The following is a 98124-nucleotide window of genomic DNA, read 5'->3' as shown; positions in this document are numbered from 1 at the left end:
TAAATTGTCCATAGTAGATATGCGTGGTCAAATAGTGCAAGAGTTTACCAATGTATCACAAGAAACCTTGAATAATGGTATAAAAATATCAAATGTTTCAACAGGAGCATACATAGCTTGGTTTAAAGCCAAAACGGGTCAAGTTGTAACAAAAAAATTCATAGTTAATTAATTTATAATAGTTAGAGTTAGTCTTAAAAAAGCCAAAATAATAGTTTTGGCTTTTTTTATGATTAAAAATTAATCATTTAAGGATAAATCCTTAATTTCGCACCTCGAAAAGAAATTTGATATAATGAGCATGAAATTTCCTGAATATAAAGGACTTGACTTACCAAAAGTTGCAGAAGAGATTCTTAACTATTGGCAAGAAAACAACATTTTTGAAAAAAGTGTTTCTACCAGAGAAAACAATGAATCGTTTGTGTTTTTTGAAGGACCACCTTCAGCAAACGGTTTACCTGGTGTTCACCACGTGTTGGCGCGCGCCATTAAAGATATTTTTCCGCGATACAAAACCATGAAAGGGTATCAAGTAAAGCGTAAAGCAGGTTGGGATACACACGGGTTACCTATTGAATTGGGTGTTGAAAAAGAATTGGGCATTACCAAAGAAGATATTGGTAAAACCATTTCGGTAGAAGATTATAACGCTGCTTGCCGTAAAGCCGTAATGCGTTACACCGATGTTTGGAACGACCTAACCCAAAAAATGGGTTATTGGGTAGATATGGACGACCCATACATTACCTACGAACCAAAATACATGGAAAGTGTTTGGTGGTTGCTAAAAGAAATTTACAATAAAAACTTATTGTATAAAGGCTATACCATTCAGCCGTATTCGCCAAAAGCGGGAACAGGTTTAAGCTCGCATGAGTTGAACCAACCTGGAACGTATCAAGATGTAACGGATACTACGATTGTTGCGCAATTCAAAGCAAAACCAGCATCGTTACCAAATTTTTTACAAAACGAAGGCGATATTCGTTTTTTAGCTTGGACAACTACACCTTGGACCTTGCCAAGTAACACAGCATTAACCGTTGGTCCAAAAATCGACTATGTGTTGGTTAAAACGTTCAATCAATATACTTTTGAGCCTATCAATGTGATTTTGGCAAAAAAATTAGTGCCTTATCAATTTGCAGGAAAGTTTAATCAAGTTGAAACAAAAGAGGAATTATCAGGCTATAATACAAACGATAAAAAAATTCCTTTTTTCATCGTTAAAGAATTTATTGGTAAAGATTTAGTGGGCATCACCTACGAACAATTATTGCCTTACGCACTTCCAAACGATAATCCAGAAAATGCATTTAGAGTCATTTCGGGCGATTTCGTTACCACCGAAGATGGTACAGGTATCGTACACACGGCGCCTACATTTGGTGCCGACGATGCTTTGGTTGCTAAACAAGCAACACCAGAAGTGCCACCTATGTTGGTGAAAGATGAAAATGGAAATTTAGTGCCTCTTGTAGATTTACAAGGTAAATTCCGTCCAGAAATGGGCGAATATGCTGGTAAATATGTGAAGAATGAATATTATAATGATGGCGAAGCTCCAGAGCGTTCAGTTGATGTTGAAATTGCCATCAAATTAAAAGAAGAAAACAAAGCCTTTAAGGTTGAAAAATATAAGCACAGTTATCCAAACTGCTGGAGAACCGATAAACCAATTCTGTACTATCCGTTAGACTCTTGGTTTATTAAAGTCACCGATATTAAAGAGCGTATGTTCGAATTGAACGAAACCATCAACTGGAAGCCAAAAGCAACTGGTACAGGTCGTTTTGGGAACTGGTTAGCAAATGCCAACGATTGGAATTTATCGCGGTCTCGTTACTGGGGTATTCCATTACCAATTTGGAGAACCGAAGATGGTAAAGAGGAAATCTGTATCGGTTCTGTTGAAGAATTAAAATCTGAAATGGAAAAAGCTGTTTCAGCAGGTATTCTTTCAAAAGCTATTTTTGAAGATTTTGAAGTTGGAAACAATTCTGAAGAAAACTATGCGAAAATCGATTTGCATAAAAACATTGTAGATGAAATTGTATTGGTTTCAGCTTCAGGAAAACCAATGAAACGCGAAAGTGATTTAATTGATGTTTGGTTCGATTCTGGTGCAATGCCGTATGCACAATGGCATTACCCGTTTGAAAACAAGAATTTAATTGATAAAGGAACATCGTATCCAGCCGATTTTATTGCCGAAGGTGTAGACCAAACACGTGGTTGGTTTTATACACTGCATGCTATTGGAACCATGGTTTTCGATTCGGTTGCGTATAAAAATGTGGTGTCAAACGGATTGGTGTTGGATAAAAACGGACAAAAAATGTCCAAACGTTTAGGGAATGCCATCGACCCGTTTGAAACATTATCAACTTATGGTGCCGATGCTACCCGTTGGTACATGATTTCAAATGCAAATCCTTGGGATAATTTAAAATTCGATTTGGAAGGTGTTGAAGAGGTAAAACGTAAATTCTTCGGTACGCTTTACAATACCTATTCGTTCTTTCAGCTGTATGCAAACCTTGATAGTTTTAATTATAGTGAAGCTGAAATTGCTATAAACGAACGCCCAGAAATTGACCGTTGGATTCTTTCAGAATTAAACACATTAATTAAAAAAGTTGATGCGTTTTATGCGGAGTACGAACCAACAAAAGCAGCACGCGCTATTTCAGATTTCACGCAAGATTACTTAAGTAACTGGTATGTGCGTTTATGTAGAAGACGTTTCTGGAAGGGCGATTATGGACAAGATAAAATTTCGGCATACCAAACACTTTATACCTGTATGGTAACTATTGCGAAGTTAGGCGCGCCAATCGCTCCGTTTTTTATGGATAGATTGTATTTAGATTTGAATGCAGCCACCCAAAAAGAAACGTTTGAAAGTGTTCATTTAGCTGAATTTCCAAAATACGACGCTTCACTTGTAGATAAGAGTTTGGAAAGCAAAATGGAAGCAGCACAAACCATTTCATCTTTAGTATTATCGTTAAGAGCTAAGGAAAAGATTAAAGTGCGTCAACCACTTCAAAAAATCATGATTCCTGTAACTAGTAAACAGCAAAAGGAAGAGATTTTAGCGGTTTCCGATTTAATAAAACACGAAGTTAACGTTAAAGAAATAGAACTGCTAGAAGAAGCTTCAGATATTTTGGTAAAACAAATAAAACCTAATTTTAAAACTTTAGGACCTCGTTTTGGTAAAGATATGAAAGCAGTTGCTAGTTTAGTTACTAACTTTTCAGCACAAGATATTAACAAAATAGAACAAAATGGTGTTTTGGATATTGAAGTTAATGGAAAAAATATAACTTTAGCCCTAGATGATGTAGAAATTACATCACAAGATATTGAAGGTTGGTTGGTAGCAAACGAAGGAAATTTAACAGTTGCTTTGGATGTTACTATTTCGGATGATTTACGAATGGAAGGTGTTGCCAGAGAACTTGTAAATCGTATTCAAAATTTACGTAAAGATTCAGGTTTTGAAGTAACCGACAGAATTGATGTTAAATTGCAAAGCGATAAACAAATTGATACGGCTATAAACACAAATATGTCGTATATTAAAGCAGAAACATTAACCGAAAAACTTGAAATTATTGAAAAATTAGATAATGGTATAGAAATTGCCTTTGATGATGTAAATACCAAGTTATATATACAAAAACATTAAAATTATGAGTTTAGATTTAAATGTAAGATATTCTGATAAAGACTTAGCAGAATTTAAAGAATTGATAAAAGATAAAATAGATAAAGCACAACACGATCTAGAGCTTATAAAAAGTGCCTACATGAACGACCATAATAATGGAACCGATGATACATCGCCAACATTTAAAGCGTTTGATGAAGGTAGTGAAGTAATGAGCAAAGAGTCTAATTCGCAATTAGCTATTAGACAAGAAAAATTTATTCGCGATTTAAAAAACGCGCTTATTAGAATAGAAAACAAAACATACGGCGTATGTAGAGTTACTGGTAAGTTAATTGCTAAAGAGCGTTTAAAATTAGTGCCTCATGCAACCTTAAGTATTGAAGCAAAAAACATGCAATAATTTTATTTTAAATGATATATTTGAAACGTCTCATTTTTTGAGGCGTTTTTTATTTGTCATTCCTGTGTAGGCAGGAATTCACTACTTAAAAAGTTTATGCTTTAATGTCACTAAAAAAATCCATTATCTTAATCATCATCATTTTACTTATAGACCAAATAAGTAAAATATACATAAAAACACATTTCAAACTTCAAGAAAACATTGAAGTATTTAGTTGGTTCCAAATCTATTTTATAGAAAACGATGGAATGGCTTGGGGAACAAAAATTAGTGATTTCGTATCTTTTGTTTCCGAGCGTTCTGCTAAAATATTTTTAACTGTTTTTAGAATAGTTGCCATTTTTGGAATAGGGTATTGGTTGTTTGATGCCACTAAAAAGAAAGCGTCTAAAATATTAATACTGGCTATTGCTTTAATATTTGCTGGTGCTTTAGGTAATATTATAGATTCTGTATTTTATGGCGTTTTGTTTGATGATAGTTTTAACCAAGTAGCAGTATTTTTGCCTGAAGCTGGTGGTTATGATACCTTACTACACGGAAAAGTAGTAGATATGCTATATTTTCCTTTATTTGAAGTCGATTTACCTCAATGGTTTCCAATAGGTGGTGGTAAACGTTTTAATTTTTTCGAACCCGTTTTTAATATTGCAGATATGGCAATAAGTACTGGATTTATTATGCTTATTGTGTTTAATAAAAGGGCGTTTCCGAAGAAATAGTTTTGTTAATAATATTTGTAAACAAAAAGAAAATGAGTTGTTTTATAGTATAATAACTTTTTTAACTTGTGGTTTAAATAATGAAGTAATGATAAAAGAGAAAGTTAGCCTACATAATATTGATGAAAAACTGTTTGAGGTAAAAGTGTTTGAATCAGACGATTTTAAAGCTTCATCGTTTACACATTTTTTGCATAATTACAAGAATGGGGTTTCTAAATATTATAAAAATGACGCTCTTTTATATGTGGAGGACATTCTTAAAAAATCATATACTTCTAATCAAATAACTAACAAGGTTGTTGAAGAAACCCTACAATATTTAATTTTTGAAAGTAATGAGTCTGTGCCATTTCTCGCACCCGAAAATCCTAAGTTTAAATTTATAGATCTTTTTGCTGGAATTGGCGGATTTAGGTTAGCATTCCAAAATTTGAGTGGAAAATGTGTTTTTACAAGCGAATGGGATAAATATTCAAAACAAACATATAAAGCTAATTTTGGAGAAATTCCTTTTGGAGATATAACAAAAGAAAAAACAAAGAGTTATATTCCTGATGATTTTGATGTATTATGTGCAGGATTTCCTTGTCAAGCTTTTTCAATTGCAGGAAGAAGGGGTGGATTTGAAGATACACGTGGAACTCTTTTTTTTGAAGTTGCAGAAATTATTAAGAAGAAACAACCAAAAGCCTTTTTTTTAGAAAATGTAAAAGGACTTAGGAGTCATGATAAGGGAAAAACTTTAGAAACAATCTTAAATGTCTTAAGAAACGATTTAGGGTATTTTGTTCCAGAACCAAGTATTGTTAATGCGAAAGAGTTTGGGTTGCCACAAAACAGAGAAAGAATTTTTATTGTTGGTTTTAGAAGTGATTTAGGTATAGAAAGTTTTGAGTATCCAAAACCAATTAACAACAATGTAGTATTGGAAGATGTTTTAGAAGAAAAAGCAGTTTCTGTAAAATATTATTTATCAACAACCTACATGCAAACTTTGAAAAATCATAAAGAAAGACATAAAAATAAAGGGAATGGCTTCGGTTATGAAATAATTCCTAACGATGGAATAGCAAATGCTGTTGTTTGTGGAGGAATGGGAAGAGAAAGAAACCTTGTTTTAGATAAAAGACTTACAAATTTTAAGCCCGTTACTAATATTACAGGAGAAGTAAACAGAGAAGGAATTCGAAAAATGACACCGCGTGAATGGGCTAGATTACAGGGTTTTCCGGATAATTTTAGGATAGTAGTTTCTGATGCGCAGGCATACAAACAATTTGGTAATTCAGTGGCTGTACCAGCTATTCAAGCTACAGCAAAAAAAATACTTGATAAATTAAATTATTAAGAATATGGGTTTACTTCAAGATTTAGATATTGTAAAAGGTAACGATACTTTAGCTGGTAATATATTTGAAAAGCTATTTCCTTCTTTTATGGATGTTACATATCTACAACCCAGTGAATATATTTTAAAGTATTGGAATGCGTATTTACAAATAAGAGATGTTGAGTTAGAAAATGATCAACAAAAAAGAGGAGTTAACGGTAAAATTTTTGAATACATAATAGCTACATTATTAATTAGAGAAAAAATTTACCCTATTTATTTAAATGCTAAAGTTGCTTTTGTACCAAACATTAATTACGATTTATTGTTTTACACGACCGATAGAGGGCCTATATGTTTAAGTGCTAAAACTTCATTTAGAGAAAGATATAAACAAGCCGATTTAGAAGCTATAGCAATGAAATATGTGCATAGGCGTTCTCAATGTTTTTTAATTACATTATCAGATGATGATGCAAAAATGGTAAATGAAAAACAAAAAGTTGGCGATGTAATTGGTTTGGATAGTGCTGTTTGTGCAACAAGCGAGTATTTTAATAGATTAATATTGGATTTAAAGAAGTATAATTTAGTAGAATCTCCAGAAATAAAAGTAATAGAAACAAATCAAGTAGTCACAAAAGATAAAATTAAATTAGTCTTTCCTAATTTATAATACTCAAAACCTATAAATATTCTCAGGCGTCACGCAAAAATCCAACCTTATATCACTTTCAAAAACATCGTTAATTTCAGTTTCAGCTTCAAAAAAAGACAAACCAATTTTAATGGTTTCAGGTTTGCAGTTGGCTAAAAAACGATCGTAAAAACCTTTGCCATAACCCACACGGTTTCCTTTTTCATCAAAAGCTAAAAGTGGTATAAAAACAACATTTATTTTTTCGTTTGAAATTTCAATACTATCAACAGGTTCAGGAATGTTGTAGTTGTTCTTTTTAATAACGGTATTATCGGTTAAAAGAAAGTTTGTCATTAAACCCGTTTCAAAATCACTTTTAGAAATAACAATGTGTTTGTCTTTTCCTGAAAGGATATTCAAAATATAATCTGTATTTACTTCTTTTTGCTCTTCAATAGCTAAAAAAATGTGGTAAAAGGAATGTTCCCAAATAGGCAATTTCAAAACTTGGTTAGCAATAGCCATACTTAAATTATCAATTTGAGTCATTGACAAAGTATTACGAAGCGATTTGTATTTTTTTCGTAAGTCTGCTTTAAGCATACTTCTTATCTTTTAAGTTTTGTTGAAATATGAAACAAAGCATCACCTTGATATACAATGGGCGATTCGTTTACATTAATAATATAGCCGGCGTTTGGCGCTTTTACGGCTTGGTTTAATTTGCCGTATGGATCGGTAATATATCCTAAAATATCACCTTTTTTAACATGACTACTAATAGCAATAGTGGCTCTAAACATGCCTGAAAAACTAGCTCGTTGCCACCTACTTTCGTTAATAAAAACAGTGTCTTTTTTTGGTTTACTAACTTTAGTTTGTGAGTTTAACATTCCTAAATGTTTTAAAAGACGTTTAGATCCGTTTACACCGTAGTTAGTAATGTTATCGTCTATGTGAAACGATTTACCACCTTCAAAAAGTAACATGGCTTTTCCTAATTTATAACAGGTATTTCTAAACGATTTATTTAAGTTTTTAGAATACAAAACAAATGGCATGGCGAATACTTTTGCCAATTCGTTTAGGTGTCTGTTTTCTTTAGAAATGCGTATTTGTGGCGCGTTAAACCTTCCGGAACCACCAGTATGAAAATCGACAATGCAATCTACACAAGGTATAATATCATGTACTAGTTTGTGAGCAACTCTACTAGCTAAAGAGCCATCAACAGTGCCTGGAAATACCCTGTTTAAATCCCTTCCATCAGGAAATTCGCGTTTTAAGTTTATAAAGCCAAAAACATTAATAACAGGAATACAAATAATGGTGCCTATTTTAGGTTTATTAATACCATTTGCTATAAGTTGCCTAACAATTTCAACACCATTTACTTCGTCTCCATGAATACCCGCGGTAAATAAAACAATAGGACCTGGTTTTTTTGCACGTTCAATAATAATAGGCACATTTACAGGTGATGAGGTATGTAAATTGGCAACATCAAAATCAATTTCTTTACTTTCGCCTGGGTAAATTTTGGTGTCTAGAATGGTTAAAATGTTATTTACTAATGTCATATCTAACTAACGTCTATTACGTTCTATATAAGTGATAATGCTTTTAGCAATGTTTTTACCTGTTGCTTCTTCAATACCTTCTAAACCAGGTGTAGAATTTACTTCTAAAAGCAATGGTCCACGAGCCGATTGTAGCATATCAACACCACAAACAGGTAATTTTAGTACTTTGGATGCATTGGTAGCTAAGCGCAATTCGGCTTCGCTTAATTTTATAATGTTTGCAGTGCCACCGCGATGTAAGTTTGAACGAAATTCACCTTCTTTTCCTTGGCGTTTCATGGCACCAATTACTTGTCCATCTACAACCAAAGCTCGTAAATCGGCACCTTTAGCTTCTTTTATAAATTCTTGTACTATTACACGAGCTTCCAAACCATTAAAAGCTTCTAAAACCGATTCGGCAGCATTTTTTGTTTCAGCTAAAACAACGCCTAAACCTTGTGTGCCTTCTAATAATTTTATTATTACAGGTACGCCACCAACGTGTTCTATAACTTCTTCAACATCACGCGAGTAATTGGTAAAAACGGTTTTTGGCATACCAATACCTGCTTTACTTAAGCGCTGTAAACTACGTAGTTTATCTCTGGAACGTTGTATCGCATCGGACGTTGCAATAGTAAATACATTCATCATTTCGAATTGACGCACTACTGCGCAACCGTAAAAGGTTATAGATGCGCCAATTCTAGGAATTACAGCATCTACATAATCTAAATAGCGGTCTTTATAATAAATGGTTGGTTTTTCTCTTTCAATAATAATATCGCATTTTAAAGGGTCTATAACTTCTATTTTATGACCTCTTTTTTCGCCTTCTTCAACCAACCTGTCTGTTGAGTAGAGATTCGAGTTTCTGGATAATATAACTATATTCATAAGGGTTTTGTATTAAAAGAAACATTTTCTAAATCTACATCAACCATAAATTTTCGTTTTAAAAATTGTCTGCCTATTAAAACAGGAAAGCGCATATCATTGCGTGTGCTTAAAGTTAGGTTAATCTTGTAGGTCTTTCCAAAAAAAATGACTTCAGATTTTATTTTATATCGTTTTTCTTTCAACCCATTACTGCTTTTTACAATAGTGCTAGAAAATTCATCAAAAACAATTACGGTTTTGCCAAAATTTTGATGCTTATCACTATTAAAAACACATTGTATGGTGTTGTTTTCTTCAATAATTTCATCATAGTGAATGGTAGAGGTATAAGCGCCTGTGTCAACTTTAACATCAATATTAAATAGACCCAATTTAGGAAAATCAATTTTATCTACTCTGCCAATTACTTTTTTGTTCATTTTATGATTTTAAAATGTATCGCAATGTACCAAAATAGTTAGTTATATAATGAATAAGCGACAAAAGTTTAACAGATTTAAAGCCGTATTTCAATATTAAAAATTAAAAATAATTACCTTTACGTTAATGGATAAACCTACCTTAGAAATACAATTACAAACCTTACCAAATCAACCAGGTGTGTATCAGTATTATGATACTGAAGGCACCATTCTATACGTTGGAAAAGCTAAGAATTTAAAGAAGCGGGTAAGTTCCTATTTTAACAAAACACACGATAATGGTAAAACGCGTGTATTGGTAAAAAAAATAGCAACCATAAAACACATTGTAGTTGAAACTGAAACAGATGCGTTGTTGCTTGAAAATAACTTGATTAAAAAGCACCAACCCAAGTACAATGTGATGTTGAAAGACGACAAATCGTACCCTTGGATTTGTATTAAAAACGAACGATTTCCTCGTGTGTTTTCAACCAGACGTGTTTTTAAAGATGGCTCTGAATATTTTGGACCCTACACAAGCATGAAAACCGTTCACACACTTTTAGATTTAATAAAAGGCTTGTATTCAATACGAAATTGCACTTATGATTTATCTGAAAAAAATATTGAAGCAGGCAAGTACAAAGTATGCTTAGAATACCACTTGGGTAATTGTAAAGGCGCTTGTGAAGGCTATGAAACCGAGCAAGCATACCATGAAAATATTAAAGATATTAAAGAAATTTTAAAAGGAAATTTTAAAGATTCACTCCATCAATTCAAACTTCAAATGAAGCAATATGCCGAAGATATGCAGTTTGAAGAAGCTCAAAAAATTAAGGAAAAAATAGAAGTTCTTGAAAATTATCAATCAAAATCTACCATTGTAAATCCAAAAATTAGCAATGTAGATGTGTTTTCAATAATGAGCGATGAAAGCTATGGTTATGTAAATTTTTTGCAACTTTCTTATGGCTCCATTATTCGTTCGCATACTTTGGAAATTAAAAAGAAATTAGATGAAACGGACGAGGAATTATTAACCCTAGCAATAACCGAAATTCGCCAACGTTTTCATTCAAAATCAAAAGAAATATATGTACCTTTTAAAGTTGAGTTGGGTGAAGCTGTTAAAGTAACCATACCGCAATTAGGAGATAAAAAGCATATTTTAGATTTATCACTTCGAAACGCCAAATATTACCGTATGGAGCGTTTTAAACAAGAAAAAATTGTAGATCCAGATAGGCATGCAAATCGTATTATGGCACAAATGAAAGCAGATTTGCGTTTGCATGAAGAACCGCGCCATATTGAATGTTTTGATAACTCGAATATTCAGGGCACAAACCCAGTTGCAGCATGCGTGGTTTTTAAAAACGGAAAACCTAGTAAAAAGGATTACAGGCATTTTAACATAAAAACAGTTGAAGGTCCAGATGATTTTGCTTCTATGGAAGAAGTTGTATATCGACGCTATAAACGGATGCTTGATGAAGAAGAAAAATTACCCCAACTCATCATTATTGATGGTGGAAAAGGTCAACTATCTTCAGCTTTAAAAAGTTTAGATGCACTTAATTTACGTGGAAAAATAGCAATCATCGGAATTGCAAAGCGTTTGGAAGAATTATTCTACCCAAACGACCCAATTCCGTTATATTTAGATAAAAAAAGCGAAACGCTTAAAGTTATTCAGCAATTGCGAAACGAAGCGCATCGTTTTGGTATTGAACACCATAGAAATAAGCGCAGCAAAAGCGCCTTAAATACCGAATTGGAAACTATACCTGGTGTTGGCGAAAAAACGGTTGTTGATTTGTTAAAACATTTTAAATCGGCAAAACGTGTTGCTAATGCTAAGTTAGATGAACTGGAAACCGTTGTTGGCGTTTCAAGAGCAGAAAAAGTTTATAATTATTATCACAGTAAATAAAATTATAATTTGAAAATCAAAATCATCATATTAACCCTATTCATGCTTGCATTGTTTTCCGCGAAAGCGCAAAACGATACATTAAAAACAAGCACGCCAAAAATAGGGTTGGTGTTAAGTGGTGGTGGCGCAAAAGGGTTGGCGCATATTGGTGTTTTAAAAGTTATTGATAGCCTTGGTGTGAAAGTTGACTATGTTGCTGGAACCAGTATGGGTGCTATTATTGGATCGCTTTATGCTTCAGGTTATACTGGCAAACAACTCGATTCTATTTTTAAAGTCATTGATTTTGATAAGCTTATAAATGATGATTTGCCCAGAGCTTCAAAAGCATTTTATGAACGTGAAAATTCTGAAAAATATGCAGTAACGTTACCTTTTGAAAACTTTAAAATTAAATTGCCATCGGCATTATCAAGAGGGCAAAATACTTATGCTTTAATTTCAAGATTAACCTTGCATGTAAACAATATAACCGATTTTAGTAAGCTTCCAATTCCGTTTTTCTGTATTGCTACTAATATTGAAACTGGACAAGCAGTCATGTTAAACTCGGGTAATTTAGCACAATCTGTTATGGCTAGTGGCGCGTTACCTTCGCTATTTCAACCAGTTACAATTAACAATCAAGTATTAATAGATGGTGGCGTGGTAAACAACTATCCTATTGATGAGTTGCGAGCAAAAGGTATGGATATTATTATAGGTGTTGATGTGCAAGATGGATTAGCAACTATAGAAGAACTAAGTTCGGCTTTAGACGTTTTAGCACAAATAAATAATTTTAGAACCATCAATGACATGAAATTGAAGGTTAAAAAAACGGATGTTTATATTAAACCAGATATTAAAGATTATTCAGTGGTATCTTTTGATGAAGGTTCAAAAATTATTGAAAACGGAAAACAAGCTGCTTTTGAAAAAATTGATAATTTAAAAAAACTAATAAATCCTTCTCAAAAGAAAACAAGCTATAAAATTAACATGAATGCTAAAGACAGTATTACCATAAATGATATTGTTATAAAAGGCAATGAAAAATATACAAGAGCTTATATTTTAGGAAAACTGAAGCTAAAAAATAACGAAAAAATTAGTTACGAAAGTTTTAACAACGGTATAAACAATTTAGTTGCTACCAATAATTTTGATTCTTTTGAGTTTGAATTGAAGGATAGTAATAATAAAAAAGGTTACAACTTAATAGCTAATTTAAAAGAAACCAAAGTAAATACATTTTTAAAATTAGCCTTGCATTTTGATGATTTGTATAAAAGTGCAGCATTAGTTAATATTACTCAAAAACGATTATTGTTTGATAATGATGTAGCATCGTTAGATTTTGTTTTAGGAGACAACATACGCTATAATTTTGAGTATTTTATTGATAAAGGCTTTTATTGGAGCATAGGTTTAAGGTCTAGATACCATCAATTTAATAAAGATATTAGTGCTAAATTATTACTTGATGATGCACAAATAACCAGTACAGGTTTAAATAAAATTGATGTTGAGTTGCAAGATCAAACCAATCAATTTTATGTTCAAACTTTGTTCAGAAAAGATTTTTCATTAAGTGCAGGGTTAGAACACAAACGATTAGAAATAAAAACACAAACCTTAGCTTCAAATAATCAAACCAATCCATTTGTATTTGAAAGTACCGATTACGTTAGTGTTTTTGGAGGTTTAAAATTTGATACTTACGATAATAAATACTTTCCTAAAAGTGGTGTGTATTTTAATGGCGATTTACACATGTATTTGTACGCATCAAAATTTAATACAGATTTTGATAATTTTTCAATAGCAAAAGCAGATATAGGTTATACATTTAGTGTGTCAAACAAATTGGTGTTTAATTTACAAACCGGTGGTGGCTTTAAGGTAGGTAGCAAGTCAACCCAAACACTAGATTTTGCACTTGGTGGTTACGGAAACAATTTGATAAATAATTTTATTCCATTTGTGGGTTACGATTTTATTTCCCTTACCGGAAATAGTTATGTAAAAGCATTTGCAAGTGCCGATTATCAAATTTTTAAAAAGCAACACATTACTTTAGAAGGAAACTGGGCAAATGTGGAAGATGATATTTTTCAAACAGGCGAATGGCTTACACTTCCAAATTATAGAGGTTATGCTTTAGGTTACGCAGTTGAAACCTTTATTGGGCCAATTCAAGTAAAATACAGCTATTCACCAGAACAAACACAAAGCGTTTGGTTTTTTAATGTTGGATTTTGGTTTTAAGTTAGCTTTTCATTTTTTAAAAGTCATATTATTTTACCATATTTGTATAGTTATGAAAGCTTTTTGGCAAGATTTACTATTATTTCTACACTACCTTATCAAGAGAAATCCGGAATAAGCTTACTTTATTGTATCTTTATATGTAATTGATTTTTAGTTCAATGTCGCCTTTGGTACAGCCGAAGGTCTCAACTTTGAACTTTATACTTTTAACTCTTAAATTTTTAAAGTATGCCTTTTTATCATAAATTAGGAAGCATTCCGCATAAACGCCATACCCAATTTAGAAAACCAGATGGCAGTTTGTATTCAGAACAATTGTTTGGTACTATTGGGTTTGATGGCATGTATACAAATAGCTACCACGAACAACGCCCTACACAGGTAAAAGAAATTAAAAACCAATATAGTGTTGCACCAAAAATTGCCAAAGCAAACAATATACAATCCTATCGTTTAAAAGGGTTTCAAATAAAGCCAGAAAGCGATTATTTGGAAAGTCGAAAAACAGTTTTAGTTAATAAAGACTGTGCTATTATTTTGGCAGCACCTAAACAATCTAGCCAAAATTATTTTTATAAAAATACCGATGCAGATGAACTTATTTTTATCCACAAAGGCACAGGAAAACTAAGAACACATTTAGGAAATCTTGATTTTAAATATGGCGATTATTTATTAGTGCCTAGAGGTGTTATTTACAAAATTGATTTTGATACTGAAGATAATAGGTTGTTTATTGTCGAATCTCGCCGACCAATTTACACCCCAAAACGCTATCGCAATTGGTTTGGGCAACTTTTAGAACACGCACCATATTGCGAACGCGATATAAGAAGACCACAAGAACTTGAAACTAATAACGAAACAGGAGATTTTTTAATTAAAGTAAAAAAACAAGACGATATTATAGAAATGGTGTATGCGTCACATCCGTTTGATGTTGTTGGGTATGATGGGTATAATTATCCGTATGCATTTTCAATTCACGATTTTGAACCCATAACAGGACGCATACATCAACCACCACCAGTGCATCAAACCTTTGAAACCGATGCTTTTGTGGTGTGTAGTTTTGTGCCTAGGTTGTACGATTATCATCCACTATCCATTCCTGCGCCATATAACCATAGTAATATAGATAGTGATGAGGTATTGTATTATGTAGATGGCGATTTTATGAGTAGAAATGATATTGAAGCGGGTCATATCTCGCTACATCCTGCAGGTATTCCACATGGTCCACATCCAGGAGCAACAGAAAGAAGTATTGGTAAAACCAAAACCGATGAACTTGCAGTAATGGTAGATACCTTTAAGCCACTTATGGTAACCGAAGAAGGCATGAAAATTGCCGATCCAGATTATCATACATCTTGGTTAGAACATTAAAATTTCAAGAAGCTAATCCTGCTTTCGGCAGTCGCTCTCTGCGAGGAGCTCCAACAAATGCCTCAATCAGGGCTAAAACCCATTCGTTAGTATAAATATTAGTTTAACGAATACGTAATTAAATACTAGAATTATGAGTAAAGCTATAAAAACAGTAAACTACGGTTTAGAAAAAATATTTAAAGGCGCACAAGATTTTTTGCCACTTTTAGGAACCGATTACGTAGAATTTTACGTAGGAAACGCTAAACAAGCAGCACATTTTTATAAAACAGCATTTGGTTTTCAATCGTATGCCTATAAAGGTTTAGAAACAGGCTCTAAAAGCACAGTAAGTTACGTGCTTAAACAAGACAAAATCAAGTTAGTATTAACTACACCTTTAACAAGTAAATCGTCCATAAATGAACACATTGTAAAACATGGCGATGGCGTAAAAGTAATTGCGCTTTGGGTTGAAGATGCTAAAAAAGCATATCAAGAAACCACCAGTAGAGGTGCCAAATCCTATATGGAACCTGTTGTTGAAACAGACGAACATGGTGAAGTTGTTAGAGCTGGTATTTACACCTATGGTGAAACAGTACACATGTTTGTTGAACGTAAAAACTACAAAGGAACATTTTTGCCAGGGTTTAGTGAATGGAAATCTGATTATAATCCAGAACCAGTAGGCCTAAAATATATAGACCACATGGTAGGTAATGTAGGTTGGGGGCAAATGAATACGTGGGTAAAATGGTATGAAGATGTTATGGGTTTTGAAAACTTTTTATCTTTTGACGACAAACAAATTCATACCGAATATTCTGCATTAATGAGTAAAGTAATGAGTAATGGTAACGGACGCATAAAATTCCCCATAAACGAACCAGCAAAAGGAAAAAAACGTTCGCAAATTGAAGAATATCTTGATTTTTATGAAGGTGCTGGCGTGCAACACATTGCTGTAGCAACCGATGATATTATTAAGGCTGTAAGCCAATTAAAAGCACGCGGTGTCGAGTTTCTATCTACACCACCAGAAGACTACTATAAAGCAGTTCCAGATAGATTGCACGAACACAATCATGAATTAAGAGAAGATATTGAAACACTAAAAAGTTTAGGTATTATGATTGATGCTGATGAAGAAGGTTATTTGCTACAAATTTTCACAAAACCAGTAGAAGATAGACCAACTTTGTTTTTTGAAATAATCCAACGTATGGGTGCGCGAGGTTTTGGAGCAGGAAATTTTAAAGCACTTTTTGAATCTATTGAAAGAGAACAAGCAAGTAGAGGCACTCTTTAAACTTAATAAAAACACTTTTTTCAATCTTCTTTCTTTTGTATTTTGTAACAAATTAACATTTTGGTCTTCTTTTAAATATAAATAGAACAAGTAATTTTTATATTTTTGGAACAGTAATTGTAAATTCTTATTTACAAGTTAAATATACTGTTCAAAAATTTAATCACAATTACCTCAATAGAAATGAAAAAGACATTACTTATAATAGCGACAATAATAATTACACAAGTTTCATTTGCACAACAAGAATCGGCATTCGGTGATGGTGAGTGGTTTCAGTTTAAAATGAGTTACAGCGGTTTTTTAAAAGCAGGAAATGCGTCACTTTATGTGAAAGAAACCAAACTAAATGATAAAGATGTGTATCATGTAATTGGTAAAGGCTGGACTTCTGGTATGATAAAATGGTTTTTTAAAGTTAAAGATCGCTACGAAAGTTATTTTGATAGAACTACGCTACTACCATACAAATTTATTAGAAATATAGATGAAGGCGGTCATACAAAAGACTTAGAAGTTGATTTTGACCAAAGCAATAACAAAGCTTATGTAAATGATAAAAAGAAAAAAACCAAAGAAGTGTTTGATACCAAACCAAACATTCAAGACATGGTGTCTACCTACTATTATTTACGAAATAAGATTAATATAAACGCTCTTAAAGTAGGCGATGAAATACGCACCGATATGTTTTTTGATGATGAAAATTACGGATTTAAACTACAATATCTAGGAACCGAAACAATTGATACCGATTTTGGTAAAGTAGAATCGCTAAAATTCAGACCGTATGTAATGGCAGGACGCGTTTTTAAAGAAGAAGAAAGTTTAACGCTTTGGGTGTCAAAAGATAAAAATAAAATACCTTTGCGTATCAAGGCCGATTTAAGAGTAGGTTCGCTACGTGCCGATTTGGAAGCTTTTAAAGGCTTAAAGCACCCATTTAAAATAGTTGTTGCAAATTAAAAAACATTTTGAAATCTAAAATAAACAACCAACTTAAAGAAAAATACGAGGCAATAAACCAAGATTTAGAAGATTATTTGGAGGGTTTATTACACAGTAAACCCATAAATTATTGGGATTATATTCAAACCGATGCTTTATTAAATCTTCAAATACAACGTACTGTTTTTCCAGACGAAATGGTGTTCATCATGTATCATCAAATAAACGAATTGTTGTTTAAAATGATACTTGTTGAAATTAATCAAGTTGCAAAAAGTAATGCTTTAACGGCAGAATTGTTCACAAATAAACTATCACGAATTAGTAGGTATTTTGATATGCTAACATCATCTTTCAGCATTATGAAAGATGGTATGGATTTAGAACAATACACAAAATTTAGAACAACATTAACGCCTGCAAGTGGTTTTCAAAGTGCACAATACAGAAAAATTGAATTTGCATCAACCGAACTTATCAATTTAATTGACAAGCGATTTAGAGATACTATCGATAGAAATTCTACCTATGAAAACGCCTTTGAACATCTATATTGGCAAGCCGCAGGTAAGAATTATAAAACAGGCAAAAAAAGTTACACATTAACAGTTTTTGAAGAAAAATATAAAGACGAATTCATTAGATTTGCCCAGTTTTATAGCACAAATAATTTATACTCTAAATTTAAAGAACTTCCTAAGGAAGCCAGAGAAAACCAAGAGTTAATTACCGCCATGCGTCATTTTGATTATACCGTAAACATAAAATGGGTTATGGCACATTATAACACTGCAAATCATTATTTAAATATAGGCGGAAAAACCGCCGAAGCAACAGGAGGAAGTGAATGGGTAAAATATATGCATCCAAAGTATCAAAAGAGGATATTTTTTCCAGACTTATGGACAAAGCAAGAAATAGAAGCATGGGGAACAGATTTATAGTATTATTAATATTTGCAATCGTTTTTGTAGGTTGTAAAGAAAAAGAAGAAAAACCAGTAGAAGTAATTCCCGAAGAGATACCAGATGTTTATGAGTTTGGTTTTAATTTAAACGATTTTGTTGTAAAAAGAGACACTATAAGAAGTGGCGATAGCTTTGGCTATATTTTAGCTCAAAATAAAGTTGATTATTCTAAAATATTTAGCATATCAGAAAAAGCAAAAGACACATTCGATATTAGAAAATTAAAAATAGGAAAGCCTTACACAATACTTTGCTCTAAAGACAGCTTAAAAGCACCAAAGCATTTCATATATCAACCCAATCAAGAAGAATTTGTTGTAATAAGTTTTCAAGATTCCATTCATGCATACACAAGAAGAAAACCTATTAAATATGTTGAAAAAACAGTAACAGGCGTATTAAATGGTAGCATATCTGCCGAATTGGATAAAAGAGGCGTTAGTGCTGTATTAACAAATAAATTAGCTGAACAAATTTTTGCTTGGACCATCGATTTTACAAGACTTCAAAAAGGCGATACTTTTAAAGTAATATATACCGACAAGTATATTGATGATAGTATTTATGCAGGCATCCAAAACGTAAAAGCAGTTGTTATTAAACACAAAAACAAACCGTATTATGCGTTTAGATACCGAACCGATTCCATAAAAAACAAATACGAATATTATAATGAAGTTGCTAAAGATTTACGTCGTGCCTTCCTAAAAGCGCCAGTACAATTTAGCAGAATCTCATCAAAATATAACTTAAATAGGCGTATAGCATATTATGGTTTTGCCTTACGTCCACATAGAGGTACCGATTTTGCAGCACCTATTGGAACGCCAATTTTAGCAACTGCAAATGGTGTAGTAACAGCATCACAATACAAAGGTGGTAACGGAAATTATGTAAAAATAAGACATAATTCAACTTATGAAACCCAATACCTTCACATGCAAAAACGTAAAGTAAGCGTTGGTCAGCATGTTAAACAAGGCGATGTGATAGGTTGGATAGGTATGACGGGTAATACCGGTGGTCCACACGTTTGTTACCGTTTTTGGAAAAATGGTAAAGAGGTTGATCCGTTTAAAGAGAAACTATCAAGTTCAGAACCTATTTCAGAAGCACTAAAAGGCGATTATTTAGAATTTATCAAACCGCTTAAGTTACAGCTTGATGGTTTGCCAATTCATGATGATTCAAAAGAAAAAGAGGTTCAAGATGTAAAAACTCAAAAAAAATAAAAATATGTCACTACCAACCATCAATCCAACAAAAACAAACGCTTGGAAAAAGCTTCAAGACCATTACGGAACTTTTGGTAACATTCATATGAAAGATTTGTTTGCTCAAGATAAAGAGCGAGCTAATAAATTTACAGTGAAATGGGACGATTTTTATGTCGATTTTTCAAAAAATAGAATTACCGAACAAACGCTAAATTATCTTTTAGAATTAGCTGAAGAAGTAAAATTAAAAGACGCAATAAAAAGTCAGTTTTCTGGTGAAATAATAAATGAAACGGAAGGTCGAGCCGTTTTACACACCGCATTACGCGCACCAAAAGATGCTAATTTTAAAGTAGAAGGGGTTAATGTAATGCCAGAAATATATGCTGTAAAGCAAAAAATTGAAACATTTACAAATCAAGTTGTAAATGGCGAATTAAAAGGCTTTACAGGAAAAGCATTTACCGATGTTGTAAATATTGGTATTGGTGGTTCAGATTTAGGTCCAGCAATGGTTGTAGATGCGCTTCAATATTACAAAAATCATTTAACTACACATTTTGTAAGTAATATTGATGGCGATCATGTAAATGAAGTTATTAAAAAACTAAATCCAGAAACTACACTATTTGTAATTGTTTCTAAAACCTTTACTACACAAGAAACACTTTCAAATGCAAATACGTTAAAAGCTTGGTTTTTAAAATCGGCTACAGAGGCAGCTATTGCAAAACACTTCGTAGCAGTTTCAACCAATATTCAAAACGTAAAAGCCTTTGGTATTGATGAAAACAATATTTTCCCAATGTGGGATTGGGTTGGCGGTCGTTTTTCACTTTGGAGTGCTGTAGGTTTAACCATTAGTTTAGCAGTAGGTTACAAAAATTTTGATAGCTTATTACTAGGCGCAAACAAAATGGATGAGCATTTTAAAAATGAAGATTTTAAAACCAATATTCCAGTAGTTTTAGCATTAATAAGTGTTTGGTATAACAACTTTTTTAAAGCAGAAAGCGAAGCCATCATACCATACTGCCAATATTTAAACCAATTTGCAACATACCTTCAACAAGGTATTATGGAAAGTAATGGAAAAAGTATTGATAGAAACGGAAATCCAATTGACTACCAAACAGGTACTATTATTTGGGGCGAACCAGGAACAAATTCACAGCACGCTTTTTTTCAATTAATACATCAAGGAACAAAGTTAATACCTGCCGATTTTATAGGTTTTACACAATCGTTACACGGCAATCAAGACCATCAAGATAAGTTAATGTCTAACTTTTTTGCACAAACCGAGGCTTTATTAAATGGAAAAACCGAAGCGGAAGTAATAGCAGAAGGTACAGCATCAAGCATCATTCCGTTTAAAATATTTGACGGTAATAAACCAACTAATACAATATTTATTAACAAATTAACACCAGAAAGTTTAGGTAAATTAATAGCTATGTACGAACATAAAATATTTGTTCAAGGTATTATTTGGAACATATTTAGCTACGACCAATTTGGTGTTGAGTTAGGGAAACAATTAGCTAGTAAAATTTTACAAGAATTTAACAATAGCGCGGTTAATAATCACGACTCGTCAACTCAAAATTTGTTGAATCATTATAAGCGAATGTCTTGAGTCGTTTTAAAAAAAATCACCTATATAAACAAAAAGCATCTATACATAAAACTGTAGATGCTTTTGTTATTTAATAAAAATTGGCTGATATGTTAACAATTACTTAATAAAAGTAAGATATTAATACGTATTTTTGCATCGACTAATTCAATTAATTAATCTTTATTATGAAAAAAACTACTCAATTTTTATTGATGGCTGTAGTATTGTTATTTACTACGGTTATTACGGCTCAAAGTACAGTAACCGGTACTATTGTAGATGCAGAATTAAATTCACCATTACCTGGTGCTAATATTGTTGAAAAAGGCACATCTAATGGAACATCTTCAGATTTTGATGGAAAGTTTAAATTACAAACAACTACTGCATCAGGACAAATTGTAATTTCATTTGTTGGTTATAGCTCCATAACTTTAAAAGTAACAGGAACAACTAATTTAGGTGTTATTAAATTAACTCCAGACAACTCATTAGATGAAATAGTTATTACAGGAACAGGCGTTATAGATTTAGCTAAGGACAGGCAAACACCTGTGGCGGTTTCAACCGTAAAAGCTGCCGAAATTGCTATCAAAGGAGGGAACCAAGAGTTTCCAGAACTATTAAAATCTACACCATCTATTTATGCAACTAAAAGCGGTGGTGGTTTTGGTGATGCAAGAATTAATACACGAGGATTTGATCAATCTAACACAGCGTTTTTAATAAATGGTCAGCCAATTAATGGTATGGAAGATGGTAAAATGTATTGGTCTAACTGGCAAGGTGTAACAGATGTAGCCAATGCCATTCAAGTACAACGTGGTTTAGGATCATCAAAATTAGCAATATCATCTGTTGGTGGTACAATTAATATTGTTACAAAGACAGTTGATAAAAAAGAAGGTGGCTTTTTTCAAACCATGGTTGCCAACAATAATTATTTAAAAACAACCGCATATTATTCAACAGGTTTAAGTGATAAAGGATGGTCTTTTTCTTCTTTACTAGGTCATTGGCAAGGTGATGGTTATAATCAAGAAATGTATGGTATAGGTCAAACCTACTTTTTCTCTGTTGGTTATGTGCCAAATGAAAACCACACATTTAACTTCTTAATTACTGGTGCACCTCAAAACCATAACCAGAGAAATCGTTATACTATTGCACAATTGTTAGATAAAGGCTTAAAGTATAATGATCAATGGGGGCTTTTAAATGGAGAGAGAATTGCTGCGGGAGCAGGTAATTATTATCACAAACCTATTGCCAACTTAAGTTGGGATTGGGATATAAACGAAGCTTCAAGTTTATCAACAGTTTTATATGCTTCTTATGGTAGAGGAGGCTCTATTGGTTTAAGAAATTATAGTTCTGATGTTGGAGATTATTTTGATTTAGATAAGCAAACAGCTATCAATAAATCTATTACGCCAACAAACGGTCAAATAGTTGGAGCAAGAAGATCAACTTATGCCGCTGGAAAAGCAGATATAATTAGATCTAGTGTTAATGAACACAAATGGTACGGCATAGTATCTAATTTTAACCATCAAATAAGTGAAACTTTAAGTTTTAATGTTGGTTTTGATGGGCGATCATACCATGGAGAACACTACAGACGCGTAGTAGACTTTTTAGGTTTAGATGGTTGGGATGATGATACAACTAACCAACAATTAGGAAATGACTACGTAGTTACACAAGCTTACAGTGCAAACGCATGGGCTGCAACATTTCATAATACTCCAAGAAATCAACGATTAGGGTACGATAACCCAGAAAATATTCGTTATTTAGGTGGTTTTGGTCAATTAGAATATGCTAAGGATAAAATTTCAGCCTTTATTCAAGGAGCTTATTCCACACAATCTAATCAACGTTTTGACTATTTCAATTATACTAAAGGAAACGAAAAGTCTGAAAAAGTAACTAATGATGGTTTTAATATTAAAGCAGGAGCCAATTACAACATTAATGAGCAACATAATGTATTTGTAAATGCTGGTCATTATTCAAGACAACCTTACCAAGATAACATGTTTTTAAATTTCAGAAATAATGTTAATCCATTATTAACAAATGAAAAAATCACAGGTTTTGAAGCTGGTTATGGGTTTAGAGGCGATATTTTTGCTGCTAATATAAACGTGTATCATACAACATGGGCAGATAGAGTTGTAAGTGGAAGTTTAAGCACAGGTAATGGATTTTATCAATACCAAGGTGTAACTCAAGTTCACAAAGGTGTAGAATTAGATTTTACTTTAAAACCAACTAGCGAAATAATGTTTAAAGGTTTTGCTTCAGTTGGAGATTGGAAGTATGATGGTAATGCATCTCAAACTGTTTATGATGACAATCAAAATGTTGTTGCAGAAGGAGATCCTTTATATTTAGATGGTACTAAAGTAGGAGATGCAGCTCAAACTTCTTGGGGTGTAAGTGGTAGATATGAGTTTTTAAAAGGACTAAGTATTGATGCTGATTATCTTTCATATGCTGATTTGTATGCAGCTTTTGCACCAACTGATTCTGAATTTTCAACAGCAAACAATAGAGGTGCTGTAAAATTACCAGATTACAATTTATTAGATGCTGGTTTAACTTACGATTGGAAAATTAATAGCGATTATAATCTTGTTTTAAGATTGAATGTAAATAACGTTTTAGACGAAGAGTACATTGCTGAGTCTTTAACTAACATACATACAACTTCAGGTGGAACTACATATAAAGGTGTGTCTACAGCTAACCAAGTATATTTTGGTTATGGAAGAACATGGAATTTCAGTATGAGATTGAAGTTTTAATTTCATAAAGCTTTTAAAAAAAACCGCTTCATTTGAAGCGGTTTTTTTATGCTTTTAATTATTACATTTGTAATCTAAATTTTAAAAACTTATTTTCATGTATCAAGCTATATTTAAACTTCATTCTTATTGGGCTTATTTAGTACTATTAATTTTAATTATTGCAGTTGTAAACGCATTAATAAAAGTGTTTGGAGATAAGGAGTATGAAGCTAAAGATTTTAGAATTTCACTTTTTACATTAATAGTTTCACATATTCAACTACTTATTGGTATTGTGCTTTACTTTGTATCACCAAAGTTTGATTTATGGAGTCAATTAGGTAGTGAGGTTATGAAAAACCCTTTAGCACGTTTATATTTAGTAGAACACCCATTAGTTAACATTATAGCTGTTGCTTTAATTACAATTGGCTATTCAAAACATAAGAAGAAGTTAACATCAAAAGCTAAATTAAAACCAATTGCTATTTTTTACAGCATTGCTTTAGTGTTGCTATTGTCAAGAATTCCTTGGAGTATTTGGCTAGCTTAGAATAGTATATAAAACAAAAAAGCGACTTTTTAAAGTCGCTTTTTTGTTTTATTGAAAGAAGAAAATTAATTAGCAATTTCTTTTATTAGATATACATAAACTGGAAAGTGGTCGCTAAACCCATCGGTAAAACCACCATAACCCCAACTGCGTTTTGGATAGCCTTTGTAAGCACCTGCTTTTTCAATTAAATAGTTTTTATTGTAAATACCAGATTTATAAAATCGAAATGTAGAATAATCTTTTTCAAGCAATGGTTTGGTAATCATAATCTGGTCGAATAAGCTCCAAGCATCTCTATATGCTGTTGTACCTAAGCCATCTTTAAAATAGCTCTCATAAGGGTTATAAATGCCTTTAAAACCTACTTTCTCTTTGTCTTTTTCAGTTTTTAAAATCTTTTTAACGCTTTCGTTGGTTGGGTCGTCATTCAAATCGCCCATAACAAAAATTTTAGCATATGGGTCTATTACTTGAAGTGAGTCAACTAAATGTTTACTCAATTTAGCTGCTGCAACACGTTTTGGTCTACTTCGTGCTTCACCGCCGCTTCTAGAAGGCCAATGGTTTACTAGTACATGAATTAAATCGCCTTCCAATTCGCCACTTACTAAAAGTTGGTCTCTGGTGTAAACGCGTTTTCTAGTTTGGTCATCAAAAATTTTCAATTCATGGCTACTGGTTGAAATAGGAGTGAATAATTTTTTCTGATATAATAAGGCCACATCAATACCTCTAGCATCTGGCGAGTGGTAATGTATAATGCCATAATCTTTATCTCTTAGTAAAGAATCATTTACAACATCTTCTAGGACTTCTCTGTTTTCAACTTCGCAAACACCAATAACAGCTGGTGAATTGTTTGTGTCTTCTTTACCAATATCGGCTAAAACACGAGCCATATTATGCACTTTCTTTTTATAAACAGCTTCTCTATCGGTATTCAATTCCATTATAGGGCTAGCTTCATCAAATTTTGTTGGATCATCAACAGGATCGAATAAGTTTTCTAAATTATAAAAAGCCACGGTATGTATTTTATATACTTTTTTTTCTTGCGCATTAGCTTTACCAATAAAGCATAAAATTAAGAGTAGAAAACAGTATTTAATTTTTTTCATTAGTGAAATGTTACGTTAATGTTATTTTGGTTACAAAATTTAAGCCAAAAGTAAATATTAATTATAAATAATGTAAATTTGTAACCGTTAAATTAATATTATTTATCAAATTTGAACTTATAACTTTTAAATTAAAGTATGAAAAAAAGATTACTTATTTCTTTATTTGGATTGTTTACAGTTTTCACAGTTTTTGCACAACAAACTATTATAAAAGGTAGTGTAAAAGATGCTGTGTCTTTTGAACCCATTCCAGATGTTTCTATTACAATAGAAGAAACAAACCAAACAACACAAACCGATGCTAATGGAAGCTTTGTGTTTTCAGCAAATGTGCCTTTAGGAGAGCAAGTTTTAAAGATTTTTAAAGAAGGATATATTGTTAAGCGCTATCCTATTGTTGTAAACGAATCGAGAACGGTAAACATCAGCGATATGACTTTAGAGTTTGATGTTACAAACGATCAAGGTTTGTTTACCATTGCTCTGTCTGATGATGAGTTAAACGATGATACCAGTGGTTCTGATAACATATCAGGACTTTTATCGGCTTCAATGGACGTATTTCAACGCACAGCAGCTTTCGAGTTTAGTTCGTCGTTTTTTAGAGTACGAGGTTTAGATTCTGAAAACGGTTCTGTTTTAATAAACGGTATCGAAATGAATAAACTTTACGATGGACGACCACAATGGGGTAATTGGGGTGGTTTAAACGATATGGTTAGAAACCAAGAATTAACTACAGGATTAACACCTTCTGCTTACAATTTTGGAGGTATTTTAGGAACCACAAACATGAATACTAGAGCTTCTAACTATCGTGAAGGCGGTCAAATAACCTATTCATCTTCTAACAGAAGTTATACAAATAGAGTTATGGCAAGTTATGCTACTGGTTTAATGAAAGATGGATGGTCTATGGCAGTTATGCTATCCAGACGTTGGGGTGACGAAGGTTATCAAGATGCTACTTTTTATGATGCAAATTCATTTTTTGCTTCTATAGAAAAACAATTTGGAGATAAGCATAGCTTAAACTTTACTTCTATTTATGCACCAAACAGACGTGGAAAATCATCGCCAAATACGCAAGAAGTATATGATTTAAAAGGTATCAAATACAATGATTTCTGGGGATATCAAGATGGTGAAAAACGCAACTCTCGTATAAAAGAAGTTGAAGAACCTGTTTTAATGTTAAACCATTTCTGGAATATTTCTAAAAAAACAAAGTTAAATACTAACGTTGGTTATCAATTTGGTCAAATAGGAAATAGCAGGTTAGATTATGCTGGAGGCGCAAACCCTAGCCCAACATACTATCAAAAATTACCAAGTTACTTTTTGTCTGATCCAGATGGTCCTGATAATGCAGGAGCTTATGAAGCTGAACAAGAGTTTTTAAATAACGGACAGATAGATTGGAACAGACTTTACGATGCTAATCTTACAAACAATGTTACAGGAACAACAGCTGCTTATGCATTATATGAAGATAGAAGCGATGATAAACAACTTACTTTAAATTCAATTTTAAATTCTGAAATCAATCAAAACATTATACTAAATGCTTCGGTTAATTATAAGAAATTAAAGTCTTCAAATTTTGGAGAAATTATTGATGTTTTAGGTTCAAATACAGGCGTTTTTAACGTAGATTCTTTTGATAATTACCAATACGATACTCAAAATCCAAATAGAGTTGTTGGTGAAGGTGAAAAATACCGATACAATTATAACTTGTTTGCCAATGTTATTTCTGGTTATGCACAAGCACAATTTAAATTCAATAAACTAGATTTTTACCTTTCAGGTAGTGTAACTAATACCACTTACCAACGAGAAGGATTATGGGAACATAGTAGATTTCCTGGAAGCCAATCGTATGGTAAAGGTGAAGAATTAACTTTTGATGGTTTTGGCGCAAAAGCAGGTTTTACCTATAAAATTACAGGAAAACATTTATTTGATGTTAATGCAGGTTACATTACTAGAGCACCATCGTTACGTAACACATATTCAAACTCTAGAGAAAATCATAATATAGTTAGAAACATTGAAGAAGAAAAAGTAACAGCTGCAGACGCAAGTTATATTTTCCGTTCACCAATAGTAAAAGCAAGATTAACTGCGTATTATTCTAAAATTGAAGATGCAAACGAAGTTGGTTTTTATTTTGCCGATGGTTTAAGTGGAGAAGATATTGAAAGTAACGATACATCTGCTTTCGTTCAAGAAGTATTACAAGGTATTGATAAAAAGAATATTGGTGCAGAATTGGGTATTGAAGCACAAGTAACACCTACAATCAAATTAAAAGGAGCAGCTTCATGGGGTCAATTTACGTATGCTAATAATCCAGATTTGTATTTAACATCTGCTAGTTTTAATACGCCAACGGGAGCTATATCTTACGGTGAAGCAAATTTAAAAGATTATAAAGTTGCTGGTGGTCCACAAGGCGCATATTCTGTTGGTTTTGAATATAGAGATCCAGATTATTGGTGGTTTGGTGCAACAGCAAATTTCTTTACTAATACATACATAGATATTAATTCATTAACCAGAACAAAGAATTTTTATTCAGATGCCGATGGATTACCTTTTAATGATTACGACGAAACTATTGCAAGAGAGCTTTTAAAACAAGAGAAATTTGATGATTATATGGTTATAAACCTTGTTGGTGGAAAATCATGGAAAATAGACGATAAGTATGTTGGCTTTTTTGCAAGTGTAGGAAACCTTTTAGATGAAGAATATAAAACAGGCGGTTTTGAACAAGGAAGAAACGCAAACTACCGCGAGTTAAGAGATGACAATGCAAACCCAACACGCGTATTTGGAAACAAATATTGGTACGCACGTGGTATTAATTACTTTGTTAACTTTTACATTAGGTTTTAAAAAAATAATTAAGAAAAATAAAATATAAAAAACAGTATTATGAAAAATATAAACAAAATTTTAATGTTATTGGTTGTATTAGTAGCTAGTTTTACTATTACATCATGTGTTCAAGATACCGATTTTGAAATTCCTTCTAGCTTAGGAAATGATGAAAATAAAGGTTTAACAAAACTATTAGCTAAAATTGAAAGTGGTCAAGTGCAACTTCAAACGATAGCTCAAGTAAAAAGTAACTTTGTTCAGTATGAAGCAACTCAAATTACTTCAGAAATTGCAGTAAAAGGTTATGTATCATCAAGTGATGAAACAGGAAATTTTTATAAAGAATTTTTTATTCAAGATAGTCCAACAAACCCAACGTCAACACTTAAAATTGTTTTAAATCAAGTAGACACATACAATCAATTTAATATTGGTAGAGAGGTTTATATCTATTTGAAAGATTTATATATTGGTGAAACAAATACAGGTGATGATGTAATTACTATTGGTGGTAAGTTTGACTCGTTTGATAATGATATTTTAGCAATGACAACAAACCAAATACCAAGTCACTTATTTCGTTCAGCAACAACAGAAACTTTGGTAGCAAAAGAATTGAATTTATCACAAATTACAGAAGCTCATATTGGTATGTTTGTAAAGCTACTAGATGTACAATTTCCTATAGGTTTAGCTGGACAACCTTATATAGATCCTACAGATGATTTTGATTCGCAAAGACCAATTGAAAGCTGTGGAGATTCGGCAGAGTTTATCTTAGAATCTAGTACATTCGCTTCTTTTAAAAACACGATATTACCAACTAATGGAAAAGGAACTATTTCAGGAATAATTAACAAAACCTATGATGGTTACGATTTAGTAATTAACCTAAACTCTACAACAGATGTGGTTATGGATGGAAACCGTTGCGACCCATTATTTGTTGAAACCTTTGAAACCAATTTCACAACATGGACCAATTACAGCGTTACTGGTGCTCAAGTATGGCAATCTAATAATTATGGAAACCCAGGTAAGTGTGCAGCAATGTCTGGTTATGCAAGTGGTAATAAAGCCAATGAAGATTGGTTAATTACACCAGCAATTAATTTATCGGGTGTTACGGGTGCTACTTTAACATTTCAAACAGCTCAAAATTATGCAGGTAATGTGTTAGAAGTATATATGAGTACCAATTATGTGCCAGGAAGCAACCCAACCACTACTGGAACTTGGACCAAATTAAATGCAATTATATCATCAGGAAATAGTTGGACTTGGACTGATTCTGGAAACATAAACGTATCAGCAGCAGCAGGTGGAAATTTATTTGTAGCATTTAAATATACTTCAACTACTTCGGCTTCTTCAACTTATGAAGTTGATAATGTGAAAGTTATAGCAAATTAAATTCAGAATATATAAATAAAAAAAACCGCTATCAAGCGGTTTTTTTTATTTATATATTCTTCTTAAAAATAGCATATACAGGAAAATGGTCGCTATAACCACCTTGGTATCGTTTGCCAATATATGTTCTAAATGGCGTGCCTTTAAACTTGCCATTAAAAAGCTTTAAAAAATCTTCATCAAAAATATTAGCAGTTTCAAATTCTAAAGTGTTTGGACTGTTTTCAAAAAAGTTAGTTGAAAACATAATCTGGTCAAATAAATTCCATTGCCTGTTATGGTAAGTTGTGCCTCTGCTAAATGATCGTAATGTTTCCATAGGGTTATATAAGTTAGAATTTGCAACCAAACTTCTAATACTATTACTTGATGGGTCATCATTAAAATCGCCCATAACTATAATTTTAGCATCTTCGTTTTCCAGTCTTAAATTGGCAATAATTTCATCTACTTTAATTGAAGAAGCCATGCGTTTAGGTTCTGTTTCCTTTTCACCTTCGCGTCTAGAAGACCAATGGTTTACAATTACATGAACAGCATCGCCATCTAAAATGCCAGAAACCAGTAAAATATCTCTGGTATAGTCGGGCATACCTTCATCATTTTCCAAATAAATTCTAAAAACTTCAGTGTGTATTACTTCAAAAGCAGTAGCATCATAAAGTAATGCTACGTCAATGCCACGTTCATCTAAAGAATCATAATGTACATAGCTGTAATTGCAAGCTTGTAAGTTTTTGTGGCTTATTAAATTTTTTATGGCTTTTGCATTTTCAACTTCTGCTAATCCAACCAGTGCAGGATGTTTTCCTGTTTCTCTACGTCCTATGTTCGAAATAGCAAAACTCAACTTTCTAAGTTTGTTTTCGTAGCGTTTAGGCGTCCATTTTTTTACAGATGTTGGTAAAAAGTCGTTATCATTCGTTCTGGTATCATCATAAAAATCAAACAAGTTTTCAAGGTTGTAAAAAGCGACGGTATTTAAATCGTGTCTAATAGGAATGTCTTCAAGAGAGTCGGTCATAAATCAAAAATAAACACTAAAAATATAAAAATTAAAGTGGATGCAATTATGTAACTTTGCATATTACGATTATTTTATGTTAGAAAAGAAAGATATTACTTTAGAAAAAGCCGTTTTAATAGGTGTTATCACTAAGGAACAAGACGAAGTTAAATCTCGAGAATATTTAGATGAGCTTGAGTTTTTAACCTATACAGCAGGTGGTGAAGTGGTGAAACGTTTTACCCAAAAAATGGAACGACCAGACCCTAGAACCTTTATTGGAACTGGTAAAATTGAAGATGTTCGAAAATATATTGAAGAAAACGAAATTGGGACTGCTATTTTTGATGATGAGTTATCATCGGCTCAAGAACGTAACATAAGCAAAATTTTAAATTGTAAAGTATTAGACAGAACCAATTTAATACTTGATATTTTTGCACAACGTGCACAAACAAGTTATGCCAGAACCCAAGTAGAATTGGCGCAATGCGAATATTTATTACCACGATTACGAGGCATGTGGACACATTTGGAGCGTCAAAAAGGTGGTATTGGTATGCGTGGACCTGGTGAAACCGAAATTGAAACGGATAGACGAATTGTACGCGAAAGAATTTCATTACTTAAAGAAAAATTAAAAACGATTGATAAACAAATGTCGGTACAACGTGGAAATCGTGGTGCCATGGTTCGTGTAGCGTTGGTAGGTTATACGAATGTTGGAAAATCAACGTTAATGAATGTAATAAGTAAAAGCGAGGTTTTTGCTGAAAATAAATTGTTTGCAACCTTAGATACCACAGTTAGAAAAGTGGTTATACAAAATTTACCATTTTTATTAAGTGATACAGTTGGTTTTATTAGAAAGTTGCCTACCCAATTGGTTGAAAGCTTTAAAGGAACTTTAGATGAGGTTAGAGAAGCAGACTTATTGTTGCATGTGGTTGATATTTCACATCCTAATTTTGAAGAACATATTGAGTCTGTAAATAAGATTTTGGGTGAAATTAAAAGTTCGGATAAGCCAACTATTATGGTGTTCAATAAAATTGATGCTTATGAGCCTGAACCGTTAGATGATGACGATTTAGAAACCGAACGTAGCTCAAAACATAACACACTTAGTGAATGGAAAAGTACTTGGATGGGCAAAGTTGGAAAAAATAATGCACTTTTCATTTCGGCAATAAATAAAGAGAATTTAGAAGATTTTAAAAAACGTGTTTATGATGAGGTTCGTGAAATACATATTACACGTTTCCCATATAATAAATTCTTATATCCAGATTATGATGATATAAGCTAGTTTAAACAAAAAACGCACATCTTAAAGATGTGCATTTTTTGTTTAAATAAAACTTTCAAATTAGAATTTATAACTTAAACCAATTGTGTAATAGGTTTGTAAATCGTTGTCTAAATCATCAAAACCAGTTGCTGTTGCTGGAGTTTGCGCCAAAGCGTAATTAAGTGCTTCTTGTTTGTTATTTCTTAAACCAAAATCAAAACCTACACCTATCATTTTCCATAATGTATAACTAAATGAGTTAGTCCAAGTATAATTTGAATAATCACTAGTCTTATAACTTTGAAACATAGAAAGGTTTGTTTTAAAGTTTACTGCACCAATTTGTCTGGTATAATCGGCAACAATTTTAGCTCCTAAAGACGATTCAAAAACGGTTTCACCACTACTAAATACAAAGTTGTAGTTTAAAGGGTGAATTACTACAATTAAATTGTTTATTGGTGTCCAAGTAGCACCAACACCTAAATCTAAATATCCTGGGTCGTTAAAATTATCTAAAAGCGTAGTTCTGTATTCCATCAATCCAGAAGCGGCTAGCGTTTTAGTTATATTTCTACCGTACAAAGATGAAATATTAAAAACATCAGTAGTTGGTTTAAAGCTATCATCATCTGCTGGGTTATCCTTATCATCTAATTTTACCCAATTTAAATTGGTTGTTAAGGCATTTCTCCAAAAGAATTTCTCTTGTATTAAATTAGCATACCCATTGAAAGTAAAACCAATATTTCCAGATGAATTGTTTGGAGCACCTTGTGCATACCATTTACTAAAGTTTGATAAACTTCCACCAATAGTACCAAAAGCACCTGTTCTCCAGCCAGGTAAAGCATCAATTTGTGCTTGTAAAGCTTTCGCTTCGCTTAATAAAGCGTTTCCAGCAGCTTGCTTTTCTGCTTTTTGGGCTTCAAGTTCTTCTTTTGTTTGTGCATTTATGGTTGCAATACCAATAAATAAAGTAAGTAATAAAAGTGTTTTTTTCATTTATTTTAATGTTTATAGAATGGTGCAAATATAAATTAATTATTAATTTACGTATTATAATTATTACATATTAAGACACGGTTATTATTGCGAAGTCACAAATAATATTATTTTTTTTTGAAAAGTGGTACAGACGAGCAAGCTTCACCATACATAATAGATTTTGCAATGGGTTTTAATTTTGAAGCGAGCATGATGTATGCATTTTGAGGTACGGGTTTTTTTGAACAGCCTTTAATAATAAGCGGTTTATTGGTAAATTCAGAAACATCTAAAGCGTTTAAAACATCTTGATAAATAGAAGTTTCTAAAGCTTCAAGATTTCCTATAACGGTTTTTTTTGCAACCGATTCTAATTGTAAACTAATTAACATGAAAGCCCAACCTGGTATAATAGCATCACTGCTACAGGTTAATGCCACATAGCAATCTTGGTATTGCGACCAATCGTATTCGGCTACTTGGTTTCTAAAATCTTTTTCTCGTAAAACAAAGCCTTCAAATAGCCAATCTTTAATATCAAACAATATGCGATTACCTTTAGGATAGTAATCTTCAAGGTTTATTGTTACTAGTGCGCTATTTGCAACGCGATTTATAATTTCGTCTTCCAAAACGTATATTGTTGGGTTGTTGATTTGTGTGTTGTTTTTTTGAACGACTCTACAACAAACGACTTAACTAATTAAAGCATTCCTAATTCCAACTTAGCTTCTTCGCTCATTAAATCTTGTGTCCAAGGCGGATCGAAAGTAATTTCAACTTCAGCCGATTTTACATCGTTTAATGACTTTATTTTTTCTTCAACCTCTAGTGGTAGTGTTTCTGCTACTGGGCAGTTTGGGGTTGTTAAAGTCATTAAAATTTTTACGTCGTAATCTTCATTTACAAATACATCATAAATTAAACCTAATTCGTAGATGTCTACAGGAATTTCTGGATCGTAAATGGTTTTAAGTACGTTTACTATTTTTTCTCCTAATTCGGTGGTATCAATTGTTTCGCTCATTTTTTTCTAATGTTTAATTGTTTATTTGTTGAGGTGTTTATTCGGAATGTAACAACAAATAAACGATTCAACGAATAAACTTATTTTAACTGTGTTTGGTACGCAATAGCATACATTTTAAGTTGTTTTATCATACTTACCAAACCATTTGCTCTGGTAGGCGATAAATGTTCTTTTAAACCAATTTTATCAATAAAACCCATATCGGCATTAATAATATCTTTTGGGTGCTGGTTTGAAAACACACGTATTAAAATAGCAATAATACCTTTGGTAATGATGGCATCACTATCGGCAGTGAATTCTATTTTATCGTCTTGCATTTCAGCATGTACCCAAACTTTACTTTGGCAACCTTTTATAATATTGCTGTCGGTTTTGTATTGGTCGTCAATTAAAGGTAAATCTTTCCCTAAATCAATCATATATTGGTAGCGTTCTTCCCAATCTTCAAACATTGAGAATTCGTCTATTATTTCGTTTTGGATATCTTCAATACTCACTCTTAAAATTTTATAGTTGTCTCCTCGAGCGCAGTCGAGAGGTTATTTCCATAGGTAAAACATAAAGAGGTTCGACTGCGCTCGACCTGACATCAAATTATATAGCAAAAATACAACAAGAAATGTTGCTATTCAATGTTTTCTGAAATAGATAGTATTTCTTTAACAAGTTGCGCTATTTCTTTGGGTGGATTCCCATGGTCGAAACTTTGACTTTCATAAGTTTTGCCTTCATATATAATTTTTAAGTTGGCAATAGCAGCACCATCAAAAAAACGGTTTTCAGAAGGCGCATTTAGGTTTGGGATATTTTCAACATCAATAGGTTTTAAAACTTTTAAAATGTTTTTCCAATCTGCTTCAGAACAGGGTTTTGTTGACGGTGTGTCGCCACTTTTATTTACTATTGAAATGTTTTTTTTGTTGATTGAAATATGTTTGAAAGTTCTTCTAGAACGTGCCATATATTCAATAGAGATAGCATCTTGATTTATTTTGGATGCTGAACAACCATTGTCTACAAACAAGAACGATAAAAGAATGACTAAGAATTTCATGATGATTTAAGGTTTGGTTTCTTTTTATAATAATACAAAAAAGAAGCCAAAAATTACGATAACATCATTTTCGCTTTTTTAATACCAGCAACAAGAACATCAATTTCTTCTTTGGTGTTGTAAAAAGCAAAAGAAGCACGCACCGTTCCTGGAATTTTATAATAATCCATAATAGGTTGTGCACAGTGATGACCCGTACGAACGGCAATTCCTAATTTATCTAAAATAGTTCCAACGTCGTATGGGTGAATGCCTTCTAAATTAAAAGAAATAACAGACGTTTTATGTTTTGAAGTACCGTAGAATTTTAATCCATCAATTTGAGATAATTGCTCAGTAGCGTAATCTAAAAGTTCGTGTTCGTATTTAGCAATAGCATCAAAGCCAATAGCGTTCATATAATCGATAGCGGCTCCAAAAGCGATACCGCCACAAATGTTTGGAGTTCCGGCTTCGAATTTATGAGGTAAATCGGCATACGTGGTTTTTTCGAAAGTGACTTCGGCTATCATTTCGCCACCACCTTGGTAAGGCGGTAGTTTTTTAAGCCAACTTTCTTTACCGTACAACATGCCTTCGCCTGTTGGTCCGCACATTTTATGAGCTGAAGCTACATAAAAATCGACGTCTAAAGCTTGAACATCTGGTTTTATGTGAGGACATGATTGTGCGCCATCAATTAAAACGGCAGCACCTACTTGGTGCGCTTTTTCAATGATGTATTCAATAGGATTGATGGTGCCTAAGGCGTTTGAAATATGATTTACAAAAACAAGTTTGGTGTTTTTTGAAAGTAATTTATCGTATGCGGTCATTACCAATTCGCCTTCTTGGTTCATGGGAATGACTTTTAATATAGCTCCAGAACGCTCGCAAAGCATTTGCCATGGTACGATGTTACTGTGATGCTCTAAAGCTGAAACGATTATCTCATCGCCTTTTTTTAATAGAGATGAAAATCCGTTTGCAACCAAATTGATGCCATGCGTTGTACCCGATGTGAATATAATTTCGTGCGCATGTTTTGCATTGAAATGTTTTTGAATTTTTTGACGTGCTTGTTCGTATTTATCGGTGGCTTCTTGACTTAAACTATGCACACCACGGTGAATATTCGCGTTGTAATTTGAATAATAATCTACAATAACATCAATAACCTGTTGCGGGGTTTGTGAGGTTGCTGCATTATCAAAATACACCAAAGGTTTACCATTTACTTTGCGAGAAAGAATGGGAAAGTCTTTTCGAATGGTTTCTACGTTGAACATAGGTTTAAGTTTAGCCCCGATTGAGGCATTTGTTGGAGCTCCTCGCAGAGAGCGACTGCCGAAAGCGGGAACAGCTTCAAAAAAAATTTATAAATCGAAACCAATATTAACGCCTAATTTGTTGGCGATAATTTTAGTAATACGTTGTTTAATTTCTGGGATTTTAACCGAACTTAACACGTTATTGCTAAAGGCGTACATTAAAAGGGCCTTGGCTTCTTTTTCTGGAATACCGCGTGAACGCATGTAAAACATGGCATTTTCGTCTAACTGCCCAATGGTGCAACCGTGAGAACATTTTACATCATCAGCAAAAATTTCTAGCTGAGGTTTGGTGTTTATGGTTGCTTTGTCGCTTATTAAAATGTTGTTATTGGCTTGAAATGCATTGGTTTTTTGAGCCTCTTTTTCAACGATGATTTTTCCGTTAAAAACACCTGTTGAATTTTCGCCAAAAATACCTTTGTAATCTTGATGGCTTTCACAATTTGGTTCGATATGGTGTACCAAAGTGTTGTGGTCTACATGCTGTTTGTCGCCAATAATGGTAACACCTTTTAGGGTAGATTCAATACGTTCGCCTGTTTGGTAGAAGTTCAAATTGTTACGCACCAATTTACCGCCAAACGCAAAAGTATGCACCGAGGCAACACTTTCTTGCTTTTGTTTAATAAACGTATTGTCTATAAGTGTAGCGCTTTGGTTGTCGTTTTGAATTTTGTAATAATCGACAATGGCGCGTTTATTAGCGAATATTTCGGTAACGCTATTGGTTAAAACAGGGTTATCGGTTAAACTTTGGTGACGTTCTATGATTTGTACATGCGAATTCTCATCAACCACAATTAGGTTACGCGGTTGCAACATGGTGGCTGCTTCGTTTCCTGTTGAAAAATAAATGATTTGAATGGGCTTTTGAACCAATTTGTTTTTTGGAATATGAATGTAAGCACCTTCGCTTGAAAATGCTGTGTTTAATGAAGGCAAGCTATCTTTAGTAGCTGCTTTATTAAAATAGTTTTCAATAATCAGACGGTATTTTGGTTTTGTTAATGCTGAAGACATTAAGCAAACATCCAATCCGTCGTGTGTGGTTTGCGATAGGTGTGAAGAATATTTTCCATCAATAAACACCACATTAAAGGTGTCTATATCGTGTATGAAATATTTTTTTACATCGTTATATTCTATGGCGTTTTCATTTTTTGGAAAAACGCTGTAGTCTTCTTTTAAAACGCTGTTTAAAGAGGTGTATTTCCAAGCTTCTTCCTTTTTGGTAGGGAAGCCTTTTTCTTCAAATATTTTGATAGCTTCGTTTCTAACGTCGTGTACGTATGCATCTACATCTACACGTTCTTCGAATGCTAAAAAGGATGATATTAATTTTTCTTTTAAATCCATTGTTTCTAGTTGTTAGTCGTTAGTTGTTAGTCGTTAGTAAGTTACTGTATACTGAGACTGCTAACTGAAAACTAATTTTAAGCGTTCACTTCTTCTTTAATCCAGTCGTATCCTTTTTCTTCAAGTTCGTGCGCTAATTCTTTTCCGCCCGATTTTACGATACGTCCGTTATAAAGTACGTGTACAAAATCTGGAACGATATAATCTAACAAACGTTGGTAATGTGTAATAACAATAACCGCGTTGTCTTTGCTTTTAAGTTTGTTAACACCATTGGCAACAATTCTTAGGGCATCGATATCTAAACCAGAATCGGTTTCATCAAGAATAGCTAATTTAGGTTCTAACATGGCCATTTGAAAAATCTCGTTACGCTTCTTTTCACCACCTGAAAAACCTTCGTTTAATGAACGCGATAAAAACTTTCTATCAATTTCCAATAATTCTGATTTCTCACGGATTAACTTCAGCATGTCTTTAGCAGGCATTTCTTCCAAACCTTTGGCTTTACGTGTTTCGTTAATAGCGGTTTTCATGAAGTTTGTTACTGAAACGCCTGGAATTTCAACAGGGTATTGGAACGATAAAAACACGCCTTTGTGTGCACGCTCTTCAGCAGCCAATTCATTAATGTCTTCGTTGTTGAATATAATGTCACCTTCAGTTACTTCATATTCTTCCTTTCCAGCAATTACAGAAGCTAATGTGCTTTTTCCAGAACCGTTTGGTCCCATAATAGCGTGAACTTCTCCGGCTTTAACTTCTAAATTTATGCCTCTTAAAATGGCTTTATCTTCAACACTTGCGTGTAAATTTTCAATTTTTAACATTCCTTTTAATTCAAAGTTTAAAGTTCAAGATTCAAGGTTAAGAACCTGAACTGTTTATTAAATTTATAATTCCGAATTTAAACCTCGATTTTCATTTTGGTATTTGGAATTTGTTTTTTGATTTTTGTCGTTTTTTATTTTATCCTACCGAGCCTTCTAAACTTATTTCTAATAGTTTTTGAGCTTCTACAGCAAACTCCATAGGAAGTTTGTTTAATACTTCTTTGCTGAAACCATTTACAATTAATGCAATCGCTTTTTCGGTATCTATACCACGTTGGTTGCAATAGAAAATTTGATCTTCACCAATTTTACTAGTGGTTGCTTCGTGTTCTATTTTAGCCGATTTATTTTTAGCTTCAATGTACGGAAACGTGTGTGCACCACATTCGTTACCCATTAGCAAACTATCGCATTGCGAAAAGTTACGGGCGTTATCGGCATTCGGACTTATTTTTACCAATCCGCGATAACTATTTTGTGATTTTCCTGCTGAAATACCTTTAGAAATGATGGTCGATTTGGTGTTTTTACCTAAATGAATCATTTTCGTACCCGTATCGGCTTGTTGGAAATTGTTGGTAACGGCGATGGAGTAAAACTCACCAACCGAATTATCACCCTTTAATACACATGAAGGGTATTTCCAAGTAACGGCACTTCCGGTTTCAACCTGTGTCCAAGAAATTTTAGCGTTCTTTTCGCATAAACCACGTTTGGTTACAAAATTGAAAACACCACCTTTTCCTTCAGCATTTCCTGGATACCAGTTTTGAACGGTTGAATATTTTATTTCAGCATCATCTAAAGCAATTAACTCAACAACGGCTGCGTGTAATTGGTTTTCATCACGACTTGGTGCGGTACAACCTTCTAAATAAGAAACGTAACTACCTTCATCGGCAATAACCAAGGTTCTTTCAAATTGCCCTGTTCCTGCTTGGTTTATTCTAAAATAAGTAGAAAGTTCCATGGGGCATTTAACGCCTTTTGGAATGTAGCAGAAACTTCCATCACTAAAAACAGCCGAGTTTAAAGCGGCATAAAAGTTGTCTTTTTGTGGCACAACGGTACCGATGTATTTTTTAACTAAATCTGGATGCTCACGCAACGCTTCAGAAATAGAACAAAAAATGATGCCTTTTTCACCTAAAGTTTTCTTAAAAGTTGTAGCTACAGAAACGGAATCTACCACCACGTCCATAGCAACACCAGATAGTTTTTTTTGTTCATCTAAAGATATACCAAGTTTAGCGAATGTTGCTAATAACTCGGGGTCTACTTCATCTAAACTATTGTATTTAGGCTTGCTGTTTGGTGCAGAATAGTATGAAATGGCTTGAAAATCTGGTTTGGTGTAATGTACATTGGCCCATTCTGGTTCTTCCATCTTTTCCCAAGCACGAAAGGCTTCTAATCGCCATTCTGTCATCCATTCTGGCTCTTCTTTTCTATGGGAAATAGCACGAACAATATCTTCATTTAAACCAACAGGAAATGTGTCAGATTCTATATCGGTATAAAATCCGTATTCATATTCCTTGGTTTTAAGCTCTTCCCTTAAATCGTCTTCAGTATATTTACTCATAATCAGTATTAATGTTGTAAAGTATAAAGTTATAAAGTTGAAGTTAGGTATTTAATTAAACCACTAATTAACTTTGAAACTTCGTTTACTTTTAACTTTAATTTTTCAAATTCTTCTGAATTTAAATAGTTTATATCATTAGCTAAATACAATTGTGATCGAAATTCTCCTGCGGAGGCTTTTGCAATGTATAAAAAGCGAATGAACTCTTTTGTTGTTTCTCTTTCAAAACCTTCAGCTATATTTGAAGAAATTGAAATACTTGAACGTCTTATTTGGTCTCTTAAACCGTAATCTCTATTAAATTTTTCGTTTTCAATAGTTAAAAGATAAATTTCTCTGTTTAATTCTCTTGCTTTTTGCCATGAAACAATTTCTTCAAAAGAATTAAATTTCGCCATCCACTTTAAAACTTTTTAACTTTCTACTTTTTACTTATAATGAAAACGATTCACCACACCCACAAGTACGATTTGCATTTGGATTATTAAATACAAACCCAGTGCCGTTCAATCCTCCTGAGTATTCTAAAGTAGTTCCTACTAGGTACAAGAAACTTTTTTTGTCTACAATAATTTTAACATCATTGTCTACAAATACTTTATCATCTTCTTTATTTTCTTTATCAAACTTTAAATCGTAAGATAGCCCAGAACAACCACCGCTTTTAACGCCTACACGCACAAAATCGGTAGTAGGGTTAAAGCCATCTTCTTGCATAAGTTCGATAACTTTTTTCTTAGCTGTTTCAGAAACTTTTATCATATGTTTTAAATTAAATTTAGAGAAGTCTATACTGCTATTTTTATTAAGACGACTTCTAAATAGGTTGCAAATATACAATATAAGTCATGGATTACCATATAACCTAACATTATATTAGCATATAGTTTTATAGGTTTTTTTTATTGATTGAAAAAAGCAGTGTTTGTTGTAGATTTTTAGTTTTTAGTTTAAAAATTTGAATTTTTATTAGTTAAAGCGTTAGCATTTATAAAAATAAGCTTCTTATTTTTGCAGCATGATAGAAGATAAAAACCAACAGCGTACACAATTAAGTGATTTAGGAGAGTTTGGATTGATAGACCACTTAACTAAGAATTTCAAAATGAGTCAATCATCAACTATAAAAGGCATTGGTGATGATGCGGCTGTTTTAGCTTTTGAAAACAAAAAAATTGTGGTTTCTACCGATTTGTTAGTTGAAAGCGTACATTTCGATTTAAGTTACATGCCGCTTAAACATCTGGGTTATAAAGCTGTTGTTGTAAACTTATCGGATGTATATGCGATGAATGCAAAAGCAACACAAATTACAGTATCAATAGCTGTTTCTAATAGATTTCCTTTGGAAGCACTTGAAGAATTGTATGCTGGCATTGAAACTGCAGCTAAAATTTATAATGTTGATGTGGTTGGTGGCGATACAACATCGTCTAATACAGGACTTTTGATTTCTGTAACAGCTATTGGTGAAGTTGAAGATGAAGTATACAGAAGTGGTGCAAAACCTAACGATTTATTGGTTGTTTCTGGCGATTTGGGTGGGGCATTTATGGGTTTGCAAGTGTTGGAACGTGAAAAAGAAGTGTATAAAGTAAACCCAAATAATCAACCAGATTTAGAACCTTATACTTATATTATTGAGCGTCAATTAAAACCTGAAGCGCGTAAAGATGTAATTCAATTATTGAAAGATTTAGATGTAAAACCTACTTCTATGATCGATATTAGTGATGGTTTATCGTCTGAAATTATTCATTTGTGCAAACAAAGCAATGTGGGTTGCGATTTGTATGAAGAAAAAATTCCGTTAGATCCACAAGTTATTTCAACTTGTGAAGAATTTAATATTGATAGTACAACTGTTGCTTTAAATGGTGGTGAAGATTATGAATTGTTGTTCACCGTATCGCAAGCCGATTTTCCTAAAATAAAAGCAAACCCAAGTTTGAGTGTAATTGGTTTTATGAAAGATGCTAAAGATGGCATGCATTTAGTAACCAGGGGCGATAGCAAAATACCTTTAAAGGCTCAAGGCTGGAAAAATTTTAATGACTAAAAACCAATAAATCACTTTTAACCTTTTGATGTTTGGTTTTAGAAATTCGTTTATTGTGAATGCGTTCTAACACATCGTTAATTTCTTTAAACTTTGGGGTTAATTCGGTTAAATGGCCGCTGCCATTTGTGGTGAGCTGTTTGTTACAGGTTTTGCAAGTGTATTCTTTAACATGATAAGTAACATTTCGGGTTACTTTAAAATCATGCCCGAACACCAAACAATGGATGTTTTTCATTTATTTACTTTAATTAGCTATCTTAGAGACTATTAAACTAAATAAAAACATTTAAATTTTTTAGATAATGTGTTAACAAATCGACGAAACGAGCATTTTTTCCCTTGAACGTTCCATTCTTGTATTGTGTATGCGTTCTAAAATGGCATTTATTTCTCTGAATTTTGGTGTTAATTCAATTAAACTACCATTGCTATTTGTGGTTAATTGTTTTTTACAATGTGAACACGTATACTCCTTTACGTGATAAGTAACTTTTTTAGTTACTTCATAATCATGTCCAAACAAATTGCAATACATTTTTGGAATTAAGGCAGTTTTAGTGGCAGGTTTTTTCATAAGTAGCTTATTTTGAGAAGTAAACATAATGAAAAAATCCAAATAAACGACAAAATGCTATTATTTTTCGATGAAATGCGCAATATTTATTAAGAAAGCACTTTCATTTTCTATATGACTCATGTGTCCGTCTGGGAATTCTACTACTTTTATATCATTGTTTTGGGTTTGAGCAATTAAGCTTGAATAATCTAAAACAGGATCTTTTTTACTAATAATCATCATTTTTTTGAAACCAGATAGTTTTAGAATATGCGTTCTATCATTTCTAATTTTCATGCCTTCTAAAGCAGCAATAATACCTTGTAATGGTGTTTGTAATGCTTCATTAACAACATCTTTAATTTTATCAGCAAAAGCAGTTCTGTTTTTTGGGCGAAATAAATTGTTTACAGCTATACGAATAAAGGTTTTGTAATTTTGTTTTACAGCAACAATAGCACGATCTCTATTTTGTTTCTTTTCCTCGGTATCGGGTAGCGCAGTTGAGTTCATCAAACACAAACCATTTAATTTTTCAGGGTTTTTTTCCGCGAAAGCGAGTGCTACATAACCACCCATAGAATGACCGATTAGTGTTGATTTGTTTATTTTTAAATGATTAAGCACCGCTAAAACAACTTCTGCCATTAGCTCCATAGTGTGCACATAGCCTAAACATTCGGTTTTTCCATGACCTAATAAATCAATACAAATAATGCGATTGTTTTTGCTTAGTTTAGGAATGAAAGCATCCCACATGGTTAAGTTTTCTAAAAATCCATGAAGTAAAACCACTGGGTTTCCACTACCTTCATCGGTATAAAAAATGTTAATGCCTTTGTAATGTAGTGTCATATAAACTAAGCTTTTACTTTTTTTATGGCAGCAAAGGCTTTATCTACTATATCGTCTTCAACCAAAATTGTAAACTCGTTTGTAGTAGAAATTACCTCGTAAAGCACAATACCTTCCCAAGCTAATCGTTTAAAAAACTGATAGTACAACCCAGCAATTCTAGAGTTGTCTTGAGGAAGATTAACACTAATTGCTGATAATCCATCTTGAATGGCAATAAAACTTTCGTTTTTTAAATTTTCTTTAATGAAATCATTTAAGCTACTGGAAATAATTATGTTGCTTTCATGAATTCCTCTGGTAAATGTATAAAACAATTTAGATTCTTGATTGATTTTATCTAATATTTTAGCATGATTATCTATAATCGTTTCAGAATTTTTTATGGTAAAATCGGTTAAATTAGACCGAACCGTTATATCGCCTAAATTCTGCATAAATTTTTTCATTTTCACACTATTTGATAATGCAGGTGGAGGGTTGTAGCGTCTTAATGCCATCATAATAGCGCCTGGTTTCACGTCCTTTTTAAGCATTTTACTTATAGGTTCGGTCAACTCTATAGCCAATGCGCTAAAGTTTATAATGTTTCTTGAAAGCGCTTCCTCTAAATAGGGTTGCGTAATTAGAATGTCTTCTACACAGTTTGATACAGTCTTCATGTTAATTATTTAACAATATGTGCAAAAATAAACATATTTTTTAATAAATATCTTTTTTAGGCTAAGGAGTTATAGTTTAGCGGTCTAATTGATGAAAATGAATCAATTAAACAATACAATTAGCGAAAATTATATATGAAAGTATTAAAATTTGGAGGCACTTCGGTTGGGTCGGTTGAAAATATATGCAACGTTAAAAATATTATTAACGATGGCGAAAAAAAGGTTGTTGTATTATCGGCTATGTCTGGTACAACAAACCAATTAGTTGCTATATCTAAGCATATCGCAGATAATGAGCCAAATGAAGCTACTGAAAAAATTAGCAAGCTACACGAAACATATATTGCAACTATTAATAAACTTATTAATAATGGATCTTTAAATAATGATGTTCAAACATATGTTTCCAGTATTTTTAATTTGCTATTAGAGGCTACAAGCAAACCGTATTCAATTGTGTTGGAAAATCAAATTGTAGCGCAAGGTGAATTGCTTTCAACATACATGGTTAATGCGTATTTAAATCAAGAAGGTGTAAGTTCAGCATTATTACCAGCATTAAACTTCATGCGTATTGATGAAGCAAAAGATCCAGATATCAATTATATAAAAGCGCAATTTAAAACAACTTATAGTAAAGCTGAAGATGCTCAAATTTACATCACGCAAGGGTTTATTTGTTTAGATGATAAAGGTGAAATTTCAAACTTACAACGAGGTGGAAGCGATTATACTGCAACTATTATTGGTGCAGCAATAAATGCTGAAGAAGTACAAATTTGGACTGATATTGATGGGATGCATAATAACGATCCAAGATATGTTGAAAATACCAGACCAATATCAAACTTATCATTTGACGAGGCTGCGGAATTAGCATATTTTGGAGCAAAAATATTACACCCACAAACTGTAACTCCTGTAAGATCGCTTAACATACCAGTACGATTAAAAAACACCATGAACCCAGAAGCTTATGGCACGTTAATTAATAACGACCATTCTGAAAACGGGGTGAAAGCTATGGCTGCTAAAGATGGTATTACTGCTATTAAAATAAAATCTGGCAGAATGCTTCAAGCACATGGTTTTTTAAGAAAAGTGTTTGAAATTTTTGAAACATACGAAACATCTATAGATATGATTACAACTTCGGAAGTTGCTGTATCTTTAACTATTGATGATGATAAAAACTTAGATAAAATTTTAGTAGAATTAGAAAAATTCGCCACTATTGAAGTTGATAAAAACCAAAGTATTATCTGTTTGGTTGGTCATTCAGTAGTTAACCATCAAGAAACTTATAAGTTATTCCAAATACTACAAGATGTAAAAATTAGAATGATTTCTTATGGTGGTAGTAATAACAATATTTCACTTTTGGTTGATACCAAAAACAAAATAAACACGCTGCAAAAACTAAACGATTATTTATTTGAATTAGTCACTCTGTAAATTGCAAAAATTAGTAATGTTAGCAGCAAAAAGGGTCGTTGAAAACGACCCTTTTTTTATTTTTATAAATTTTTATAATGAAGTTAGGCATTCATTAAATCTTCAATTTCTTCAGCTTCAATAGGAATATTTTTCATTAAATTTAAAGGTTCGCCTGAAGGTTGAATAACAACATCATCTTCCAATCGAATGCCAAAACCTTCATCAGGAATATAAATTCCAGGTTCTACAGTAAACACCATATTAGCTTGCATTGGTTCTGTTAAAATACCATAATCATGTGTGTCTAATCCCATATGGTGACTTGTTCCGTGCATAAAGTATTTTTTATATGCTGGCCAATCGGGGTTTTCGTTTTGTACATCGGCTTTGTCTAATAATCCTAAACCTAATAATTCTGAGGTCATTATTTTGCCAACTTCAACATGGTAATCTGCCCAAATAGTTCCAGGTGTTAGTAGTTTTGTGGCTTCATTTTTCACTCTTAAAACGGCATTGTAAACTGCTTTTTGTCTATCAGAATATCTTCCAGAAACAGGAATGGTTCTACTTAAATCGCTAGCATAATTGGCATATTCAGCAGCCGTATCAAATAAAATTAAATCGCCTGCTTTACACTGTTTATTGTTTTCAATGTAATGTAACACATTAGCGTTATTTCCAGAGGCAATAATTGGCGTATAAGCAAAACCTTTGGAACGATTTCTTAAAAATTCGTGCATCAATTCAGCTTCAATTTCATATTCCCAAACGCCTGGCTTTACAAAATTTAAAACACGTCGAAATCCTTTTTCGGTAATATTACAAGCTTGTTGAATTAAATCTATTTCTATTTGGTTTTTTACCGAACGTAGGCGTTGTAAAATAGGTGCGCTTTTAGCAACACTGTGTGCAGGATATTTTGCTAAAAGCCATTTTGTAAAACGGTCTTCACGTGTTTCGGTTTCAACATTGGCTCGGTAGTGTTCGTTGGTGTTTATGTAAACAGTATCGCACTGTGTCATAAGCTCAAACATGATTTTTTCCATGTCTTGAAGCCAATAAACTGTTTTTATACCGCTAGTTTCAAATGCTTTTTCTTTAGTTAATTTTTCGCCTTCCCAAATAGCAATGTGTGCGTTTGTTTCTTTTAAAAATAATATTTCACGATGGTTTTCTTTAGGGCAATTAGGGAATAATACCAAAATACTTTCCTCTTGGTCGACACCGCTTAAATAGAAAATATCACGATGCTGCTGAAAAGGCATTGTACTATCGGCACTTATAGGGTAAATATCGTTTGAATTAAAAACTGCTAAACTGTTAGGTTTCATTTTAGCTGTAAAATTTTTTCTATTAGCAATGAAAAGTGATGAATCTATTGGAAAATATTTCATGTGGGTTTTATGGTTTTAAAAAGATCCTTAATTCTGTGTTATCCGTATATTAAATTTACTAAATATAGCAAAGCTAAGTAAATCATATTTAATAATTTGCTATATTTGATACTGACCCCATTCTAAATAATTGTTAAAATTTTAAATGCTATGAGTAAAATTACACTACAATCTAGACTAATCTTATTTGGTTTTCTTATAAGTTTATCTGGATTAAATGCGCAAATCCTACTTAAAGAAACTTCGTTAAAAAATCAAATAGATAATTCAAGTTTAGTTGTTGAAGGTCGAGTTATTTCCAAAAAGTCTTTTTGGGATGCTGATAGTAAAAGAATATATACTTCCAATACTGTGGAAGTACATAAAATTTTTAAAGGTGAATTTATAGAAACTATTGAAGTAATAACTAAAGGTGGAACAGTTGGCTTATCTGCTGAAGTAGTAACACCAAGTTTGAAATTAAACTCAAATGATTTTGGAATATTTATGCTTTATAACAATGATGTTAAGTTGAGTAATTATTCTAAATCATCAAAATCACAATTCAAACCTTATGGTTCGTTACAAGGTTTTTACAAATATAATGTTTATAGTGACGAAGCTGTTAACCCGTTTAGTAAAAGAAAAGGTATAACAACCTCTTTTTACAATGAAATAACAAACATTACAAAAAATAATTACATTGAAGTTGTTAACACAGAAGTTTTAAGTAAACAAACCAATTTGGGTAAAAGTAGTTTGGCAGCTCCAGGTACAATTACCTTTAATCCAACAACTTCAACGGCTGGTACTAAAAGTGTATTAACAATTAATGGTACAGGTTTTGGTGCTACAAAAGGCAAAGTGTTATTTAGTGACTCTGATGATGGAGGAGCAACTTACGTAGAAGCTCTTGGCACACAAGTTTTAACTTGGACAGATACTCAAATTACAGTAGAAATTCCGTCAAGTGCAGGAACTGGAAAAATTAGAGTAACGGATGCTTTTGGCGCTTCTGCAACATCTACTAATAATTTAACAATTACATATTCAGAATCTAATATTGAATACGATTCTGATGATAATACAAGTACAGGAGGCAGTAACGGTCCGCTTCCTACTTATGCCTATAGACCTCAACATATTAATGACGATCAATTTGGTACAACCCCAGGAGGTTATACATGGCGAATGTTTACAGATTTTAACGCTAATGCTAATGCTAAAGCTTCTTTTTTAAGAGCTTTTGATACTTGGAGATGCCAAACAGGCATTTTTTGGGTTATTGGAACACAAATTTCAACAGACGCTACAGTAAGAGACAATATTAATGTTATAAGATTTGATAATGGTAATGAGTTGGATAATAATGTATTAGGGCAATGTGTGTCATATTATAATGGTTGTTCTAACGGTTCAACATTTAATTGGTTTGTATCTGAGTTAGATATAGTTTTTGATGATACAACAAACTGGAATTTTAGTTCTGCTACTAATTCAACAGGTATTAATGAATATGATTTTGAAAGTGTAGCACTTCATGAGTTAGGACATGGGCATCAATTATCTCATGTTATAGACACAAACGACCTCATGAATTATGCTATTTCAAATTCAGAAGAGCAAAGAGTATTAGGAACAAGTAATATAACTGCTGCAAGCGCAGTACAAGCAAGAAGTACAAGCGCTATGGTTTGTTCTCAACCTTTAATGCTAACGCATCCATGTTCTTTAGGGATAGATGAAGAAGAATTAGACGCATCTATAAGCATATATCCAAATCCATCAAAAGGCGAGTTCAGCATAAGCAATACATCACTTATCAATTTAGATAAGGTAGTTATTTACGATGTAAGAGGAAGATTAATGTCTGAATACGATATGAAAAACTCAGCAAGAATAAAAACAATTAACCTATCTGGAGTTTCAAAAGGTGTTTATTTTGTTAAGATTCTTTCTGAAAGAGCAGAAATAACTAAAAAAATACTTATTCAATAAAAAATAGAATAAAAATTTTAAAAAAAAGACACGTTAAACGTGTCTTTTTTTTGTTATATAGTTCAATTTATTTTAATAAAAACTAAATTTAGTGTTATTTTTTTATGATTTTAATCATTTTTAAGTCTAAAAAACAGCAATATGTTTATAGATTTTTAAAACTAAGTATTATTACTTATAATTATTCTAAATTAGAATTTTACAGCTCAACTTTTTGCCTATGAATTTATTGTAAATTACATTTGTAAACTATCTTAATAAATTAACTAATGAGCGGATTTTTTAAATCTTCAATTGGAAGAAAAGTAGCCATGGCGCTATCGGCTTTCTTCCTCATGTTTTTCTTACTTCAGCATTTTGCAATTAACCTTTTATCTGTTTTTAGTGGCGACCTTTTTAATGAGGTATCTCACTTTATGGGTACCAATTGGTTAATTCAATTTGTAATGCAGCCAATTTTAATTTTTGGTGTTGTTTTTCACTTTGTAATGGGTTTTATATTAGAACTGAAAAACAAAAAAGCACAAGGTGTAGCTTATGCTAAAAATAATGGTGCAGCAAATTCAACTTGGATGAGCAGAAACATGATTTATAGTGGGATTGCTATTTTAGCATTCATCATTTTACATTTTATTGATTTTTGGTTTCCAGAAATTAATCACAAATACATTGCGTTTTTACCAGAAGACCCAACAAGATATTTTCCTGAGTTGGTAGAAAAATTCCACAGTCCAGCTCGAGTTGCTGCTTATGTTGTTGCATTTGTATTTTTAGCATTGCATTTATTACACGGTTTTACTTCAGCATTTCAATCTATGGGAGCAACTGCAGGAAGAAAGAAAACATTACAAAATATAGGAAAAGCCTATTCAATTATTATTCCTTTAGGATTTATAATTATTGCGCTTTTTCATCATTTAAATCACCATTAATCTTAGATATATGGCATTAGATTCAAAAATACCACACGGTCCAATTCAAAATAAATGGACAGATTATAAAAACCACATAGACTTAGTTAACCCAGCAAACAAGCGTCATATTGATATTATAGTTGTTGGAACAGGTTTAGCAGGTGGTTCTGCAGCTGCTACTTTGGCAGAATTAGGTTATAATGTAAAAGCATTTGCTTATCAAGATTCTCCACGTCGTGCGCATTCTATTGCAGCACAAGGTGGTATAAATGCAGCAAAAAATTATCAAGGTGATGGCGATTCAACATACAGATTGTTTTACGATACTGTAAAAGGTGGCGATTACCGTTCGCGCGAAGCCAACGTATATCGTTTAGCTGAGGTTTCGGCTAATATTATAGACCAATGTGTAGCACAAGGTGTTCCTTTTGCACGTGATTATGGCGGGTTGTTAGATAACCGTTCATTTGGTGGTGTATTGGTTTCAAGAACATTTTATGCTAAAGGTCAAACAGGTCAACAATTGTTGTTAGGTGCCTATTCAGCTATGAACCGTCAAATTGCTCGCGGTAAAATAGAAATGTTTAACCGCCACGAAATGCTCGATGTTGTTAAAGTTGATGGAAAAGCAAGAGGTATTATAGCTCGTAATTTAATTACCGGTGAAATAGAACGCCATTCGGCTCATGCTGTAGTTATTGCTTCTGGTGGTTACGGAAATGTATATTTCCTATCAACAAATGCGATGGGAAGTAACGCAACAGCTGCTTGGAAAATCCATAAAAAAGGTGCGTATTTCGCAAATCCTTGTTATACACAAATTCACCCAACATGTATTCCACGTTCGGGCGATTATCAATCTAAATTAACGTTGATGTCTGAGTCGTTGCGTAATGATGGACGTATTTGGGTTCCAAAGAATATTGAAGATGCCAAAGCACTACAACAACGAAAAATGAAACCAACCGATATTGCTGAAGAAAACAGAGATTATTTCTTAGAGCGTCGTTATCCAGCATTTGGTAACTTGGTACCTCGTGATGTAGCATCTCGTGCCGCTAAAGAGCGTTGTGATGCTGGTTACGGAGTGAACGCAACTGGTGAAGCAGTATTTTTAGATTTCGCTTCGGCAATTACACGTTACGGAAAAACACAAGCAAAAATTCAGAATATTGAAAATCCTTCGGATGCTAAAATATACGAATTAGGTCAAGCGATTGTTGAAGAAAAATACGGAAACTTATTCCAAATGTATGAAAAAATTGTAGATGAAAATCCATACAAAACACCAATGATGATTTACCCTGCAACGCACTACACTATGGGTGGTATTTGGGTAGATTATAATTTAATGACTACTGTTAATGGGTTGTATTGTATTGGAGAAGCAAATTTCTCAGAGCACGGTGCTAACAGACTTGGTGCTTCGGCATTAATGCAAGGTTTGGCAGATGGTTATTTTGTGTTACCTTATACAATAGGAGATTATCTTTCTAAAGAGATTAGAACGGGTAAAATTCCAACCAACACGCCAGAATTTGATGAAGCTGAAAAAGAAGTAACCGATAGAATCAATTTCTTCATTAATAACAAGGGAACAAACTCTGTAGATTATTACCACAAAAAATTAGGAAAAATAATGTGGGATAAATGTGGAATGTCTCGTAACGAGCAAGGTTTAAAAGAAGCGATGACAGAAATTAAAGCATTACGTGAAGATTTCTGGAAAAATGTAAAAGTACCTGGTACTGCAAGCGAAATGAATCCTGAGTTAGAAAAAGCAGGTCGTGTAGCAGATTTCTTGGAATTAGGTGAATTATTTGCTAAAGATGCACTTAACAGAAATGAATCTTGTGGTGGACACTTTAGAGAAGAATCGGTTGAATTGGATGGTGAACAAAAAGGAGAAGCAAAACGAAATGATAAAGATTACGCTTATGTAGCTGCTTGGGAGTTTAAAGGCGAACCAGCCGATGCCGTTTTACATAAAGAAATATTAGAATTTAAAGATATTGAACTAAAACAACGTTCTTATAAGTAATTTAGTCATTAGGCAATAGCCATTAGATGAGTGAGATTAAGACATATAAAGATTTATTGATTTGGCAAAAAGGAATTGAAATCGTAAAGGAAGTATATTTATTATGTAAAGAAATTCCAAACGATGAAATATTTGGATTACAAAGTCAAATTAAGCGGTCTTCAATTTCAATCCCATCTAATATAGCAGAAGGCTGGGGAAGAAATTATACTAAGAATTATTTACAGTTCTTAAAATATTCAAGAGGATCTTTATTAGAATTAGAGACTCAAATTATTATAGCAAAAGAATTAAATTTTATTACAACTGAAAGTTTTAATAAAGTTCAAGATTTAATAACCGAAGAAAGTAAAATGTTAAATGCCTTTATAAAATCAATTGATAAGTAGTTTTTCTATTCACTTTTGACTTTTGGCTAATAAACTATAAAATGAATCTAACACTTAAAATTTGGAGACAAAAAGACTCAAAAGCAAAGGGTCAAATGGTCGATTATAAAGTTACTGAAATTTCAGAACACATGTCTTTTCTTGAAATGATGGATGTTTTGAATGAACAATTAATAAATTCAGGTGAAGAACCTGTGGCTTTTGATCACGATTGTCGTGAAGGTATTTGCGGTATGTGTTCTATGTACATAAACGGTGAAGCACATGGTCCTGATAGAGGCGTAACAACCTGCCAATTACACATGCGTATGTTTAAAGATGGCGATACTATTACCATAGAACCATTTAGAGCAGCTGCATTTCCTGTAATTAAAGATTTAGTGGTAGATAGAAGTGCTTTTGAGCGTATTCAACAAGCGGGAGGTTACATTTCTGTAAACACATCTGGAAATACTCAAGATGCGAATTCTATTCCAATTTCAAAACATGCAGCTGATGAAGCAATGGATGCAGCAACATGTATTGGTTGTGGTGCTTGCGTTGCAACATGTAAAAACTCATCTGCAATGTTGTTTGTTGGGGCAAAAGTATCACAATATGCATTGTTACCTCAAGGACAAGTTGAAGCTGCAGATCGTGTTCGTAACATGGTAGCACAAATGGATTTGGAAGGTTTTGGAAACTGTACTAATACTGGTGCTTGCGAAATTGAATGCCCTAAAGGTATCTCATTAGAAAATATTGCTAGAATGAATAGAGAATTAATAAAGGCAAGTATATAATAATTCCCTTTCATCGATAATTAATAAAACCCAAGCCTACGCTTGGGTTTTTTGTTTAGCTTTACTTTACCTAACCAAATTAACTAGTTTGATGAAATTCATTAAAATAACTACCATAAGCTTTATTTTTCTTTTTTCTGCGTTACTTTTTTCTCAAATAAGTTTACAAGAAAAACACGAAACCAAATCTTTATTTGATGAACATATGTTACTTAGTCACATAAAAACATTATCATCTGATGCTTTTGAGGGTAGAAGAACAGGAACAAAAGGTGCTTTAAAAACTGAAAAATATATTATTAACCAGTTTACTTCGTTTAATGTTTTACCATTAGAAAAAAATTATACACAACCATTTTCATTCAGTTCTGAAGGGAAAAATTACAATGGTGTTAACCTTTTAGGGTTGATTAAAGGCTCTTTATATCCAGATAAATACATTGTAATTAGTGCACATTACGATCATGAAGGTATTAAAAATGGACACATATATAATGGTGCAGATGATAACGCATCTGGAACTTCTGCCTTATTTAGTTTTGCCGAATATTTTAAAAATAATCCACCAAAACACTCTGTTATATTAGCCGCCTTTGATAGTGAAGAACTAGGGTTACAAGGCTCAAAATATTACTTAAATCATACTATAATACCATTAAAACAAATAATGGTTAACCTTAATATGGATATGATTAGTAGAAGTGATTTGCACGAACTATTTGCTGTTGGAACAGTTTTTAATAAAACATTAAAGGATGTTATTTTAAATCATAAATATTCTACTAAAATAAAACTTGTTGCAGGACACGACCATGGTAATTGGAAAGAAAACTGGACGGATGCATCAGACCATGCATCGTTTCATAAAAAAGGCATTCCATTTCTCTATTTTGGTGTTGAAGACCATAAAGATTACCACGAACCAACTGATGATTATGAAAACATACAACAAGCATTTTATATAGAAGCTGTTAAAGTTATTATAGCTGTTTTTGAAAAAATTGATGTATTACAACTTTAACAGCTTCCTATATAATATATTACTCACTTTCGTTTAATAACATAAAGCCACCTTTAATTAAAATGTCTTTATTTTTTAATTCATCTGAATTTAAAACGGTCGCATAATCTTCATTTTGCGAACCTAAATCAAGTTTTATTTTTTTAAAGTAGAAGTTGTTGTTGGCTTTCTTATCTAGAACTAAAGTAAAATAGTTGGTATCCATTTCTAAAATAGCATCTTTTGGCAATGCTAAACTTTTAACAGAACCAGTAATAATAATAGCTTCTACAAACATACCAACTATAAAACTTGCTTGTTCTTCGTTAAGTATATGCGCATGCACTTTTACAATTCTTGTTTTTTCATCAATAGTTGTGCCTACCAAATGCACTTCTGCTTCAAAAGTTTCACTAGAAGCTTCTGGAATTTTAAAACGTATTTTTTGATTTTTTTTAACCTTCAAAATATCTTTTTCAAATACCGATAGTTCAATATGGATATGGTCTGTATCAATAATTTCCATTATAACATCGGCTGGCGAAACATAGGCGCCATTGCTTATATTTACTTTGGTTACAAAACCATTAATAGGTGAATATAAATTAACGGTTGAGGTTAAATTACCTTGTTCAACAGCAGCAGTACTAATATTTAGCATATTTAGTTTTTTTCGTAAACCGTTGTATTGTGCTAAACTACTTTTATAAGTTCCTTCAGCTTTTAAAAAGTTTTTTTCTGAAGTTATTTTTTCATCAAACAATGTTTTTTGACGCGTAAATTCAGATTTTAAATAGCTAAGTTGTTCTGCAATTTCTAAATATTGCTGTTGCATTTCTACAAATTCAGGGTTTTCAAGCGTTACTAAAAGTTGTCCTTTTTTTACTTTATCGCCAATAAGCAAAGGTGTTTTTGTAATATAACCACCCATAAATGCGCTTACAGAAGCTTTATTATGTGGTGGCACATCAATAATACCACTGGTTTTAATTTCTTCATTAAAATCATGTTCTTCTAGTTTACCCAATTGCATTTGTTCACTATTAAACTGAGATTGCGTTATTAAAATTTCATTTGAATTTACTATTTCTTCATCTTTAGAAGCTTTGTTTTTTTCTGAATTTCCGCAAGCCATTAAAGCAAGGAAAACGGTTAAGATATATATGTTTTTCATAGTGTTTAATTTATAGTATTAGGTAATTTATGGCGATTATAGTTTGGTTATAACCATGAATATTGCTTAAATAAAATAGCTCAATATCTGAAGCAGTTTCAATGCTTTGTATGTATTGAAAAAAATCTATTTCGCCTTCTTTAAAAGTACGTTCGGCAGTTTTTATAATTTCTTCGGAAAGAGACTTGCCTTGTGTTTCATAATAATTTATAGCTTCATCGTATTGTTGAAGTTTTGCCAATAACATTTGGTGTTCGCTATTTAATTTAACTTTATAATCTTGTTTTTCGGCTTGAATAACCTCTTTGGCTATATTTGAAGCTTTTATTCTTGAAGTATTTCCACTAAAAAATATTGGGATTTTAACACCTAATTGATAGCCTTTAATAGTTCCATTTAAAGTAGCGTTGGTGCCTTGAAAGTATTCCAAACTTAAATCGGGCAACAGGTTTTGCTTTTCTTGCTGATGTAATGCTTTGTAAACAGCTTCATTATGCTCATAATACACAATTCCAATATTATTTTGTAGAGATATAGTTTGTAATTCAAGCTTTTTTAAAGGTTCTTTTGTTGTAAAAATGGTTTCTGTTTGCACCAATTTTTTTAATTGTTCTTCAGCTAAAGTAACATCTTGTTGTGCTTGTTTGTAGTTAGTTTCAATCTGTTTTCGTTTCGATTTTGCACTAATCATTTCTAAATAATTGGTTTCGCCCAATTGAAAACGGCGTTCTGCAGCATTTGCAAAATTTTGGTATAAACTATCTAAATACTTGTATGTTTTGGCTTTGTTTTTTGAATAAATTAAGTTGTAATAAGCCAGCGTAACATCGCGTTTTAAGGTTTCTAATTTTATAGCGTATTCCGATTTTTGAAGGTTATATTTTGCTTTATTTACTTTCTTATCTGCAAAATAAACTGTTGGAAATTTAAAATCTTGAGATATGCCAAAAACCTTTAATGGCAAACCATTTATTGCTAAATTGTTTTCATCATAATGATAATAAAACGATGTTTTATCAAAGCTAAATGCACTACCTATTAAAGCATTTGTTTCGTCAGTTTTAAACGAAGTCGCTTTTAAATGTGCATTATTTTCAATTGCCAGATTTATTGTTTCTTCAATGGTTAAAGGTTTTTGTTGAGCATTTATGTTTAGTGATATTAAAATCGCAACCATTGGTAGTATTGTTTTTTTGTTCATTTTAATTTCTTTTTTTTCTTCAAACCAAGCGTACAAAACGGGTAAAACAATTAGGGTTAACACCGTTGCGGTAACCAAACCACCAATAACTACGGTTGCTAAAGGGCGTTGTACTTCGGCACCTGCATTTGTAGAAATTGCCATAGGTAGAAACCCAAGTGCGGCAGCGGCGGCTGTAAGTAAAACAGGACGTAAACGTTCGGTAGTACCTCTTTTTATAAGTTCTTCAATGTTGGTAATGCCTTCTTCTTTCAGTTCTTTAAAATGCTCTATTAGTACAATACCATTTAGTACTGCAATACCAAAAAGTGCTATAAAACCAACACCTGCCGATATGCTAAAGGGCAAATCTCTAAGCCAAAGTAATAGTACGCCACCAACAGCTGAAAGAGGAATGGCTGAATACACCATAACCGCTTCTTTAATTGAACCAAAGGCAAAATGTAATAAGATAAAAATGAGAACAAGTGCTACAGGAACAGCTATCATTAATCTTGCTTTGGCACTTTGCAGATTTTCAAATTGACCGCCATAGGTAATGTTATACCCAACCGGAAGTTTTACTTTGGTTTCTATAATATGTTTAACATCATCTACAACCGATTGTAAATCACGATTTCTAACATTAATTCCAACTACAATGCGTCGTTTGGTATCATCTCTTGAAATTTTTGCTGGACCTGTAGTGTATTTTATTTCGGCGAGTTCGCTAAGCGGAATTTTCAAACCATTAGGTGTATCAACATATAAATTTTGAAGATTTTCAATATTGGTTCGATGTTTATTATCTAAACGAATTACCAAATCAAACCGTTTTTCACCTTCAAAAACAGTTCCTGCACTAGCGCCTGCAAAACCCATAGAAATTAATTGGTTAATATCTGAAATATTTAAGCCATAGCGAGCAATTTTGCTTCGGTTATAGGTAACACTCATTTGTGGTAAACCTTCCACTTTTTCAATAATAATATCTGATGCGCCTTCAACATGTTGAATAAGTGACTTAATTTCATTTGCTTTTTTTGCTAAAATCGATAAATCTTCACCAAAAATTTTGATTGCAACATCGGCTCTAACACCTGTGATAAGCTCATTAAAACGCATTTCGATGGGTTGTGTAAATTCTACTTCCATACCTGGAATAATGCTAAGGGCTTCTTTAAATTTATCAGCCAATTCATCTTTACTTTTTGCAGAAACCCATTCTTTTTTTGGTTTTAGTTTGATAATAACATCACTTTCTTCCATACTCATTGGGTCGGTTGGTACTTCGGCAGCACCAATTCTACTTACTACTTGGTCAACTTCTGGAAAATTATCTAAAAGTGTTTTTTCAATTTTAGTGGTAATTTCAATGGTTTTTCCAAGCGAAGTTCCGGTTTTTAAAACCGGTTGAATTACAAAATCACCTTCATCCAAAGTCGGTACAAATTCGCCGCCCATTGTAGTAAAAAGCCAAATACTAAATGCTAATAAAAAACCAGCTCCAGAAATCACTATTTTTTTGTTTTCTAACGCCCAATGTATTGTTGGTTTATATAGTTTTGTTAAAAACTGCATTAACCTAACAGAAATGTTTTTATCACTTTGTTTTTCTGGTTTTAAAAACAGTGATGAAATTACAGGTACATACGTCAAGCAAAAAATCATAGCGCCAATTAAAGCAAAACTGAATGTTAATGCCATTGGTTTAAACATTTTACCTTCAACACCACTTAAAGATAAAATAGGAATGAAAACAATAAGGATGATGAGTTGCCCAAATATGGCAGAATTCATCATTTTTGAAGCACTTTTTTGCGTGATATTATCAATAGAAGCTTGCTGATTTGCTTTTGAAAGGGATGAAATTTTTAAACTTTGCGATGTAATTTGGAAGGCAATAAATTCAACAATAATAACAGCGCCGTCTATTATAATACCAAAATCGATAGCACCTAAACTCATTAAATTGGCATCTATACCAAAAATATTCATTAATGAAATAGCAAATAATAAGCACAATGGAATTACCGATGCTACAACCAAGCCTGAACGTAAATTTCCTAATAGTAAAACCACCACAAAAATTACGATTAGTGAACCTAAAATTAAATTTTCGGCAACGGTAAAGGTTGTTTTTCCTATAAGTTCGCTTCGTTCTAAAAAGCCATTAATATAAACGCCTTCGGGTAACGAGTTTTGGATGGAAGCAACACGTTCTTTTACGGCATCTATCACTTCTTTGGAGTTGCTATCTTTTAGCATCATAACTTGCCCTAGTACTTTTTCGCCTTCGCCATTTCCTGTTATGGCACCAAAACGTGTAGCACTTCCAAAACCTACATTAGCAACGTCTTTTATGTATATCGGCAAGCCTTCATTTTTTATAACAATGTTTTCAATATCTTCTAGTGATGTTACCAAGCCTTCACCACGAATAAAAAAGGCTTTGTTGGTTTTTTCAATATAACCGCCACCAGCAATACTATTGTTTTTTTCTAAAGCATCAAAAACAGCCATATTGTCAATATTCATTGCTTTCAATTTTTCTGGATTTATGGCAACTTCATACTGTTTTAAATTACCACCCCATGTATTAATTTCTACAACACCAGGAATACCAGAAAGCTGGCGTTTAACTATCCAATCTTGAATGGTACGTAGTTCGGTAGCAGAATAACGGTTTTTAAATTCTGGTTTTACATCTAAAATGTATTGATAAATTTCACCTAAACCCGTTGTTATTGGTCCCATTTCTGGAGTACCAAAACCCTCGGGAATTTTTTCGGTAGCCGATTTTATTTTTTCAGCAATAAGCTGTCGTGGTAAATAGGTACCAAGTTTATCTTCAAAAACAATGGTAACTACTGATAATCCGAATTTTGAAACCGAACGAATTTCTTCAACACCAGGCAAATTTGCCATTTCAAGTTCCACAGGATAGGTAATGAACTGTTCAACATCTTGGGTTGATAAATTTCTTGAAGTTGTAATAACCTGTACTTGGTTATTGGTAATATCTGGTACGGCACCTATAGGTATTTGGGTTAACGAAAAAATTCCGAAACCAATTACAGAACCTATAAATAGCAGAATTACAAGCTTATTTTTTAAGCTGAATTTTATTATGTTTTCTAGCATAATTTATTTTAATAAAAATTAATAAATGCTATTCAAAAAAAAGATTTGAATAGTTTAAAAAAGAAATTGAAATAGAATTAAGCTATTTTGGGTGGTTGAAAAACAGCAGGTTTTTCGAAAGAAGAAAAGAGTTGTTTATAAAAAAAGTTAAGAGGAATTTCTGTAAATGTTTGCGAGTAAACGGTATATGTAATTGATGCAAACATTGTAAAAGAAGTATGTATGTGCGAACACATATGGTGGTTATCTTTAAAAGGTAAATTCTCGTGCCCTTTATGTTTGTTTTGATGGGAAGCCATCTTTTCACCGTAATGTTCAGAGATAAATTCAAAAAAATTATCGCCGTAAACTTCTTGATGGTATTTGGCATGTTCCAATAATGCATTAAACTTCGAAATGTCTTCAATGTTAATGTTGAAACTTTGAATAAGAATCAAAAAGGAATATATTACAACAATAATTTTACTCATACCTAAGGCAATATTACAAAAAATATTGATTGTTAAATAGTTGTATTTTGTTAAAAATAAGCTTTCAATTGTATCGTACCTGTGTGAATGGTTTTGCTGGCAGGTGTTTTTCTGCCAAAATAGCTTAGGTTTAAATCTAAAAAGGTAGTCAGTTTTTTTTGCGCCAATAAGCTCCATGTAAAGTTTCTACCGGGTTGCAACCCTTCAAGCATTTGGTATGAAACAGGCGTATTTGCACTACCACTAAAGTTATTTGAGAAAAAGTTAAATTCACCAATTACTGAACTTTTTTGGCTAGATGAAAGCGTAAACGATGTACCATATTTTTGTTGTTTTAAGGTTTCTAAACTGCCAATGGTATTTTCTTTGTTGGCAAATTGGTAGAAAATATCAAACCGCGAATTATCATTAAACAAATAGGATAGTTTTGGGTTGAAACGGGTTTCATCAAAATTATAATTTTTACTTGCGAAATTTTGGCTTAAACTTTCATTGGTTTCAAATTCAGATTGAAGTGTTATTAACCAACTTTCGGCAATTTTATGATTAAAATTAAACTGATGACTTTTCAATCCATTTTCAATAAAACCAATCGATAAAATGTTACTAGTTTTGTTTGAAAGATACGTGTAAGATGTTGTATAATGTTGTTTTCCTCGATTAAAAAACAATACATTTCTAAAATTTAATTGAAGGCCTAATTGGTTTTCTGTATTATTTTCAAACGGATTTAAGTTGAAACTTGAACCATTACGTTTTAATTTCCTATCTACCAAATAACTGGTTTGGTTGTAAAAATGCGACCAGAATTTTTGAGTTTTATTTTCACTAACCGACCATTGCGACGGATTGATTGTTAAGGTTTGACTCAACCTGTTTTGATGCGTTTTTATAGGGTTTCGGTTTGGTAACAATACCCGAATGTATTTTCCTTGGTCTTGAAATTGTGCGATTTCAAATTCTTCAAGTTCTTGAACTCCGATTTCACCTTCTTCAGGATTGTCAATCCATGTATAAACTCCCTGACCAGGCTCAACTTCAACATAAGTGAAATCTTGTTCAAAAATACTTCCCGAATTAGTTTCAAATAAGGTATTCCATTGTACTAATTGTTTAAAAAGTTTTTGATTAAACTGCAAACGAGAGTTTATAGATTGCTCATCGTTTATGACTTTTTCTGCACTTTTTAAAGTTCTGTAATTAGCAAAAAGAGCTAAATTGGTATTTGTGTTTTGAATGAGTTTGGTATCTAGATAAAACGTGTTTGAGGTGTTTACTTTTTGTAATTTATTGTTTCTAATACTGTCATTCACACGGTTTTTATAACCAATTTCGGTAAAAATTTTCGTGCTATCACCAACGCCATAAAATACTTCGTACGATTTGAATTTCTGACTTAATGCTGTTAATTCTTGAGTTGATATATTTTTTTGCTCATTAGCTTCAATAGCTAATTTTGTACCTAACCAACTTTTTTTCATGCTATACGTAATTTGGTTTGAAGACCTTAAAAACGTTGAGGTATTTGTGTTTGAATTTGCATTTAAAAAACTTGAATACGAAGTAATCCTAAACTTATTCAACATTAAATGTGTATTGAAAATATGCCTGTTGCCATTAAAATTTTCAGAATATCCTAAATGTTCAAATTGATAGGTAGCATTTCCTTTTTCAGGATGATTCAAATTAAACCCAGAAGAAAATAAGGTTTGATTGCCTAAATTAACATTCAAAATGGTAGTAGTATCATCGTTTAAATTCCAATCTCTATTAAATTCGGCGTTGTATAAACGTTCAATGGTTTTGAAGTTTTTTTGAATAAAATCGCCATTGGCAAACACATTTAAATCCCATAAACTATCATTTTTGATAAGGTTTTGAGATAGTTTAAGTTTTCCTGCAAAACCATCATTATTGGCATCATCTAAATTTGAAAACAGGTTTAAATCGTTTTTGCTACCAGCAACTTCAAAACCAATAGCTGTTTTTTGGTTAGGGGTATAATTACCATTTACCACCGCTATTTGAAGTTTTGTTGGCGCAATTAATTGTGTGATTGGTGCATAATTACCTTGTAAAACACCTATATATTCGTAAATATTATTAATAGCATTTGTGCTACTTAAAATATAATCGCCTTGGTTAATTCCAACTTGAGAAAAGGTAACACGATATAATGTATCATCTGGATTGTTTGAAAAAACAAAAGCTTCAACGCCACCAATTAATTCTTTTTTGTATAAAATACGATTATCGTTTTGAGCTTCTTCAACTTCTGAAGGCGCAACCATTTGCGTTCTATCATCACCAGCGTTAGCCAATATTTGTACTTGTGCGTCTGATAGGTTTTGTTGTAATGGTTGGTTTTTAGCATCATTTTCAGAATATACAGAAACACCAAAAGTTAATTTTTTACTTTCAAACCTGCCGCCGCCGTAAGCAACTAAACGAGAATAATTACGTTCGCTATATTGGTAATCGACGGTAATTCGCATTTCAGAGGTAATAGGAAAAGTGGAGTTGAATATAATTTCACCAGCATTGTAATCAATAATATAATCTTTGTTTTCACCGCGTTGCGCCACCACACCATTTACATAAACGGTTTCACTACCCGAAACAATAAGCACAAACAATTCGCCATTTTGTCCTTGTAATTTGTATGGACCTTGGTTGCCTTCTTGGGCTTTAAAAGTACTTCTAGTAAATTGCCCACGTACCAAAGCGCCTGCGGCAAATAGATTTGTTTTAGTATCATCATCACCTAAATTGGTTAGTATTGATAAGCCTTGAACACGTTTTGAAAAATTAGCAAAATAAGAATGAGTGTTTTGCAAGTCGATATCACCTGCACGAATGTTCCACTTATCACTATACAATTCAATAAAAACTTGGTCAAATTCATCCAAACGTTGGCTATAGCCACTTTCTTGCAACGGAATATTGGCATCTTGAATGGATGCGCGAAGCGACACTTTTTCACTTAATTTTCCAGAAATTTGCAAATCTAATTCACTATTTAATACCGAGTTTTGATTATTGCCAACGGTAACACCACGTGAAATGCTTCCCGATGTTGTTAAACCATCAAATGGGATGTAGTTTTTTGAGGTGTTTGGTTGTGAAATTTGATATAGTTTTTGAAGATTCTCGGTATTTTCAACAATAATAGTATCATCTAACTGCTGATAGGTTTTTGTTAAAAAATCTGGAAATTTCAAATAATTAATAATAATAGAATCTGTTTCAATAGGTTTTAAAAATTTTAGAATAGCTTTTCCAAAATCAACTTTATAAAAAGACTTGTCAATAAGTGAATCGTTTTTGGTTTTAATGGTGAAGTAGTTCGAGTTTATACTCACACTATCAATTACAATAGTATCGTTTATAGCAACTTTTTTAGTTCTATAATTTGAGTTTTGAGCAAATGCACTAAACCCAATAAAAAAGATAAAAAGAAAGGTTATAAACTTCATTAGATACTTAAACTGCAAATAGTTTAAAATATTTTGTTAATAGTTTTCGTTAAATGTGGCATAAAATAATAGTGTAAAAGTAACGCATTATTTATTTTAGCTGAAATTAACTCACTTTTTAAAAGTGAGTTATCCCAAAGCAGTTTGGGATTTCATCAAACTTACTAGAAAATGAAAATAATCTCATACAACGTAAACGGTATTCGTGCAGCATTGAATAAAGGTTTTATAGATTGGTTAAAAAGTGCTAACCCAGATGTAATTTGTTTACAAGAAATTAAAGCTTTAAAAGAGCAATTGGATTTGGATATTTTTGCCGAAGCTGGTTACAAATACAACTATTGGTTTAGTGCTCAAAAAAAAGGCTACAGCGGTGTTGCTATTTTAAGTAAAATAGAGCCAAAGCATGTAGAATATGGCACAGGAATTGCTTCAATGGATTTTGAAGGTAGAAACCTGCGTGCCGATTTTGATGGTGTTTCGGTAATGAGTTTATATTTACCATCAGGAACCAATGATGATAGGTTAGACCATAAGTTTGAGTATATGGATATGTTTCAAGATTATATAAACACCCTTAAAAAAGAGGTTCCTAATTTAGTTATCTGTGGTGATTATAATATATGTCATGAAGAAATTGACATTCATAACCCAAAAGGATTAAGTAACGTTTCTGGGTTTTTACCTGCAGAACGCAAGTGGATAGGTGGGTTTATTAATAGCGGGTTTACAGACTCTTTTCGCCATTTAAACAAAGAACCTAATAACTATACATGGTGGAGTTACCGTGCCAATTCCAGAGCTAATAACAAAGGTTGGCGATTAGATTATGCCATGGTTTCAAACCACATACAAGAAAAGATAAAAAGAGCCGTTATACTATCAGACGCTGTGCATAGCGACCATTGTCCAATATTAGTTGAAATAGAAAATTAAAACCCAATTTATAATAACCAAACCTAAAAAGTATTTTTAAAATGATAAAAAAAATTTCATTAGTTGCTTTAACATTAGTACTTGCAACATCATGCGTTTCACCTAAAATTTACAAAGAATTAGAGTCAAAATATGCCAATTTAAAACAAGCAAACAGAAAACTTGCTGATGAAAACGAAGATTTACTTTTCGATAAAACAAAAGCGGAAAATGAGTTAAAACAACTTAAAACAGATTATGCCGAAGCACTAGCACAACGCAATAAATTACAAAGCGATTTTGATGCTGCAAAAGCAAATTTAGAAGCACTTAAATCATCGTATGATGCTTTAGAGAAAAATAGTTCAGCATCAATAGCTGCAAATTCAGAAAAAAACAGAGAACTTTTAGCGCAATTAGAAGCTAAAGAACAAGCATTGGCCGATGAAAATCAACGTTTAGAAAACCTTAAAAAGCAATTACAAGACCGTTCAAACCGTGTTGCAGAACTTGAAAAAGTTATTTCAGATAAAGATGCAGCAATGAGTGCTTTAAAGGATGCTATTTCCAAAGCCTTAACCGATTTTGAAGGTAAAGGTTTAACCGTAGTACAACGCGATGGTAAAGTTTACGTATCTATGGAAAACAAATTACTTTTTAGTTCTGGTAGTTGGGCAGTTGGAGTAGAAGGTCGTAGAGCTGTACAACAATTAGGCAACGTTTTAGCTAAAAACCCAGATATTGCCATTTTAATAGAAGGTCATACTGATAATGTACCATATCAAGGAAACGGGCAAATAGTTGGTAACTGGGATTTGTCAACCAAACGTGCCACAGCTATCGTTAATATTTTAAGAGAAAACGCATCTATAAATGCTGAAAATTTAACCGCCGCAGGTCGTGGTGAGTTTGCACCAATTGCCACCAATGAAACTCAAGAAGGAAAAGCAAAAAACCGTCGTATCGAAGTTATTTTAACACCTAAGTTAGATGAGCTTTCAAAACTATTAAAAGATAATTAAAAGTTGGGCGTTACCACAAGGGTCGGGTTTTCCACTGCAAATGCGAAGCATTCACGATTTCTAAGTTTAAAAATAAAACTTATGAGTAATCCCTAACGCAAAACAAACCTTAACACATTTTTAAACCTTTCAGTCCATAAGTAACTGAAAGGTTTTTTTATCTTTAACATCTTATTTAAAAACAAAAAGAAACTGTCTAATAATCTAAATATCTAGGCAGTCTAACAATCTAAAAATGAAATACACTACCCTACCACACACAAACATAAAAGTTAGTAAAATTTGCCTAGGTACCATGACTTGGGGCAACCAAAATACCGAAGCCGAAGGACATGCACAATTAGATTACGCTTTAGAGCAAGGTGTTAATTTTATAGATACTGCCGAAATGTATCCAGTGCCAGCAAGTCCAGAAACACAAGGTGCAACCAGTAAAATTATTGGTACATGGTTACAAAAATCTGGGAATCGAGATAAAGTTGTTTTAGCAAGTAAAATTGGAGGTCGCCCAAGCGATTATACAGCACATATTAGAACCACAGGCTTAAATGGAAACGCTATTGAAGAAGCTATTAATGCCGAATTAAAACGTTTGCAAACCGATTATATCGATTTATACCAAATTCACTGGCCAGAACGCGATACCAACACATTCAATACACGCGATTATAAACATAATCCTGATGATGCATGGAAAGATAATTTTAACGAAGTACTTCAAAAATTAGAACAACAAATTAAAGTTGGTAAAATTCGTCACGTTGGTATGTCAAACGAAAAAGCTTGGGGTGCAATGCGTTTATTGGAAGAATCAAAAAACCATAGTTTACCACGCATGAAAACTATTCAAAATGCTTATTCATTAATTAACAGAGGTTTTGAAGGCGATATGGCAGAAATAGCAATACGCGAAAATTTAGGATTATTAGCCTATTCACCTATGGCATTTGGTGTACTTTCTGGTAAATACATCAAAGGAACAGCAGCTGATAATGCTCGGTTAAAATTGTTCCCAAGGTTTGCGCGTTATAGCAGCGAAGCATCTACCGAAGCAACAAAACGTTATCTAAATATAGCAGAAGCTAATAACATGACTTTGGCGCAAATGAGTTTAGCATTTGTAACACAACAACCGTTTGTAACCAGTAATATTATTGGAGCAACCAGTTTAGAGCAGTTAAAAGAAAACATAGGAAGTGTAAATATTACATTGGATGAAGCTATTTTAAAAGAAATAAATGATGTGCATACAGCCATTCCTAATCCTGCTACATAAACGAACTCTAAAATATCTTAAGCTTAATTAATTCAACATATTGAAATTATATGTAAATTGAAGCAATAAATTATACATTAAATTGAATAAAGCATGAAATGGCAAGGTAGAAGAAAAAGCACTAATATAGATGATCGTAGAGGGCAAAGTAGTGGTTCTGGTCAAGGAATAGGCGGATTTAACCCAACGCTTTTAGGGCCAATTGTAAAGCTTCTTTTTTCAAAAGTAGGACTGATTATTGTTGGGTTGTTTTTAGTTATTTCATTGGTTATGGGGAAAAATCCACTTAGCTTAATTACCCAACTTTTAAGTGGAGGAATGCCACAAACAGAATCTGCTACACCATATAAAGCTACTGCAAAAGATAAAGAATTAGCCGATTTTAGTGCAACAATATTAGCAAACACAGAAGATGTTTGGAACAAACTTTTAACTAATTATAGAGAACCAGAATTAGTGCTTTTTACAGGTTCAGTTTCTTCTGCTTGCGGTTCTGCTTCTAGTGCCACAGGTCCTTTTTATTGCCCAGGCGATGAGAAATTATATATCGATTTAAGTTTTTTTGATGAAATGGAACGCCGTTTAAATGCGCCCGGAGATTTTGCTCAGGCATATGTAATTGCACATGAGGTTGGACATCACATTCAAAAAATAACAGGAATTTCGGATAAAATGAATCGTTTACGAGGGCAAGTTTCTCAAACCGAATATAACAGATACTCGGTAATGTTAGAGCTTCAAGCCGATTTTTTAGCAGGTGTTTGGGCACATCATTCTCAAGCCATGACACGTATGATGGAAACAGGAGATTTAGAAGAAGCAATGAATGCCGCCAATGCTATTGGTGATGATAGGTTGCAAAAACAATCAAGTGGCAGGGTAGTGCCAGATTCGTTCACACACGGAACTTCTGCACAACGCATGCGATGGTTTAAAAAAGGATTTGACACGGGTGATTTGTCGCAAGGCGACACATTTAGTGCTACTTCGTTGTAATCTGGCTTTTGTTCAAATTTATTTTTTAGCTTCCTGTAACTTATAAAAGTCATAAAGCTTTTTGTTGTATGGGTAATCCCAACACCCCATTCTATGAAAAAGGTCGCCGCCAAATCCTTTTTTGTAAATATGTACACCATGTAATGGATGTTTTCTATTTAAATTAGGTGCAGAGCCAAACATATCGTATTCTGTACAACCCCAGGCTTTTGCTATTTTAATAGATTCCCATTGCAGTGCATAACTTGCCATTGCGTTATTTTTAGATGATTTAGATGCACCATATAAATAAGTGCCTCTTTTTTTTGATAATACTAAAAACATAGAAGATAGAAATTTACCATCAATATCAGCCATTAGCATTTTAACTGTAGTGCCATTTTTTGTGTTATCTTGGTTTTTTAAAATGGTAGTAAAAAATTCTTGATTTTGTACTGGTATGTTATGCCGTAAGGCGGTATCAACATATAACTTATACCATGAATCTATATATTCTATGCCATATTCACGAACTTTAATTCCTTTTTTATTTGCTTTTTTTACATTGTACCTTGTATTATATCGCATGTTAGCAAGTAAATCTGCTTCGTCTAAAGTTAAATCAAGAAAAAAAGTGTTTTTAGGAAGATTGTCTTGTACACTTTTTTGCAAGTTCCAATTGGTTGTGCCAAAATTCATTCTAAATTCTTGTGTTCTATTTGGTGGAGGACCAAGCCAATTACCTGAATTGTCGAAATATTCTTTTTCAACAGCCCATTGATTTTCCCAAATTAAATCATAGCGAATAAAGATGCAATTTGAAGGTAAGTGAGGTTTTATAGATTCGGATAAAAGTTCTAAAAATAAGCCTTGGTTTTCGAATGTAGGTTCTAATTTTGGTCCGTAAGGAACATAAGCAATACAAGTATTATCGTTTATGTATCTTATAAGTATCAACAAGTCTTCATTTGCTTTTTCTAAAGAACTTGCATTACTAGTTAGTATATTTTTTGAAATAGTAAGTTCAAATCCTTGTGGTATAAATCCTTGTTTGCTTTTTATACGCCCCCAAAATGGCGTTTGAGGTAGTATGTTTGTTGTTTTAAATGTTTCAATATCTTTTCTTTCTAACTCACAAATCATCTTTTTTTTTTTGGCGCAAAACTAAGAAATCATATAATTAATTTAAAATTATTTGCAATTTGTTTAAGTATTTTGTCAAATAAAATGCTGTTAAATAGTTGTAAATTAGTTGTTTGTTTTTATTTTTTGGTTTTGTTAATGTAAGAATACTTAGTTGTAAAATGGCTAGAATTTATTTAGCAAATTAATGCGTTAAAAATTACTCATGCATATTATTTTAAAACAAAAAATCATAAAAGCTATACATTTGTGAAGGATAGTTGATAGTAAGGTAAGAGTGCGGACATGTAGCGTATAGCCCAATGGTTTTAGGCTAACACCAAAAATAAATATTGAGTGTAAATTATCTTATTAGGTTCGCAATAAGGTATAAAAACAAAAAAGCCTCACTAAATTAATAGTAAGGCTTTTTTAAATTATTTAATTTGTTTACCATCTTTATCAAAAAAGTGGTATTCTAAATACGTGTAAGCATCTCTTGGTAAAACTTTAACCCATTTTTTGTGTTCAAAAAACCATTTTGAACGTATTGATGGAAAACCTTTTGTTAAAAAGGCTGCTATAAAAGGATGTGTGTTTAAGGTCAACTTTTTATAGTCTTTTTTAAATAGTTGTTCTAGATCGTACTGTATTTTTTGTACAATGCCTATTGGAGCTTCAACCTCAGAACCGTTATTAACTTCGTCAGGATTTTCTTCCTTAGTTTTAATATTCATTTCTGGGCGAACGCGTTGTCTTGTAATTTGTATCAAACCAAATTTACTTGGTGGCAATATTTTGTGTTTTGCTCTATCATCCTTCATTTCATCGCGAAGGTGATTGAAGAGTTTTTGCCTGTTTTCAGCGCTAGACATGTCAATAAAATCAACTACTATAATGCCTCCCATATCGCGTAAACGCAATTGACGAGCCATTTCGGTAGCTGCTATTAAATTAACTTCTAGTGCTGTATCCTCTTGGTTGTTGGCTTTGTTAGATCTATTTCCACTATTTACGTCTATAACGTGTAGTGCTTCGGTGTGTTCTATAATTAAATAGGCACCTTTTGCCATAGAAACAGTTTTGCCAAATGAGGTTTTAATTTGTCGTTCAATTCCAAATTTTTCAAAAATTGGAACTGTTGACTGATACAATTTTACGATTGATTCTTTATTAGGTGCAATTTCATGCACGTAATCTTTAATTTGAATGTAAAGCGCTTCATCATCAACATGAATTGCAGTAAAGGTGTCGTTAAAAATATCTCGTAAAATTGACGAGGCTTTGTTCATTTCACCTAATACTTTACTTGGATGATGTGCTTTGTGTAGCTTTTTGCACATTGCGGTCCAACGACCTAACAAATTTTGCAAATCTTTATCTAATTCGGCTACTTTTTTGCCTTGTGCTACGGTGCGTACAATAATGCCGAAACCTGGTGGCGTAATGCTTTTTACCAATCGTTTTAGGCGGTCTTTTTCGTCTTTATCTTCTATTTTTTGTGAAATAGAAATACGACTAGAAAAAGGTACTAAAACAATATATCTTCCAGCAATAGAAAGCTCGGAGCTTATTCTAGGGCCTTTGGTGGATATGGGTTCTTTTACTATTTGTACCAATAGCGATTGATTTGATTTTAAGACATCAGAAATCTTTCCGTCTTTATCAATATCTTTTTCAAATGGGAAATTTTTTAAAGTAAAATCTTTTAGTTTACCTGTGCTTACACTTTTTGTGAATTTTAAAAGTGAAGGCAATTTTGGCCCTAAATCATGATAATGCAAAAAAGCATCTTTTTCATAACCTACATTTACAAATGCAGCATTTAGTCCAGGAACAGCTTTTCGTATTTTGGCTATAAACACATCACCAACCGAAAAATTGTTATCATCTTCATCTTTCTGTAATTCAATAAGTCTTCCATCTTTTAATAAGGCAAAATCAACGTGCTCGGAACTAGATCGAATAATCAATTCTTTATCCATTAAGTTAATTTTTATCCATACGTTTAAGTTGTAAAGTTGTAAGTTGTAAAGTTGTAAAGTTGCTTAACAAAAAACAACCAACAACTAACAGCTAACGACTAACGACTGAACTGTACAGATGGATTAAACAATATTTTTCACAGGATTTTTTTAATATCCGTGGAGTTCATAAAACGCTAAAATGCATCTAAAAATTTAATGAACTCATTTCAAAGAACTTTTCTTGTTTTAAAACCAAAAAAGTAGCTATTAAAACTACTTTTTAGGGTTTATTTTTTCTTTTTGTGACGGTTAGCGCGTCTACGTTTTTTACGTTTGTGCGTCGCTACCTTGTGTCTCTTACGTTTTTTACCACTTGGCATAAATAGTGTCTTTTTTGATTAATAATTTATTTTAATGTTTTATTTAACGTCTACATTTGTTTTAACGCCTTCAACAAAAACTTTTGCTGGCTTAAATGCAGGGATATTATGAGATGGAATTTTAATGGTAGTGTTTTTTGAAATGTTTCTACCAGTTTTTTCAGCTCTAGTTTTAATAATAAAGCTACCAAAACCTCTTAAGTATACATTATCACCACTTTCTAAAGAAGATTTTACCTCTTCCATAAATGTTTCAACAGTTGCTTGAACATCACCTTTTTCAATTCCTAATTTATCAGAAATTTTTGCTACTATATCAGCCTTAGTCATTTTAATATTGTTTTTTAAGTTACTATAAATTTTAAAAGGGATGCAAATATAGGAATTTAAAATTCAATATTTCAAACCTAATTCATTAAAATTTAAGATTATAAACGTTTATTTTTGTTTGCTGTATTTATTTAATTAATGAAATTTTCAAAAACAATAACCCTTTGGTATTCAAACAATAAGCGCGAACTACCGTGGAGACAAACAAAAGACCCGTATTATATTTGGTTATCCGAAATCATTTTACAGCAAACCCAAGTGGTTCAAGGTCTTCCATATTACGTCAAATTTACACATAGTTTTCCTTCTGTTTTTCATTTAGCCAATGCTGGTGAAAGCGATGTGCTAAAATTATGGCAAGGGTTGGGGTATTATTCTAGAGCCAGAAATTTACATGCTACCGCCAAATACATTGCCAACGCGTTGAATGGCAAATTCCCTAATAACTATAAAGACTTATTAAAACTTAAAGGCGTAGGCGATTATACAGCAAGTGCTATTGCATCTATTTGTTTTAATGAAGCTACGGCGGTGGTTGATGGTAATGTATATAGAGTGTTATCGCGCTATTTTGGTATCGATACGCCTATTAACTCATCGCAAGGCAATAAGGAGTTTAAGCAATTAGCCCAAGAATTGATTGATGTTAAAAACCCCGCAACCTTTAATCAGGCTATTATGGAATTTGGCGCAACACAATGCAAACCTCAAAATCCAGATTGTAATATTTGCCCTTTTAATAGTAGTTGTATCGCTTTTAATAAAAACAGGATTTCAGAATTGCCAGTAAAATTAAAAGCAGCAAAAGTTAAAAAACGTAATTTCAATTTTTTAGTGTTTATATTTAATGATAAAAAAACCATTTTAGAAAAACGAGAAGGTAAAGGTATTTGGCAAAACCTATATCAATTTCCTTTAATTGAAACTGAAAAAGCTACTACTTTTGATGATTTTGTTAAGCTTGTTAAGAAGCATCCAATAGTAAAAGATAAATTGGTTGAAATGGTACTATATAATGAAGACAGTATTGTTCATAAATTATCACATCAACACCTTTACACTAAATTCTGGATTGTACAGGTTGATAGAACTTCAAAAAATGGTATTTTAACATCTGAAATTCAAAATTATGCAGTACCAATATTAATTGGTAATTTTATAGAACGTTTTAATTTTGATTCGTTTAATACATTCAATTAAATTTTTTATTAATTTTAAAAAAACGAAAAGCAAGCCGTTAAAATGCAAAGCAATTCAGTAATTTTGCTAATCAAAGAATTAAATTATGTCTGGAACATTAAATAAAGTTATGCTAATTGGGCATTTAGGAGATGAAGTTAAAATACATTATTTTGAAGGAGGAGGATGTATTGGTCGCTTTCCTTTGGCAACAAATGAAAGTTACCTAAGTAAACAGACAAATGAACGCATTTCGAACACTGAATGGCATAATATTGTAATTAGAAATAAAGGAGCTGAAATTTGCGAAAAGTATTTAAGTAAAGGCGATAAAGTATATGTTGAAGGTCGTTTAAAAACCAGAAAATGGCAAGATGAAAGTGGTACAGAACGTTATACAACCGAAATACAATGTACAGAATTTACTTTTTTAACAACTAAAAAGGAAAGTGAAGGTAATGCGTCAAATACAACAGTTACAGCACAAAAGCCTGTTGCCAAACCACAACGTGAAAGCGCGCCAGAACCTATTGTTGGTGAAGATGATGATGATTTACCATTTTAATAATAAATATCTCGAAACCACGAGACTGTTTTGTGTAACTAAAAACCTAGTACTTGGATCCTGACCCCGCGAGTTTTATAAGATTAATTATGGCAATTGATGTTTCAATTGTTTTTGGCATTGTATTATTATTTTTACTGTTGCTGTTTTCTGCATTAATTTCTGGTGCCGAAGTAGCACTTTTTTCACTTTCAAGAACTGATATAGATAAAGGATTAGAAGCAAAATCGAAACGTATTGAAATTATAGATGCACTCTTAGATCGTCCTAAAAAATTACTAGCAACCATTTTAGTAGCTAATAACTTTATAAATATTGGCATCGTAATATTGTTTGCTTATTTAAGCAGTGAATGGTTTTCAGGCATCGCATCACCCATATTAAAATTCATTTTAGAGGTTGTTATTGTTACATTTTTAATTTTGTTGTTTGGTGAAATTCTTCCTAAAATATATGCTAGTAGAAACAATTTAAAATTTGCCACATTTATGGCATACCCACTAAGGGTTTTAGATGTGTTGTTGTCGCCATTAAGTTTGCCAATGCGAAGTGTAACAATTGCAATACATAATAAACTAGGAAAGCAAAAATCTAATTTAAGTGTCGATCAATTATCACAAGCATTAGAGCTTACAAGTGAAGAAGATACCACCAAAGAAGAACACAAAATATTACAAGGCATTGTACAATTTGGAAATACAGATACCAAGCAAGTTATGCGTCCACGTATTGATATTTTCGCTTTAAACATCGAGCAAAAGTACATTGAGATTATGCCAGAAATAGTTAAAAACGGCTACTCTAGAATTCCAGTTTATAAAGATAATATAGATAGCATAAAAGGTATTTTGTATGTTAAAGATTTACTACCATACATAGACAGAAAGCAATTCGATTGGACAACTTTAATGCGAGAACCATTTTTTGTGCCTGAAAATAAAAAGTTGGATGATTTAATGGCTGAATTTCAAGAGAAGAAAGTACATTTAGCAGTTGTGGTTGATGAGTATGGTGGTACTTCAGGACTTATTTCTTTAGAAGACATAATTGAAGAAATTGTTGGCGATATTAGTGATGAGTTTGATGATGAAGATTTAACCTATTCAAAATTAGACGATAATAACTTTGTGTTTGAAGGTAAAACAGCATTAAAAGATTTTTATAAAATTATAAAAATTGAAGACGTAGCAGTTTTTGAAGAATACAAAGGTGAAGCCGAAACCATTGCAGGTTTTGTTTTAGAAATATCAGGTAGTTTTCCTAAATTAAATAGTAAAATAAATTTTGAAAATTACGTTTTCAAAATAGAAGCTTTAGATAAAAAGCGCATAAAGCTCGTAAAATTTACAATTACATAATGAAGCATTTCTTATATATATTTTTTATGCTTGTTCTTTGTGTTTCATGCGGACAAGATTATATTCCAAAGCCAAATGCTTTTTTACGATTAGAATATCCAGAGGCACAATACAAAACCATTAATGCAAATTTGCCTTTTACTTTTAAAAAAAATAATTTGGCAACAAGTATCAAATATAAAAAACTACCAGCATCAACTGAAAGTTACGGGATAAATATCGAGTATAAATCACTAAAAGGTACTATTTTTTTAACCTATAAAGCCATTAATGGTGATAAAAAAGTGCTTACTGAATACCTTCGTGATGCGCAAAAATTCACACTAGAGCATACTATCAAAGCAGATGAAATTCCTGTGTTTCCATATGAAAATAAAGAACGCAAAGTGTATGGTGTTTTTTCTGAAGTAAAAGGAAACGTTGCATCGCCAGCACAGTTTTATGTAACTGATAGTGTTCAGCATTTCCTTGTTGGTTCACTTTATTTTTATGCAAAACCTAATTATGATTCTATTTTGCCAGCAGCAAATTATTTGCAAAGGGATATGACTCAAATTATGGAATCACTTCACTGGAAATAAAAAAGCTCCTTAATTTTAAACTAAGAAGCTTTACTAAAATGTGTTTTGTGTGTTTTTATGCGCTAGCTTTTGTAGTACAACAAGCTTTTTTACAGTCGCTAGTACAAGCTGCTTTTTCAGCTTCGGTTTTATTTGTGCAATCTGCTTTTTTACAGTCTTTTTCACAAGTTCCTTTACTAGAACTACCACTTTTCATGTTCATAACTTTGTAAGTGCTAGAAACTTTGGTAACTGTTTTTTCTAATAATGCAGGTGTTACTTTAGCTTCATCATACTCAACCATAGCTAATTTTTTGTCAAAATCAACCGAAGCAGATTTCACACCATCCATTTTAGCTATTTTACTTTCAATGGTTTTTGCACAACCCATAGCACATGTCATACCTTCAATAGTAAATTCGGCTTTGGCATAAGTAGCATTTGGATCTAAAGTTTTAGAGGCATCTGCAGCAACTTCTACAGCTTTTACTTCTGGTTTGGTTTCGTTTTTACAGTTCATAACAAACAAAGCTAGAAACAAAACCATTATTATATTTTTTATTGTTTTCATTTTATAATGGTATTATATATGACGCAAAATTACTAAATAAAGCGATTTAAAATGGAGTTATTAATAATTAAAAACTTGTTAAAATTATTTTTTTACCAAAATTTTCACGAAATTTAATAGCATAAATTGCTCCAAAAAATAAATTATGCTCCAAATTTTAATTATGAAGTGAACTAATAACCTATGGTATTTGCCACAATTTAAACATTTAAGAACATGAAAAAATTAACGCTTTCTATTAGATTTGGTTTGGTTACAAGCGCTGTGTTGATTGCTTATTTTTTAATTTTAGCATTATTTCATAGACATATTAACCCCGTATTTAGTTTTTTTAACGCTGTAATAACCGCTTTTGGAGTATATGAAGCAATACGATTAAGTAAGCTTGAAAGTCCTGAAGCGTTTTCTTATGGTGAAGGTTTTAAAATAGGTCTAATTACAGGCTTTATTGCAACCATGCTTTTTACAATTTTCTTTCTTTTTTATGCTACAGAGTTTAGTCCTAGTTTTTTACCCGAATTACTTAAAGAAATGCATGGTGGTTTAGGCGCCGATGTAGGTTTGGTAACCTTTGTAGTAGCCATTATGGGGCTTGCAACCACGGTAGTTTCAACACTTGCAGTTATGCAACTTTTAAAAAACAATAAAAATCTTGCCTAAATAAAAATAAAACGCTTGTAGATTAATTAAATAGCAGTATATTTGCACTCATTTTTGAACAAAAATTAATTAATAAACACGTTACGCTATGTACGCAATTGTAGAGATAGCAGGGCAACAATTTAAAGTTGTTAAAGACCAAAAGGTTTTTGTACACCGTTTACAAACAGAAGAAGGAAAGCAAGTAGCTTTTGATAATGTTCTTTTAATTGGTGATGGTGACAATGTAACTGTAGGCGCCCCAGCTATAGACGGAGCTCAAGTAGGAGCAAAAGTCTTAAAGCACCTTAAAGGTGACAAAGTTATAGTTTTCAAAAAGAAAAGACGTAAAGGATACCGCAAGAAAAACGGTCACCGTCAATCTTTAACTGAAATTGTAATAGAAAGCATTGCTGCTTCTGGAGCTAAAAAAGTTGCACCAGTAAAAGCAGAGAAAAAAGTTGAAGCTAAAGTTGAAGCTGTTGCACCAAAAGCAGAAGCTAAACCAGCATCAAAAAAAGCAACAGCAAAAGCTGATGATTTGAAAAAAGTTGAAGGTATTGGACCAAAAATTGCTGAAACATTAAATGCTGCAGGAATTACAACTTTTGCTGAATTAGCAAAATCAACACCAGAAAAAATTGCTGAAATCATCGCTGAAGTTCGTGGAAACCACGTAACTGATACTTGGCCAGCACAAGCTAAGTTAGCTGCTGAAGGCAAATGGGATGAGTTGAAAAAATGGCAAGACGAATTAAATGGTGGGAAAGCTTAATTGCTAACCGCTGAAGTTTAACAATATAAAAACTTAAGACAATGGCTCATAAAAAAGGAGTAGGTAGTTCTAAGAATGGTAGAGAATCAGAATCAAAACGTTTAGGCGTTAAGATTTTTGGTGGTCAAGCTGCTATTGCTGGAAACATTATCGTAAGACAAAGAGGTAATACACACCACCCAGGTGAAAACGTGTATTCTTCAAAAGATCATACATTACACGCATACGTTGACGGTATTGTAAAATTCACAAAGAAAAAAGATAACAAATCTTATGTTTCTATAGTACCTTTTGAGGTTTAAGAAACAGTTTTCTTTTAAAGACTAAACCCTTTCTGTTTTCAGAAAGGGTTTTTTTATTATATTTGAATTACTTAAAATCTTACAATGAAGAAAGAATTTTATATTGTTTTTTTAATAACCATTTTTAACTTATCAAGTACAATTGCTCAAATTAATTTGAAGATTGGAGTAAATATTGGAGGTCAGGTTTCTAGTCTTAGAGGTATAGAATATGAGACGGATAATAAATTTGATATAGTTCAATCTGTTGGTGTAAATTTAGAACTTGGCTTAAGTCAATCGGTTTCAATCGTTACAAGTGTTAATTTTGAGAGGTGGAAAAAAAGTATAGACATTTATTATAATCATTATTCAAATGAGTCCAAAGAAGGATATGATTTTTTTAATGTACCATTATTTGTCCGTTATAAGTTTGGCGGTCAAAAAAAGTACTTTTTAGATACTGGTGGTTTTATGAATTATTATAACAAAGGTCAACCTAATGGAATTATGCCTTTGTTTATTGAATTTGAAGACTATAATTTTGGCTTAGCTTTTGGTACAGGTATCGTTTTTCATTTAAATGAATCTTGGGATATAACAATTCAAGTAAGAGATGATATTGGTTTAAGTAATATTAATAAATATGAAAATCAAATATCTGGAAATATAAAGACTAATACCATTAGGTTAATAGGTACACTTAACTTTAAGATATAAAAGGATAAATTAATAGATTAAGTAGACTTACTAAATAATATTTAAAGCCCTTTTTGGAAACAGAAAGGGCTTTTTTATTGATTTTATTGAAAAAATTTATTAACTTAGGCATATTGCATCATGCATTTGCAATTAAGCTAAGTATTGTTTCACTAAAAATTATTGTTTATGCTACCTCCATTTAGATCTGAAATTAGAAACGCTCCATCGCAGCAAACCATTAAAATATATTTGAGTGATGAATCTTTAGATGGTCAGATAAAAAATCATCTAGAGCATTTCACCGAAATAGAATCTATTGAAATAAGCGATACTGTAGAGCAAAATCGTGCGGATGAAAATTTGACCATCTTTTTGAAAGACGCGGTAGATATTAATAGAATGAAAGCGTCTATTGATTCTAGTTTGTGGTGGTATTTTGAAAAAGATATGGTTGATGAATAAATAACAGACTTAGTTATTTAAGGTGTTTTTAAAAATTTCAAATAAGCTTTCAGCATCTAAACCAACGTGTTTTTGAAGTTCGGTTACGTTTCCGTGTTCAATAAATTCATCAGGAATTCCTAATATTTTTATGCTGTTATCATAATTATTTTCTGAAGCAAATTCTAAAATAGTAGAGCCAAATCCGCCTTTTATAGCATTGTCTTCAACTGTAATAATAGTTTTGTAATTTTTAAAGATGCTGTGAAGTAAAGGTTCATCTAATGGTTTAACAAAGCGTATATCATAATGCGAAATATCTAAATTCAAAATAGCTTCAGAAACATTTTTAGCAATGGTTCCTGTACTTAAAACAGCAATATTTTTGCCTTCTTTAAGTTGTACGCCTTCACCAATTTTTATAGTTTCAAAAGGTTGTTTCCAGTTTATAGTAACACCAATGCCTCTAGGGTAGCGAATAGCAATAGGCAGGCTAAGTTCCAATTGTGCGGTGTACATGATGTTTCTTAATTCAATTTCATTTCTTGGTGCAAACACAATTAAATTTGGAATGCATCTTAAATAACTTAAATCGAAAATACCATGGTGTGTTGCACCGTCTTCACCAACCAAACCTGCACGATCTAAACAAAAAATAACAGGTAGTTTTTGTAAAGCAACATCATGAATTATTTGATCGTAAGCACGTTGCAAAAAGGTTGAATAAATGTTACAAAAGGGTATTAAACCTTGTGTTGCCATACCTGCAGCTAGTGTTACAGCATGTTGTTCGGCAATACCAACATCAAAAGCACGCTCTGGTATTTCGTTCATCATATATTTTAATGAACTTCCTGTTGGCATAGCAGGTGTAATACCTACAATATGGTTGTTTTGTTTTGCAAGTTCAACAAGTGTATGCCCAAAAACATCTTGATATTTTGTAAATTCTGATGGTTTTTTGGTAAGCAAATCGCCCGTTGATGCATCAAATTTTCCAGGAGCATGGTATGTAACTTGGTTTTCTTCGGCTTGTTTTAAGCCTTTGCCTTTGGTTGTAATAACATGTAAAAATTTTGGACCTTTAACTGTTTTTAAACGTTGTAATTCTGAGATGATTTTATCAATATCATGACCATCAATAGGTCCGGAATAATCAAAATTTAAGGCTTTAATTATATTGTTTTTTTTATGAATTCCTTTTTTAACGTTGGTTAAGTATTGTTTTAATGCACCAACACTTGGGTCAATTCCAATAGCATTATCATTTAAAATAACAAGCAAATTAGCATTGGTTACGCCAGCATGGTTTAAACCTTCAAACGCCATACCACCAGCTATCGATGCATCGCCAATAACTGCAATATGTTGTTTTTCAAAATCACCTTTTATTTGAGAAGCGATTGCCATACCTAATGCCGCCGAAATGGATGTTGAAGCATGCCCAACACCAAAGGCATCATAAACACTTTCGTCTCGCTTAGGAAAACCACTTATGCCACCTATTTGCCTGTTGGTATGGAATAGCTTTTTTCTGCCAGTTAATATTTTATGCCCGTAGGCTTGATGACCAACATCCCAAATAAGTTGGTCTTCAGGTGTATTAAATACGTAATGTATTGCAATGGTAAGTTCAACAACACCCAAACTCGCTCCTAAATGACCTTCTTTGGTTGCGACTATATTTATGATGAACTCACGTAATTCTTGTGCAAGCTGTGGTAAGTCTTTTTTATTTAAAAGACGAAGTTCTTTAGGAGAATTTATTTGATTTAAAAATGAATTTTGCACGAAGCAAAAGTACGAGAAATTATTATTCTTCTATTTGTAATCAATTTTATAATTTTTGGTTTTCAGATTTTGTAGACGGTATTATTGAATCTGGGTTTTTAGGAAGATTTTCAATTATAACTATGTCGCCAACTGTTTCTATTGCTAGTTCACCTTCAACCATTAATTCAGAATTACTAATTTTTTTTTGGTTTGTTTTATATTTTTTACTTAAAATAGAATCATTTTCATTAAAAAGTGGTTCGCCAAACGTAATTTCTTCAGAAGTTTTTATGGTATCAATTACTTCAATGCTGTCTATTTTTTGTTTGTTACCACTCTTGTTTGTACAATTAAACAGTGAAGTGCCCATAGCTATAAGTAAAGCTAGTAAAAATGTTTTATGAAAGCTTTTAGGGCTAACTAGTACTTGTGATGGAATGTAGATATTGATACTATCTAATTGCGATTGTTTAAAATGACCGCAAATACGATTGTTTTTGTTTGCAATTATAAAATCTTGAATTTCGTGAGTATCCATTTTTGTAAAATCTACTACTGTTTTAGAACAAGAATTACAAAATTTACCTTTTTCTGTAGGCATCATGGTATTCCAATTTTCATGGCAAGGTTTGGGTATTGCAATGCTGTAGTAGTTTTTCATGACTTATGTGTTTAAAAAGTTACATCAAATTTCTTGCCGAAAGATTTTTAAATACGTTGAATTTGTATTTTTGCTATTATGATACAACCTTTTGATGATACTTATTTTATGAAAAAAGCCTTGCAAGAAGCTGAACTTGCTTTTGAAAAAGGCGAAATACCTGTAGGTGCTGTTATTGTAATTGATAATAGAGTAATTGCTAGAGGCCATAATTTAACAGAATTGCTTACCGATGTTACCGCTCATGCCGAAATGCAAGCTATAACTGCGGCATCAAATTTTTTAGGTGGCAAATATTTAAAAGATTGTACACTATACGTGACTTTAGAGCCTTGCCAAATGTGTGCAGGTGCTTTGTATTGGAGTCAAATTTCGAATATTGTGTATGCTGCACGCGATTTAGAACGCGGTTGTATTAATTTGAACACCAAATTACACCCTAAAACCACTATTAAAGGTGGTGTTTTGGAAGCTGAAGCTTCGGCTTTGTTAAAGCGTTTTTTTATTGAAAAACGCAATTTGAATTGAAGTTGCGTTAGCGATTACTCATACATATTATTTTAAAACTGAAATCGTGAATGCTCTGCATTTGCAGTGGAAAACCCACAGCGAAGTATGAGCGAGGACTTGTAACGTAAAGCACGACCCTTGTGGTAACGCCTAAATATTAATATTTTTTATCTTTTTGATTTTCGCGCATTTTATCTAAATTCTCTTTGGTAAGCATGTAATTTTTAACATCTTTATCTTTCCAGCGGTAATATGAAAATAGTGGAAATGCAATTAAAAAAAGGCCGGAAACGCCAAAGCCTATAAGTTTTTCTGAATAGGCGGTTTCAATTAAAAAGCCAGTTAGAATACTTCCTAAAGCGGCTATAAATAGAAAAATGATTAGATATTTCATTTACTTAGTAAAGTTAATTAATTGCCTTCTGTAAGCGGTTAGTAGTTTGGATTTGGAAATAAAACCGATATAAACACCGTTTTTTACAACAGGTAAATTCCATGCGCTACTGTCTTGAAATTTTTGCATGATTTCGGTCATTTTATCGTTATCGAAATCTATTATTTCGGGTGCGGGTTGCATGATATCGGTCGCAATAATATCGTTGTATAAGCTTTGGTCGAACATAACAGGGCGTAAATCATCCAATAAAATAATGCCTAGTAAAGCGTTGGTTTTTTCATTAACCACAGGAAAAATGTTTCGGTTCGATTTTACAACTGCTTGATGCACCATTTCACCTAAAGTCATTTTCGGGGTTATGGATACAAAATTATCTTCAATAACTTTTTCAATTTCCATTAGGGTTAAAACAGCATGATCTTTATCGTGCGTTATAAGTTCTCCTTTTCTGCCCAATTCCATATTATAGACAGAATGTGAGCTAAAATATTTTGTAATGCCAAATGAAATGGTTGCGGTAAGCATTAGCGGAATGAAAAGTTCGTAACCACTGGTAAGTTCGGCAATTAAGAAAATAGCGGTTAGTGGCGCATGTAAAACACCAGCTAATAAACCCGCCATACCTACTAGGGTAAAATTGCTTTCGGAAACTGGATTGCTAAATAAACCACAGTTATTAATTATTTTAGCAATACAATTGCCCATAATGCTACCCATAAAAAGCGTAGGTGCAAAAATACCGCCAACACCACCAGCACCAAAAGTAAGAGCGCTGGCTATAATTTTAAAAAACACTAAGCCTGCTAGTAGTAAAACAATGGTCCAAATATTAGTTAAATCCATTTGGAATACGTTGTTTTCTAAGGCTTTTTCAGGATTTCCAGCAATAAGATTATTTATAACATCAAAACCTTCACCATAAAGTGGTGGAATAAAATAAACTAAAACGCCTAATAGAAGACCACCAATAAGTAAGCGTTTGATAGGTGAATTTATTTTATCAAAAAACGTATGAAACTTATCGTAAACTTGAGCGAAGTAAATGGAAGTTATAGCTGCAAAAACACCAAGAATCATATAGAAAGGCGCATCGGCAAGTATAAATTTGTCTTCAATTTTGAATGGTAATAAAATGTCATCGCCAAAGAAAAAATAAGAAGTTAGAATTGCTGAAAGTGAAGCTAACAAAAGTGGTAACATGGATGCTATTGTTAAGTCTAAACTAAACACTTCAATAGCAAAAACTATAGCGGCAATAGGTGCTTTAAAAATAGAACTCATGGCACCAGCAGCAGCACAACCAATGAGTAAATTTCGAGTGGTTTGGTTCATGTGGAACATTCTAGAAATGTTTGAACCAATGGCAGCACCAGTAGCTACTGTTGGACCTTCTAGCCCTACGGAACCGCCAAAACCAACCGTTAATGGTGCCGTTAAAATAGAACCAAACATTTGGTATTGTTTCATTACACCTTTTCGTTTTGAAATAGCAAAAAGGGTAGAGGGAATACCGTGGCTTACTTTATTTCTAATAACGTATTTTATAATGAAATAAACTAACGTAAGTCCAATGATGGGAAATACAAAGTAAAATGCTGTATGATAATAGTCTATTAAATTGCCTTCTAATAAATGTTGAAAAAAATGGGTTAAGTTTTTTAGGATAACCGCACCAACTCCTGATGTGAAACCAATAACGATGCTTAGAATATATACAAACTGTCTGTGAGAAATGTGTTTTGCTCTCCAGATGAGTACTTGTTTTAAAATGGTTTGTTTCGGCATATTTAAATCTACTAAAAAATCCTGCATTTTGCAGGATTCTTTTTTATTGTTTTAAATTAAGTTTTAGGCTTAACTCTGTTAATTGTGCATCGTCAATTGGTGCTGGTGCATCAATCATTACATCACGACCTGCATTGTTTTTTGGGAATGCGATAAAGTCGCGGATGGTTTCCTGTCCACCCAAAATAGCAACCAATCTATCCAATCCAAAAGCTAAACCGCCATGTGGTGGTGCGCCATACTGAAAAGCATCCATTAAAAAGCCAAATTGCGCTTTTGCTTCTTCAGGTGTAAAGCCTAAATAATCGAACATTAGGGATTGGGTTTCTTTATCATGAATTCTTATAGAACCGCCACCAATTTCGTTTCCGTTCAACACCAAATCGTAAGCATTGGCTTTTACTTCACCTGGGTTTGTTTTTAGAAGCTCTAATTGGCCTGGTTTTGGTGATGTAAATGGGTGGTGCATGGCGTGGTAACGTTCGGTTTCTTCATCCCATTCTAAAAGCGGGAAATCCATCACCCAAAGCGGTGCAAACTCTTTAGGGTTTCTAAGTCCTAAACGTTCTGCTAATTCCATACGTAATGCGCTTAATTGGGTGCGCACTTTATGTTTGTCGCCAGAAAGCACACAAATTAAATCGCCGGCTTTAGCACCAGTGACTTCTGCCCATTTAGTTAAATCGGCTTCATCATAAAATTTATCTACGGATGATTTGTAGGTGCCATCGTCATTACAACGTACATACACCATGCCTAAGGCGCCAATTTGTGGGCGTTTTACCCAATCTATCAATTGGTCTATATCTTTTCTGGTGTAAGCGTTTCCACCCGGAACAGCAATACCCACTACCAACTCAGCACTATTGAAAACGCCAAAATCTTTGTGTTGTGCTACGTCGTTAAGTTCGCCAAATTGCATTCCAAAACGAATGTCTGGTTTGTCGTTTCCATACAAACGCATCGCATCGTCGTATAGCATTCTTGGAAATTTTTCAATTTCAACACCGTTCACTTCTTTAAGTAAATGACGTGTTAAACCTTCAAACGCATTTAAAATATCTTCTTGCTCAATAAACGCCATTTCACAATCTATTTGTGTGAATTCTGGTTGTCTATCAGCACGTAAATCTTCATCTCTAAAACACTTTACAATTTGGAAATATTTATCCATACCGCCAACCATCAAGAGTTGTTTGAACGTTTGAGGCGATTGTGGAAGTGCGTAAAACTGACCAGCATTCATGCGTGAAGGTACTACGAAATCGCGCGCACCTTCGGGAGTCGATTTTATTAAATACGGTGTTTCAACTTCAATAAAACCTTCTTTTGAAAGGTAATTTCTAACTTCTTGGGTTACTTTATGTCTAAAAATCAAGCTGTTTTTAACGGGGTTACGACGAATATCTAAATAGCGATACTTCATGCGTAACTCTTCACCACCATCGGTTTTATCTTCAATAGTGAACGGTGGTAACAAGGCTTCATTTAAAATATTTAATTCGGAAACCAAAATTTCAATATCGCCAGTTGGGATGTTTGGGTTTTTGGAAGCACGTTCTATAACCGTTCCTTTTACTTGGATAACGAATTCGCGTCCTAGGTTTTGAGCCTGTACTAACATGGCTTTTGAAGTACGCTCAGCATCAAAAACAAGTTGCGTAATACCGTAACGGTCGCGTAAATCTACCCATACAATAAAACCTTTATCTCTAGATTTTTGAACCCACCCTGCAAGTGTAACTTCTTTATTAATGTGTGATGTATTTAACTCACCACAATTATGACTTCTGTACATAGTTGAAAATTGAAGTGCAAATTTACATAACTTAAGTGATTATCAAATAAAAAACGCTTCAACATTTGTTGAAGCGTTTTTTAGATTTTTTATAATTAGTTATTAATCTAAAATTTCTGGTTCTTGTATTGTGTTTTTAGAAGCTGTTTTGCTTTTTATCCACATTTTAAGTTGCATTGCTAAATAGAATAACACAGGTACAACTACTAACGTTAAAAATGTAGCTACAAATAATCCGTAAATAACGGTCCAAGCTAATGGACCCCAGAAAATAACGTTATCACCACCAAAATAGATATGCGGATTAAGCTCACTAAACAACGTGAAAAAATTAATATTTAAACCAATTGCTAATGGTATTAAGCCTAATATGGTAGTAATTGCGGTTAATAAAACAGGACGTAAACGTGCTTTGCCTGCTTGAACAATACTATTGAATAAATCTTCTTTACTTAAATAATCATCTTCATCTAAACCTCTGTCGTATTTTTTTCTATCAATTAGAAGTTGTGCATAATCTAGAAGTACAACACCGTTGTTTACCACAATACCAGCAAGTGAAATAATGCCCATCATAGTCATCATAATTACAAACGCACTGCCTGTAAAAACAATACCAAAAAATACACCAATTAAGCTTAAAAATATGGCAAGCATAATAATTGCTGGCTTAGAAAACGAGTTAAACTGGAAAATAAGAATTAAAAATATTAAGAACAAACCTGTAAAAAATGCACCCATTAAAAATGCCATTTGTTTGTTTTGTTCTTCAATTTGTCCTGTATAGTCAATTTTCACACTTTTTGGTAATTCTTTAAATTCTTTCATGGCATGTTGAACTTGACCAACAACAGCACCAGCATCGGTATAACCTGGAGCAAGTGCTGAATACACTGTAACGACACGACGAACATCTCTATGTTTTATAGAACTAAAACCAGATGTGTTTGATTGTTTAGCAACAGCAGATACAGGAACTTCTTTAATTTGCCCTGAAGCCATATCTCTGAACGTTATTTTTTGATTGAAAATAGCACTAGAGTTATAGCGGTTTTCTTCGTTAAAACGAACATAGATATCAAAATCATCACCATCTTCTTTATAAACACCAGCTTTAGCTCCAAAAATAGCATTTCTTAGTTGTTGCCCTACTTGAGAAGCACCAATACCTAACTCACCTGCTTTTTCTCTATCAACAACCACTTGCATTGCAGGTTTATCTTTATTTACGTCTATTTTTAACTCATCAATACCAGCAATACTTCTAGAGTTTATGAAGTCGCGCATTTTTTCGGCGGTATTTATAAGTTCAGAATAGTCATCACCTTCTAATTCAATGTTAATTGGTGCACCAGCAGGTGGTCCATTTTGATCTTTTTCAACTGAAATTAATACTCCAGGATAAATCCCTACCAAAGCTTCTTGTACCTTTTGGCGCATTAATTCACTGTCTTCACCTTCTCTAAATTTATATTCGCGCATGGATGCCGTAATTTTACCTTTATGAGGCATTTCAGCTGCTGAACCACCATCGGTTTGTGGGTTTCCTGCACCTTCACCAACTTGAGAAACGGCACTTTCAACCATAAAATTATAGTCACCTTTTCTATACATGCCTTCATTTAAAACAGTGTATACTTTTTTTTCTATTTCTTTGGTAATAGCGTTTGTTTTTTTAATATCGGTACCTTCGGGATATTCAATATATACAATGATTTGATTTGGTTTGTTTTCGGGGAAGAATTGTACTTCAGTACGTTGTGTGCCTAAAGACCAACCAAAAACTATAAAAGATATGATTAAAAGTATAAAAGTAGCAATACTTATAACATAGGTTCTTTTACTTTTTAATGCCCATTTTAGGGTTTTTTCATATAATATTTCTAGTTTTACTAATGTTTTGTTTTGAAAACGATTTGCCATTTTACGAAGTAACAAACGGTAAACCCACAACATAATGGCTGTAAAAATCATTAATGAACCTAAAGCTCTATAGTCGCCACCTATAATGAGGATGATAAGCCCAATGATAGATACAGTAGCTGTTATGTAAATGATGCGTTTTAATGGCATGTCTTTATCTTCAACTGTCATAAACTGAGATACAAGTACCGAGTTAAAGAAAATAGCAACAAAAAGTGATGACCCTAAAACTACTGATAATGTTATTGGGAAATAAATCATAAATTCACCCATAACTCCAGGCCACATACCAAGTGGTATAAATGCCGCTACTGTAGTAGCTGTAGAAATAATAATAGGGTAGGCAATCTCACTAATCCCTTTTTTGGCAGCATCTAATCTGCTCATACCTTCTTCATCCATAAGGCGGTAAACGTTTTCAACCACAACAATACCGTTATCTACTAGCATACCAAGACCCATAATTAGTCCGAAAAGAATCATAGTATTCATGGTATAGCCTAGTAAGTTTAAAATCATTAAAGACATAAACATAGACATAGGTATTGCAAACCCAACAAATAGTGCGTTTTTAAAGCCTAAAAAGAACATTAAAACGGTTACTACTAGTATGATGCCAAATATGATATTGTTTACTAAATCATCAACTTGTCCAATGGTTTTAGATGATTGATCATTGGTGGTTGTAACTTTTAAATCTCTTGGGAACACGTTTGCTTTAGCATTATCTACAATTACCTGTATTTTTTCGGCAGCTTCAACCATGTTTTTACCTGCACGTTTTTTTACGTCTAGCATCACTACAGGTTCGCCAAACTCGCGTGCGTAGGTTGTTTTGTCTTTTTCTTTAAAGCTTACATCTGCAATGTCTTTTAAGTAAATAGGGTTGTTGTGTTCTGTTTTTACGACAAAGTTTTTTAGGTTGTTTGGGTTGTCAATTTCTCCTAAAATCCTGATGGTTCTGCGTTGGCCACTAGCAATGAAGTTACCAGCAGACATAGTCATGTTTCCTTTGTTTATGGCACCAATTACGTCATCAAAACTAACTTGTGAAGCCATCATTTTATAAATATCAACGGCTACTTCAACTTCTTTTTCTTGAGCACCACGAATATCTACCTTTTTAATTTCGATGAGTTTTTCAATTTCATCTTGTAAATATTCACCAAACTCTTTTAGTTTTTCTACCGGATAATCACCTGAAATATTGATGTTAAGAATTGGCATTTCTTCAGACATGCTTAATTCAAACGCATTAGGTTCTACTTTTGCGCCGTTAAATGTTGGCCAATCTTCACTAGCAGTTTCTGAATCTATTTCGTCTTTTACCTTTTGTTTTGCTTGTTCAACGCTAATATCTTCATCAAACTCAACAACAATCATAGAATAATCTTCTTGTGATGATGAGGTTATTTCAACTACGTTACTAACAGTTTTAAGTTTATCTTCAAGCGGATCTGTAATTAGTTTTTCAATATCTTCAGCTGTATTTCCAAAGAAAGGTGTGCTTATGTAAATTTTAGTTTCTTTAATTTCTGGGAAACTTTCTCTAGGCATTTTAAAATATGCTGAAATACCTAAAAAGAAAATCATAGCCATCATCATATAAATTGTGGTTTTGTTGTGTATTGCCCACGATGATAGTTTGAATTCTTTATCGATTTGTTTTTGTTGTTTCGTCATTTTATGAGTCGTTAGTCTTTAGTCTTTAGACGTTAGTAATTAGTCTTTAGACTTTAGTGTTTGTTTTTAGATATTTTTGAAGGCTAATAATCATTTTTGAGAGTTCTTCAAGTTTTTCTCTTAATGCTATTTCTTGTTCAATTGAAATGTAATTTTGTCTTTTAGCAATGGACGTACACACAACGCATTCTTTTACAGATCCTATAGCTATTTGCAAAAATCTATTAAATTGTGCGTTTGTATCACCTGTTCCTTCAGCTATATTTAGAGTAATAGAAATAGCTGCTCTTGTGAATTGCGATGTTAGTGCGTAACGTTCGGTGTCAGGAAAATTTTTAGTAAAAGCATAAGCGGTATCAGTAAACTCTAATGCCTTTTGATACACTTGTAAATCTTCAAATTTGAATTTTATATTTTTCATTTACTATTAGTTTTCTACCGTCTACCCTCTACCGACTAAAGACCATTAATAACCTTAACAGTTTGTCCGTCGTTTACACTTCTTGCGCCTTCTTGAATAATTTCAACAGTATTTCCAAGTCCTTTGGTTACTTCAATTACATCGCCTTGCGATTTTCCTGTTTCAATAATTACACGTTTTGCATTACCTTTATTATCGGCATTTTTGTTTTCAATAATGTATATGTATTGCTCACCATCAGCATTTTCAGAAATAATACTTTGTGGTATTAAAATGGCAGTATCGTTTGTGTAATCGTTAATTTTAAGTTTTGCTGTAAGGTTTGGTTTGATGCTTTTATCTTTATTAGGAACAGCAACTTCTATTTTAAAAGTTCTGTTTGCTGGGTTTATAAAATTACCAGCTTGTCTAATTTTAGCTTCTAATGATTTTCCTAAAATAGGAAACTCCACTTTTACAGTTTTGTTAGCTGTAACGTTAGAAATGTAGCTTTCTGGCACATCGGTTTCAATATACATATCGTCTAAATTAACAATACGCATTAATTGCGATTGTCCTGGCGCAACAACACTACCTTGGTCTGTAATAACATCGTCAATAACGCCTGTAAATGGCGCTCTAACCGTTGTTTTACTAAGTTGACTTTTTAATTGGCTAACAGCACGTTGTTGTGCTTGGTAGCTAGATTTTGCTTGAAGGTATTGAATTTCACTACCTATTTTTTGTTCCCATAAACGTTCTTGACGCTCAAACGTGGTTTTAGCTAAATCTGCTTGAATTTGTAATTGAGCTACTTGTTGGCTTAAACCACCATCATCTATAGTTGCAAGTAATTGGCCTTTGGTTACATATTGGCCTTCTTTTACATAAACGCGGGTTAATGTTCCTGCCATTTCTGGATAAATAACTAAGTTTTGTTTTGTTTGTACATTACCTTGTAACTCTAAGTAATGTTCAAATTTTTCCGATTTTATAGTTAAAGTAGTAACTAATGGTAATTTTTTTATGGTGTCTAATTCTGAAATTCTATCGTTAATTAGTTTTAATTGATCTGCTAAAGTTTGCTGTTTAGCATCAATTTCTTCACGTTTTTGTTTTAGGGCTTCTAAGTTGTTTGAAGCAACTAAATCTTCAACAGATTTTTCTTTTTGTTCTCCACCACAAGCAGTTAGAAGAACAGTAACGATTAATAAAGTATATATGTGTTTCATTTTTTAGTATTTTTTATTTTGTATGATGATTAGTTATTGATTGTGTTAAGTATGGTTTCCAACGCCGCTTTTTTGTTTATAACATCAAGCATGGCTTGTAAAAACTCTTGTTGTGCTGTGTATAATTGCGTTTGTGCTTGTCTTAAATCGAAACTTGAAGCAATACCTTCAAAAAACTTTGTTTGGTTTTTTTTCTCGATGCGTTCTGCAAGATTTAGGTTTTGTTTTTTGTTATCATAATCAGAAATAGCAAATTGGTAATCACTTTTTGCTGCTGCCGTTTGAAGTTGAAGTTTTTGCTCGGTTTCAACCAAATCGTCTTGCGCTTTTTCTAAGTTTATTTTAGCGCGTTGTGTTGCGGCGCTTCTACCTAATGAACTAAAAATTGGGATGTTCATGTTTACACCAAAAAGTGATGAACCAAACCATTTTTGGTCTTTACTTGTAAATTCAAAATTGTCGCCAAAAGCATTGTAGCCACCATTTATAAAGGCATTTAAGGTTGGTAACGCTTTGCTTTTTTCAAGTTTAAGAAGTAATTCTTTTGCTTTTTTGTCGTTTTCGGCAATTTGGTAATCTATTGAATTATCTAAATTCAAACTAGAATCAACCAATTCTAAAGAGATGTTTTGAACTGTTAAACTCTCAAGACTGTCGGTTAAAACGGTTGTGCTATTAACATCTAAGCCTAAAGTGATATTTAGCATTTGATATGCCAAGGTTTTTAAACGCGTTGTGTTTTGTAATGTACTGTTTACGCCAGATAAGGTTATTTGAAGTTGCTCAACACTTTCTTCTTCTTCTAAACCATTTTCAAATATTTTTGATAAATCGCTTAGGTTTTTTTCTAAAATTGCTTTGTTTTTTTCAATTATAGCAACACTCTCTTCGGCAAGTAACACATTACCGTAAGCATTAATTACAGCTTTTCTAACCTCTAAATCGGTTTTAATTTTGGCATTTTTAGAAATTTCTAAAAACACTTTGGCCGATTGTAAGCCTACTAAATAGGAACCATCAAATATTTTCTGGCTTAATGTAGCAGTTGCATTAACACTTTGCTTGGTGCCAAAAGTAACTTCGGCAAATTCTCCAGGATTACCACCAAAAAATTCGGCAGGAATTAATGAAACTTGTTGCTTTAACCAGTTTTGATAGCCTATTTCGGCGTTAATCTGAGGCAAACCTGTTGCGGTGGTTTCCCATTTTTGTTTTTTTGCTGCTTCAATATCGCGAGCAGCATTTTTTGCAGTTCTATTGTTTTGAAGTGCGAAGTTTATGGCTTCCTGTAATGAGAAACTTTGTATGTTTTCTTGTGAAAACAAGCTTATAGAAAGTGATAAACTAAGTAATAGTATTAGTTTTTGTTTCATTTTATATTGATTGATTTGATTTTATAAATTTGTTTAATTCTTTAAGTCCTTTTTCTGTAACAATAGCTCTTAAGTGGTATTCCAAAAAGTTTTCCATTAGAGTTTCCATGTTATATAATTCGTTTGGAAAAAATGTGTCATCTTTTATTCCAGTCATGCCATTAAAGTACATTCTAGATATAAAATCTACATTTATTTCATGTCGGTAAAAGTTAGTATCAATGCCTTTTTGCAAACTTTCTTTAACAGATTCGTGCATTTTTTCAAATTGTTTTAAGTGTAAGCGGTTGTGTATTTGTGGGTAGTATTTTTTAAGTTGGTATTGTGGTGATGTTTTTTCATTTTTAAGATATTGCATCACAAATATTTTTATGTCGTATAATTCTTGAATTGGGTTTTGCGATGTGTTACAAATACCATCAATACCTTCGCATACATTGGCAAAAACTTCAAAAGTTACAGCCTCAACAAGCTTTGTTTTATTTGCAAAATGAACATAAATTGTTTTTTTTGATATTGCTAACTCATTTGCAATATCATCCATTGTAACACTTTTAAAACCTAGTGTTAAAAACAATTCTGCCGATTTTTGTATTATATGAGTTCTCATTAATTGTTTTTTGAATAAAATTCTAAGTTGGCAGTTAAGTTAATTTCTTTGCCAACTGCAACACTGCCTGTTTTGTTAAAAGCTTTAGGTGTTAAACCAAAATCTTTTCTGTTAATAGTTCCTGCTATTTCAAAATGTGCTTTATAAAAACCATTTTTTGTTTCTAAATTCACCAATACAGCTTCAAATTCAACCACTTTTGTAATGTTATTTATGGTTAAATAGCCTTTTAAAAAATTAAGAGTTGAATTTATTTTTTCAAAAGAAGTTGATTTAAAACGAATTGGAGGATAAATATTGGCGTTTGTAAAATCTATTAAGTCTAGGTCAACATCAAAAGGTTCTAAAGTGCCTTCTTTTGAATGTATATCAATTAAAAATTCAATAGAAGCATCTTCTAATTGGTCATTTTTAACAGCAATTGAACCATTAAACGTATTAATTGAACTTGCTAAATATGCTATAATGGTACGTCTTGATTTTAAAAGAACGTCCGATTGATTTGAGTCTACTGTCCACTTTGAAGCTGTCATAATTTAAAAAATAATGGTGCAAATATATAAAGGAAACTTTAAAAACCAAAAAAGTTTCCAAAGTTTTAAAGAAAATTTACAATTAAGAAATGTTTAGTTTACATTGAAGTTTAAAATGCCTAATCTTTTTGGCACCAGTTTCTGTTTTTAAAGCGGTCTTTCCAAGCGTCTTTAAATGTTTCGCATTCTTCTGGTGTCATGTTTTTCATTTTATTTATAAAATGTTTTTTTCGCATAGCGTATTTGCCTTTTCCACAGCCTGAAAAACCACCAAATAAAATTTTGCTTAATATTAAAACACCCATAGCTTGCCAATATGTTAGTGTGTTTACATGAATAACGTTGGGTAAAATGGCATTCCAAAGCCACATAACTATGGCAGTAAGCCCGAATAGAATAATTATTGGAATAAAGAATAGAAGTTTTCTTTTTTGTTTGAATTTATGATTCATAATATTTTTTTTAATCGTTGTTTAAATCTTGATATAATGTTTTTAGGCGTAACCTTAAATACTTTACGGCATAGCTTTTTCTGCTAATTATGGTTTTAATGTTTTCGTTAGTTTCATCTGCAATTTGTTGTAATGTTTTATTATTAAACTCATTTTCAACAAATACAAAGCGTTGTTTTTCAGGAAGTTCATCTAGTGCGTTAACAAGCTCTTCCCAAATTTCATCTTGAAAAAATTTAATTTCAGGGTTTTTTTCATTGTCAATAAGTAAAATGTCTTTAATAATAAAGTTTCCTTCATCATCTTCAATAGTAAAATTTGATAAGTTTTCGGTTCTTTTTTTTCGGTAGTTATCGGTTATTTTATTTCGAGTTACCGAAAAAAGCCAACTACTAATATTTACAATGTCAGCAATGTTTGTAAGGTTGCTAAACTGAAACCAAACCTCTTGCAGAATGTCTTGCGCATCTTCACTATTTTTAACTTTTGGCTTAATGAATGCCATAAGCTTTTCACTATAACTATTTACAGTTTGTGAAATGATACTTTCCTTTTCTTGTTTAGACATTGTAAAAATTTCGGCCGGCTTCATGTTATATAAGACGTATGAAACCAGATTTTACTTTAAATTTTTATAAAAATAATTTAAACCCTTATATTTTTTAAACTTGTTAGTATGTAAATTGTTTTTGTTAGGGCAATTACATTATTTTTGTTTTATGCAACACGTACAATTTTACCAAGACGAATTTACTTCGTTTTTAAATGGGTTTACAATACATCGTGAACCAATTTCATTATACAATCCTATAAATTATATTTTGCAATTAGGCGGAAAACGTTTACGACCTGTTTTAACATTAATGGCTGCAGAAATTTTTGAGGAAAACTATACAACAGCTTTAAATGCAGCATTAAGTATTGAGGTTTTTCATAATTTTTCGTTAGTACATGATGATATTATGGATGGTGCGCCATTACGCCGAGGAAAAGAAACTGTACACGAAAAGTGGAACATTAATACAGGTATTTTATCGGGTGATGCCATGCTAATTATGGCTTATCAATTATTTGAAAGCTATGAGCCAAAAACCTTTCAAGCACTTGCAAAACTGTTTAGTAAAACCGCTTTAGAGGTTTGTGAAGGCCAACAATATGATGTGGATTTTGAAACCAGAAATGATGTTTCAGTTTCAGAGTATTTAAAAATGATTGAATATAAAACAGCTGTTTTGGTTGGTGCTGCTATGAAAATGGGAGCAATTGTAGCAAATGCATCAGAAGAAGACCAAAATAACATTTATGAATTTGGTAAAAATTTGGGTATTGCGTTTCAATTACAAGACGATTATTTAGATGCTTTTGGCGACCCAAAAACATTTGGAAAACAAGTTGGCGGTGATATTATTGAAAATAAAAAAACCTATTTATACATAAAAGCACTAGAGTTTTCAGAAGATAAAAATAAACTTAAACTTTTAGATTTGTTTAGTAAAACCTTAGATAATAACGACGAAAAAATTGAAACTGTAAAAACTATTTTTATTGAAAGTGGTTCTGCCGAAGCTACTAAAACAGCTATTGAAGCTTATACTAAAAAAGCGTTTGGTGTTTTGGAAAGCATGTCTATTTCTGAAGAAAAAAGAATGCTGTTAAAAGCGTTTGGTAACAACCTTATGAATAGAACCGTATAATGCAGTTACCAAACACTTTTGAAGATTTAATTGAGAATGCCAACCAGTTAAGCTTATACCAAAAATTAGTACTTCAATTAAATAAGGATTTTTTGTTGGCTAATATCAATCTCGACTTTCATGAAGATGTGTTACCATCAAGTTTAAAACTATTGCTTCATGAAACGATTTATAAACTCATTCAAGAAAAATTTACCGATTATTTAAACCTGCTTTATATTATAGACGTTTCAGAAAAAGAAGTAAAAATGTTAAATGGTGAAGACATCCTTAAACTCTCTGAAGATGTTTCCTTTTTAATTTTAAAACGCGAATGGCAAAAAGTATGGTTTAGAAATAAATACAAATAAATTAATTAAGATAAATTTATCTTAATTTAAAAAGATTTAATATTTTTGTATCATAATTAAAAATTAATATGTTTTCAAAAGCTTGCGAGTATGGTATTAAAGCATGTGTTTTCATTGCAATAAACTCGTATGAAGATAAACGTGTAAGTCCAAAAGAAATAGCTGAAGAAATTAATTCACCTCAGGCTTTTACTGCAAAAATATTACAAGCATTGGTGCGACACAATGTTATTAGCTCAATTAAAGGTGCTTATGGCGGATTTGAAGTTAATAAACACGAAATTAAACATATTAAACTGTCGCAAATTGTAAACGCTATTGATGGTGATAGTATTTATAAAGGTTGTGGTTTGGGTTTAGAAACTTGCGATGAAAACCATCCATGTCCTGTACACGACAAGTTTAAAAGTGTACGAGACGAATTAAAGCACATGCTTGAAACTACAAGCTTAGAAGAATTAGCACTTAATATAAAATCTGGTGCTTCATTTTTGAAGGTATAAAAAAAATTTGAACATAAATAGGATAAAATTATCCGAAATAAAACAAACACATGGAAACAATACAAAAAGCATCACAAAAGCAAATAGGTCAATTTGTTGCAAACGATTTTAGAACTGCAGCAGTATTTGCAAAATATAAAATAGATTTTTGTTGTAATGGAAACAGAACTGTTGAAGAAGCTTGTGAAAACAAAGGAATTGATAGTGATATACTATTGGAAGAATTGCAAACTGTTTTAAACTCGAAAGCAAACCAATCTATCGATTATAAATCATGGCCATTAGATTTATTGGCAGAATATATAGAGAAAAAACACCACCGTTATGTAGAAGAAAAAATACCAGTTTTACGTCAGTTTTTAGATAAGCTTTGTAAAGTTCATGGTGAAAGGCATCGTGAGTTGTTAGAAATAAATGCCTTGTTTATTGCATCATCAAAAGATTTAGCTTCACACATGAAGAAAGAAGAATTAATTCTATTTCCGTTTGTAAAAAATATGGTAAAAGCTAAGTTAGAATCTGGAGCTGTACAATCGCCACAATTTGGAACGGTAGAAAACCCTATTGCAATGATGATGGAAGAACATGATAATGAAGGTGAACGCTTTAGAAAAATAGCAGCATTAAGCAATAATTATACGCCACCAGCTGATGCTTGCAATACCTATAAAGTAACTTTTGCGATGTTGCAAGAATTTGAACAAGATTTGCATTTACACATCCATTTAGAAAATAATATTTTATTTCCTGAAGCTATTAGATTAGAACAGCAATTTAATTAATAGTAAATTTTAAATTACTAGCAGTTAGTTAATAATTCCAGAAGGTCGTTTTGATCTTTTGGAATTTATTATAGAGTTTATACTAACTATTAAGTTTTTAATAGTTTGTTGCTAAAAAAGGTTTTGGTTTTTTTTGTAGCATCCAGCCAATTTCTGCATCTTTCATGTAAAAATTTTTCCAATCTACTTCTGCAATTAATTCCATAGAATTAGGAAATAGTCGGGTATCTTCAAGGGTTAGCAATTTTTCAATATCATGTGTTAAGGCAGGAATAGTATCTTGAATTTCAGCAATATTTCTTTCGCTATTATAAGCGTTTAATAAGTTTATTTGCTCGCGTAAATTGTTGTGAAATGCCCATAAACCATCAATTGGTCCTTCCCAACCATGCTTTTCTAAGTAAGGGAATAATTGGTTTTCTATACGTGCAAAGCGTTTTTCAATGTTTTTTAATTGATTAAAGATTTTAAAATATTTTTGAAAATCTTCAGCAGGATTTGATTTGTTTAATTCTGATAATAAATCTTGTATTAAGGCACTTTCCTCATAGTATACTTTTATAGGATGTCCTTCA

The 98124-nt window shown here is 32.4% G+C and carries 89 protein-coding genes (1 of these 89 only partly in view); 45 read left to right on the top strand and 44 right to left on the bottom strand.

Annotation, left to right across the window (positions count from 1 at the left end):
- The first annotated feature begins 4 nt into the window (after positions 1 to 4).
- The 6 genes from ACFQ1R_RS05175 (at position 5) to ACFQ1R_RS05150 (ending at position 6819) form a co-directional block, all read left to right on the top strand.
- Positions 5 to 172: a T9SS type A sorting domain-containing protein gene (locus ACFQ1R_RS05175; protein WP_379926309.1), complete on the top strand. Its 168-nt coding sequence runs from the start codon at positions 5 to 7 to the stop codon at positions 170 to 172.
- A 123-nt stretch (positions 173 to 295) separates the two neighbouring features.
- Positions 296 to 3700 (top strand): isoleucine--tRNA ligase, encoded by a 3405-nt coding sequence (gene ileS / locus ACFQ1R_RS05170; protein ID WP_379925056.1) that lies wholly within the window; start codon positions 296 to 298, stop codon positions 3698 to 3700.
- A gap of 4 nt (positions 3701 to 3704) precedes the next feature.
- Positions 3705 to 4085: a TraR/DksA family transcriptional regulator gene (locus ACFQ1R_RS05165; protein ID WP_379925055.1), complete on the top strand. Its 381-nt coding sequence runs from the start codon at positions 3705 to 3707 to the stop codon at positions 4083 to 4085.
- 104 nt (positions 4086 to 4189) lie between these two features.
- Positions 4190 to 4810, top strand: a complete 621-nt coding sequence (locus ACFQ1R_RS05160; RefSeq protein ID WP_379925054.1) for a lipoprotein signal peptidase — start codon at positions 4190 to 4192, stop codon at positions 4808 to 4810.
- A gap of 88 nt (positions 4811 to 4898) precedes the next feature.
- Complete coding sequence (locus ACFQ1R_RS05155; RefSeq protein WP_379925053.1) at positions 4899 to 6161, top strand: DNA cytosine methyltransferase; 1263 nt, start codon at positions 4899 to 4901, stop codon at positions 6159 to 6161.
- A 4-nt stretch (positions 6162 to 6165) separates the two neighbouring features.
- Positions 6166 to 6819, top strand: a complete 654-nt coding sequence (locus ACFQ1R_RS05150) for a hypothetical protein (protein ID WP_379925052.1) — start codon at positions 6166 to 6168, stop codon at positions 6817 to 6819.
- 3 nt (positions 6820 to 6822) lie between these two features.
- Here the strand turns inward: ACFQ1R_RS05150 and ACFQ1R_RS05145 are convergent, their stop codons facing one another.
- Genes ACFQ1R_RS05145 through ACFQ1R_RS05130 form a run of 4 tightly spaced genes read right to left on the bottom strand, consistent with a single transcriptional unit; the run spans position 6823 to position 9667 of the window.
- Positions 6823 to 7386: a 5-formyltetrahydrofolate cyclo-ligase gene (locus ACFQ1R_RS05145; protein WP_379925051.1), complete on the bottom strand. Its 564-nt coding sequence runs from the start codon at positions 7384 to 7386 to the stop codon at positions 6823 to 6825.
- A gap of 5 nt (positions 7387 to 7391) precedes the next feature.
- On the bottom strand, positions 7392 to 8363 hold the full coding sequence (locus ACFQ1R_RS05140) for a succinylglutamate desuccinylase/aspartoacylase family protein (protein ID WP_379925050.1): 972 nt from the start codon (positions 8361 to 8363) through the stop codon (positions 7392 to 7394).
- Positions 8364 to 8369: 6 nt separating this feature from the next.
- Complete coding sequence (gene rimK, locus ACFQ1R_RS05135) at positions 8370 to 9245, bottom strand: 30S ribosomal protein S6--L-glutamate ligase (RefSeq protein WP_379925049.1); 876 nt, start codon at positions 9243 to 9245, stop codon at positions 8370 to 8372.
- Positions 9242 to 9667 (bottom strand): ATP-dependent zinc protease family protein, encoded by a 426-nt coding sequence (locus ACFQ1R_RS05130; RefSeq protein ID WP_379925048.1) that lies wholly within the window; start codon positions 9665 to 9667, stop codon positions 9242 to 9244. The genes rimK and ACFQ1R_RS05130 overlap by 4 nt, the downstream gene beginning before the upstream one ends.
- 127 nt (positions 9668 to 9794) lie before the next feature.
- Between ACFQ1R_RS05130 and uvrC the strand changes: the two genes are divergently transcribed.
- The 10 genes from uvrC to ACFQ1R_RS05080 all read left to right on the top strand — a co-directional run bounded on the left by uvrC (position 9795) and on the right by ACFQ1R_RS05080 (position 24629).
- Positions 9795 to 11588, top strand: a complete 1794-nt coding sequence (uvrC, locus tag ACFQ1R_RS05125) for an excinuclease ABC subunit UvrC (RefSeq protein ID WP_379925047.1) — start codon at positions 9795 to 9797, stop codon at positions 11586 to 11588.
- A gap of 9 nt (positions 11589 to 11597) precedes the next feature.
- Entirely contained in the window at positions 11598 to 13841 is a 2244-nt protein-coding gene (locus tag ACFQ1R_RS05120) for a patatin-like phospholipase family protein (RefSeq protein WP_379925046.1), read from the top strand.
- Positions 13842 to 14072: 231 nt separating this feature from the next.
- Positions 14073 to 15233: a homogentisate 1,2-dioxygenase gene (locus ACFQ1R_RS05115; protein WP_379925045.1), complete on the top strand. Its 1161-nt coding sequence runs from the start codon at positions 14073 to 14075 to the stop codon at positions 15231 to 15233.
- Positions 15234 to 15366: 133 nt separating this feature from the next.
- The gene (hppD, locus tag ACFQ1R_RS05110) at positions 15367 to 16527 is read left to right on the top strand and encodes a 4-hydroxyphenylpyruvate dioxygenase (protein ID WP_379925044.1); all 1161 of its coding nucleotides are present in this window, start codon (positions 15367 to 15369) and stop codon (positions 16525 to 16527) included.
- 183 nt (positions 16528 to 16710) lie between these two features.
- Complete coding sequence (locus tag ACFQ1R_RS05105; RefSeq protein ID WP_379925043.1) at positions 16711 to 17493, top strand: DUF3108 domain-containing protein; 783 nt, start codon at positions 16711 to 16713, stop codon at positions 17491 to 17493.
- 8 nt (positions 17494 to 17501) lie between these two features.
- Entirely contained in the window at positions 17502 to 18419 is a 918-nt protein-coding gene (locus ACFQ1R_RS05100) for a tryptophan 2,3-dioxygenase family protein (RefSeq protein WP_379925042.1), read from the top strand.
- Positions 18401 to 19675 (top strand): peptidoglycan DD-metalloendopeptidase family protein, encoded by a 1275-nt coding sequence (locus tag ACFQ1R_RS05095; protein ID WP_379926308.1) that lies wholly within the window; start codon positions 18401 to 18403, stop codon positions 19673 to 19675. Before ACFQ1R_RS05100 ends, ACFQ1R_RS05095 begins: the two co-directional genes overlap by 19 nt.
- A 4-nt stretch (positions 19676 to 19679) precedes the next feature.
- Positions 19680 to 21299, top strand: a complete 1620-nt coding sequence (gene pgi, locus ACFQ1R_RS05090) for a glucose-6-phosphate isomerase (RefSeq protein WP_379925041.1) — start codon at positions 19680 to 19682, stop codon at positions 21297 to 21299.
- Positions 21300 to 21466: 167 nt separating this feature from the next.
- Complete coding sequence (locus ACFQ1R_RS05085) at positions 21467 to 24094, top strand: TonB-dependent receptor (RefSeq protein ID WP_379925040.1); 2628 nt, start codon at positions 21467 to 21469, stop codon at positions 24092 to 24094.
- 97 nt (positions 24095 to 24191) lie between these two features.
- A complete protein-coding gene (locus tag ACFQ1R_RS05080) occupies positions 24192 to 24629 on the top strand; it encodes a hypothetical protein (protein WP_379925039.1) in 438 nt (145 codons plus the stop codon).
- A gap of 65 nt (positions 24630 to 24694) precedes the next feature.
- Here the strand turns inward: ACFQ1R_RS05080 and ACFQ1R_RS05075 are convergent, their stop codons facing one another.
- Positions 24695 to 25750, bottom strand: coding sequence for an endonuclease/exonuclease/phosphatase family protein (locus tag ACFQ1R_RS05075; protein WP_379925038.1), 1056 nt, complete (start codon positions 25748 to 25750; stop codon positions 24695 to 24697).
- 138 nt (positions 25751 to 25888) lie between these two features.
- On the opposite strand from ACFQ1R_RS05075, the gene ACFQ1R_RS05070 reads away from it, so the two are divergent.
- Positions 25889 to 28657 (top strand): carboxypeptidase regulatory-like domain-containing protein, encoded by a 2769-nt coding sequence (locus tag ACFQ1R_RS05070; protein WP_379925037.1) that lies wholly within the window; start codon positions 25889 to 25891, stop codon positions 28655 to 28657.
- Positions 28658 to 28696: 39 nt separating this feature from the next.
- On the top strand, positions 28697 to 30055 hold the full coding sequence (locus ACFQ1R_RS05065; RefSeq protein WP_379925036.1) for a DUF5689 domain-containing protein: 1359 nt from the start codon (positions 28697 to 28699) through the stop codon (positions 30053 to 30055).
- Positions 30056 to 30104: 49 nt separating this feature from the next.
- Here ACFQ1R_RS05065 and ACFQ1R_RS05060 read toward each other — a convergent pair whose 3' ends face one another.
- The gene (locus ACFQ1R_RS05060) at positions 30105 to 31079 is read right to left on the bottom strand and encodes an endonuclease/exonuclease/phosphatase family protein (protein WP_379925035.1); all 975 of its coding nucleotides are present in this window, start codon (positions 31077 to 31079) and stop codon (positions 30105 to 30107) included.
- Between the two features lie 76 nt (positions 31080 to 31155).
- On the opposite strand from ACFQ1R_RS05060, the gene hflX reads away from it, so the two are divergent.
- Entirely contained in the window at positions 31156 to 32370 is a 1215-nt protein-coding gene (gene hflX, locus ACFQ1R_RS05055; RefSeq protein ID WP_379926307.1) for a GTPase HflX, read from the top strand.
- A 60-nt stretch (positions 32371 to 32430) separates the two neighbouring features.
- On the opposite strand, the gene ACFQ1R_RS05050 is transcribed toward hflX, so the two are convergent.
- From ACFQ1R_RS05050 to ACFQ1R_RS05000, 11 genes are all read right to left on the bottom strand, one after another.
- Complete coding sequence (locus tag ACFQ1R_RS05050) at positions 32431 to 33357, bottom strand: DUF3078 domain-containing protein (protein ID WP_379925034.1); 927 nt, start codon at positions 33355 to 33357, stop codon at positions 32431 to 32433.
- Positions 33358 to 33464: 107 nt separating this feature from the next.
- Positions 33465 to 33971 carry a DUF2480 family protein gene (locus ACFQ1R_RS05045; protein WP_379925033.1) on the bottom strand — a complete coding sequence of 169 codons (507 nt, stop codon included), beginning with the start codon at positions 33969 to 33971 and terminating at the stop codon, positions 33465 to 33467.
- Between the two features lie 71 nt (positions 33972 to 34042).
- Positions 34043 to 34366, bottom strand: a complete 324-nt coding sequence (locus tag ACFQ1R_RS05040) for a DUF59 domain-containing protein (protein WP_379925032.1) — start codon at positions 34364 to 34366, stop codon at positions 34043 to 34045.
- A gap of 80 nt (positions 34367 to 34446) precedes the next feature.
- Complete coding sequence (locus ACFQ1R_RS05035) at positions 34447 to 34869, bottom strand: SufE family protein (RefSeq protein ID WP_209652396.1); 423 nt, start codon at positions 34867 to 34869, stop codon at positions 34447 to 34449.
- A 128-nt stretch (positions 34870 to 34997) separates the two neighbouring features.
- Complete coding sequence (locus ACFQ1R_RS05030) at positions 34998 to 35426, bottom strand: hypothetical protein (RefSeq protein WP_379925031.1); 429 nt, start codon at positions 35424 to 35426, stop codon at positions 34998 to 35000.
- 53 nt (positions 35427 to 35479) lie between these two features.
- Complete coding sequence (locus ACFQ1R_RS05025) at positions 35480 to 36694, bottom strand: aminotransferase class V-fold PLP-dependent enzyme (protein WP_379925030.1); 1215 nt, start codon at positions 36692 to 36694, stop codon at positions 35480 to 35482.
- 87 nt (positions 36695 to 36781) lie between these two features.
- Positions 36782 to 38095 (bottom strand): Fe-S cluster assembly protein SufD, encoded by a 1314-nt coding sequence (gene sufD, locus ACFQ1R_RS05020; protein ID WP_379925029.1) that lies wholly within the window; start codon positions 38093 to 38095, stop codon positions 36782 to 36784.
- A gap of 77 nt (positions 38096 to 38172) precedes the next feature.
- Positions 38173 to 38925, bottom strand: a complete 753-nt coding sequence (gene sufC, locus ACFQ1R_RS05015; RefSeq protein ID WP_379925028.1) for a Fe-S cluster assembly ATPase SufC — start codon at positions 38923 to 38925, stop codon at positions 38173 to 38175.
- A gap of 139 nt (positions 38926 to 39064) precedes the next feature.
- On the bottom strand, positions 39065 to 40513 hold the full coding sequence (gene sufB, locus ACFQ1R_RS05010) for a Fe-S cluster assembly protein SufB (protein WP_379925027.1): 1449 nt from the start codon (positions 40511 to 40513) through the stop codon (positions 39065 to 39067).
- Between the two features lie 29 nt (positions 40514 to 40542).
- Positions 40543 to 40914, bottom strand: coding sequence for a four helix bundle protein (locus tag ACFQ1R_RS05005; protein ID WP_379925026.1), 372 nt, complete (start codon positions 40912 to 40914; stop codon positions 40543 to 40545).
- A 34-nt stretch (positions 40915 to 40948) separates the two neighbouring features.
- Positions 40949 to 41278, bottom strand: coding sequence for a HesB/IscA family protein (locus ACFQ1R_RS05000; RefSeq protein WP_379925025.1), 330 nt, complete (start codon positions 41276 to 41278; stop codon positions 40949 to 40951).
- Positions 41279 to 41534: 256 nt separating this feature from the next.
- Between ACFQ1R_RS05000 and thiL the strand changes: the two genes are divergently transcribed.
- The gene (thiL, locus tag ACFQ1R_RS04995; protein WP_379925024.1) at positions 41535 to 42575 is read left to right on the top strand and encodes a thiamine-phosphate kinase; all 1041 of its coding nucleotides are present in this window, start codon (positions 41535 to 41537) and stop codon (positions 42573 to 42575) included.
- Here thiL and ACFQ1R_RS04990 read toward each other — a convergent pair.
- The 4 genes from ACFQ1R_RS04990 to ACFQ1R_RS04975 all read right to left on the bottom strand — a co-directional run bounded on the left by ACFQ1R_RS04990 (position 42565) and on the right by ACFQ1R_RS04975 (position 44651).
- Positions 42565 to 42813, bottom strand: coding sequence for a hypothetical protein (locus ACFQ1R_RS04990; protein ID WP_379925023.1), 249 nt, complete (start codon positions 42811 to 42813; stop codon positions 42565 to 42567). The genes thiL and ACFQ1R_RS04990 overlap by 11 nt on opposite strands.
- 72 nt (positions 42814 to 42885) lie before the next feature.
- Positions 42886 to 43152 (bottom strand): hypothetical protein, encoded by a 267-nt coding sequence (locus ACFQ1R_RS04985; RefSeq protein WP_379925022.1) that lies wholly within the window; start codon positions 43150 to 43152, stop codon positions 42886 to 42888.
- A gap of 60 nt (positions 43153 to 43212) precedes the next feature.
- On the bottom strand, positions 43213 to 43989 hold the full coding sequence (locus ACFQ1R_RS04980) for an alpha/beta fold hydrolase (RefSeq protein WP_379925021.1): 777 nt from the start codon (positions 43987 to 43989) through the stop codon (positions 43213 to 43215).
- A 5-nt stretch (positions 43990 to 43994) separates the two neighbouring features.
- Positions 43995 to 44651: a hypothetical protein gene (locus tag ACFQ1R_RS04975; RefSeq protein ID WP_379925020.1), complete on the bottom strand. Its 657-nt coding sequence runs from the start codon at positions 44649 to 44651 to the stop codon at positions 43995 to 43997.
- A 135-nt stretch (positions 44652 to 44786) separates the two neighbouring features.
- Between ACFQ1R_RS04975 and ACFQ1R_RS04970 the strand changes: the two genes are divergently transcribed.
- Entirely contained in the window at positions 44787 to 46109 is a 1323-nt protein-coding gene (locus ACFQ1R_RS04970) for an aspartate kinase (RefSeq protein ID WP_379925019.1), read from the top strand.
- 83 nt (positions 46110 to 46192) lie between these two features.
- Here ACFQ1R_RS04970 and ACFQ1R_RS04965 read toward each other — a convergent pair whose 3' ends face one another.
- Complete coding sequence (locus ACFQ1R_RS04965) at positions 46193 to 47485, bottom strand: aminopeptidase P N-terminal domain-containing protein (protein ID WP_379925018.1); 1293 nt, start codon at positions 47483 to 47485, stop codon at positions 46193 to 46195.
- 150 nt (positions 47486 to 47635) lie between these two features.
- On the opposite strand from ACFQ1R_RS04965, the gene ACFQ1R_RS04960 reads away from it, so the two are divergent.
- The 6 genes from ACFQ1R_RS04960 to ACFQ1R_RS04935 all read left to right on the top strand — a co-directional run bounded on the left by ACFQ1R_RS04960 (position 47636) and on the right by ACFQ1R_RS04935 (position 54609).
- A complete protein-coding gene (locus tag ACFQ1R_RS04960; protein WP_379925017.1) occupies positions 47636 to 49462 on the top strand; it encodes a T9SS type A sorting domain-containing protein in 1827 nt (608 codons plus the stop codon).
- A gap of 269 nt (positions 49463 to 49731) precedes the next feature.
- Positions 49732 to 50394, top strand: coding sequence for a succinate dehydrogenase cytochrome b subunit (locus tag ACFQ1R_RS04955; RefSeq protein ID WP_379925016.1), 663 nt, complete (start codon positions 49732 to 49734; stop codon positions 50392 to 50394).
- Positions 50395 to 50404: 10 nt separating this feature from the next.
- The gene (locus tag ACFQ1R_RS04950; RefSeq protein ID WP_379925015.1) at positions 50405 to 52417 is read left to right on the top strand and encodes a fumarate reductase/succinate dehydrogenase flavoprotein subunit; all 2013 of its coding nucleotides are present in this window, start codon (positions 50405 to 50407) and stop codon (positions 52415 to 52417) included.
- A 26-nt stretch (positions 52418 to 52443) separates the two neighbouring features.
- On the top strand, positions 52444 to 52806 hold the full coding sequence (locus ACFQ1R_RS04945) for a four helix bundle protein (RefSeq protein WP_379925014.1): 363 nt from the start codon (positions 52444 to 52446) through the stop codon (positions 52804 to 52806).
- 41 nt (positions 52807 to 52847) lie between these two features.
- Positions 52848 to 53588, top strand: coding sequence for a succinate dehydrogenase/fumarate reductase iron-sulfur subunit (locus tag ACFQ1R_RS04940; RefSeq protein ID WP_379925013.1), 741 nt, complete (start codon positions 52848 to 52850; stop codon positions 53586 to 53588).
- A gap of 91 nt (positions 53589 to 53679) precedes the next feature.
- Positions 53680 to 54609: a M28 family peptidase gene (locus tag ACFQ1R_RS04935; RefSeq protein WP_379925012.1), complete on the top strand. Its 930-nt coding sequence runs from the start codon at positions 53680 to 53682 to the stop codon at positions 54607 to 54609.
- Positions 54610 to 54628: 19 nt separating this feature from the next.
- Here the strand turns inward: ACFQ1R_RS04935 and ACFQ1R_RS04930 are convergent, their stop codons facing one another.
- The 4 genes from ACFQ1R_RS04930 to ACFQ1R_RS04915 all read right to left on the bottom strand — a co-directional run bounded on the left by ACFQ1R_RS04930 (position 54629) and on the right by ACFQ1R_RS04915 (position 64032).
- Complete coding sequence (locus tag ACFQ1R_RS04930) at positions 54629 to 55762, bottom strand: efflux RND transporter periplasmic adaptor subunit (protein ID WP_379925010.1); 1134 nt, start codon at positions 55760 to 55762, stop codon at positions 54629 to 54631.
- Positions 55763 to 55772: 10 nt separating this feature from the next.
- On the bottom strand, positions 55773 to 60086 hold the full coding sequence (locus ACFQ1R_RS04925) for a CusA/CzcA family heavy metal efflux RND transporter (RefSeq protein WP_379925008.1): 4314 nt from the start codon (positions 60084 to 60086) through the stop codon (positions 55773 to 55775).
- A 77-nt stretch (positions 60087 to 60163) separates the two neighbouring features.
- Positions 60164 to 60556: a hypothetical protein gene (locus tag ACFQ1R_RS04920; RefSeq protein WP_379925006.1), complete on the bottom strand. Its 393-nt coding sequence runs from the start codon at positions 60554 to 60556 to the stop codon at positions 60164 to 60166.
- Positions 60557 to 60606: 50 nt separating this feature from the next.
- The gene (locus ACFQ1R_RS04915; protein ID WP_379925005.1) at positions 60607 to 64032 is read right to left on the bottom strand and encodes a hypothetical protein; all 3426 of its coding nucleotides are present in this window, start codon (positions 64030 to 64032) and stop codon (positions 60607 to 60609) included.
- A 171-nt stretch (positions 64033 to 64203) separates the two neighbouring features.
- On the opposite strand from ACFQ1R_RS04915, the gene ACFQ1R_RS04910 reads away from it, so the two are divergent.
- The 4 genes from ACFQ1R_RS04910 (at position 64204) to ypfJ (ending at position 68241) form a co-directional block, all read left to right on the top strand.
- Positions 64204 to 64968: an exodeoxyribonuclease III gene (locus tag ACFQ1R_RS04910; protein ID WP_379925004.1), complete on the top strand. Its 765-nt coding sequence runs from the start codon at positions 64204 to 64206 to the stop codon at positions 64966 to 64968.
- Between the two features lie 41 nt (positions 64969 to 65009).
- A complete protein-coding gene (locus tag ACFQ1R_RS04905; RefSeq protein WP_379925003.1) occupies positions 65010 to 65969 on the top strand; it encodes an OmpA/MotB family protein in 960 nt (319 codons plus the stop codon).
- Positions 65970 to 66204: 235 nt separating this feature from the next.
- On the top strand, positions 66205 to 67245 hold the full coding sequence (locus ACFQ1R_RS04900; RefSeq protein WP_379925001.1) for an aldo/keto reductase: 1041 nt from the start codon (positions 66205 to 66207) through the stop codon (positions 67243 to 67245).
- 93 nt (positions 67246 to 67338) lie between these two features.
- Positions 67339 to 68241: a KPN_02809 family neutral zinc metallopeptidase gene (gene ypfJ, locus ACFQ1R_RS04895; protein ID WP_379924999.1), complete on the top strand. Its 903-nt coding sequence runs from the start codon at positions 67339 to 67341 to the stop codon at positions 68239 to 68241.
- Positions 68242 to 68259: 18 nt separating this feature from the next.
- Here the strand turns inward: ypfJ and ACFQ1R_RS04890 are convergent, their stop codons facing one another.
- The 3 genes from ACFQ1R_RS04890 to ACFQ1R_RS04880 all read right to left on the bottom strand — a co-directional run bounded on the left by ACFQ1R_RS04890 (position 68260) and on the right by ACFQ1R_RS04880 (position 72049).
- A complete protein-coding gene (locus ACFQ1R_RS04890) occupies positions 68260 to 69363 on the bottom strand; it encodes a lipid II:glycine glycyltransferase FemX (RefSeq protein ID WP_379924998.1) in 1104 nt (367 codons plus the stop codon).
- A gap of 416 nt (positions 69364 to 69779) precedes the next feature.
- A complete protein-coding gene (locus tag ACFQ1R_RS04885; RefSeq protein WP_379924996.1) occupies positions 69780 to 71327 on the bottom strand; it encodes an Rne/Rng family ribonuclease in 1548 nt (515 codons plus the stop codon).
- A 401-nt stretch (positions 71328 to 71728) separates the two neighbouring features.
- Positions 71729 to 72049, bottom strand: coding sequence for an HU family DNA-binding protein (locus ACFQ1R_RS04880; protein WP_379926306.1), 321 nt, complete (start codon positions 72047 to 72049; stop codon positions 71729 to 71731).
- Positions 72050 to 72157: 108 nt separating this feature from the next.
- Here ACFQ1R_RS04880 and mutY point away from each other — a divergent pair, with 108 nt between their 5' ends.
- From mutY to gldD, 4 genes are all read left to right on the top strand, one after another.
- Positions 72158 to 73219: an A/G-specific adenine glycosylase gene (gene mutY / locus ACFQ1R_RS04875; protein WP_379924994.1), complete on the top strand. Its 1062-nt coding sequence runs from the start codon at positions 72158 to 72160 to the stop codon at positions 73217 to 73219.
- An 85-nt stretch (positions 73220 to 73304) separates the two neighbouring features.
- Positions 73305 to 73763 (top strand): single-stranded DNA-binding protein, encoded by a 459-nt coding sequence (locus ACFQ1R_RS04870; RefSeq protein ID WP_379924992.1) that lies wholly within the window; start codon positions 73305 to 73307, stop codon positions 73761 to 73763.
- Between the two features lie 53 nt (positions 73764 to 73816).
- Positions 73817 to 75121 (top strand): gliding motility-associated protein GldE, encoded by a 1305-nt coding sequence (locus ACFQ1R_RS04865; RefSeq protein ID WP_379924990.1) that lies wholly within the window; start codon positions 73817 to 73819, stop codon positions 75119 to 75121.
- The gene (gene gldD / locus ACFQ1R_RS04860; RefSeq protein ID WP_379924988.1) at positions 75121 to 75702 is read left to right on the top strand and encodes a gliding motility lipoprotein GldD; all 582 of its coding nucleotides are present in this window, start codon (positions 75121 to 75123) and stop codon (positions 75700 to 75702) included. The genes ACFQ1R_RS04865 and gldD overlap by 1 nt, the downstream gene beginning before the upstream one ends.
- Before the next feature lie 55 nt (positions 75703 to 75757).
- On the opposite strand, the gene ACFQ1R_RS04855 is transcribed toward gldD, so the two are convergent.
- Positions 75758 to 76201: a heavy-metal-associated domain-containing protein gene (locus ACFQ1R_RS04855; RefSeq protein WP_379924986.1), complete on the bottom strand. Its 444-nt coding sequence runs from the start codon at positions 76199 to 76201 to the stop codon at positions 75758 to 75760.
- Positions 76202 to 76468: 267 nt separating this feature from the next.
- On the opposite strand from ACFQ1R_RS04855, the gene ACFQ1R_RS04850 reads away from it, so the two are divergent.
- The 5 genes from ACFQ1R_RS04850 (at position 76469) to ACFQ1R_RS04830 (ending at position 79111) form a co-directional block, all read left to right on the top strand.
- Positions 76469 to 76912 (top strand): DUF4199 domain-containing protein, encoded by a 444-nt coding sequence (locus ACFQ1R_RS04850; protein WP_379924984.1) that lies wholly within the window; start codon positions 76469 to 76471, stop codon positions 76910 to 76912.
- 88 nt (positions 76913 to 77000) lie between these two features.
- Positions 77001 to 77666, top strand: coding sequence for a 50S ribosomal protein L21 (gene rplU / locus ACFQ1R_RS04845; RefSeq protein WP_379924982.1), 666 nt, complete (start codon positions 77001 to 77003; stop codon positions 77664 to 77666).
- A 41-nt stretch (positions 77667 to 77707) separates the two neighbouring features.
- Positions 77708 to 77968, top strand: a complete 261-nt coding sequence (gene rpmA, locus ACFQ1R_RS04840; protein WP_379924981.1) for a 50S ribosomal protein L27 — start codon at positions 77708 to 77710, stop codon at positions 77966 to 77968.
- 84 nt (positions 77969 to 78052) lie between these two features.
- Positions 78053 to 78667, top strand: coding sequence for an outer membrane beta-barrel protein (locus ACFQ1R_RS04835; protein WP_379924980.1), 615 nt, complete (start codon positions 78053 to 78055; stop codon positions 78665 to 78667).
- A gap of 168 nt (positions 78668 to 78835) precedes the next feature.
- On the top strand, positions 78836 to 79111 hold the full coding sequence (locus ACFQ1R_RS04830) for a hypothetical protein (protein ID WP_379924979.1): 276 nt from the start codon (positions 78836 to 78838) through the stop codon (positions 79109 to 79111).
- A 9-nt stretch (positions 79112 to 79120) separates the two neighbouring features.
- Here the strand turns inward: ACFQ1R_RS04830 and dxs are convergent, their stop codons facing one another.
- Positions 79121 to 80881, bottom strand: a complete 1761-nt coding sequence (gene dxs / locus ACFQ1R_RS04825) for a 1-deoxy-D-xylulose-5-phosphate synthase (RefSeq protein ID WP_379924978.1) — start codon at positions 80879 to 80881, stop codon at positions 79121 to 79123.
- A 46-nt stretch (positions 80882 to 80927) separates the two neighbouring features.
- Positions 80928 to 81524 carry a hypothetical protein gene (locus tag ACFQ1R_RS04820; protein WP_379924977.1) on the bottom strand — a complete coding sequence of 199 codons (597 nt, stop codon included), beginning with the start codon at positions 81522 to 81524 and terminating at the stop codon, positions 80928 to 80930.
- A 78-nt stretch (positions 81525 to 81602) separates the two neighbouring features.
- Between ACFQ1R_RS04820 and ACFQ1R_RS04815 the strand changes: the two genes are divergently transcribed.
- Entirely contained in the window at positions 81603 to 82052 is a 450-nt protein-coding gene (locus tag ACFQ1R_RS04815; RefSeq protein ID WP_379924976.1) for a nucleoside deaminase, read from the top strand.
- Between the two features lie 139 nt (positions 82053 to 82191).
- Here ACFQ1R_RS04815 and ACFQ1R_RS04810 read toward each other — a convergent pair whose 3' ends face one another.
- From ACFQ1R_RS04810 to ACFQ1R_RS04760, 11 genes are all read right to left on the bottom strand, one after another.
- A complete protein-coding gene (locus ACFQ1R_RS04810; protein WP_379924975.1) occupies positions 82192 to 82428 on the bottom strand; it encodes a hypothetical protein in 237 nt (78 codons plus the stop codon).
- Positions 82429 to 84243, bottom strand: coding sequence for a chloride channel protein (locus tag ACFQ1R_RS04805; RefSeq protein WP_379924973.1), 1815 nt, complete (start codon positions 84241 to 84243; stop codon positions 82429 to 82431).
- A gap of 16 nt (positions 84244 to 84259) precedes the next feature.
- The gene (gene aspS, locus ACFQ1R_RS04800; protein WP_379924972.1) at positions 84260 to 86014 is read right to left on the bottom strand and encodes an aspartate--tRNA ligase; all 1755 of its coding nucleotides are present in this window, start codon (positions 86012 to 86014) and stop codon (positions 84260 to 84262) included.
- A gap of 102 nt (positions 86015 to 86116) precedes the next feature.
- Complete coding sequence (locus tag ACFQ1R_RS04795; RefSeq protein WP_379924970.1) at positions 86117 to 89620, bottom strand: efflux RND transporter permease subunit; 3504 nt, start codon at positions 89618 to 89620, stop codon at positions 86117 to 86119.
- A 46-nt stretch (positions 89621 to 89666) separates the two neighbouring features.
- Entirely contained in the window at positions 89667 to 90041 is a 375-nt protein-coding gene (locus tag ACFQ1R_RS04790; RefSeq protein ID WP_379924969.1) for a four helix bundle protein, read from the bottom strand.
- A gap of 35 nt (positions 90042 to 90076) precedes the next feature.
- The gene (locus ACFQ1R_RS04785) at positions 90077 to 91252 is read right to left on the bottom strand and encodes an efflux RND transporter periplasmic adaptor subunit (RefSeq protein WP_379924967.1); all 1176 of its coding nucleotides are present in this window, start codon (positions 91250 to 91252) and stop codon (positions 90077 to 90079) included.
- A gap of 29 nt (positions 91253 to 91281) precedes the next feature.
- Positions 91282 to 92625 (bottom strand): TolC family protein, encoded by a 1344-nt coding sequence (locus ACFQ1R_RS04780; RefSeq protein WP_379924966.1) that lies wholly within the window; start codon positions 92623 to 92625, stop codon positions 91282 to 91284.
- 1 nt (position 92626) lies between these two features.
- Positions 92627 to 93235 carry a TetR/AcrR family transcriptional regulator gene (locus ACFQ1R_RS04775; RefSeq protein ID WP_379924965.1) on the bottom strand — a complete coding sequence of 203 codons (609 nt, stop codon included), beginning with the start codon at positions 93233 to 93235 and terminating at the stop codon, positions 92627 to 92629.
- Positions 93235 to 93768, bottom strand: a complete 534-nt coding sequence (locus tag ACFQ1R_RS04770) for a YceI family protein (RefSeq protein ID WP_379924964.1) — start codon at positions 93766 to 93768, stop codon at positions 93235 to 93237. Before ACFQ1R_RS04770 ends, ACFQ1R_RS04775 begins: the two co-directional genes overlap by 1 nt.
- Before the next feature lie 119 nt (positions 93769 to 93887).
- Positions 93888 to 94220, bottom strand: coding sequence for a hypothetical protein (locus ACFQ1R_RS04765; RefSeq protein ID WP_379924963.1), 333 nt, complete (start codon positions 94218 to 94220; stop codon positions 93888 to 93890).
- A gap of 10 nt (positions 94221 to 94230) precedes the next feature.
- Positions 94231 to 94788, bottom strand: a complete 558-nt coding sequence (locus ACFQ1R_RS04760) for an RNA polymerase sigma factor (RefSeq protein WP_379924962.1) — start codon at positions 94786 to 94788, stop codon at positions 94231 to 94233.
- Between the two features lie 151 nt (positions 94789 to 94939).
- Between ACFQ1R_RS04760 and ACFQ1R_RS04755 the strand changes: the two genes are divergently transcribed.
- From ACFQ1R_RS04755 to ric, 4 genes are all read left to right on the top strand, one after another.
- Positions 94940 to 95914 carry a polyprenyl synthetase family protein gene (locus ACFQ1R_RS04755; RefSeq protein ID WP_379924961.1) on the top strand — a complete coding sequence of 325 codons (975 nt, stop codon included), beginning with the start codon at positions 94940 to 94942 and terminating at the stop codon, positions 95912 to 95914.
- A complete protein-coding gene (locus ACFQ1R_RS04750) occupies positions 95914 to 96264 on the top strand; it encodes a hypothetical protein (protein ID WP_379924960.1) in 351 nt (116 codons plus the stop codon). The genes ACFQ1R_RS04755 and ACFQ1R_RS04750 overlap by 1 nt, the downstream gene beginning before the upstream one ends.
- 68 nt (positions 96265 to 96332) lie before the next feature.
- Positions 96333 to 96767, top strand: coding sequence for an RrF2 family transcriptional regulator (locus ACFQ1R_RS04745; protein WP_379924959.1), 435 nt, complete (start codon positions 96333 to 96335; stop codon positions 96765 to 96767).
- A 50-nt stretch (positions 96768 to 96817) separates the two neighbouring features.
- Complete coding sequence (gene ric / locus ACFQ1R_RS04740; RefSeq protein WP_379924958.1) at positions 96818 to 97549, top strand: iron-sulfur cluster repair di-iron protein; 732 nt, start codon at positions 96818 to 96820, stop codon at positions 97547 to 97549.
- A 97-nt stretch (positions 97550 to 97646) separates the two neighbouring features.
- Here ric and ACFQ1R_RS04735 read toward each other — a convergent pair whose 3' ends face one another.
- Positions 97647 to 98124: the 3' portion of a hemerythrin domain-containing protein gene (locus ACFQ1R_RS04735; protein ID WP_379924957.1), read on the bottom strand. The gene runs 35 nt beyond the window's last position; only the last 478 of its 513 coding nucleotides appear in the window; the start codon falls outside the window, past its right edge — the gene reads right to left on this strand; the stop codon is at positions 97647 to 97649.

The organism is Mariniflexile jejuense (assembly GCF_042675665.1).
In the GTDB taxonomy this organism is placed as follows: Bacteria; Bacteroidota; Bacteroidia; order Flavobacteriales; family Flavobacteriaceae; genus Mariniflexile; species Mariniflexile jejuense.
Note: the sequence above shows the minus strand (reverse complement) of the source record. Positions and strands in the feature narration are given on the sequence as shown.

Bases quoted from the DNA above. Each gene is read 5' to 3' on its own strand.
- gldD (WP_379924988.1), top strand. From the start codon at position 75,121: ATGAAGCATTTCTTATATATATTTTTTATGCTTGTTCTTTGTGTTTCA.
- ACFQ1R_RS05040 (WP_379925032.1), bottom strand. From the start codon at position 34,366: ATGAGCGAAACAATTGATACCACCGAATTAGGAGAAAAAATAGTAAAC.
- ACFQ1R_RS05075 (WP_379925038.1), bottom strand. From the start codon at position 25,750: ATGAAAAAAATTAAATACTGTTTTCTACTCTTAATTTTATGCTTTATT.
- ACFQ1R_RS05085 (WP_379925040.1), top strand. From the start codon at position 21,467: ATGAAAAAAACTACTCAATTTTTATTGATGGCTGTAGTATTGTTATTT.
- ACFQ1R_RS04930 (WP_379925010.1), bottom strand. From the start codon at position 55,762: ATGAAAAACATATATATCTTAACCGTTTTCCTTGCTTTAATGGCTTGC.
- thiL (WP_379925024.1), top strand. From the start codon at position 41,535: ATGATAGAAGATAAAAACCAACAGCGTACACAATTAAGTGATTTAGGA.
- ACFQ1R_RS04830 (WP_379924979.1), top strand. From the start codon at position 78,836: ATGCTACCTCCATTTAGATCTGAAATTAGAAACGCTCCATCGCAGCAA.
- uvrC (WP_379925047.1), top strand. From the start codon at position 9,795: ATGGATAAACCTACCTTAGAAATACAATTACAAACCTTACCAAATCAA.
- ACFQ1R_RS05025 (WP_379925030.1), bottom strand. From the start codon at position 36,694: ATGTTCAACGTAGAAACCATTCGAAAAGACTTTCCCATTCTTTCTCGC.
- ACFQ1R_RS04770 (WP_379924964.1), bottom strand. From the start codon at position 93,768: ATGACAGCTTCAAAGTGGACAGTAGACTCAAATCAATCGGACGTTCTT.
- sufB (WP_379925027.1), bottom strand. From the start codon at position 40,513: ATGAGTAAATATACTGAAGACGATTTAAGGGAAGAGCTTAAAACCAAG.
- ACFQ1R_RS04775 (WP_379924965.1), bottom strand. From the start codon at position 93,235: ATGAGAACTCATATAATACAAAAATCGGCAGAATTGTTTTTAACACTA.
- ACFQ1R_RS04890 (WP_379924998.1), bottom strand. From the start codon at position 69,363: ATGATTTGTGAGTTAGAAAGAAAAGATATTGAAACATTTAAAACAACA.
- ACFQ1R_RS04980 (WP_379925021.1), bottom strand. From the start codon at position 43,989: ATGACACTACATTACAAAGGCATTAACATTTTTTATACCGATGAAGGT.
- sufD (WP_379925029.1), bottom strand. From the start codon at position 38,095: ATGGATTTAAAAGAAAAATTAATATCATCCTTTTTAGCATTCGAAGAA.
- rimK (WP_379925049.1), bottom strand. From the start codon at position 9,245: ATGAATATAGTTATATTATCCAGAAACTCGAATCTCTACTCAACAGAC.
- mutY (WP_379924994.1), top strand. From the start codon at position 72,158: ATGAAATTTTCAAAAACAATAACCCTTTGGTATTCAAACAATAAGCGC.
- ACFQ1R_RS04810 (WP_379924975.1), bottom strand. From the start codon at position 82,428: ATGAAATATCTAATCATTTTTCTATTTATAGCCGCTTTAGGAAGTATT.
- ACFQ1R_RS05060 (WP_379925035.1), bottom strand. From the start codon at position 31,079: ATGACCGACTCTCTTGAAGACATTCCTATTAGACACGATTTAAATACC.
- aspS (WP_379924972.1), bottom strand. From the start codon at position 86,014: ATGTACAGAAGTCATAATTGTGGTGAGTTAAATACATCACACATTAAT.
- ACFQ1R_RS05130 (WP_379925048.1), bottom strand. From the start codon at position 9,667: ATGAACAAAAAAGTAATTGGCAGAGTAGATAAAATTGATTTTCCTAAA.
- ACFQ1R_RS04985 (WP_379925022.1), bottom strand. From the start codon at position 43,152: ATGAAAAAACCTGCCACTAAAACTGCCTTAATTCCAAAAATGTATTGC.
- ACFQ1R_RS04935 (WP_379925012.1), top strand. From the start codon at position 53,680: ATGAAATTCATTAAAATAACTACCATAAGCTTTATTTTTCTTTTTTCT.
- rpmA (WP_379924981.1), top strand. From the start codon at position 77,708: ATGGCTCATAAAAAAGGAGTAGGTAGTTCTAAGAATGGTAGAGAATCA.
- hflX (WP_379926307.1), top strand. From the start codon at position 31,156: ATGTTAGAAAAGAAAGATATTACTTTAGAAAAAGCCGTTTTAATAGGT.
- ACFQ1R_RS05115 (WP_379925045.1), top strand. From the start codon at position 14,073: ATGCCTTTTTATCATAAATTAGGAAGCATTCCGCATAAACGCCATACC.
- hppD (WP_379925044.1), top strand. From the start codon at position 15,367: ATGAGTAAAGCTATAAAAACAGTAAACTACGGTTTAGAAAAAATATTT.
- ACFQ1R_RS04795 (WP_379924970.1), bottom strand. From the start codon at position 89,620: ATGACGAAACAACAAAAACAAATCGATAAAGAATTCAAACTATCATCG.
- ACFQ1R_RS05155 (WP_379925053.1), top strand. From the start codon at position 4,899: ATGATAAAAGAGAAAGTTAGCCTACATAATATTGATGAAAAACTGTTT.
- rplU (WP_379924982.1), top strand. From the start codon at position 77,001: ATGTACGCAATTGTAGAGATAGCAGGGCAACAATTTAAAGTTGTTAAA.
- ACFQ1R_RS04780 (WP_379924966.1), bottom strand. From the start codon at position 92,625: ATGAAACAAAAACTAATACTATTACTTAGTTTATCACTTTCTATAAGC.
- ACFQ1R_RS05080 (WP_379925039.1), top strand. From the start codon at position 24,192: ATGTATCAAGCTATATTTAAACTTCATTCTTATTGGGCTTATTTAGTA.
- ACFQ1R_RS04940 (WP_379925013.1), top strand. From the start codon at position 52,848: ATGAATCTAACACTTAAAATTTGGAGACAAAAAGACTCAAAAGCAAAG.
- ACFQ1R_RS05030 (WP_379925031.1), bottom strand. From the start codon at position 35,426: ATGAAATTCTTAGTCATTCTTTTATCGTTCTTGTTTGTAGACAATGGT.
- ACFQ1R_RS04855 (WP_379924986.1), bottom strand. From the start codon at position 76,201: ATGAACTGTAAAAACGAAACCAAACCAGAAGTAAAAGCTGTAGAAGTT.
- ACFQ1R_RS04910 (WP_379925004.1), top strand. From the start codon at position 64,204: ATGAAAATAATCTCATACAACGTAAACGGTATTCGTGCAGCATTGAAT.
- ACFQ1R_RS05050 (WP_379925034.1), bottom strand. From the start codon at position 33,357: ATGAAAAAAACACTTTTATTACTTACTTTATTTATTGGTATTGCAACC.
- ACFQ1R_RS04870 (WP_379924992.1), top strand. From the start codon at position 73,305: ATGTCTGGAACATTAAATAAAGTTATGCTAATTGGGCATTTAGGAGAT.
- ACFQ1R_RS04815 (WP_379924976.1), top strand. From the start codon at position 81,603: ATGATACAACCTTTTGATGATACTTATTTTATGAAAAAAGCCTTGCAA.
- ACFQ1R_RS04755 (WP_379924961.1), top strand. From the start codon at position 94,940: ATGCAACACGTACAATTTTACCAAGACGAATTTACTTCGTTTTTAAAT.
- ACFQ1R_RS04905 (WP_379925003.1), top strand. From the start codon at position 65,010: ATGATAAAAAAAATTTCATTAGTTGCTTTAACATTAGTACTTGCAACA.
- ACFQ1R_RS05065 (WP_379925036.1), top strand. From the start codon at position 28,697: ATGAAAAATATAAACAAAATTTTAATGTTATTGGTTGTATTAGTAGCT.
- ACFQ1R_RS05105 (WP_379925043.1), top strand. From the start codon at position 16,711: ATGAAAAAGACATTACTTATAATAGCGACAATAATAATTACACAAGTT.
- ACFQ1R_RS04920 (WP_379925006.1), bottom strand. From the start codon at position 60,556: ATGAGTAAAATTATTGTTGTAATATATTCCTTTTTGATTCTTATTCAA.
- ACFQ1R_RS05145 (WP_379925051.1), bottom strand. From the start codon at position 7,386: ATGCTTAAAGCAGACTTACGAAAAAAATACAAATCGCTTCGTAATACT.
- ACFQ1R_RS04955 (WP_379925016.1), top strand. From the start codon at position 49,732: ATGAGCGGATTTTTTAAATCTTCAATTGGAAGAAAAGTAGCCATGGCG.
- ACFQ1R_RS04950 (WP_379925015.1), top strand. From the start codon at position 50,405: ATGGCATTAGATTCAAAAATACCACACGGTCCAATTCAAAATAAATGG.
- ACFQ1R_RS04975 (WP_379925020.1), bottom strand. From the start codon at position 44,651: ATGAAGACTGTATCAAACTGTGTAGAAGACATTCTAATTACGCAACCC.
- ACFQ1R_RS05140 (WP_379925050.1), bottom strand. From the start codon at position 8,363: ATGACATTAGTAAATAACATTTTAACCATTCTAGACACCAAAATTTAC.
- ric (WP_379924958.1), top strand. From the start codon at position 96,818: ATGGAAACAATACAAAAAGCATCACAAAAGCAAATAGGTCAATTTGTT.
- ypfJ (WP_379924999.1), top strand. From the start codon at position 67,339: ATGAAATGGCAAGGTAGAAGAAAAAGCACTAATATAGATGATCGTAGA.
- ACFQ1R_RS04885 (WP_379924996.1), bottom strand. From the start codon at position 71,327: ATGGATAAAGAATTGATTATTCGATCTAGTTCCGAGCACGTTGATTTT.
- ACFQ1R_RS04970 (WP_379925019.1), top strand. From the start codon at position 44,787: ATGAAAGTATTAAAATTTGGAGGCACTTCGGTTGGGTCGGTTGAAAAT.
- ACFQ1R_RS04785 (WP_379924967.1), bottom strand. From the start codon at position 91,252: ATGAAACACATATATACTTTATTAATCGTTACTGTTCTTCTAACTGCT.
- ACFQ1R_RS04945 (WP_379925014.1), top strand. From the start codon at position 52,444: ATGAGTGAGATTAAGACATATAAAGATTTATTGATTTGGCAAAAAGGA.
- ACFQ1R_RS04990 (WP_379925023.1), bottom strand. From the start codon at position 42,813: ATGAAAAACATCCATTGTTTGGTGTTCGGGCATGATTTTAAAGTAACC.
- ileS (WP_379925056.1), top strand. From the start codon at position 296: ATGAGCATGAAATTTCCTGAATATAAAGGACTTGACTTACCAAAAGTT.
- pgi (WP_379925041.1), top strand. From the start codon at position 19,680: ATGTCACTACCAACCATCAATCCAACAAAAACAAACGCTTGGAAAAAG.
- ACFQ1R_RS05070 (WP_379925037.1), top strand. From the start codon at position 25,889: ATGAAAAAAAGATTACTTATTTCTTTATTTGGATTGTTTACAGTTTTC.
- ACFQ1R_RS04760 (WP_379924962.1), bottom strand. From the start codon at position 94,788: ATGTCTAAACAAGAAAAGGAAAGTATCATTTCACAAACTGTAAATAGT.
- ACFQ1R_RS05005 (WP_379925026.1), bottom strand. From the start codon at position 40,914: ATGGCGAAATTTAATTCTTTTGAAGAAATTGTTTCATGGCAAAAAGCA.
- ACFQ1R_RS04790 (WP_379924969.1), bottom strand. From the start codon at position 90,041: ATGAAAAATATAAAATTCAAATTTGAAGATTTACAAGTGTATCAAAAG.
- ACFQ1R_RS04850 (WP_379924984.1), top strand. From the start codon at position 76,469: ATGAAAAAATTAACGCTTTCTATTAGATTTGGTTTGGTTACAAGCGCT.
- ACFQ1R_RS04750 (WP_379924960.1), top strand. From the start codon at position 95,914: ATGCAGTTACCAAACACTTTTGAAGATTTAATTGAGAATGCCAACCAG.
- ACFQ1R_RS05165 (WP_379925055.1), top strand. From the start codon at position 3,705: ATGAGTTTAGATTTAAATGTAAGATATTCTGATAAAGACTTAGCAGAA.
- ACFQ1R_RS04765 (WP_379924963.1), bottom strand. From the start codon at position 94,220: ATGAATCATAAATTCAAACAAAAAAGAAAACTTCTATTCTTTATTCCA.
- ACFQ1R_RS04915 (WP_379925005.1), bottom strand. From the start codon at position 64,032: ATGAAGTTTATAACCTTTCTTTTTATCTTTTTTATTGGGTTTAGTGCA.
- ACFQ1R_RS04965 (WP_379925018.1), bottom strand. From the start codon at position 47,485: ATGAAATATTTTCCAATAGATTCATCACTTTTCATTGCTAATAGAAAA.
- ACFQ1R_RS05160 (WP_379925054.1), top strand. From the start codon at position 4,190: ATGTCACTAAAAAAATCCATTATCTTAATCATCATCATTTTACTTATA.
- ACFQ1R_RS05095 (WP_379926308.1), top strand. From the start codon at position 18,401: ATGGGGAACAGATTTATAGTATTATTAATATTTGCAATCGTTTTTGTA.
- ACFQ1R_RS04805 (WP_379924973.1), bottom strand. From the start codon at position 84,243: ATGCAGGATTTTTTAGTAGATTTAAATATGCCGAAACAAACCATTTTA.
- ACFQ1R_RS04900 (WP_379925001.1), top strand. From the start codon at position 66,205: ATGAAATACACTACCCTACCACACACAAACATAAAAGTTAGTAAAATT.
- ACFQ1R_RS05150 (WP_379925052.1), top strand. From the start codon at position 6,166: ATGGGTTTACTTCAAGATTTAGATATTGTAAAAGGTAACGATACTTTA.
- ACFQ1R_RS05000 (WP_379925025.1), bottom strand. From the start codon at position 41,278: ATGATAAAAGTTTCTGAAACAGCTAAGAAAAAAGTTATCGAACTTATG.
- sufC (WP_379925028.1), bottom strand. From the start codon at position 38,925: ATGTTAAAAATTGAAAATTTACACGCAAGTGTTGAAGATAAAGCCATT.
- ACFQ1R_RS04745 (WP_379924959.1), top strand. From the start codon at position 96,333: ATGTTTTCAAAAGCTTGCGAGTATGGTATTAAAGCATGTGTTTTCATT.
- ACFQ1R_RS04960 (WP_379925017.1), top strand. From the start codon at position 47,636: ATGAGTAAAATTACACTACAATCTAGACTAATCTTATTTGGTTTTCTT.
- ACFQ1R_RS04835 (WP_379924980.1), top strand. From the start codon at position 78,053: ATGAAGAAAGAATTTTATATTGTTTTTTTAATAACCATTTTTAACTTA.
- ACFQ1R_RS04925 (WP_379925008.1), bottom strand. From the start codon at position 60,086: ATGCTAGAAAACATAATAAAATTCAGCTTAAAAAATAAGCTTGTAATT.
- ACFQ1R_RS04820 (WP_379924977.1), bottom strand. From the start codon at position 81,524: ATGAAAAACTACTACAGCATTGCAATACCCAAACCTTGCCATGAAAAT.